This window comes from Bacteroides celer (assembly GCF_002632415.2).
Classification (GTDB): Bacteria; Bacteroidota; Bacteroidia; order Bacteroidales; family Bacteroidaceae; genus Bacteroides.
Genome location: NZ_CP178209.1, coordinates 2,306,858 through 2,422,200, shown reverse-complemented (window position 1 = coordinate 2,422,200; position 115,343 = coordinate 2,306,858). Strand labels below are relative to the sequence as shown.

Sequence of the window (115,343 nt, the reverse complement as noted above, 5' to 3'; positions counted from 1 at the left end):
GGTAGCGAAAAAGTTCTTAGACAAAGAAAGCTTAACCATGAGAAGGAATTGGAAGCTATCAAGCGTGAGGCTGAAGATAAGAAACTACAGGAAATAGAAAAAGCCCGGTCTGCTTTTGAAGCTAAACCTGATAACAAAGGGAAATCCTTTGATGTCGATAAGTTCGTCAAATCAGAACCAGTAAAGAAACAATTTACTTCTTTCGATAAGATAGCCGATGCAAAAACAAAGACTGAAAATACTAAGTACAATCGTGGAGATGATTTAAAGGAATTATTGGACAAATACCAGAACTTTAATCGTCAGCGTTTGAAGCTAGAAAATGAATACCAAGAAGATGAAAAGATTCTTCAAGATAGAATGCTTAAAGCCAAAACGGAGGATGAAAAGAAGGAAATTCAAGAAGTAATGGATGAATTGGCAAAGCGTAGGAAGAAAGGTATGCAGGAAATTTCAAAGAACGAGATTGAAGATTCTGGTATTTGGAAGCAGTTAATGGGGGATATTGATGCACTTTCTACTGAAACATTAGAAAAATTGTTGTCTGATGCTGAACAACTAGTTAAAGTAACAAATCTTTCTGCCACTGATATGAAAGCAATGATGGATACAATAAACAATGCCCGTCAGAATCTTATTATGCGTAATCCTTTCAAAACCTTAAAAGAAGAATACGAAAAGTACCAGAAGGCGGTAAAAAAGGGAGATAAACAAGGTGCTTCTATTTCTTGGAGTAATGTAGAACAAGCTAGCGAATCTATAAAGAATAATATATCAGCATTAGGGGCTTCATTGGCTTCTCTTGGAAACACTTTTTCCAATGAACTTGGAGATGGTATTCAAAAGGCAGTAGATGTTATAAATGATGGGATTACAGCTTTCGAGGTATTTGGCAAAAAAGGGGAAAAGTCTGCTGGCGATACTGTCAAAGGAATAAGTGGAATTATTGGTATTATAACCACTCTGATTGGTACAGTAATGGACGCCTTTGATACCACCGCTGAAGAGCAAGCAAGAAATATTGAATACCAACGTAGACAAGAAGGGTATTGGGACTCCATTAATTATCAGGTAGAACGATATTTGGAACTACTAAAAGAGGCTACAGCAAGTGATTATTTTGAATTAGCTGGCAAATCACTAACCACACTTGAAGAATCTAGAAGAAAAGCTTATCAAGATATAGTTAAGTCTATGCCTGTCGGTGATGTAGATGGTACAACCTTTGGACTTTCTCAATTGCTAATTAATGGAAGATTCGCGAGTAAAATGACTGAACAAAATTTTGGTGCTAAAACCGCCAAAGAAATTTTTGATTTCATAAATGCTAATGGAGGTTATGATTTAGAAAACAAGCTGATATCTGAAGATGCTATCTGGGCGATGAAAAATAATGCTGACATCTGGTCTAAGTTACCAGAATGGATGCAAGAAGCCATCAATAAATTTGTAGAGCTAAACGATCAGGCAAAAGAACTAGAAGAAACATTAAACGAAGATTTATTTCAAACAACCTCAGAAAATATAGAGGAAGCAATCCTTGAAGGTTTGAAAAGTGGTAAAAGAGGAATTGCCGATTTTGGGGAAGATTTTGAGGAAATAATGCGCAATGCTTTACTACAGTCGTTTGTCATAGATCAACTGAGAGGTAAAGCACAAGATTTTTATAAGAAATATACTCTTTTGGCCGATAGTGATAAAAACGGAAAACTTGATTTAACAGCAGATGAGATAAGTGATCTTAGAAAAGATTGGAATGATATTATAAAGTCTGCAACAGAGGAAGCTAAAAATATTGATTCTATAATTGGCAGTTCTTCCTCTTCTTCTCAAGAATCCACTAAAAAAGATTTTGCGACAGCTTCACAAGATTCAATAGATGAGCTGAATGGTAGATTTACCGCTGGACAAATCGCATGGGAAGAAACAAAAAATCAGAATATCCTTCAATCTCAATCGCTCAATATATTAACAGTTAAAGCTGATTCTATTCTTTCGATAAATACCGATACTCGAAATATTGCAGATGAAATACGTACCATTCAGGCAAATTCTTTTTTAGAATTACAAGGAATCAGAGAGAATACAGGTGCAATTATTAAACCTATTAAGGATATGGCAGCGGATATAGCAGAAGTAAAAAAGAATACATCAAAATTATAATTTATGAAAGGAGACTTGATTGTCAACAGAAAGGATGCCTTTACTACATGGGGCATTAGAATGGGAGAAGGGTTTCTTGATGCGCTTGGATCATCTGTCCCTATGAAAGAGTTTATTGTGAATAAATCACGTTTGGAACATGGAAAACGAGTAATAACCACTACCCCAAAGGTAGATGAACGGGAACTTACTTTGTCATTTACTATCGAAGGAGTCACTGCCTCTGACTATCAAGAAAAGAAGAAAGCTTTCTTTGAGGAATTGTATAAAGGTGTAATTGATATACAAGTACCATTAGTAAGTTCTGAGATTTACCATCTGATTTATTTAGGTAAGAATATCACCTATGCGCAGAGCTTAGATAGAACATTTGGGAAATGCTCAATGAAGTTTTGCGAACCAAATCCGGATAACAGAACCTAATTCACAACAATCCTTTTATTGTTGCATATGGGAGTGCCAAATTTTAGGCACTCTTTTTTTTATCCCCGTACTTTGGGGTATGGTAGATATCAAAGACATATCCGGCAATCCCCGTTTTTCTACTCCAATCAACGAAGGTAGTAAACGTAAATTCCTATTAATGAAAGAGGACTATATTCTTTTGACGTTTTCTCTTTCTGAACCTGTATATTTTAAGCTGGGTGATGGAATAGATAACGAGTTGGGTATATTTGAACTTATAGACTTATATAAGCCTACCTACAATACAACGACAGGTGCATACGACTACGAACTCCGCCTTGATGCTTATTACTGGAAATGGAAGAACAAGAAGTTTTTCTATACACCGGAAACCACCGGACGCGAAGCCGCATGGAATCTTACCGCTACCCTTGACACGAATTTAAATGTTTTTCTGGATAACCTGAAAGCACTCGGATACAAGTTCAGAGAAGAAGAGTTTACATACGAGATTGACAGCACAGTAGAAAACACTTCCAAGCTCGTTTCCTACGATAACGTAAATCTGATCGACGCTCTCACACAGATGGCGGAGGCTTGGGAGTGTGAATGGTGGATAGAGAATCATAAAATCTGTTTCGGACATTGTGAATACAGTTCCCCTGTTGATTTCAAAGCCGGTGATTTGACTGACACAGAAAATGTGAATGTCAACAGCATGACACGCAGCGACAGCCAGACCACTTATGCGACCCGTATCTACGCTTTCGGTTCCACCCGCAACATTCCTTCCAGTTACCGGAAAGAACTGATTTTTGACGTAAAAGAGGTTAATGGACGTAATATATCCGACACGTCAAGGCCGCTCAAAATAAACTACTTTCCGTCACGAGTTACGTATAAGGAGGACTATACTGCTAGTAGCAACGAAGGCAGCGGACCTTTTACTCCCTCTTATACAGAATGGACACTTGATAAAGTTTTAGCTTCATCAGCCAAGGGTGGTTCTTATAAAGTTGTTTCGGAAGGAATTTCAATCAATATATCAACAGTCGTTCCGCAAATAGGGAGCCGTGCCTTCCTTCCTGTAGGAGATTATATATTGAAGGCGTCATATATCTATAATGTTTCCGGGGAATCAAAAGAGGTAGTTATTGGTAATCAGGCCGTTTCATTAACCCAAAATCAACAATATGAGATTGCGGCTAAAATACAGGTTTCCGACACGTTGGTTATCGACAAAAACAGTTCTGATTTAAAAGTAAGGGTATACGTTTACGTACCAGCTCCGGCTTCTTCCGAACTGTTATCGACTTTTCAAGCGTATGTAACATACAATATTAACCTATATGGCGGTTCTTCTGCAACGACTTCCATAACATTTCTTTCCGGTGCAAATGTCGGACGGACTTTTGACGCTGTTTACAATCCCGGCCTTTTAACCGGTGACGCAGCAAACGTTATCCAGTTACCGGAAGGTGTAACAGCCTCTTTAGGTAACCGGTACACCATTAATAACATCATAAGCGGCAAAGTTCCTGACAACTACTTCAGTAAGGATGACAAGGAAATGACTCTTAACGGAGTAGTCCAAAAACGCCTTATGTTACCTGCAAATATACCTTATGTGGATGCTTATAGATACAGCCCTACCGGTGAACGTATCAACATCGGAGATGAAAACTACGACGATCCGGATAACGTGGAAATGCCGGAAGAGGAAGCAATCGAAGAGATTGTCACATTTGAGGATGAATACCCCAAATACACAGGCTCTATATTCAGTGTCAGCCATGAAGAAAAGGAAGAGGAAGATGATGACGGGAATAAGACAGGAAACAAATATCCGATTTACACATTTAGGGATAACAGCCTAAAGAACTTTACGAAAGATTTCCTTCTGGAAGAGTTACACCTGATTTTCCAGACTGGGAAACTTGCCGGACTGGATTTCGCCCTTACTCTCAAGGAGAGCGACAATACCGGTACAGCCTTTGAAATCGTCCGAAATGAGGATTACGGGCGCGCACTTCCTGACGATGTGCTACTCCCACAAGCTGCTCATACAGAAAATGGAAAGGATATCCCTGCTGATACATATATTCTTCATGGATTTGATACGGCATATCTTTCCGAACAGATATTGCCTGATTCCGAACAAACACTACTGAAAAAGGCAAAAGATTATGTAAAGAAGTCCATGATAGACCCGTCCACCTATGATTGTGAGATGGATGCTGATTTCATTTACAATAAAGGTAATATTCGGACATACGAATTCGGAGCTAAAGTAAACCTGATTAATAAAGCGTTTTTCCCCGAAGGACGGCAATCCCGCATAATTGGTTTTGAATGGCCGCTTGATATTCCTTACGATCATCCTGTTTATACAGTTGGTGAAACTGCAGCTTATTCGCGCATCGGTGAGATAGAAAGCAAGATTGATTCTCTTACCTACAAAGGGCAAACCTATTCCGGTTCTGCTCTAGGTGGAGGAGGAACTAGTGTGTATGTGATTGGTGTCAATGATAAAACGCTGCCATCAGACAGAAATGTATTCTCTTCGAAGAAGTCTCTAGCAACATTTCTCAATAAGACAACCCCTGACACAGCCTCCGAAATCATTACTTTTTTGAAAGGTCTCATTTCAGAAGGCGGTATTGAAGTCGGTGACTTCATCGACAGCCTGATCTCCGGCACTGGCATTGGATTATTCCCAGATGGGAAAATCCAAGCTTCTAGTATGGAGCTTCGCAGCTCTCTCACCGTCTTAGAGTTAATTTTCAACCGCCTATCTGCTCAAGAAAGTGATACAGCCTTCTCCGAATCTGGAGTAATAGAAAGCATTGAATTATTAGGAGACGGAACCTACCGTCTACCTTTGCGTAAACGACATACAACGGACTTCACAGCCTTCGACTGGAACGATGTCATATACGGTTCTGTCAATGACCTAGCCACCGGAGGCGGTAACTACCGCACCTCATGGATGCGAGTAGTAGGAGTCAACACCGTAGACAACTACATTGAAGCAGTCCTCTATCCTGATTCAGAAGTACCGGGAGGTAAGAACTATCCACCTGAACCATTAATGATCATTACCCGTAGAGGTAACACTTCGGATGAAGACCGGCAGAGTTATTGGTATATCTCCAGCTATGAGAAATGTATCTGCATGCTCGATGGAGTAACAAAACCTATCTTAGAAGAGAACAACTACTCTATCCTGATTGGAAAGATGAAACGTCTGTCTTTGTTCGACAATCTGCCGATCAACTACCGACAAAGTTATGTCTATTGCCGTGGCCTTATCCGTCAGGATGATATTCGCATAGATGTAACCGGCAAGCCTGTCTACGAGTTTGTCAACCGTGGAATCTGGAGTTTATCGGTTGCCACCTCTGAAGAACCATACCTTTTCGAATCAAAGAATCCTATAACGGGTGTCAATGAGACCAGCACCGTCTACCAGCGTGGAGCAAAATGGCAATGCCTAAAGTCCCGCACACTGCTAGAACCTAAATGGAACTCCACCGATTGGGCGTTCTTGGAAGGTAACGGAGAATTCTCAATAGACTTTCAAAGCTCGAAAGGGTTCAGCTTCTTCTATGGTTTGATTGATACGGTAATCGAAGCCAGATTCTATCACGGTACAACCGACATCACCGAAGATGTAATGAGTACTTCCGGAACGGTAATCACATGGAACAGAGATACAGGAATAGCAGCAGAGGATAATGCTTGGTCACCCACCTTTGTAGATGGCAAAAAAAACAAGATACACCTCATATCTTCCGATATGGGATCGCAGTGGTTAAATGCCCGGTCCGTCACATTTAAGATAACAGCAGTTATTCCACTAGGCGAAGAGAACTATTTACGGGAATCCGAAGAATTACAATTTAATCTTTAATTAATATGCAACAAAAAAGAATAGTCAACATTCAAGTCAAGCCGTTGAACGTCAGTTCCGGCATGAAGATTATCGGCGACGGCTCTTTCCAACAGAAGTACAGCCGTGACGACAACGCCTTTTATCCGTCTTATTCCTCTATCCTTCCTTTGATGGTAACGATTGCCGTCAACTTGCAAGATCCGGACGGAGTGATAGCCAACGGAGCGGCAACGCTGGATAGAATCGACTGGTATCTGAACGAATACAAACCCGCTAACAAAATAGCCGATAACGACCCTAACTATGAAATAGCCACGGTTAATGGCCTCCTTGTTTTAAAGGTAAAACGGAATACTCCTGTAAGTGAACCGTTCCTTCTGATTGGTGAAGCGTTCTACACTAACCCCAAAACAGGCCGTCAGGAATCACGCATCGAACAACAGCTTCTAAGTACTATCTACTACGAGGCATCTTTGCTGTCTTTAATGGCGGATTCTCCTACAGAGGTAATTGTAGACCCCACCAAAATAGATGATACCAATCCTGCCAATTGGTACGTCCAATTAAAAGCAATGCTAAAATCAGGTGAAATTGATCTGACAGAAGATAATGCGGTATATTGGTGGTACGTTAAAGATGGCAAATACACCCGTCTGGTTACTACTTCAGATACATGGCTGGTCACTACGCCGAATGCTGACGGTACTTTCCCCCGCACGCTTATCGTGGATGCTTCCCGTTTTAAGAACTTGAAGCTGGAATGCCGTGCCGCTTACAAGGGAGCCGCCGATCCCGCACCCGCGTCACCGACCAACGCCGCATTATTGACGCAATACAATGTCCGTGTAGATTTGCCTGTGTTCCAGAACGCCAGGCAAATACCCATTGCCGGAGCGTATATCACCGTGAAGGACATCAATACTGCCAAGGCAATCAAGTCCCGCTGCGAGATCACTGCCGGCGGACGTGTGATCGAGAATCCGGAGAAGTACTACAATATCACATGGAAAGCGACCAATGCCGATGGTACATCTTTCATCATCGGATATGGCGAATATATCGAAACGACCGTCAAGGCGTTGGGCATCACCTATACGAATCCGGTAGTACTGGAACCGTCCGTCATGCCCAAGATCGGTTCATGGAATGTTGAAGGAAGCGTATACAATGGTATTGGTGCTACGCCCGCATTCCAGTTTGGAGTGAATCAGATTGCGGACAAGCTGGGCGCTTATCTGGTTAAATGCGAAGATGGAGTAAACGTGGAAATCATCGGGAAGCTCAAAAACAACAACTGGATGCGGTTTGAGGACGGCTCACTGGCTCCCACTACCGTAAACTCGCCCGAAGAGGATAAAGGTTATAATATCATGTACGGATGGATACAAACTATCCATACGATTGAAAATGTAACGATAGGCAGCGAGGTAGTCGCTCTATTTGGTGAAGAACCATTCGAATACAATGGAATACAATCAAGGACTATTCCCCCGACACTGATTTGTCCGGGATTGCCAGCGGTGGTTAATGGTAAATTCCGGTCCATGTATTTCAAATACAGAGCTGGAGATGGTGGTTCAAACGGATTACTAGGAATTACAGAGTTTAATAAGCAGGACAGGACATATCCGAGAACCGCTTTAAGTCAATTGACTACAAATGACTTCGCTATAGCCCATAACGCTGACCCGGTAAAGACTATTCCGTTCGCTCCACTGATGGACTGGAATCTTTTACACATCACCAATGCCCTGATGAACAAATTCGGGACAGTATATCTACACGATCCAAATAAGTTTGGAGGAGGAATCTCAAGTAATGTGAGCGTAACTAGCGAAAATGCCACAAAAACAACCAATGTGGGGTATATAACGAACGAGTCAGACCCATGGACATACCAAAGATTATCTGAACAACCGCCTTTCTGCACTGACGATAAAGGCACAAAACGCAATTGGAGTGCTATTCTATCTAATGAATACCCCCGTATGGAATGTCTTGAAATTCAGATGGCTCTCTCTTATGCGGCAGAGAATAACATACACCCTGATACATCGTTTACTTTTAATGGAGGTTCTTATCAGTATTCCAATGTTCCCGGCACAAAAACACTTCTTGAAGGGGAAATGAACGCCAGGTTGAGGAAGGTGGTATCCTTGGAAAATATCAATGTATTCGACGCGTCTGGAAATCCTGTTGTAGTAAAGGATATAACTATAAGCTTGCAAACTTCAGCAGTCTATGGTATGGACTTAGTATCTGCCGACGTCTTCCAATACGCCGGAGCAGGGATTGAAAAGGTAGCTACGATACAAGAAGACGGGAGACATCTAACTAAAGTATTTATTTGTCTTGATCAGCCCAATTTGACGCTTAATAAGACAGTAGAAAAAACAAGTGGCGATTTTGATTTTGAATCTGCTTATGATCAAGCTGGCGCATATACGATGAGTAATAGCGGATATTTCACCGATCTGATACGAGGAACCAGAGTCGGCACAACCAAAAAAGGAGGATTATCCGATAATACTTGCTATATGGATACAGGAAATGGTATAGGCGTTTCTCCTATTGGTAAGAAGGTTCGCATAGGTCATCGCGTGCGTGGTCTCGGCACTTGGGGCGTCTGCTCCGCTCGCTATTTGTTTGCGTCTTCTCCGCTTTCGTCTCCGGCTGCGTCCTTCGCTGGCGGCTTTCAAGTTCGTTTACCAGAAGGGACGTCAAGTGCAACGGCGCAAAACGCTAGTGGCGAAAGCGCAGCCGTGAGTGAGTGAAACGAACATGCGAGGGAGGCTCGTCCTCCCTATCTCTAAGGTTTTACGCGTAGCGTGGTCTCGGCTCTTGGGGCGTCTGCTCCGCTCGCTATTTGCTTGCGGCTCATCCGCTTTCGTATACGTATGCGTCCTCCGCTGGCGGCTTACAAAAGAACTAATTTGCACGTAAAACCTCGTCAGTAGTACGAAACATAAAAGACAATCCCTATATACGAGGAGATAGGGAAATGGGCTAGTAAAAACATGAAAGTCCGTTAATAAGGCTTCCGCTTGGATAAAATAAAGATGAAAAGAAAAGGGAACATAATGAGCCGTTTAACGCTTGAATTAATAAATCAGGCAACAGTTAATGCTTCTAAGAAGCATGCAAGTAAACAAGAAACAATAAAATTTATACAAGATAAAGAAAATGAATATAATATATACCGACAGCTCTTAAATGGGCAGCTTGCAAATGTAAGATACCGATATAAAAACATTGTATCTCCTAACGGGAAGAATAGAACCGTGGCTATCAGTAAATTTAAAGATAGAGTATCTATGCATGCTTTAATGCTTATGATGAAACCGGAATATGACAACAGATTATCTGACGATTGCTACAACTGCATCAAAGGAAGAGGGATAAATTCTAAAAAACGAAGGTATGACCCCGTACGTCAGATAAAACGAATTATAAACGTTTATCATCCTTGGGGATATCTACAGCTTGACATTAAAAAGTGTTATGAGCGTACCAATCCGGACATTTTGTTTTCCCGTCATGAAACGATCTGGAAAGATAAGCGATTTCTGAATATGCTGAAACAAATATCCTTTTGTGATACCGGAATGCCGATAGGAACGCCTCCGTCTCCGATCAATCAACACATCATGATGATGGGATTTGACCGATTTGTTCGCCAAGATTTAAAGATTCCTCATTATGTGAGATATGCTGACGATATCCTTCTCTTTGGAGATAAAGACAGGCTCCATGAAGCTAAATGGAGAATAATAAATTACCTCTGGTATAATTTAGGATACGAGCTAAAGAAAGACGCTCGCCCTACACCAATGAAAGTTGCTCCGGATATTTTAGGGTATGTATTTCACACCGATCATACGGAAATAAGGAAGAGCACAAAGAAAAGAATTAAAAATGCATGGCATAAGCCTCGTTCAAGAGCTTCTTACCGAGGAATCCTCAAAGGAGCTGACGCCATAAACTTAACAGGAAAACTAAATATGAAATTATCATTCTTGACAACCAAGGAAACGATGGTCAGAAGGCGGATGGATTCTCCTTTGATAGATATATCCGAACTAGAAGGAAAGACTTTTGATGTTCTCGACTTTGAGGTACGCGAACCTGACCGCAAGAAAGGGAAATACTGGATGCGCATGCAAGTACGTTACGCAGACATTGAAAACGAAACAGAGGTGACAAAGACCCGCCTCGTAAAAGGTTATCACCCTGCTATCTGCGAGTTCCTTAACAACATGATTCAATATATCAATAAAACGGCAGCTATTGGTCGTATGTCATTTGAGGAAGCCTGGAAGACTACATTACCTTTTGAAGACTGCGAAGTAGAGAATGACAAGGGGTGGTGCTTCAAAGGTACTCTCAAAAAAGAAGAATAGTATTAACTTAAAAACGATAACATTATGAATTACCTATTAGTCAAAAAAGCGCAGTTGGTAGAAAAAGGAATCTATATTGATGCGCAGGAATTGAGTGACGGTCGGGCCGTACTTAGTATTAACGCCATGAAAGTGATCGGAAGTGACCTGCAAGACGTTGAGATTATCACGCAACAAACCTTAGACGCTCTGTTGCTAGAAGAGAAAAACAAAAGTAAAACATCAAAAAAGTAAGGAGGACATAAAATGAAGAAGATAAATGGAAGTTTTCAGCTTTTTGCATTGATGAACGGTGTGAATATCCGAGCACGTATGGGTGTCATCAACGGGCCACTTCGTCAGGAGTATAAGAAAGGGACAAATATCTGCAATCCCGATTGGGAGACATCAGCAACGAAGCCTCTTATTTACGCACACTTAAACCGTGATGATAACGGAGCGGTATTGAATCCTGTGACACTGGATCTATTCTACAATGGTGTTCAGGTTGCCTTTGGCGGTGACGGGTTGAGCACTACCGGAGCACTTGCCGGAGTATTCAAGAAGTCAACAAAGACGGTGAATATTGGCGGGCGTGACTATCCGAATATGATTGTCTTTGAGATCGTGAAGAATATCGTACCGGTATCCAATTACGATAATGATACAATCTTATTGTCCGGCACAACGGAAGTAAGCGGGCAATCCCTCGCCTTTGACGCTATTTCCGAAACTGTTGAGATCGTGGAGACTGTCGGTAGCTCCACTACCTTGTATCTGGACGGAGATACGGACGTCACAACATCTAGCCCCGTAGCAACGCTGAATGCTCATCCTTTGATAGATGGAGTAACCCCATCTGATTTGTCGGCATATACCCCTAAATGGAATAAGGTAGTAGGAGAAGTCTCTACGCAGGTCGCTACCGGTGTGTGGTCACTTGAAGTTCCGGCTTCCGAAATTGACGGTACGGCTACTTACCGCTGTGACCTATATCGTAAAGACGATTCTACGTTACTGGCCAGTGCTTATATCAATGTTACGGATTACACCGATCCTTATCGGGTTAATTTGTATGTAGACGGAATTACAGGAGAGCAAATCAAAGAAGGTGAAACGGCTGTATATACGGCAAAAGTAGAAAAAGACGATGGCACGGAAGACACTACGGCTCAAACTACATTCACGGTAACGGATAATTCCGGTGCTAAGATTGATTCCTTGTCCGGAGTAAAGAAGAGCATCAATGTGGCTTTTCAGAATGTGATCAATGCCGGTGGAGGAATCTCCGGTTATGTAAGCGCAACAATAATATCTTAAACTATGGCTAAGAAACTGTCTTCAAATCTATTCAAAGTGAGCATAGCCCCTGAAAATGGGGCGGATGCTACTACTTATTGGTTGGTCCCATCCGTTACTCAGGTAAAGAGAAAAGCTGACGGGTCACATTTACCGGAATATGTATCGTGCGAATGCTTTAGCAAAACGGGCGATGGGAATCCTGTCTCCGGAGGAGGTACAATCAAGTTTGTGCTGACATACAAAACAGGAAGTAATTCGGCTGAATTTGTATATGGGTCACGGATCATCGTCACTTCCGATATGGCGGCAATCTCATTCCGGTTATATGTAGGAGGTACACAGGTGGATGAGAAGACGGTTTCTGTTGTAGAGGATGGGCAGGAAGGGTTGCCGGGTCCTGCTGGTGTTCGAGGTAGATTACCATTTCCTTCAGGTGCTTTTGATCTATCAACAGTTTACACCTGTACAGATGACATAACTCCTATTGTCTACTACGAAGCAGGAAAGACATATTATACAATGCGTAAAAATGGAAACTCTGTAGGAATCGATCCCGCTGAAGATTATGCTTCAAACGGAAGCGATTCTACCTGGATTCCTTTTGAAAACTACAAAGCAATATTCACGGAGATTCTGATGGCTAACTTTGCCAAGCTGGCTAGTGCTGTGTTTTATGGGGATTATATGTTTTCGCAACATGGAGTTGATAGTAACGGGAACGATACTATGGCTTATGAAGGCTTTGGTACAAATGCGTTTACTCCTAATACATTAGTAGACTGGTTAACAGGAACTATTACAACAAAGAAACTAGTAGCAGATGGAGCAGAGCTTACAAATGTGAAAGGATTAACAGGAGCTTTTAAAAAGCTAGTAGCGAATGATACACAAGGGAGGGAGGCTGGATCAATTACATTTGGGCAAGAAGCATCTGGACCGGAGAATGCTTCTTTGAATATAAAATTTAATAAAACTTGGTTTGACGGAGATTTATACCATCAGGGACATAATTATGAAGAATCTCGCTCTCACCGATTTTATACTTCTGACTTATGGTGTAGAGGACAATTCGGACATTATCAAATGACAAATCTTTCTTTTAATTCCGCTTCGACTAGTGATTTCTTTGCGCATATTTATAATTATGGAACTGACACAACTTATCACAAATATGCAGAATCTGGTCAGCCCATTGATTGTATAATCCTAAATGGGACAGGGAATTATGTATTATACGTTTGTGACTCTTCACAATTCAAAATGTTAACCATTATAAATGCTTCTGGATATCCCAAAAGGATAATGGTTACATTCCAAGAATCAGCAGTGTTCACCCTTGAACCATATAGATTTAAGATTTTCATAACAGCAGAAATCAATACTTCTAAAATAAATCCAAATCGAGCAAATAATTTACGTATGATGCAATAATGAAAATAGACTTTAGAAAAATTTCAATAAACCTACATAACCTAGAATAAAAAGAATGAAACAAATAATAAAGAAATATCTCGGATGGCTGAAGGATAGTAACCGTCCGAAACACATGAAAGCCGGAATGTTGGTTTTCATAGCGATGCTGGCGGTGTGTTTGACACTTGGAGTGGGATTAATTCCCTCGACTGTGATTGCTTTCGTAGCGACTGTTATTGTTGCGGTAGCAGTCGATTATAAAGATAAACTCTACGGGAATACATTCGATTGGTTGGATGTATTGGCTACTGTGTTGTTGCCTGTAGTGATCACATTAGTAGTACTAATATTAAATTGTATTTTATGAAAGGATTAGATGAATTGTTTGTAGTGGCTTGGATGCTATTTGGTATCTATATAGAAGTCTTTATTATGATACTCGCTGATTTGTGGAGTGGTACTCGCAAGGCAAAACAACGTGGCGAAGTCCGTTCTAGCTACATGTATAAGAAGACAATTGATAAGATAGCCAGATACTATAATGCTTTAATCGCCTTAACTGTAATTGATGCAATGCAGATGGGCGGCGTGTGGTACCTGGATGGATACTATAGCTGGTCTATTCCTATTTTCCCGGTCGTTACATTGCTTGGTGCTTTGGGAATATCATTGGTAGAACTGAAATCCATCTATGAAAAGGCAGATGAAAAAGTAAAGGGTGACTATAAAGAAGTCGCTTTACTTGCTTCAGAGATTGCAAAACACAAGGCAGACCCTACGGAGATAGCGGCTGCTGTAGTAGAGTATATGAATAAAGGAGAAGGAAAGGAGGAGGAAAAGAAATGAAAGTATTGATTGACAACGGTCACGGTGAGAATACACCGGGCAAACGCTCACCGGATGGAAGATTGAGAGAGTGGTCTTATACAAGAGAGATTGCTGATATGGTAGTATCTGGATTGAGAAAGCTAGGAATTGACGTGGAACGCATTGTAAAAGAGGATACAGATGTTCCCTTATCTGAAAGATGTAAGCGAGCTAATGTGATTTATAATGAAACAGGAAAGAAAGCCATCCTTGTTTCGATTCACTGCAATGCGGCCGGATCAGGTGCTGAATGGATGAATGCAAAAGGGTGGAGTGTGTTTGTGAGTAATAATGCGTCGGTGAATAGCAAACGTCTGGCTGATTGTCTTGCAAAAGCTGCTGTAGAGAAAGGCGTTAATATTCGTAAGCCTATGCCCGGAAAATTATTCTGGGAACAAAACCTTGCCATGTGCCGTGATACTAATTGTCCGGCCGTATTAACGGAGAACTTCTTTCAGGATAATAAGGAAGATGTTGAATACCTATTGTCTCCTGCCGGAAAACAGGCGGTTGTGCAGATTCATGTGGATGGGATCATTAAATACTTGGGATTATGAAACAATTAATCTACTTTACCATATTGCTGACGTCAGCAATATGCTTTGTGTCTTGCCGAACTCAGTATATCCCGGTTGAGACTGTGAGAACAGAATACAAGACCCGTGACAGTATCCGGGTTGACAGCGTATATCAGCAAGACAGTGTGTATGTACTAGTCAAAGGCGATACCATTTATCAGTATAGATATAAGTACCTATATAAATATCAATATCTAAATAGAACGGATACAGTGATTAAGGTTGATTCGGTGCAGGTTCCTTATCCGGTAGAAAGGAAGTTAAGTCGATGGCAATCTATTAAAATGGAATTGGGCGGTTGGGCATTCGGGATTATTATCGTGATGGCATTAATTATTGGGGGGTGGTTGGTATATCGTTTGAGAAAGAAGTAGTAGGCAAACATTGTTTCCTTGTATATTGTTATAATATAAATATATTATAAAACATACCCTCTTATTATGGCTAGATCATTTTTTTTACATTTCTTTGCAAAAATAAAAATACCGATGAAAAAGGAAACAATGCAAATTAAGTTTGAAGGTCAAGAACATCAGATTGATTCTAATACACTGATTAACGCACTAATTCATTATAACACAATTATTGCGGAAGCTAATAAGGAACTGGGTGGAGGAGCAAGAAGTGTATCAGTCAAAGTTAATGCGATCGAGAAGGGATCTTTTGTTATTGACATAGCTTTATTGGAGAACGTTATGGCATCCATCTTTTCTTCTGGAAGCGTTGGCTATTTATCGGATTTGGTATCTGTTGCTGGAGGCGTTTTCTCGGCATATAGCTATTTTAAAGGTAAACCAATTAAAAGCGAAGAAGAGAAAGCTACAGCTAAATTAGAAATCAAAATAGAGGGGAATAATAATACAATTGGAGATACAATAATTAATGTGTATAATCAACCTGTTGTAAGAGAGGCTATCAGTAAATCCATTGAAACGGCAGATGAAGATGTTAATGTAGAGGGGATGACTATTTCTGTCGACAAGATGAAACCTATTCATTTTGAAAGGAAAGATTTCAAAGAACTTATTTATTCAGATTTCGACACAGAGAAGGAAATTCCAAATGAGGATGAAGAAGTTGTCGATGCTATATTGGTAATAACTAAATTGTCTTTCGAAAAGGGAGCTACATGGCAGTTTCTATATAATGGATTTAAAATATCTATAATAGTAAAAGATGATGCCCTCATGAAGCATATAGATAGTGGCGCAAGATTCGCAAAAGGGGACTCAATAAAAGTAAAAATGAAAATTATAAAAAAATACAATCCTGAATATAAAGCTTATGAAAATAAGGGATATAAAATCTTGGAATTTATAGAGCATATAACAGCTCCTGTACAAAATAGATTGTTTTGAACAAATTATTATTGTAAGTCGTTTATCGTCATAATTAATCGCCCCGTCTCTCTGATTCGGGGCTTTTCTTTTGCTTATCTCATTTATATTTCGTATATTTGTGTACAGACATGGATGTCTGTTGTATCATCTCTCTATAGAAAAGTTGCTAGATTTCAGAGGAGAGAGACAATACGTTATGTACTCCAAAAGGAATGAGCCTCGACTAAGTGTAGTCGGGGCTTTTATTATGCAAATCAACGCACAACAACTGTATATAAAATATGTACTCATAGTTTAATTTAACTTATTTATTTAATTCAAAAAATACTATTCTTGAAGATATGAGTAAGTTTGTGCAACTTTAAAACCAGATGTTATGGCAAAGAAAATTGGGTATATTGAAAAAGATGGAGTAATATTTGTATCTGTCAAAGACGTATTTGAATACTTGCGCGAAATGGAGGTTATTACCACAGAAAAGTTAGAATGGGAATATCGGTGGAATTTTGAACAGGATATCATTAAACGCATGTACACTTGTTATAGGAGTGGTAATCGAACTAATTCAGATGTTCCTTGGATAATTGATGAAGAATTTTATTGTCATTGGTTGCGATTTACGTATTCAGACTTTACGAGAGCAATAAAGGTGTTGAGAAATGAACAGGAAATAAAGAGACTGGCGATGTTAATTGACCTTCATGACTTTTCTCGCAGTAAAATGTTTGTGAAGAGAAAATTTGCACTAAAATAATGTTTGTGGGAAAGAGGTAGCCGAATAAGCTACCTCTTTCAATTATAAATAGTTTTCTCCCAATCGTCTAACACGGTTACATCCCACCGCGGAAGATCCGGATTAATATAAGTTACTGACCTGCCATACACGGAGAAACTTTTTCCGATAAACTCGCTGATAGCTTCATCCTCTCCTTTTTGCAAACTGATATTCATAAAGATATGCATTTCATCCCAGTTGGAGGGTCCAATGAATAGAGATTCAATGAACCAACCTTTAACGGGAGCACCGACAACCTGGCCTTTTATTCGCTCAATAAGAGCAATTGCTTCTTCAAATGTCATATAGATGATTTTCCGGCAAATATAAGAAAAAGGTTTGGTTATCCTTTCATCAACATAATATCTGCCCTCATCTCTATATAGTCCTTATATTTTTCCGGGTCATTCACGTAGTCAATTACTCTATTTATGGCTATCTCCGCTTGTCTCTGCTTGACTTTTGTATAGAACCTGATTACGCCCTTGCTTTTGTCAGAGTGTCCGAGACAATAATCTATCACTCCGTCAGGTATGCCAAGTTCAGAGGCAAATTGCGCAAAGGTTTTACGAGCAGAATAGAAGCACAATGTCTGCTTTATTCCTAAATGCTCTTTTAGTTCCCTCATGCAAAGATTGATGTATTTTTGCAAATTAGAATAGGTATAAGAATACCCCAAATCCAAAAATCCGCTTTTATTTATGTACTTACTGATAATTGCTTTCGCTTCGCGATGTATAGGTATCGTTATGACTGATTTTCCAGTCTTAGCATGAACAGTCTTGATTCTTTCAAAAGAAAGTATATCCACCGACAAATCGACAGATAATAAATCTTTCAAGTTGATACCGCACAAATAGAAAGAGAGTAAAAACATGTCCCTACCTAAATTCAATCGTTTTCCTTCGACTTCTGCCTTTTGTATTTTCTGAAATTCGTCTATTGGAAGATCGCACTCTTTAGGTTCGGCTGTTGGTATTTTCGTGTACGCAAATGGGTGCACATCCGTTTTCAGAACACCTGATTTTATCAGCTCGTTTATCCGGGCTTTCAGATGGGTTAATCTCAATCCGATGTTTCCATTAGCATAGCCTTTCTTTATCATCCACTTTTTAAAATGCTCTACCAATAAAGTATTAATTGCAGGAATAGGTACATCTCCTTCCGCATTAGTAAACACCCGTACAGTCTCCTCATTCATTTTGGCATAGCTTTCCCTACCCTCTTCCCTAATTTCATTTATGCGTTGTTTCCAAAACTCCAAAAACGAGATATGTGAAGGGCGTTCCTTGGAGATTATAATCCGTTTTATCTGAATCGCAGAAAAATAGTCTATGCATTCAATGGAATCGAATTTCTCTTTGTATTGTGAAAACACAAATTCAAGCCTTTTATTCATGACGTTCGCATCTTTCCGGTAAGCGACTTTACCGTTGTCGAATTCTGCAATATCATCTAACAGAAACTCTGTTTTGATGTAGGCACGTTCTTTCTTCTGGGAGATGCAGACTAAGATTGGAAGCCTGCCATCATGTTCCTTAACGGAACTTAAAACTGTTAATCTGATTGTTGCCATAGTCGAATAATCAAAACACAATTCTACTATACAATTTTGTGCAAATATATACGCAGATTTATGTTTTTTTTATTCGGAATTGAATTTTTAGAAAAGAGAAACGCTGATTAAACAACTAATAATCAGCGTTTTATTTGAGAGCCGCTAGCCAGACTTGAACTGGCGACCTACGCGTTACGAATGCGTTGCTCTACCAACTGAGCTATAGCGGCGTTTGTCTCTCGTTTACGGCGTGCAAAATTACAGCTTTATTTGAGAAAACAAAAAGAATCCGATTATTTTTTGAGCTTAATTTTTAAATCAACTTTTGTTGACGTTATCTAAAACTTTTCTTTGCGTTCAAATTTTCCGTCCTCGGTATAGTACTTCCATGTACCCTTCGGTTTATTATTTGCATACTTTCCACGAAGTTTCAAGGTACCATCTTCATAATATTCACGGTAACGGCCGTGACGTTTCCCTTCTTTTACTTCCGCTTCACTCTTCAATGCGCCTTCCGGATAGAACTCCCGCAACACATTCCCTTCAAACTTTTCGACATAGAAACGTTTCAGTTCGCTCATCTGCTCTTTCTCGGTTTCAGCATCTTCGTTCATTTCCTTATCATCTTCATCAGTAGCAATAGCAACGGCAACCTCTTCCGGTTGATATGGGCTATAATCCATCACATACTGCAAAGAAGCCGAGTGATCCTCTCCTATAATCTGCATAGTCCAGTAAGGGAATGAATACAAAACGTCTTTGTTTGATTGTATTTCATTCCATGTGGCAGGATTCATCATCGGTTTCAACTGGGAATAAAACTTGCGCACATCTGTATATAAGAAAATAGTAGAACTTGATTTTAAATATGACAGTGCATTTTCAAAACCCGGATTATTTTTCAATAAATTCTTCTGCTCGTAATCTTCTACAAAGGAAAGTAAAGAAGCAGCTTTATTACTAAAAACGACATAATCGTCAACATAAGTATAGTATGGCTTCTCAAATTTATCAAATAGCTTCCCAAAGAACAAGCGGAAAAAGCCTTTCATCTCGATATAATTAATCTCGAAATCCTTATAATTAGCAGTCTTAATCTTAACCGGAGTACGTCGCTTAATCTTCTTTTCAATGAATTCCATGTTCTTACGGGCATCTTTAATACTTTTAGCCCTGATAGCCAGAATCAGTTCGGGATCATGTCCTAACAAACCTGGTTCGGATTGGGTAATAGCAAACTCTCCTGACATCCAACTCAAAAAGTTTTCTTCCAAAGATATACCGAATAACCCTTCTATCTTTTTCCGGGAACTTTGATAAGAATCATACAACTGTTTATTGTGAACCGACAGTGCATTCTCCAGTTCCTTTACAAAGGTCACCGGACTATTGAAACCTATATTCGTATAAAGAGCTGTCCGCCCGGACAGAATCTCATGTGCTTTCATTTTATGTTTTCCCGAATTCAACAAAGCAGTGACATAAGGATCGGCAGAATCTTTTTTCAATGTATATCCTTTCACTTCCATCCGCTCCTTATTCGTATTTAAATAAAGTCCGGCAAAATTCATGGAATTGCTAAACAGATCAATGTACTCATTTCTTGTACCTAAATAAATAGACATAAATTGAGGTACACGCGCATAATTGACGAAAACCCTGACAAGCCCCTTACCGGAAACCAACTTCTCTGTTTCAATAAAAGACTGATCAAGCCCGATTTTAGGTTTATTACGCGAATCAATAGCCGACTCGACAAGTCCGGATGTGTATGAACCAACCAAATGATTATCGACAAAAGCAATATAGAAAATATCCCTCGTCTCGGGATCGCGCATTTCAAGGATATTAATGCTATTATGCATCCGATTAGTCACAGTAAAACCACTCATAACCAATACGGTTTCAACCTGGTCTTTCAATAAGTCCATCTTTGATGTCTTCTGCATATCCAGAATAAGTAGAAACTCCCAATTAGTGGGACGAGTCTTATGGAGCGAAATAAGCATATCCCGCTCACCAACAAGCGACAATAATACCTTATTGCTTTTAACAACGGAATCCAGCTTCTCCACACTTTTCGTCACCTCCTCAAAAGATTTCGCTTTCTTCAGGCATTGCCACGTCTCGCTTCCACTAAACTTCTCCCAATCTTCAATCGGAGCCGATGACTGAATAATAAATGCCGCATCTTCCGGAACCAGATAGATCTGCTGAATATTACGATCAGGTGAGACAAATAAATAAACTACGGAATATACAACATATACCGCCAAAGCCAATGCAGTCACAACTAAAGTTCTCTTCACTATTTTCGAGGTACTTTTTTTCTTCTCCGGGCCTGCATTTTGCTCTCCTTGCCCGCAATTTAATTCATCCATTATTGAATTGTTATAAACTTGAATGGACAAAAATAGTAAAAAAGATGAGATTAATTAGTTAATTCATACTCATTTAGTGAATTAGTTCAATAAACAAGATTTTATAAAAAACAGTATAAAGGAGATATCCTCCCTCCTATTTTTATAAAAAACTATTCTGAATAAAGCATAAACCATTGACTCGTATCGTAAATATGTACTAACTTTACAGCATGAAAAAGAAATTCCAACTCGAAGTTCCGGGAGGAGCCGATAAAGTCTTACTTCATACCTGTTGTGCTCCTTGTTCATCAGCCATTATTGAATGTATGATGCAACATCACATCACCCCTGTTATCTATTATTGCAATCCTAATATCTATCCGCTGGAAGAGTATATGATAAGAAAAGACGAATGTACACGCTATGCCCAATCATTGGGATTGGAGATAATAGATGCTGATTACGATCATGAAAACTGGCGATGCCATATAGCAGGAATGGAGCAGGAACCCGAAAGAGGAGGACGCTGCCTACGTTGCTTTAAACTACGCTTATTGGAGACCGCCCGTTATGCACATGAACATGGCCTTTCCGTAATAACCACAACGCTTGCTTCCAGTCGTTGGAAAAGTCTGGAGCAGATTAATGAAGCCGGACAATATGCCACCGCTTCATACCCGGATGTCACATACTGGGAACAGAATTGGCGGAAAGGCGGACTTAGCGAACGACGCATCGCCATCATTAAAGAGTATAACTTCTACAACCAACAATATTGCGGTTGTGAATTCAGCATGAGAAAAGAAGAATAAAACAAACCCGCCATTACTAGCTAACCAATGAATCGAAGTAAAAAAGGTAAAAACAGAAAGCTATTCAAAAAGAAATCACATTCCAATAACAGATTAGGATGTATCATCGCCATCATTGTGCTCATTCCTATTCTTTTTGGCGTCTATTTATATTGCCAACAGATTAATACCCAGAATAATAATGAACCTCAAACCGATGTCTCCCTTCAAATTCCACTTGGCAAAGATCTGGAGACACCTGTATCACTAGTTCCCCGGCAAGAACAAATCATCCGCCATAGCGGATATACGGTATCATATAACAAAGATTTAAAAATTCCCAACTGGGTTTCTTACGAATTAACCAGGGAAGAAACCAAAGGAAAAGAAAAAAGAGGTAATCGCTTTATTGCCGATCCACTAGTGACAGGTCCGATTGCCACAAATGCCGACTATACCCGTTCAGGATACGACAAAGGACACATGGCTCCCGCAGCAGATATGAAATGGAGTCCTGAAGCCATGAAAGAATCATTTTATTTCAGCAATATGTGTCCGCAACATCCACAACTAAACAGAAGAGGATGGAAAAACCTGGAAGAAAAGATCCGGGATTGGGCTATAGCAGACAGCGCCATCATTATTATATGTGGCCCTATTATTGAAAAACAGCCTAAAACGATTGGGAAAAATAAGGTCGTAGTACCTCAACGGTTTTTCAAAGTAGTCCTATCTCCTTTTGCCAAACCGATACGGGCTATCGGCTTCTTATTCAACAATGAGCAGGCAATAGAACCTCTATCTTCATATGTAGTCACAGTGGATAGCATCGAGAGCCTGACTAATATGGATTTCTTCGCACCTTTACCCGATGAGATAGAAAACAAAATAGAAGCAAATGCAAATTATTCCCTCTGGCCGAACTAATTAACAACTCGCTTCACTAAGACTAACTTATCTACATACAAATGCTTATTCGTTCCACAGCTGTCATCCTTTAGTTCCACAGTTGTTATCTTTCAGTTCTACAGCTGTGGAACGAAAGAAAAACAATTGTAGAACGAATTAATAATCGCAATACAACCTAATACAATCAGCACATTCAATCTTTAAATATTAGAAAAGTCCGGAGTAATTCATCCTCTTTTCAACGATTCATTATAGAAAGGGATTACACCTATCCAAATTCTTTTTATCTTTGACGAACTTTTTAAATATACCTCAAAAGATGAAGAGAAAAAAGAGAAATATTCTACTATCAATTCTAATCGGAGCATTCCTCCTTTGTGCAATTGCCGGAGGCACCTTTTATTACTATCTGTTTGCTCCTCAATTTCATCCATCTAAAACCGTATATATTTATGTAGACCGCGATGATACAGCCGACTCTATCTATCATAAAATACAAAAAAACGGGCATGTCAATAAGTTCACCGGTTTCCAGTGGATGGCAAAATACAAAGATTTCGATCAGAATATCCATACCGGACGTTATGCCATTCGCCCCAATGACAATGTCTATCACGTATATAGTCGCTTTTCCAGAGGCTATCAGGAAGCGATCAACCTTACTATAGGAAGTGTCCGGACATTAGACCGGTTAGCACGAAGTATTGGAAAACAACTCATGATAGACTCTGCCGAAATCGCCAGCCAGTTATTCGACTCTACTTTCCAGGCTCAAATGGGATACACAACCATAACACTCCCCAGCCTTTTCATACCTGAAACCTATCAGGTATATTGGGACATGAGCGTAGACGACTTCTTTAAACGAATGAAGAATGAGCACGAACGCTTCTGGAACAAAGAACGTCTGGCACAAGCCACCGCCATCGGCATGACACCGGAAGAAGTCAGCACTCTTGCTTCCATCGTTGAAGAAGAAACCAACAACAATGAAGAAAAGCCAATGGTAGCCGGATTGTATATCAACCGTTTACATCAAGATATGCCTTTGCAGGCAGATCCTACCATCAAATTTGCACTACAGGATTTCGGTCTGCGCCGAATCACCAACGAAAATTTAAAAGTCAATTCCCCCTATAACACCTATATAAATACCGGTCTGCCTCCAGGCCCCATCCGTATCCCTTCTAAAAAGGGAATAGACAGCGTATTGAACTATACCAAACATAACTATATCTACATGTGTGCTAAAGAAGATTTTTCCGGAACTCACAACTTTGCATCCAATTATGCCGACCACATGGCAAATGCAAGAAAATACTGGAAAGCCCTGAATGAAAGAAAGATTTTCAAGTAAATTTGTGATAAAACGAACGGAAAAGCCTATCTTTGCCCGATAGATTAACAAACTGTGATCAACACTAAATAAAAGAAATATATATGAGCAAGCAACTCTTACTTGGCGATGAAGCCATTGCACAAGCTGCACTGGATGCCGGACTTTCAGGTGTTTATGCCTATCCTGGTACTCCTTCAACTGAAATTACGGAATATATTCAAATGGCCCCAATAACGACCGAACAGAATATACACAACCGTTGGTGTGCCAATGAAAAAACAGCGATGGAAGCTGCGTTGGGTATGTCATTCGTTGGTAAACGGGCATTAGTTTGTATGAAGCACGTAGGTATGAATGTAGCTGCCGACTGTTTTGTCAACTCTGCCATCACAGGCGTGAAAGGCGGATTGATCGTGATAGCAGCAGACGACCCCAGTATGCACTCTTCGCAGAACGAACAAGACAGCCGTTTCTACGGAGATTTCTCACTGATTCCCATGTACGAACCCAGCAATCAGCAGGAAGCGTATGATATGGTATACAGTGGTTTCGAATTCTCTGAAAAATTGGGCGAACCTATCTTGATGCGTATGGTAACCCGCCTTGCACACTCCCGCTCTGGAGTAGAACGCAAAGCACAAAAACCACAGAATGGCATCTCTTTCAGCGAAGATCCTCGTCAGTTCATCTTGTTACCAGGAAATGCCCGTAAACGCTACAAAGTATTACTTGCGCGCCAAGACGAGTTTATCAAAGCTTCGGAAGAATCACCTTATAATAAATATACAGATGGTCCTAACAAAAAGTTAGGAATTATCGCTTGTGGTATCGGCTACAACTATCTGATGGAAAACTATCCTGAAGGTTGCGAATATCCGGTACTTAAAATCGGCCAGTATCCATTGCCTAAAAAGCAATTACATCAATTGATTGAATCCTGTGACGAAATCCTCGTTCTGGAAGACGGACAACCCTTTGTAGAAAAACAATTGAAAGGTTATCTGGGCATCGGCGTTAAAGTAAAAGGACGCTTGGACGGCACTCTGTCACAGGATGGAGAATTAAATCCGGACTCTGTAGCCCGCGCCGTAGGCAAAGAGAATAAATCGGAATTCGGCATTCCTTCTGTCGTAGAAATGCGTCCGCCTGCACTTTGCGAAGGTTGCGGACATCGCGATATGTATATCACATTGACCGAAGTTCTGAAAGAAGAATACCCATCTCATAAAGTATTCAGTGACATCGGCTGTTACACGCTAGGTGCGAATGCTCCTTTCAATGCAATCAACTCATGTGTAGACATGGGTGCCTCCATCACGATGGCGAAAGGTGCGGCTGACGGAGGTCTTTTCCCGGCTGTAGCTGTCATCGGAGACTCCACATTCACTCATTCCGGAATGACCGGACTACTAGATTGTGTGAACGAGAATGCCAGTGTAACCATCGTCATCTCCGACAATGAAACTACTGCCATGACAGGTGGACAGGACTCTGCCGGAACCGGACGTATCGAAGCGATCTGTGCAGGTATCGGAGTAGATCCGGCTCATATCCGTGTCGTTACTCCGCTGAAGAAAAACTATGAGGAGATGAAGCAAATCATTCGCGAAGAGATCGAATACCGTGGTGTATCTGTCATTATTCCACGTAGAGAGTGTATCCAGACATTAGCACGCAAAAAAAGAAGTAAGTAAGCCATGAAGAAAGACATTATATTATCAGGAGTCGGTGGACAGGGAATTCTGTCTATTGCTACAGTGATCGGCAAAGCTGCCTTGAAAGAAGGATTATATATGAAACAAGCAGAAGTGCACGGAATGAGCCAACGCGGAGGAGATGTTCAATCCAACCTCCGTATCAGCGACCAGCCGATTGCTTCAGACTTGATCCCATCAGGTAAATGCGACCTTATCATTTCATTGGAACCCATGGAAGGATTGCGCTACCTCCCTTATCTTAGCCCTAACGGTTGGTTAGTGACTAACGAAACTCCGTTTGTCAATATCCCCAATTATCCGGAAGCAGACAAAGTAATGGCAGAAATCAATAAGCTGCCTCACAAAATTGTGTTGAACGTAGACAAAGTAGCCAAAGAAGTAGGCTCCGCCCGCGTTGCCAACATAGTCTTACTGGGAGCAACCATTCCATTCCTTGACATCGACTACGAAAAAGTACAAGACAGCATCCGTGAAATCTTCCTGCGCAAGGGAGAAGCAATTGTAGAAATGAATCTTAAAGCATTGGCCGCCGGCAAGGAAATTGCAGAAAAGCTAATGTAATAACAGACATTATCATGAATACACAATATTGGGAAGAAGAACTAGAAACCATGAGCCGGGAGAAGTTGCAGGAATTACAACTTCGACGGCTTAAGAAAACAATCAATATAGCTGCAAACTCCCCATATTACAAAGAAGTTTTCAGCAAACATGGCATCACAGCAGATAGCATACAATCATTAGACGATATCCGCAAATTGCCCTTTACTACCAAAGCCGATATGCGTGCCCACTATCCTTTCGGGCTGGTAGCAGGTGATATGAGCAATGATGGTGTACGTATTCACTCTTCCAGTGGTACTACCGGAAACCCGACAGTTATTGTTCACTCACAGCACGATCTCGACTCCTGGGCCAACCTGGTAGCCCGTTGCCTATACGCAGTAGGAATACGCAAGACCGACGTCTTCCAAAACAGCTCCGGATACGGTATGTTTACAGGAGGGCTGGGTTTCCAATACGGTGCAGAACGCCTGGGCTGCCTGACAGTTCCCGCTGCAGCCGGAAACAGTAAACGACAGATTAAATTCATCAACGACTTTAAGACTACCGCTTTACATGCTATCCCCAGCTATGCCATCCGCCTTGCCGAAGTCTTTCAGGAAGAAGGACTTGATCCCAAAGGAACCACACTGAAAACGCTGGTTATCGGTGCTGAACCTCACACCGACGAACAACGCCGGAAAATAGAAAAGATGCTGGGCGTAAAAGCATACAACAGCTTCGGTATGACAGAAATGAACGGCCCCGGCGTTGCTTTCGAATGTCAGGAACAAAACGGAATGCACTTCTGGGAAGACTGTTATCTGGTAGAAATTATCGATCCTGAAACAGGAGAACCCGTTCAGGAAGGAGAAATCGGAGAATTAGTGCTTACAACTCTCGACCGTGAGATGATGCCGTTAATCCGCTATCGCACCCGCGACTTAACCCGTATTCTTCCGGGGAAATGCCCCTGCGGCCGCACGCATATCCGTATCGACCGTATCAAGGGACGCAGTGATGATATGTTCATTATCAAGGGAGTAAATATCTTCCCGATGCAAGTAGAAAAGATACTCGTACAATTTCCCGAATTAGGCAGCAATTACCTGATTACACTGGAAACAGTCAACAACCAAGACGAGATGATCGTCGAAGTAGAATTAAGCGACCTTTCCACTGACAATTATATTGAACTGGAGAAGATCCGCAAGGATATAACCCGCCAATTAAAGGATGAAATATTGGTGACTCCCAAAGTTAAACTGGTAAAAAAAGGCTCTCTCCCGCAAAGCGAAGGAAAAGCCGTCCGAGTAAAAGACTTAAGAGACAACAAGTAACAATTCAAATTTCCATGTGCTAATATACCAACCGCTGTTCACCATGCGGAATGGAATATTAGCACATTATTTAATTAATATCATACAGCATGCAATTACTTAAAAAAAGAATTCTGCAAGACGGAAAGTGCTACGAAGGAGGTATCCTGAAAGTAGACGGTTTTATTAATCATCAAATGGACCCTGTCCTGATGAAATCAATCGGAGTTGAGTTTGTACGCCGTTTTGCAGCCACAAACGTAAATAAGATTATGACGATCGAAGCCAGCGGCATCGCCCCTGCTATCATGACAGGCTACCTGATGGATTTACCAGTTGTATTTGCAAAGAAAAAGTCTCCTAAAACCATCCAGAATGCACTAAGCACCACCGTGCACTCATTCACCAAAGACCGTGATTATGAAGTCGTTATCAGTGCAGATTTCCTCACCCCGAACGACAATGTTCTTTTCGTGGATGACTTTCTCGCATACGGAAATGCCGCATTGGGCATTATCGACCTCGTCAAGCAATCCGGAGCAAATCTGGTAGGAATGGGCTTCATTATTGAAAAAGCCTTTCAGAATGGCCGTAAAATGCTCGAGGAACAAGGTGTCAGAGTAGAAAGTCTGGCCATCATTGAAGACTTATCCAACTGCTGTATTAAAATCAAAGACGAGTAGATTGATTGGGGTTGAAATACTGCCCCTTATCTTTCGTCCTTTTTCCATATTGCACCGCATGCTGCGGACAAACATGATAACATGCCAGGCATGAGGTGCAATCCATTCCCCAAACAGGCCTTCCGTCCACAACTTTAACATTCTCCACCGGACAAATCTTCTCACAACGCTTGCACCCAATACAAGCATCGGTAGCATAAAAATGCTTGGGAGACATCTGAAAACGATTAAACAACGGATTTATAATCCTCGTCTTGATAAAAGGCATACTCCCTTCATGACAGAGAAACATCTCTTCCCTCTTACTTATCAAAGCATTTATTTTACTGACAGTCGAAACAGCCTCCGCTAGTTTTTTCTCTTCCAACTCTTTATTATCCACGTCAAAACCGGGAAGCAAGACATAATTATTAGGCATAGTCACCGAAAAACCAGCGTGACATTCCCAACCTTTATTCTTCAATGCCTTCGCCAGCACTTGCTGGGTAAGCCCGGTATCATCACCACAGGAACAAACAAAAAATAAATATTGTCTTTTATACCCCCTTAAAGAGAGCTGTCGAACAAAGTTCAATACTATTTCAGGAGGTCCCCACGAATAGATAGGAAATACAAAGCCGATCTTTTCATCTGCCTGCAAACTAAACTCCAATGCTCCATTCTTTAGCGCATCAGGAATAAAAACCAACTCTTCTTTTTGCTCTTTGGAAAGCTGATTTGCAATCCACTTAGAATTACCTGTACCGGAGAAATAAAATATCATAGAAAAGTATATAAAAAAGCCGCATCGACGATGTGATGAAACTCTGATAGAACAAGATTTGAGCGCTCGCCCTCTTTGTAATCCACCGGCTTAAAGCTGTCCCGAAGGATGTGGCCCGCCATTGAAGAACGAAGCTTTCTCGGTGCATCAGATTAATTTGAAGAGTTTCCCGATCCAGTCGATACGGCTAATATTTTTGTATCACAAATGTAATAAGAATCTATGAGACTAACAAGAAAAAAAAGGAATTTGTTTACCTACTAACATTTTTTTCACTCCCTTTTATCCGCCTAACAAAAGAAAAGTGTCAGTTACTGGCTTAGTAACTGACACTTTGTAACTCGTAAACTATTGATGCTTAAGCAGCTTTAGCCTTAGCAACTACAGCTTTGAAAGCTTCCGGGTGATTCATAGCTAAATCAGCCAAAACCTTACGGTTTATTTCAATACCGGCTTTGTGCAGACCGCCCATCAATTTAGAATAAGACATTCCTTCAAGACGTGCAGCAGCGTTGATACGTTGTATCCAAAGAGCGCGGAAGTTTCTTTTCTTATTTCTACGGTCACGGAACGCGTAAGTCAAACCCTTTTCCCAAGTGTTTTTAGCTACGGTCCATACATTCTTTCTTGCACCAAAGTAACCTCTGGTCAATTTCAAAATTTTCTTTCTTCTTGCTTTTGAAGCAACATGATTTACTGATCTTGGCATAGTTTTACTTTTTTTGAATGTTAGCGCCGCTACTTCACGCAGCGAACTTCAGGCTAATGCATTCGGTTAATACTTTAATAATACTTTTACGCTTTTGATTACTTCATTGCTAAGAGTTCCTTAACCTGGCTTACATTTGTTGTATCAACAGTTGTAGAGTAGCACAGATTTCTTTTTCTCTTCTTGGATTTCTTAGTCAAAATGTGACTGTGAAAAGCGTGCTTTCTTTTGATTTTACCTGTTCCGGTAAGGGTAAACCTTTTTTTAGAACCGGAGTTAGTCTTCATCTTTGGCATCTTACTTGTTTTTAAATTATTAAATATATAATGGCAACGCACTATACCTGCGCGTTACGCATCCTTTTCTTATTCTTCGCTCGTTTCCGGCTTCTCTGCTTTTTGTGCAGGAGCAGCAGGTTTCGGTGCTCCGGCTGTTGCAGGCTTTTTAGGAGCTTCTTTCTTCTTCGGAGAAAGCTGTATAGTCATACGCTTACCTTCCAGTATCGGCATCTGATCTACTTTAGCATAGTCTTCCAAATCATTCGCAAAACGAAGCAACAATACTTCACCTTGTTCCTTAAAAAGGATAGAACGACCTTTAAAAAATACATAAGCCTTCACCTTATCACCGTCTTCCAAGAATCCTTTAGCATGCTTCAACTTAAAGTTGTAATCATGGTCATCTGTCTGGGGACCAAAACGAATCTCCTTCATATTAACCTTCACCTGCTTCGCTTTCTGTTCCTTCTGACGTTTCTTTAATTGATAAAGAAATTTAGAATAATCAATAATACGACAAACAGGGGGTTGAGCATTAGGAGAAATTTCCACTAAATCCAATTCTTTTTCTTCAGCCATTTTCAGAGCCTGAAAGATTGGATATACTTTCGGTTCAATATCATCGCTTACTATGCGAACTTCCTTGGCACGAATCTGTTCATTGATTCTGTATTGCCCTTTTAGAGTGTCATTCTTCATTAAAAACGTTTACTTCCTGGTTTGATCTTTTTATTGTTATACTAAATATTTTATTCTGAAACGGCTGCAAAGTTACCATTTATTTATCATATTCTGAACTTCTTCGTTCAAAATTTTAGCAAATTCTTCAAATTTCATGGTTCCTTTGTCACCTTCGCCTTGTCTACGAACAGAAACTTCACCATTTTCCGCCTCTTTTTCACCGACAATCAGCATATAAGGAATGCGCTTCATTTCATTATCACGAATCTTGCGGCCGATCTTCTCGTTACGATCATCTACAATCGCACGGATTTCGTGTATTTTCAGATACATCTTCACCTGTTCTGCATATTCATTGAACTTCTCACTGATCGGCAGAATAACTACCTGTTCCGGTGTCAGCCACAATGGGAACTTACCGGCAGTATGCTCAATCAATACAGCAACAAAACGTTCCATTGATCCGAACGGAGCACGGTGAATCATCACCGGACGATGCTTCTGATTATCAGAACCCATATATTCAAGTTCAAAGCGTTCCGGCAAGTTATAGTCAACCTGGATAGTACCCAGCTGCCAACGACGACCAATAGCGTCTTTCACCATAAAGTCGAGCTTAGGACCATAAAAAGCAGCTTCTCCATACTCAATCTTAGCAGGCAAGCCCTTCTCCGCACAAGCCTCGATAATAGCCTGTTCCGCTTTTTCCCAGTTATCATCGCTACCAATATACTTTTCACGGTTCACCTTATCACGCAAAGATATCTGTGCTTCAAAATTCTGGAAATCCATAGAACGGAACACAATAGATATAATATCCATCACACGAAGGAACTCATCTTTCACCTGCTCCGGACGACAGAAGATATGCGCATCATCCTGCGTAAAGCTACGAACACGAGTTAAACCATGTAACTCTCCACTTTGTTCATAACGACAAACCGTACCAAATTCAGCGATACGCAACGGAAGGTCTTTATAAGAACGTGGGAAGTTCTTGTAAATCTCACAGTGGTGAGGACAGTTCATTGGTTTCAAGAAATACTCTTCCCCCTCTTCCGGAGTATGGATAGGTTGGAAGGCATCCTTGCCATATTTTGCATAGTGGCCCGAAGTCACATACAGCAACTTATTACCGATTGGCGGAGTAATCACCTCCTGATAATCGTAACGTGTCTGGATACGACGTAAGAACTCCTGCAGACGCAGACGCAATGCAGTACCTTTCGGCAACCACATAGGAAGTCCCTTACCTACAGTTTCGGAGAACATAAACAACTGCATCTCCTTACCAATCTTACGATGGTCACGCTTCTTCGCTTCTTCCAATAACACCAGATATTCATCCAGCATTTTCTTCTTCGGGAACGTGATACCATAAATACGAGTCAGCATCTTACGATCTTCATGACCACGCCAATAAGCACCAGCCACTGAAGTCAACTTAATAGCCTTGATCGGAGCAGTCGTCATCAAGTGAGGACCACGACAAAGGTCAGTAAATGCACCCTGGGTATAAGTCGTAATGTGTCCGTCTTCCAGTTCAGAAATCAATTCACATTTATATGTTTCGCCACGGTCACCAAACATTTTCAGAGCATCCGTTTTTGCGATGCTTTTTCTGACTACGTCTTCTTTCTTTGCAGCCAGTTCCAACATTTTAGCTTCAATGGCAGGAAGGTCGCTTTCTTTAATTACCGCTTCACCCGGATCCACATCATAGTAGAATCCGTTTTCAATAGCCGGTCCGATACCAAACTGGATACCCGGATAAAGTTCCTGCAAAGCTTCCGCCAACAAGTGTGCACTTGTATGCCAGAATGCATGCTTACCTTCTTCATCATCCCATTTATAAAGAACAAAATTAGCATCTTCATTAATAGGACGTCCTAAATCATAAGTCTCGCCGTTCACGCCACATGCCAGCACTTCCTGTGCCAGACGCGAGCTGATACTTTCAGCAATCTGTAAACCGTTCACTCCTTCGTTATACTCACGAACGGAGCCATCGGGAAATGTTATCTTTATCATAATATGATGATGTTATATTTTCACAATTTGAACGCAAAAGTAACTAAATCTTTTGAGTTTTCTATTTTTTATCAAAAAAATGTTATTCCGATTGATCTGTAAAACGTTTGATAACATTATAAGCAGAAACAATCCCCAACTCACCGGCTTTACTCAAATCTGAAATACCCAGCTTATTATTTCCTAAGAAAATATGAGTCAGTCCACGGTTGAAATAAGCATCCGCAAAATCAGGATTTAGCTCGATCGCCTTATCGTAGTCGATAATTGCGGCACGGTAATCTTTCAACATGGCAGAAACATTAGCACGATTATAATATGCGTACACAAAGTCCGGAGCCAGATTAATCACCTTATCCAAGTCTTTTCTGACCACTTCATAATCTACCGCAGTAATCTCTTTACGCTTATTATCACCCGGAACAACATCTGTTTCGACAGCTTGTTCAGCCTTCTGATATTCCAACTGTTTACAACGGATCAGTGCACGCATAAAATATGCCGGGAAGAAATCACCATCCAGCAAGATCGTCTGGGTCAAATCGGAAACCGCACTCGAGAAATCCTGCACCAGATAAAAATCAATCGCACGGGCAAAACGTTTCGAAGCATTCTTGTCATCTTCCACAATCGCCGATGTGTGTGTATCAATCAAGGCAAAATGCACCTTCACCTGTTCTTCCGTCAACGGAGCTTCCATATTTGTGATACGAAGACGTTTCGGAAGTATACCCGTACGGTTCAAGTCTTCAATATATTTGTGGAAGTTCACCGAACGCTTCACGTCACTCATCTTCTCATAATAAGTCAAAGCGAACATCGGTTCCAGCGTTATATTTACGTTCTTATCCTGCACACGACCCCGATAATCACTTGTATAGCGTTGTTCGGCTTCAGAATCATCCGCAATCACTATCTTACGATAGTTATTCATATTCTTATCCGATTTTTTACGGGTCTTCTCTCCGCTTTCATCTTCGTTTTCCTTATCCTTGTTCTGTGCTACATCTTTATTCGTCACACCGTTCTGCTTGTCAATCTGCGCCTTCATGACTTTAAATTCATCCTGCTCCGCACCCTTCTTATCTCCAATCTTTCTGCGAGCTTCCGAACGTTGATAATATCCAGCCAGGAAGTTCGGATACTGATTGATAACAGTTGTGTAATCTTGTATAGCTCCGCGATAATCACCCGTTTGCGCACGAAGCAAACCACGATTAAAGACAGCCATCATATTATCCGGCTCCATCTTGATAACAAAGTCGAAGTCTTCGATAGCCCGGTTATCATCTCCTACCTGTGCACGTAACAATCCGCGATTATAATGACCGATAAAGTTATTCGGGTCAATATCCAATGCCAGATCATAATCGCTCATGGCACCTCTTAAATTATTCTGATGAAAACGTGCCAATGCACGGTTTATATAATTTCCTGCATTCTTAGCACTCAACGGAATAGCACGGTTGAAATCCGCTTCCGCTTCCGCATACTTAGCCTGTTGTAATTTAACAATCGCTCTTGCAGCCCAAGCATCCGGATCATATTTATCCAGTTCAAGCGCCTTATTGAAGTCATTCAAGGCAGCAATTGTATCTTTCTGTTGCAAAGACACCTCCCCCCTCATCAAATAAGCACGGGTATAACGTGGAGACACCTTCAACAAACTTTCCAAGTCCTCTTTTGCAGCATCATAATCCTTCTTCTGGATATGAGATAATGTCAGGTTATGCCATAAGGTAATATTCTCCGGATCATAATGCAACGCTTTCTTATAATCCTCAATCGCTCCATCAAATTTATTCTGACGAATCCTTGCCAAACCACGAATCTGATAAGCACCCACCACAAATGGATTACGCTGGATAGCTGCATCACAGTCTGCTTCAGCACCCTGAAAATCCTCCAGATTCAGTTTGGCCAATGCCCTGAAGAAATAAGGTTCATACAGATAAGGCTTAGCGTTAATGACCTGGTTAAAGTACTGAATAGAAAGCACATAGTCCTCAAAATAAAGAGCATTTCGGGCAATAGTCATCACCCGATCCGTATTTATTTGAGCACACACCAGCGTTGGGAACAGTAATAAAACTGTTAAGATTCTTTTTACCATTGATATTTTATGCTTGTAAACGAAGCAAAAATAATGCTTTTCGCTTACTTAACAGGGATATAAACGTTTTTTATCTTTATTTCACCTGTTTCATCTTATATGAACTGCGTGCTTTTCCCTTCAACATCGTATTCAGCTTTCCTTTAATCATCTGCTTACGAAGCGGTGAGATATGGTCGATGAACATCTTACCATCCAAATGATCGAACTCATGTTGCATCACCCGAGCCAGATAACCTTCCACCTCTTCCTCATGCTCCACAAAATTCTCGTCCATATATTTCACGCGAATTTTATTACCTCTTTTCACTGTTTCGTGAATACCGGGAAGGCTTAAGCATCCCTCTTCCATATTCACTTCTTCCCCCCCAACTTCCAATATGTGGGGATTGATATAAGCCTTATTGAAGTCTTTAAATTCAGGATATTCCTCCGAAAGCGGATCCAATGTAATCGTGACCACGCGAATAGGCAAACCAATCTGCGGAGCAGCCAGTCCTACGCCATCAGCATGCACCATTGTTTCGAACATGTTCTCAATCAACTCTTTCAGATTCGGATAATCCGGTGTTATGTCCTCTGCAACCTTTCTCAATACAGGTTGACCATATACATAAATAGGTAAAATCATATTTTTATACTCTACTAAAAAATTAAGTTATTCTTATGTTCTATACTAAAAACGTTTACTCTCCAAATATGTTTGCAAAATAATAGTAGCACTTATCTCGTCAACCAATGCTTTATTTTGCCGGTCCTTTTTCTTCAAGCCGGCCTCCAGCATGGTACGGTGTGCAAGAACAGAAGTGAAGCGTTCGTCCACATATTCGACCGGAAGGTCCGGATAGCGCTTTTTCAGCGAACGAACAAAAGGCTCTATATTCTTCATATTCTCCGAAACCTCATTATTCATTTGCTTGGGCAATCCAATAATAATCCGCTCCACCGGTTCTTTAGCTATATATTCACCGATAAAGTTCAGAAGTTCATGCGTGGGCACCGTTGTCAATCCGTTTGCGATCAACTGCATTGTATCGCTCACAGCTATTCCGGTACGCTTTCTTCCATAATCTATTGCTACTATTCTGCTCATGGGGTACAAAAATACAAAAAAGACGCTTCCCATGAAAGGAAACGTCTCTTTTATTCTATTATTTCAAATGTATATTATTCTTCAACAATAGCTACACGGCTTAACTTAGCATCATCATAGAACATGTTGCCTACGCCACCCTTGTAATCAACCTTCAATTGAGAAGCAGGAACACCAAATTCATTAACCATCAGGTCACGAACAGCTTCAGCTCTCTTCTTACTCAACTTCATGTTGTATTCAGCAGAACCAGTACCCTTATCAGCATATCCTGTTATAGTAAATACTTTATCAGTTGCTTTGATACCCTTAGCCATAGCTTCGATATTCATGTATTCTCTCTTGCTGATGTTGCTCTTTCCAATATTGAATACAACAACCAGACGTGGAACGAATCCAGCTTCTTTCTTAACGATCACTTCCGGTTTCTTGTTACGAGCTTCAACCAAGTCACGTTTCAAAGATTCGTTTTCACCCTTCAGGGCGTTCACTCTGTCTCTCATGTCGTTCAACTGGCTTTCCGGAACCATTGGTACAGTAGGAACAGCATCCCAACCACGTTTCTTAAACTTGTAAGTAACACCTACAGTCAAACCAGCCAATCCTTCAGGACCTGAATTACCGAATGAGCCTTTCATAAAAAGTCCACGCAATTCAACGTTAAGATCCAAAGCAGAAGACAGACGGAAACGGTTGATTAAACCGGCATTGATACCCAGTTCGTCATAACCTGCGCCTTTTCCTGAATGTACGAATCCAGCTCCTACATAAGGAATGAATGAATACAGACGATCTTCTCTATAACCACAAATCATATTGGAAAGATTCAGCATTACATCTCCATGGAAGTTCATCACATTCCACTTTTCTTTGTAGTAGCCATTAGAATACTGTCCTCCGTCTACAAGCGGACCATTAGCATTAGGAGTAGCACCTTTAGCCTGAAGACCGTTGTAAGCTACACGTAATCCGATACCTGGAGTAAACCATTTACCTACAGCAATGTCAAGTGCCGGAGCAAGACGTTTTCCGAAGTCAGCTTTACCATCATTGTCGCCAAAATACATTTGTGCGCCAACGCCACCACTAATAAACCAATTAGCACCAAAGCGGTTAGTTTCCACTCTATAACTCTTTGCTGCATTTTCTTTTTCTTGTGCAGGCAGACATACAGAGACTGCTGCCAATAAAATAAACAATAAACCCTTTTTCATCTCAATTTATTTTAGTAAATAATATATTTCAATTGTCTTACAGGCTAAATACACAACCCAAATGTTCCACACCTGATTAAGAGACAATAAACGTCATCCTTTCTTCTAGAATTAGTGCAAATATAGATATTTAATATAACACAAACAAAAAAACACGTAAATTTTCATTCATTCATAGAATTTTATAGAGCGATAAAAGTGTAATATAACTTCAGAAGGCATCTGAAGGGGGTTGTTGTGGAAGAATTAAAACAAAAAAAATAGCCAGTGATGAAATTAGATCACTAACTATTTCTATTCTTTGTCTATATGCTTTGTTAATATACCAGTTTTACATTGTCAATCCACAGAGTATTTCCCGGAGAACCGATATAGGCTCCTCCATGACTGGACGTGAACTGAAGACACATATGAGTCGGAACATCATTTTCATTTCCCCAGGCCACTTCATGAATAGGCACGCTTTCACCCTTACTGTTCACCGTATAACTTTCGGTCGCCTGCAAACGCATCATGTGCGACTTATATTCCGGACGATTCGTGATGTCACCGTACATAATCTCATAGGTCGCATTATTTTTCCAGTCCGTAGAATGATAGTAATAAGTCACCATAGTCCCTATCCGTTTTGCATACACATTTCCATTGGCATCTTCCCAACGTTTTTGCAGAAGCAGAATAGCTGCCGGATAATCTTTTCCGGGAACATCCGTAATCTTACTGAAACCGGTAGCGCGAATACGATTCTCCCGGTCGGACATCTTCACTTTATAGTCAAACTGAAGAGCCACCGGCTTTTTGGTAAACGGAATACCGGTCTGCAACATTTTCTGTGGATTTTTAGTACCCTTAATCGGTTCATGCACCGAACCGGTAAAGACAGAGCCAGCCGCCAACACCGTAATATTAACCAGTCCCAACACTTTCACACTCTCCATGCGCGTATCCAAACGGGCGCAATATCCATCTCCCCGCTTCTCCGGGAATACCGAAGTATTAGTTTTCGTAATACCGGCAACCTTCGCCATTACATTTGAAGTGCCCCAAGGCGATCCGCCCATATTCTTATAAACCTGATCTCCCTTAATCACCGTCGTCGGCCCTATCGCATATACATTCTTTGTATTTCCACCAATAATGCTCGACTCCTTTATCTGACGGTCCACCCATTGATCCATGTCCCCAAAAGGAAGCATTTCAACTTTATGTTGCGCCATCAAAGACAAGGAAGAAATAAATGCAACGAAACCTGTCATCAACAGGCGATGAACGTTTTTCTGAATCATCAATACTTTTCCTTTCTTTTTCTTCTTATAAATTATAATCCCATTGTTTCAAAGCAAAATCCCAGTTCTCTTCTACCAAACGAATCGTACGGTCGTCATATTTATACTTATTCTTCTTATATCCCTTCTTTCCGCCCACATATTTTTCGATATCACTACGTGCTTCGGCAAATCCGGGGATAGAAAGAGACTGATAAATATTCTCCGTCATTCCCATCGCATCCGCTTCGAAATCTTCAAACTTCACTTCCATCAAGTTACCTTCCGGAATAAATTTCTTATCCGATTCATACTTATGATAAAGCTTGGCATAAATAGAAAGGATATTTTCCTCTAATTGTTCATTGCTGACATCCTGCAATTTCAGCGGCTGAATCGTATTTGTAAAGAAACTGCGTGTAGATTCGAATACAGTATACGGATTACGCATCAGGTAGATAAACTTAGCATTAGGGAACATCTTCACCAGTTCCTTCACCCTTCCGGTATGCGGAGGATTCTTGCTAAGGAATTGAGTACCATGGGTATTCCACAAAGAGATCTTAATCAACTTCGTAAACACCTCTTCAAACACTCTCAATTCAGCATCCGTTATATCATCAAATAAAAGATATTTATCAGCATATTCCTGTTGATATTTCGGCAAAAACCAGAAATTATAATATGTATAAGGCATCATGTTCGACAAAGCAAACTCCTCCTCCTGGGGAAGATCCACTGCCAGCTCCATATTATCCGTCGGACGCTTATCCGGCATCAGCCAACTCATATTCTTTTTGAAGAAAGGCTGTCCCCACATCATCAGATGAGGAAATACAGTCTGATAAGTAGTGTTATACCCAAAATGCTTGTCACAAGAGAACACATTATGTACAAATGTAGTTCCACTCCGCCAGTGTCCCAAAATGAACACCGGATCATGCTCCAATGGCTGATCAGCCAGCAACTTCTCGTAACGCCTGTCTTGTAATGACGCCAATGGAGAAAGCAATCGGCACACAGCCTTCGTCAATCGGTATTTACCTTTGTAGGCTGCGTCAATTTCACGACCGGCGGTGATAGCCTTGAACGTCTTCCAGTCGGCACCTACCAATGTATTAATCGGAAGTTTATTAAATTCGAGTAATCCCACTTTATTAATTAGAAATTAGAAATCAAAAATTAAAGACGACAGGATACTGTCATTTTCAGTTTTCAATTTATTGTTGAACAATCTATTTTATTAGTCGCACTGCAAGACCCTGGCGTTCCAGTTCCTTCACAGCTTTTTCTACCGCTTCGTAATGTTCCGGAGCAATTCCCAGTTTTACCATATCCAATACCGGAATACCCTCCGTGTCACTCATATCTTTCATTTCCACACGGTCGATAATCATACCTACTGCCGAAGTATTATTAGTGATCGGGTCAATCAGGATAAATGAGCCACAAGATTTATTCTTCTTATAAGGATCAAAGAACAATTCCTTAGCCGTAGTCAGCACCACACGGGCAATCTGATTCAACTGCAAAGGCAACGTCTCTTTAGTCAGCTGACCATTCTCCAGAGACAGATGCTCCATCGTATTCACGTCCACCTTATACTTTATCGTATCAATACGCGTACGACTCAAATTGGTAGTCTGCTTAATAAAGAACGACTTATTTACATCCATCGGTTCTTCATCCATCCAGACCATCATAGCATCAAAGTTACGATCCACCGTTGGCAGATTGTCAGGATGCACCAACATTTCGCCGCGCGACACATCGATCTCATCCTCCAATGTCAAGGTCACAGACTGCGGTGGGAAAGCATAATCCAATTCCCCGTCATAAGTCACGATACTCTTCACCTTAGACGTTTTTCCGGAAGGAAGTGCCATCACCGTATCCCCCTTGCGAACGATACCGGATGCAATTTTACCACAGAATCCTCTGAAATCCAGATTCGGACGAAGCACATACTGAACCGGGAAACGGAAATCCGTAAAATTATGGTCATTATCAATCTGAACCGTTTCAAGGAAATCGAGCAAAGAAATCCCCTTGTACCATGGAGTACGTTCAGACTTATCCACCACATTATCCCCATCCAATGCAGAAAGTGGAATGCAGTTGACGTCAGGAATACCTAATGGAGCAACAAACTTCTTATAGTCAGCCACAATCTCGTTAAAACGCTCTTCCGAGAAATCCACCAGGTCCATCTTATTGACAGCCAATACCACATGCTTGATTCCCAGCAAAGATACCAGGAAAGTGTGGCGACGAGTCTGGGTTATCACTCCGGTACGGGCATCCACCAGAATAATAGCCAAGTTAGCCGTAGATCCTCCGGTAATCATATTGCGGGTATATTGCTCGTGTCCCGGAGTATCCGCGATGATAAACTTACGGCCATTCGTTGAGAAATAGCGATAAGCCACGTCAATCGTAATCCCCTGTTCACGTTCAGCCTTCAATCCATCGAGCAATAACGCATAGTCAATATGCTCACCTGCATTTCCCACCCGTTTGCTATCACGCTCCAACGCATCCAACTGATCCTCGTACAGTTTCTTACTATCAAACAACAAGCGTCCGATCAACGTTGATTTTCCATCATCTACCGAACCCGCAGTCAACAGTCTCAACAAGTCTTTCTGTTCATCCTTGTCCAGAAAAGCTTTTATATCTAATTTATTATCTGCCATAACTAGTTACAATTAAAAGTATCCCTCACGCTTCTTTTGTTCCATGCTACCCTCCTGGTCAAAGTCAATCACACGGGTAGTACGTTCACTCTTCGTTGTAGTCATCATTTCCTCCACAATCTCTTCAATCGTAGCAGCTCCACTTTCCACCGCCCCTGTCAGAGGCCAACAGCCCAACGTACGAAAACGAACCATCTTCATTTCAATCTGGTCACGGTACTTTTCAGGCAAACGGTCATCATCCGCCATAATAATATTGCCATCCAAATTAATTACCGGACGCTCCTTAGCATAATATAACGGAACGATCGGAATATTCTCCAAGCGGATATACTGCCAAATATCCAACTCAGTCCAGTTGCTAATCGGGAATACACGGATACTTTCCCCCTTATGCACGCGGGCATTATAAATATCCCACAATTCAGGACGCTGATTCTTCGGGTCCCATTGGTGAAACTTATCCCGGAAAGAGAAAATACGTTCCTTCGCACGTGACTTCTCCTCGTCACGACGGGCACCACCAAATGCAGCATCAAACTTATACTTATCCAACGCATGAAGCAAAGCCTGCGTCTTCATCAAGTCCGTATGCACCTTGCTTCCATGCGTAAAAGGTCCTACCCCTGCATGAAAAGCCTCCATATTACTTTCAACAATCAGATTCCATCCGTACTTCTTCGCATATTCATCACGAAACTGAATCATCTCCTTGAACTTCCATTTCGAATCGATATGCATCAACGGGAATGGCACTTTACCCGGATAAAACGCTTTTTCAGCCAAGCGTACCATCACCGAGGAATCCTTTCCGATACTGTAAAGCATCACCGGATTCTCAAATTCCGCCGCCACCTCGCGGATGATATGAATAGACTCGGCTTCGAGCTCCTTCAAGTGGCTTAATTTATATTCTTCCATATTTATTTCATTTTATACACTTCACTTTTGGCAAAACAAGCTCCAACAAACGGTTCACCGACTCCTCCAAAGTCAATTTGGAAGTATCCAGTGACAAAGCCGGATGTTCGGGAACCTCGAAAGGTGCGGAAATTCCTGTAAAATTCTGAATTTCCCCTTTCCGTGCCTTCGCATACAATCCTTTCACATCACGTTTCTCACATTCCTCCAGCGGAGTACTAACGAAAACCTCCAGAAAATCATCCTTACCAATAATGTTTGCAGCCATTTCGCGAATATCATTATTAGGGCTGATAAATGCAGCAATCGTAATGATACCACTATCCAGAAACAACTTCGACACTTCCGCTATGCGACGGATATTTTCCACCCGGTCCGTTTCGGAGAATCCCAGGTTATTATTAATTCCACTACGGATATTATCCCCATCCAGGATACGGCAAAGCAATCCACGCTTATGAAGTTCACGTTCCAATGCGATGGCAATCGTGCTCTTTCCGGAACCACTCAATCCGGTAAACCAGATCATCACACTGTGTTGCCCCAAAAGCTCTTCTTTGTCCTGCCGCATCATCATGCGGTCAAATATCGGATATATATGGTTCTTTTCTTCCATTTACAATTTTATTTAAAAGTTCCAGATCAACGGAACCAGAATAATAGAGATTAAGAAAGTGATAATATTAAGCGGCAACCCGATACGTACAAAATCCGTAAACTTATAGTTACCGATACCTTGCACAATCAAATTTGTCTGATAACCAATCGGTGTCGAGAAGCTGGCAGATGCAGCCATACAGATTACCACAAAGAAAGGCGTAGGGCTCACTCCTAATTGGGCAGAGATTGACAGTGCCAAAGGAAACGCCAAAGCCGCTGCCGCATTATTAGTAATCAATTCCGTAAACAAGTTCGTGATAATAAATACCATTGCAAGCAACACATGCGGGCCGTAATCATCACTCAATCCGATAATAAACTTCGCAACGCTATCCGCCACGCCGGAGTTCACCATCGCCTTACTGATAGCAAAGGCACAGGCAATCGTAATCAGAATATCCCACGAAATATATTTAGTATATTTACGGGCAGGGAACAGATTCGTCCATGCCATAATAATAGTAGTAATAGACACAAAGAAAAACATATCCAGCTTGATATCCGGAAACATCTCCTTAGTTACCGGAAGCTCACCCACCGTTGCGCCGACAATCATCAGCACCAGCAACAGCAAAGCAAACCAACGCTTCTTCTTCCCGCTAGTATCCGGTTCATTCCCGTTTGTCAACAAGACAAACACAGAAGATTCCCCCCATGTCGGGATAAAAGTATCATCAGCCATCACAACAAGCGTATCCCCTTCATGAAGTACCACATCGTCCAAGTTAGTGACGAAGCGCTGTCCGTTACGTGTCTTGATCTCTTTTACCTCTGCACCATAATGACGTTGGAAATTAAAATCCTTCAGTTTTTTATTGATACCGGGAAAACGGGCACCCAAAACAGCCTCTACCCGATGAAACTTCTCCCCTTCCTCTATTTCCTCATCCGGCACAGCCGTATCCGGACGTGCATCCGGCAAAAGACGTTTAGAGAAAAGAAATATATAAATGATACCGGCAATAGCTATAAAAATACCCACCTTTCCGAGCTCGAACATAGAAAAGCCTTCAAATCCGGCCTCCAATATCATACCGTGCACCACCAGATTGGTAGAAGTACCGATCAAGGTACAGATACCTCCCAAAATAGTCACATAAGAAAGAGGAATCAAGAACTTCGTAGCCGGGAGATTCACCGATTTAGCCCAATGCTTGATAATCGGGGCAAAAATAACCACGACAGGCGTATTATTCAGAAAGGCAGAAATAAATGCCACCGAAGGTAAGATACGCAACTGTGCCTTAAATACGGTCGTCTTTCCTTGCGGAAGCAACTTCTTAATCACTTGTCCCAATGTGCCCGACTGGCGAATACCCTCACTCACCAGAAACAGCAGAGCAACGGTAATCATCCCTTTATTACTAAACCCTTCCAGCATCTCCTTAGGAGTCAGAATGCCGGCACACAGAAACAAAACCACTACCGAAAAAAGTATCATGCCCGGACGCATCTTATCTGCTATCAAAGCCGCTACCATTCCTAATAGGGATAATAGTACAAATACAATTTCAAATGTCATATAAACATTATTTAGTGTTCTCTTTTTGGCTCAACGATAAACCACGGATTCAATAAATCCTCCTTATTATATCGTAGAGGTTCTTCCTTTCCAGCCTGATATACTTCCATCCCCGCGGCACGGGCTATCGCATGCCCGGCAGCCGTATCCCACTCCATCGTCGGAGCGAAACGCGGATATACATCAGCCTTACCTTCAGCAACCAGACAGATTTTAATAGAACTTCCGCTCGAAATCAACTCCACACTGCCGTGTTTCTTCTTCAAATCTGCAATATATGATTCTGTTTCAGGCGACAGGTGCGAACGGGAAGCAACCACGATCAGATGATCGTGCACCTCCTTCAAAGGTATCCGTTCCGACTTCCCAATCAGCTGTTCCAATGCCACGCCGTCATCTTCCAGACTGACAATACCGGAACATTTATAAGCCCCTGCACCTTCGATCCCGAAATAAAGTTCTTTTTTAACAGGCACATAAATAACACCGAACACAGGTACAGCGTTCTGCACCAAAGCGATATTTACCGTAAATTCTCCATTGCGCTTAATAAACTCCTTCGTTCCATCCAGCGGATCTACAATCCATAAAGTATCCCATCCTCGACGGATCTCATACCCTAAATGCTTCCCTTCTTCACTAAGAACAGGAAAAGGAGTATCGTTCAGAATAGCCACAATCGCTTCATGCGCTTTTCTGTCTGCTATAGTTAACGGAGAGTTGTCAGCCTTCCTCTCTATCTCAAAGTCCGATGCCGGATCATTATAAATAGAAAGAATCTTTTCACCCGCTTTTAGAGCCGCATCAATAGCAGCCATAACATATTTTTGTTCCATTCAATCTCTAAAATTAATGCCCTATTCACATTCAGGCAATACATCCTCCAAATTAAGAGTTGACAAAAGTAAAAACCTTCTTTGCTATAAAAGTTTCCCCACTATCATTTATAACTTCTTTTAGTAGAAAGATAAAAATATCTAAACGAAAAAGCCACTCATTTTCAATAAAAAAGCAGTAACTTCCCAGTTACCGCCTTCTTATTCGGAAAAAAACGTTCGTTCTTTCCAATATATATTACCAAAAAGAAATCAATATACACGATACAGCAACCAAGCACCCTGGAAATCCGAACGGTTCGGATATTTAGCCTTGAATGCATCGCGAGCTTCAGCAGCAGCAGCCTTGTCAGCAAAAGAGTTCACAATCACACGATACATTGCCTTATCAGCATTAAATGCAATCGTAGAGTGATATCCCTGTCCGTCCAACCAATCTTTCAGGCCTTCAGCATTCGCTTTCACCCCAAAGCTACCTGCCACAACGCTATAATCTTTCAATCCTTCGTTACCGGAAACCACTGTAACCTTTTCCTGACGAACGCCGGATGTATCTGCCACTTTAGTAGTTGTCACAGGAGCTGCAACCACCGGAGTAACCTCTACCGGAGCTTCCACCTGCGGTTCTGCCAATTCTTGCTGTTTTGCTTTTTCGTAAGCTTTCTTATAGGCACTTTCGCTGGATTTACAAGATGCAAATGCTAGCACCAAGCATACTCCCATTCCTAATACGACTAATTTTTTCATAATCCTATACTCTGTTTTAATTAATAATTCAATATTCTCGTCTATTATATTTAGTTTCGGGCAACAAAATAATAGAAATTTTATCATCCGGCAAAGAAATCCGTCAAAAAAACGTCTATTCCGGCTTCTTCTTATACGAAATAGTGCCTGTTGCCTGATAAGTAGGCATCAAAAGCACCTCTGCAATCTGAATATGCGCAGGAGCTGACGCGGCAAAATAAACCGTTTCTGCAATGTCATCTCCCGTCAACGGACGAATCCCTTTATAAAAATTATCGGCAGCCTCCTTATCTCCCCGATAACGCACCACTGTAAAGTTTGTCTCCACCATTCCCGGTTTGATATTTGTCACTCTCAACGGAGTGTCCACCAAATCGATCCGGAGGCCGTCCGAAAGAGCCTTCACGGCAGCTTTCGTTGCGCAATACACACTCCCACCCGGATAAGCGGCATCACCGGCAATAGATCCGATATTAATAATATGTCCGCGCCCGCGTTCTACCATACCGGGAACCACCAAACGCGTCATTGCCAGCAATCCTCTTATATTCGTATCGATCATGATATCCCATTCATCCAGGTTACCCTCGAATTCCTTATCCACACCGATCACCAGCCCGGCGTTGTTCACCAACACATCAATCGCCTTCCATTCTTCGGGCAATGATTCCAAAGAGGCGGCAGCCAGCTTCCGGTCGCGCACATCAAAGGGCAATATATAAACCCGGACACCATGCGTCGCTTCCAGTTCAGCTTTCAGTTCTTCCAGTTTCGAAACGGTACGGGCATTCAGAATCAGATTCCATCCCTCCTTCGCAAATTTACGGGCACAACCTTCGCCAATTCCGCTACTGGCACCGGTTATAAAAACAATCTTAGCTTCCATTATGTTTTGATTTACAATATTCGAAAACAAAAGTACGCCTTAACCTTCAAAGGTTAGCTACGAAAGTCAGTTAAATAAGATTAAACCATAAAAGAAAAAAAGAATTATAAAACGTAGCACTTTTTTTCAGTTTTCACGAACAACCTTTCGATAAAAATGTTATATTTGTTGTATCATAATCATTTTAAACATTATACATTATGAAAGGATTGAATGTTTTAGCAGCTTTTTTGGGTGGTGCAGCCGTAGGTGCAGCCCTTGGTATTTTATTTGCTCCTGAAAAGGGAGAAGATACCCGTCATAAAATCGCAGAGATTCTTCGTAAAAAAGGAATCAAGCTGAATCGCAGTGAAATGGAAACTCTCGTTGACGAGATCGCTGCCGAGATGAAGGGAGAAATAGCAGAATAAGTGAGTAACCAAAGACTAAAAACAGAGCGACCATGTTTGCAGACGATAAAAGTATTGAGAATTTTCAGCAGTTGTTTTTCGAGTTCAAGAAATATCTGGAGCTTCAAAAAGAATATACCAAATTAGAATTGACGGAGAAGTTAACCATACTTTTTTCCACGTTAATTATGATATTAGTACTTATTATCCTTGGCATGGTTGCCCTGTTTTATCTGCTTTTTGCTCTTGCTTATATATTGGAGCCTTTAGTGGGCGGTCTGATGTCGAGTTTCGCCATCATAGCAGGCATCAATGTTGTTCTCATCGCCCTGGTTATTATTTTCCGCAAGCAGCTCATCATTTCTCCGATGGTGAACTTCCTCGCTAATTTATTTTTAACTGATTCAAATAAATAAATTATGAATGCGCAGACCCCGCAGAAATTTACATTAGAAGAGATTGCCGAACGTAAAAAGAAGCTTTTAAATGAGATCCATGCTCAAAAAAAAGCCATGACAGCTACTACACGCGAAATATTCGCCCCGCTTGCTCCGGCAACCAACAAGGCAGATGCACTCATGCGTTCGTTCAATACCGGTATGGCTGTATTTGATGGCGTAGTGATGGGAATCAAGATTATGCGGAAGATACGGGCGTATTTTAGGAATTTGAGATAAAAAGAGCTACTCTTCCACTATCCATTTTTCTATATTTCTTGTTTGCGAACTAAAGTTCACACCCACTTTAAAAAGCTTACGATTATCCGCTTCAAAAGGAAGTGAATAATGTTTTTCATTAATCTGCTTCAAGGCTTCTTCTGCCGTGCCATTCAGTTTAAATTCCATGACATATATGAATTTGTCCGTCTGCAAAACAAGGTCGATACGCCCTTCGCTTGTATGATATTCCACTTTAGTATAAAAGCCTACGAGTTTGAAAACGATAAAAAGCACATTTTCGTAATGCAACTCCTGCTCGCGAATCACGTCATAACCAGTGTCTGCAAAGAAACTTTGCAAACGACGGAAGAAAGAGTTATAATCACCAGATTCCACTTCACGGACAAACTTCTGAATCTCAAACGGAGACTCCACTTTATTCACGTTCGCATAATAAGGAAGCAGGAAACGAACAAACCCCTCTTCCACTTCACGATTCGGAAAACCTAAACGATATATACCAAAACGTTCGTCATACCCCTTAATGGTGAGATATCCGCTCTGGTAAATCACCGGAATGGGATTACTAGATTCCGAGTCAATGCTGTTCAACACCTGTTCATCTGTTTCCTCATGAGCCATCCGTTCCAAATCATAGTGATGCTTCTTCAACAAGTTCACCAGATAAGTGGGTGTCCCCGTCTCAAACCAGTAGCTGCCGAACTTCATCTTATCAAACGTGTTCAACAGACTGAAAGGGTTATAGATTCCTATAGTATGTTCCACAAAGTGGTAACCATCATAACATTCTTTCAATTCTGCGCACACCTGCTCATAACTCATCTTCTGCTTTTCTGCCAACTGATGCAATTCCTCCTCCAGATTGTCATGTATTTCTTTCTCCGTGATACCGCAAATATCCACAAAGCGTTCATCCATTGAAATATCCTTCAAATTATTCAAGTCACTGAATACGCTCACCTTGCCAAATTTTGTCACCCCGGTCAGCAACGCGAACTTGATACAACCATCCATCGTCTTCAAAGCGCCATAAAAAGGCTTCAATGTATCCCGGAATTGTTTTTGTAAGTCCTCATTGCCAATTGCCTGCAACATCGGCTTGTCATATTCATCCACCAGAATAACCACCCGTTGTCCGGTCTTTTCATAAGCGCGCTCTATAATACCGGCAAAGCGTAGGGAGAACGAACGTTCCGATGGTTCGGCACCATAAAGTTTTTCCCAAGCGGTCAACGATTTATCCAGAATATTATCCAGACTCTCCGGAACATCATACTTCTCAATATTAAGGTCGAGATGCAAAATTGGATGTTCTATCCAATCTTTTTCGAGCTTCTCCACCATCAGTCCAGCAAATAGTTCCTTCTTCCCTTGAAAATATGCTTCCAGGGTAGAGATCAGCAGACTCTTTCCAAAACGGCGCGGACGACTCAAAAAGTAATAACTCCCGGTCTTTACCATCTGATACATCAAGGCCGTTTTATCAACATAGAAATAACCGTCTTGACGGATTTTCTCGAAGTTCTGGATACCAATAGGATATATTTTATTGCTCATACATGTACAACCTTTTAATTATGGTGCATACAAATATACAGCTTTCATTCTATAACACAAAGCTAGCAGTGATTTTAATTCTATGATAGAAGAAACTTTTAGATGAGCTATATTCAGGAACAGAAGATGTTATCTTGTGTATAAGGAAAAGTGCAAGGATTTATTTCTATAAATTTTAAATAGAAATAAAGTATCAAACATCATACCCTCTAAAAGTAATATATCAACGATCTTCACAGACAGTTGATATATTTAGAATACATATCAGCATTTGCCAATATGAGGGGACAGATCAGGAATATACCGCTGTATTTTTCCCAACCTGCAAAATGTAGGGGATTCATGTGTGTAGCATGAAGTTAGGGACCTACATGTATCGTTATATTATAAGCTAATAATCATCAGAAGTTTATTTTTAGAAAGTAGCTAGTTGATCTGCACAAATCAGCTATCAATTCATTTAATTGCCATTATCCTTTCAATAATGCCAACACAAATTGTGGTACTTTCCATGCCATCTTTTCTAATTTAGTCAGAGTAGGCCATAGACCGTGAGAGGAATACACTCTAATGTCTTCTCCCCACATTTTCTTACGCTTAGCACTATCGGTAGAAAGTCCGCCCATGCGCATACGTACAACATACTCTTTCAAATAAGTAACAGAAAGTCCGCCCGTCATCAGATAACGCACCAACAGTTCACTATCCGCAGCAATCTTATAACTTTCGTTATAAAGACCTAGTCTCATCATTACCTCGCGGCGAATATAACAAGTGGGATGTAATGGAAGCCAACCATGACGTACCTTCCACAAACGATAATCACCGCCAATCCAGTTACGTACTACCTTGTCAGTATTATCAGGATTCACAAAAAGCCCATCACCATACAGAAAATCTGCTCGAGTAGTCTTCATGTGTTCCACAATGCGGCTTATGACCCCATTATCATAGAAGAAATCATCCGAATGCAGCAACCCTATTACATCACCTGTAGCCACACGAATTCCCTTATTGATGGCTTCATACATACCATGATCAGGCTCACTGATAATAGTTGATATACGATCTTCATATTCTCTAATAATTTCTAACGAACCATCCGTACTCGCCCCATCTATAACAATAAACTCTATGTTATTATAGTCCTGTGCCAAGACACTCTCTATGGCACCACGAATCGTCGCCGCACGATTAAAGCACGACGTTATTATAGATACTTTCATAAAATTTTATTATACATCAAAGACCTTACACATATCAAAAGATCATAGGAATTTCTCTTTCAAATATGTCTTTATCATTTCTTCATTCCACCCGCATTGCTTCTTCAGTTCATACACCTTTGCATCCACCAGCATTCTGTACCAAAAACCTTGTAAGATGTGCCAAATGAAACCTTCTTTTCCATCAAGAAACCCGCCTTTCAAAATATAACGGATAGTAAAGTTGACAAAAGGTCGTATGAAAAGAGGTGACTTAATGTATTTTATTTTTAGCCAACGTTTGCGTTGCTCCTCCATCCCAAAAAGTTTAGGAACTACTTCCTGTGCTTTAGCATCCATAGCATACTCCATCATCAGCATATCAGCCATTTCACGAGTTGCATACCCGTTATGCTTTTCCGTCCACCAAGTCAAATTATTAAGATTGGCATCCACCTGATTACCTTCATTCACAGTAATCGCTTTACCATCAAAGAGGCGGATATGCTCATCCATCCATCGATTTTCACAGTCACCATGTCCCTTACGAAACACCTTTAAGTGATATGATGGATACCATCCTCCATGTAATAACGGACGCCCCATGAAGTCTATACGTTTGCGCACATAAACACCATTTACATCCACATCACACTGCGCCAATGTTCTCTTCATGGAATCACCTAAGTTACCTTCTAAGAACTCGTCAGCATCAATGCGCCAAATCCATTCCGACTGAATATCACATTCATACACCCCATAATTAAACTGCGTGGCATAGTTTTTCCATGGATTCTTATAAACCCGTGCACCCATACTTTCAGCTAGTTCACACGTATTATCCGTACTCAAAGAATCCACTACAATCACTTCATCACACACATCTTGTAATGACTCTATGCAACGCACAATATGTTTTGCCTCATTCTTAGTAAGAATGATGGCAGCAATAGAATTATTCATAAAACTGGATGATTACACTTGGCATACTTTCTCCCATGTTATTCGATCTTCCTTAAAAAGCAAGGAAAACAAATTGGAAGAGCATTTTAGAAAATATGCTATTAGAAATATTACAATATAAGTAAGGAGTATATTCCAAGGAAAAATGTCATTAAACCTATCAGTAAATAGTGCGTATTGCACCATATATACTTCAAGCGTCAAAGTTGAAATAAAATAGACAGGTCTACCCATCCATGATTTATCAAATATACGAGCTACTTTCGCCGCATCACAGAACACAAACAACCAGTAGATAGTAGATAATAGTGGCATTAATGATATCAGTTGAAACCTGCATAACGTAGAATCCAATTTGTAACTTCCCATACATACATAATATAGCCCTACCGAAATTATGGTATATACTCCTGCACGCAGAGGAGTACGTTCTTTCCTTTTACTAATAGCTGTCATAGCCCCTAGCAACATAAAAAGGAAATAATAAACCCTCATAAAAGAAACATCCGCATACATAACAGATTTTGTATAGTCCAACAGCCAAATACTACTCAAGGCTATGACAACAAAGAAAATCGTAAAAACCCACTTTAGATGATTCATAAAAAAAGTCCGTATTATATAAAAGATAACATAATAAACCATGATGCAAGGAACAAACCAATAACGAGGAGGAATAATTAATTCCTCAACATACCAGCTCCAATCAAAAAAGAGACTAGAGAGCAAAGCCCACATAATTATAGTAGGATAAATACGATTTATTCTACGTTTGTACCAATTAGGAAAATTATCAGTTCTCCCTAAAAACAATGTAAAACCGGAACAAAAAAAGAACAAGCCATCACCTATGGCCCCCCCCGTCACTAACCCACCATATTGAGGAAACAACAGCCCCATGTGGGAATAGGTAATCAATAAGGCGGCTAAGAATTTCAAGAGAATAACGCCCCTGTTTTTACCCCCCCCTATTTGGTTATAATAATTTACAATTAAAGTCACTTAATTTTTCTCTTTTTAATAAATTTGGCAGGATTTCCTCCCACCATAGTCCATGGTTCTACATCTTTAATCACTACTGCACGGGCCGCGCATACAGCCCCTTCCCCTACCGTTGCTCCTTGACCAACGAAAACTTCGGCACACACCCAAGCTCTATCCCCAATCACTATCGGAGCATCTGTCTGATGATGATGCGGGTCGGTAATATCGTGCCCTGCAGTGCAAAGGAAAGCCCGTTGACTAACTGTAGCATTACGTCCAATACGTACCAATACTGTATTGTAGCAATCTACCCCCTCTGCTAAGCAAGCATAATCATCCATTATTAACAGCCACGGCTGAAACACGTGGGCGGTGGCATACACCATCGCTGTAGGTGCGATCTTTGCGCCAAATGCACGAAGCAACATACGTTTCCATCCCATTGCCATAGAGCGAGGAAACGGACGGGCAAGACAAGTCCAAACCATACTCCATACCAATCTGCGAAGCTTATTCCTCTTCGAATATGGAGTTTTAAATCCCATCAAATCCTTTTTCATAAAATTGATTTATACATTTCCACAAATTCCTCTGCCACCTTACGTGCCGAATACTTCTCCTCTACCAATTTACGACCGTTACGTCCCATCATCTCCAGCTCATTTTCAGTAAGCGATAAAAAGTTACGAAGTGCTTGTACGGTTGCCTCTGTACCTACCTCCGTCCACCAGCCACACCGCCGACTTTCTAACTCACTCCATGGTGTGCCCATTGTAGTTACCACAGGCGTACCACTAGCCAATGCCTCTGCCACCACAATACCAAAATTCTCGCTGTGTGTAGGTAATATAAAAAGATCCGCTTGGCGGAACAATTCCCATTTACGATTGCCATATACACCACCTTCAAAGATGACTAGTTTCGATATACCAAGACGTACTGTTAATTGCTTTAGCTCATCAATATAGATAGCATCTCCTTCACCAGCGATACGTATTACATACCCTCCTATCCGTTCTTTCAATTGAGCCACCGCCTCAATCAAGAAATTGATACCTTTCTTCATATGCACCCGGCTTAAGAAAAGAATCTCTTTATTGCGCTTCCAAGACTGCTTCATTTTAATACTCTCCACATCAATGCCATTGGCTATCACTGCAATCCGGTCATTATAACCTAATTTAAGCAGATTTTCACGTTCACTCTCTGCGGTAGCATGGAGAATATTAGCCCGCTTCACCGCTCTCTTCTGATAGAGCAACAAAGCAGGAACTTTCTTAGTCCAATAGTGACGTTTCAATATCCAAGGCTCCAACATTCCATGAGGTGTAAGTACTACCTTATAGCCAAGAGTCTGTGCCCACTTCTGCGTAAAAGCACAAGCAGGCATCCAGCAACAATTCACATGTACTACATCTGGACATACCTCATTTAAGAGAGCTTCAAACTGACGTTTCATCTTTCTAAACTGTTTGAAGTGAGATACATAGTACACCTTGCAATTATCCATCACCACAGGATTTCCACTCGCATGGCTCACTATGTGGAGTTCCATCATTTTGCCCAACTCCTTAGCTAACAATTGAATATAAGCAGCAGTACCACCCGATGCGCGATCTAAACTAGGAATATAATGTAATACTTTCATCTATTTCAAATTTTGAGTAGCTTTACTTTGACGTAAATTATAATACAGCCATCGCTTTATCAACCATGTTTTTAGGAAGTAGTGTAGCCGCTAGAAGTCGGGCATTCTCACCCATCTTTACCAACTTGTCATCTGGGATATGAGTAATCACCTCTACACACTCTTCCATTGACTCGAATGTTCTCCCATTCTTATCATTTTGAATATAGCTATATTCTACACATTGCAAAGTCCCCTCCGAGCGTTTGAAAGTAAAAATTGGCAGCCCATACCCCATTGCCTCTACAATAGATAATCCTACCCATCCAGGCTGAAAATAAATATCAGATATTGTAAAAAGCTCCCTCTTTATCTCTGCATCATATACAGCTCCAAAATCGTACACATTAGTATAAATTGAAAAATCTGGTTTATTCGCTCCGTCACCAATAATAATAAATCCAAAACGCTTTTTATCCAACCGTTTGACGGTTTCTATAAATAAATCTACTCGTCGATAAGACGAAGTAAATCGAGCACAAAATATGAGTATTCGCTCCTCCTTAATAGCATACTTCTCTTTTAAGTCCATTATCTCGCAAGCAGGCCGATACTTTACAATCTCCTCCATACCTGTAATGGTATTGTTCAGAGCTACAATTTTTTTCTTTGGAAATACGGACTGCCATTGTTTCTCCTCTTTCGGCATATATACCCATACACCATCAGCCAAAGCTATCATCCACTTCAATTTCCAATCTGGATTCTTCTCCTCCATCAGATAGCGCTTCACCGAGATTCCTTGTCCATAGAGGATAATTTTCTTCCGATGAATAAATTTAGTAAACAAAAGTAACCATGTAGTAAGATGTGCAAAATGTAACATCAGCACCAATGTATCATATTTCTTCGACAACAGAGGTTTGGGATTATACCACAAAAACCCCTGTAATGTTTTATTCGCAATAGGCATTAGCTCATCCGTATTTATTTTAAAACCGTTTTTTTTCGCGTCAGCTACAGAGTTATATATATAAATATCAGAGCATTCACACCGTTGGCGTAATAAAGTAAAAAACTCATCCCGATAGTGCGGAACTTCTGGTTGGAGTATCGCAATTCTTTTCTTATTCATTTATATGATTTATTACAATAATTTTTTTAAGACATTCCGATAAATGCCGTTGCCCTTTTTCATTCAAATGAATAACATCTCTATACATATCCACAGTCTCTCCCATCGCTAATCCTGTGTAACAAGATACTCCCGCTTCTTGAGCCCAACTAATAATTTGTTTTCCCATTTCATTGTATTCTCCTCTATACACCTCACCTTGTTCAGCATGCAAATAGATATAAAAAGGTATAGCCACTGAGTCAGCTATGGTCTTGAGTTCATAAAAACCAGGATTAAACATCATAGATTTAGGAGCAACAGAAGCATTTTCTATGTGCTCAACAATCACTTTATCAGGATCTAGCCTCGGAATATCTTGTATAAAATAACCTTTAATACAAGGTAGTAGATACCTATCCATTAACTCCCAGACTGCCATTTTATACTGTCTGACTGGATAGTTAGGATATTTTCCCACTACAGCAATATGCGACATTATATCCCGAGCATCATGACTGCTACACACCAATACCATAGCACTAGCATCAAATGTTCCTTTTTCCTTGAGATAGGCAGCACAATTATCAGGTCCCCAGCTACCTGCTGAAATATTAAGCATTTGCATTCCAGTTTCTTTGCTAAACAAAGTGGTAGCTATGGAATCTTGGTCGATCATAGTACCTCCAAAAATGACTGAATCACCCAGTCCCAATACTCTAACCTTCGTACTGTCAGGATTACTATCATTTCGTTGCGAATAAGCGTTATAACGCAAATGTGCCCCAAAACGATACCGTTCTTGATTGGGTTGTGCTATATATTCGTATGAATCACTGTGTTGATAGAGTAGTGCATCACAAAAACCAAAGACATAGCGTAACAACACCTCCACAGAAAGCAAAAAGCCAACTATAATCAGTAGAGTAAGAAAAAGCCTCCTCATTCATTCCTATATAAATCAATTTTATTCATCAATTCATCCGATACACCTGTCTCCACTTTTCTACAAAACATTTTTCCCGAAGCAAGTAGCTTATCATAATCTTTTTCTTTATAAACGGCAATAGCACCATTATACTCTATATAATGCAGTGGAGTTAAACCTACTAATCCCGGATAGTTCTTTTCCGTATAAAGCAAAGCATTCTTTCCGAAAGGTGAATTAAACACCAGTGTATGCAGCATCATCTCATCGGGAGCAAAAGTATACTTAAAGTATGTTCTTATTTGTTTACCATTTATCCGGTAATAATCCAGTATATATTGCAAACACTCCCTCGAAAGTGCCCACCATGATGAGCCTTCATAAATAGGCATTTCTTTAAAGTAATTACGATGTTTAAAAAAGAAAAGCCGTGTAATTCGTCGCATCCCTCCACAAAGCAGATGCTTTAATTGAGGGTTACCAATCTTACTATCTCTAAAGAAATGGTATGCCTTTATTCGTTCGGGCATCTTGCGAGGTTCTTCCAATTCTGATAAATTAAGAGCCATAATACACTCTTTATTTCTATGCACCTCAAAATAGTTCAAGATCTGGGAATTCAACCATATTGGATAATCTAAACCCGAAATATACACAAAGCGCTCGTACTTCCTTTTCGATTCCATAGCCCTTTGTATTAAAGCTAAAATGGCCTCACATTGTGAATACCCTCCCCAATTAACATTTATTCTTTTAAAGACATCTAACTCCAATACCTCTTGGGGTGCCTGTATATCCTTAGGTTTTATCATTGACTTTTGGTCTAAATGAACAAAGAATCCCGTTTGCTGATGATAGGTTAAAGCCTTTATTAACCTATTGAGTTGCGTACAGTCAGTATGTGCACAAATAAGATAAGCTATTTTCATTCAATACTATATTTACGATATTTCCTATAATCATCGAGTACACTCACTGTGAGCCAATACACAAAACAGAGATACCAACCTCCTTGAAACACATAGGCCTCGAAGAGAGTGTGTAAACTCATAAAGATAAATAAGGCGTAATAAAGTGCTATTTCTTTATTCTCACGAAGGTAACGTAAAGGTAGTATAGCACGCTTCACAAGTAGAATAGCTAATATAAGACCTAACAATCCAGCTTGCGACAGAATAGAAAGCCATCCTGAGCCTGTTTCGGCACGACCTACTTGTTTCTCTGCACCAATTCCTGTAGCTGAAAAGCCTATACCCCATAATGGAGAAATAGTAAACTCTTCTACTCTTGCCATCCACAATGAACCACGGGAGTTGTCTGTTAAACTTTTAACCTCTTTCTTATTCTGCATACGTGTTGCCCCTTCCACGAACTTTGGCATCAAGAATACTGATATCACAGCAATAAAAGCTACTATACCAAAGGCACGGGTGAGATTTTGATTAATCAAATAAACAAGCAACAATGCTGCTCCTACTGAGATTCCCAAAGCTGATCGAGAAGCACCCCATATCGTTACCATCACAGAGATATAAATCAATGGCAACATCAATAGCGACCATATTAAACTCTTCTTCTGCCAAATAATAACCATCTGATAGACAAAAAAAATAGTTGCAATAGCACAGGCTGCACTGAGCCACATAGGATGATTGGTAAATCCAGAGAAGTCAAAAGTAAAAACTTCTCCTACATGTGCCCAACTGTATAACTGATAATTGATGCCCTTCACATGTGCATAATAATTAATTGGTGCCGTAAGCGCAAAGCCCCACATAAAACAGCGCAACATCCTCACTTTAAACCTATAGAATTTAAAGGAAGAAAACATCAATGTACCAATAAACACTAGTGCAAACTGAACTACACGTAAAGTTAGCGTAAGGTTAACAGTAGATGAGAACACTACGACTACCAACATGCCTATTGCTAGTTTTGCACGTTTCCCTTTACCACTACCGTATTGTTGCGCTAAGATGAACATAACCAATAAGATGATATAGTATCCCCACGATGGCAAGTCAGGATATAAATTGGAGAAGAGACAAACTGTCAAGAATATCTCCAATTTGTAACTAACTAACTTTTTTTTTATTTCCGAAATCGATAAAGTCATATTTATATCGTTAGCGTCCAATTTTGACGTGTACCCCAAGGAAAGCCGCCACAAGGCGGTTCCCTCATAAATAACGTCAAAAAAGATACTGATTTTTAATATTTGTTATTACTCCAGTCCGATTGTCAAGGGTAACAAATGTTCATAATCCCTACGTCCTTTAACAATTTCGCTGAAAAATCTCTTGAAATAATCAAGCACAGACACACCCTGCATCTTACAGGTTGAGATGATGGTATGATATACCGCTGAAACGTGTGCCATCCTGTCACTTCCGAAGAATAACGAGTTCTTTCGCTCACCGGCCAAGGGACGGATAAAACGTTCGGCAATGGAATTGTCGATGGAATAAGAGCCGTCATTCAAGTAGGCGAACAGCTGAGTCCAAAAAGTATTCATATAATTTATTGCCTTCTCCATCAACTCTCCGCGGGGCGGATGACCGTCACTGAGCAAGACGTCAAGCTTACTGCGTAACTTTATGATTACTTCTTTGGTCTTTAAGTTATTCCGGCAAAGCTTTATCTGCTCGGGGGACAACTGCCCTTCTTCATACTCGCGTTCCAGCTTGTAAAGCTCACCGATCAATTCCAATATGAATGCCGCATCCTTATCATTACCCTGATCCAACGCATACTTGAACTTCGCACGGGCATGGGCCATGCAACAAAGATGTTCTATATCGACCATATGATCATCCAAATACAGATAGACATTGTAGCCATCTGACTGAAGAGCTTTCACCTGGCTGTCACCCAAGATATGCTTCAAGGCATCACGTCCTCTGGAACCATCCTCGTAGCAATAGATAACCACTTTTGACAGTTTGTTGACCAGACACCAGATGTATTTCTTCTTATAGCAGCCTTTACGCTTTACCCGGCACCAGGTCTCATCACAGTTCACGATGGAATCCTTTTCCAAACAAGTATTCTTAAGATAAGCAATCAAACCGCAGAAATGGGTAGAGCCTTTCTCCAACCAATTGGTCAGACTCATACGGCTCAAACGCATTGATTCACCTGATAATCTGTACATTTCACGATAAAGAGGGGTATCCAGAACATATTTGTTGAAAGCAAGATAAGCCAGAAAAGAACCGGAAGCGTGCGTTCCAGGAACCACGTCAATGATTTCAGGCTGCCCACTGAAAGGGAAATAGCCTTCATGAATTTTCCCGTCCGAAGTCTTATAGCGGATAACCTCGTAATCATGCTCGACAAGCTTGCTTACCTGTTCATAGGCATATTTACGGAAACGTTTGATGATTTTTGAACCTGCCGGCAGTTGGCGGATATCACTATTATGACAAACCGTATTGTCAGCGCTCATAGTGCGATAAGAAAGTCCTTGACGATAAAGACGGGCTTCTTTTGATTTTGATTCAAAATCCTCTTCCTGCGCATGAGCCTCACCAGATTGTGGCAAGCAGGAGCCGAGGGATTGGGGAGTGCCGTCGAAATCATCCTTGTCACGTGTATGGTCCTCTTCGACCTCACGCTTCTTTTTACGGATTCCCTTTGGGCTCTTACCATCATAAAGGTTTTTATTACGGACTTTAAGACGCTCTTCCAAAACTGTTATTTTAGACAACAGATTACCAACCATCTGCTTATAAGCGTCCCGCTCTTTTTCAGCTGCCATCGCGGCTTTCTGCAAAGACAATAGTTCATCAACCTTGGACAACAGTTCATCTATGCGGGCCTCGTCCCGTTGGATGCGTTCAGCGTCACGCTCACGGGAAGCCATCAGCGCGATTATCATTTTTGATTTTTCGTCAGGGGTCATATCTGAATAGGGGTCTTCAAAAGGTTCAGGAGTCTCCTCCCGTTCCTTCAACTTCCGTGCGGAAGAAAGCAGTTTAATTCTTTCCAACTCATTCATATTCAGTACCTTTGCTGCTTCAAAGATACAAAAAAACGATGAAATAAAAGAATAATTTCGATACTTTTTTCTTGTTATTTATTTGATTATCAACTTTTTAATAACAGGAGATTCTAACAAGAGAATGACATCCTGCCAATGGATTGAATAAACACTTTCACCACCATTATAGGTTACCTGCATAAACTTGTAGCCGGGTCTGAAACGTTTCTCAAACATACTGTAAGACCGTCGGTCATAGCTGAACAAACGCACCAAACGTAAATCTTTAGACATCACGATAAATACATCACCATCCTCCGGTTCACGGTTCAACTGTTGATGGATGATGGATAGGACCTTATCATATTTACAGCGCATATCGTGGAAATCACGGACAAAGAAAAAGTGGTTTAGTCCTGTAATATTCAACATAAACCCTCCAGTTTCTCCACTAAGCTTTTCAAACCTGCGTAGCTTAAATTTTTCTGACTGATATGAACACCATTGCTCATACGGATATCCACCAAGATTCGAAGTTCGCTATGCGAAGAAAGCAGAGTATCCGCTTCCGGCTTTCGTTCCGGGATTGGGGAAGGACTTTCCTTCATTTCGGCCTCCGTTGAGGGAGCACCCAGAACCTGAACAGGAATTATCTTCTTGCGGGTATCCGTGTACCATTTGGCAAATAGGTTATAAGGCACTTTGTTAGACATACAAAATTTCTCAATAGAAACACCCGCAGGGATCCCTTCCAATTTATAGCGCAAAAATAGACGCTCAAAATCATTGTAACTATACATAAACTTGGATTTTGATTTAACGAAAGCAAAGATCTGGATTTTATATCGGTTATACTATACGGCATTTTTGGACGCTAACATCTTTATAGCCTTCAAATTCACAATAGCCGTTTCAAAGCTCAACTCTTCTATAGTATGTGCTACTATATCTTCTTTATTGATTCGTGAAAATTTGATATCCTCTATCAATTTAATCAAGATCTTCTCAAAATCCTCCTTATCTTTAAAAGCTTTCAAACATCCGGTTTCATAGAAAGCGGAATATCCTCTCGCCGATACCTTATGAGCTATCACAGGCAACCCATTGCGCAAACCATCCATCACACGCAGTTTCATGCCGCCTCCCAACCGGGTGGGACAAAGAAAAATATCACAATCACGAAGCACTGCATCCATATCCATGGGGTTAGCTATCAACTCTATATTGCTGAACTCCTTTAGACGTCCCACTAATTCAGCAGGGGGATTCTTACCGGCTATCACCACCTCCATCTCCTCAGGTACACAAGGATAGAGTTCATTCAAGAAGTAGTTGATGCCATCCAAGTTTTGCACATTACCTATTGTCCCACTGATTACCACTTTTAATTTTTGTTTATTGAAAGGCTTTAATACAGTCGTTTCTATTCGCTCCCCCTTCTTCAAAAAACATCCACCAATCACAGTTACAGTAGTAGATATCCCATAAAGCTGTCCAAACAACTCCCTATCCTCTTTGGTTAAAAATATATTATAATCACAAAGCAGATAAGCCTTCCTCTCGTTTTGTTTCACTACAGGAAGAAACAACATACGATTGAGTAGCGAAGGATGATTATCCCGATAATATTCAAACTCACAGTTATGGTTGAGCACCACCGTTTTTACGCCCTGTTTCTTACAGAGTTGCACCAAAGAGCCAGCTATACAGTTATGATCAAAAATACACAAATCATAATGGTTGGCCTTAAGCTGTTTCGTTGCAACTGATTGAAACCGGTGCATCTCTCCCGTAACAGGAGATAATAACTTACTAACCAGCTTTCGCTCATTCACTCCAATGAAGCGCACATTAGGTAGTTCTCCTATTTTACCATATACCAAATATTCAGCACACACCAATATCTCCATTTCACTACCTTTGAACACCTCATAAAAAGCTTCAAGATAGTTGCGGCAGGCGTAGCAACCACCACCAATCCCCCAAGGATCATGTTTTAAAATATATAAGATTCTCATAGAACAATAAAATAATAAACCTAAAGGTCTTGAATCATTTTTGCAATCCTTTGCTGTATCTTCATCTTGTAATACCCTAAGGTTTTCTTCTTCAAGTCAGTGACAGAATTAGAAGTGTTACCTTTGGCGTTGGGATTCCAGCTCTGTGCCACACGATGGATGCAAACCACATCCTTCATACTTGTATAACCCGGCTGGTCAAAATACTGGTAGGGATAGACATGGATACCATTCTCCAAGACCTGCTTATTGTTGTTGGCATTGCTGTTGTCAAAGCCATAGTTCTGCGCTAAACTCATTTGGAGGTCAGGGATAATCGTCATATCATAGCGTAGACGCTGCTCCAAACGCTCGTTGTGAGAACGGATGAAGTGACGATTCTTGTAATATTCCAAGCACTCGCCGATGAAAGCATGTTCTTTCTCCGCCCCAAAACAATGCGAAGTAAGCATTGTATACTCAAGCCCTGTCTTGTCATGATGCACATAATACTCTCTTCCGATAAACATACCGTCGTTGAGAAAAGGATCAAAACTCTTGAACATCTCCACATCTGTATCTAACCAAATGCCTCCGTAATGATAAACGGCATACAAACGTACAAAATCAGCAGCAAAAGCCCATTTTTTCACACTTACCGCTTCATTGGCAAACACGTTATTACACTTCGCCAATCGCTTGGCATCCCACAAAACGAACTCATAGTCAGGCAACACCTTTTTCCATGTATCCATGCAAGCCTTCAAATGATCTGGATATGGATCGCCACTAAACCAAGAGTAATGAATAGTCTTTGGTATCATAACTGCTTATTAGGAGTAAACATTTTCATCAACTAAAGGCTTATATTGAGCAGGATTACCAAACACCAAAGTATTGTTTGGCACATCTTTTCTAACAAAACTGTTGGCAGTAATCTTCACGTTATTTCCTATATGGATATTACCAGCAACAACAGCGCCTGCATAGATGCTTACATTATCCCCAATAGTAGGATTTCCATCTCGTCCCCATCCCACAGTAACATTCTGATAGAACTCGAAATTACGTCCTATGCTACGGGCACTCAACACCGATGAGAAACCATGAACAATTCTAAGTCCGCCCTCAATACGACAATGAATATCACAATTTTCCATTTTCCCGAGGAAAAAATTCAAAAAGAAAGCCCAATAAAAAGGTAACCTATAATAGAATACTGTCCGATATTCCTTACGAAACAACTGCCCTGCAAATTGTTTTATTCCGACTCCCCCTGTAAAGCGAAATAAATCCTCATCTATTTCCTTGATTCTGCGATGATAAAAACAATAACAAAGAATGTGGAACACACCAAAGAAGTAATATAATTTTCTTTTCATCGTCTCATGATTACATTTATTTTTGTAGCATCTCCATAAACACAAGGAGAGTCGTAAGGTCTGTCTGGGAAAGCGCCATACTCAAGCTTAATGTCCAAATTATATTCCTTGATGAAAGCTTCGACTCTCTCTGCCAGACTGATAGGATGTCCTGTACAGCAGTTGATGATACCTGTAACCTCCGACTGGACAACCGAAGATGCCAGTAAATCTGCCAATTTATCAACCTCTATAAAATCATATTTATTCTTGCCTGTAGTAAACGGAAATATTGTTTTCCCCTCTTCCGCAGCCTGCAGCAACTTACTGAATATCGAATTGTTACGCATATCGTCACCAAGGATATAATAACATCTCAACCATTGAAAGACAACGCTTTTCTGTTGCGCATACAGCATCATACTACGGCGAAGAGCATCCTTAGCAATACCATACATAGAAATAGGATTGCAAGGCGTATTTTCATCAATTACTCCTTCCCAATAACCTACCTCATGCATTGTTCCCATAACTGCCAGTTGCTTCAAGCCACCATCAACCAAAGCCGTAAGAAAGCGGTAGTGGGCTGAAAGATCGCCCATTTGAGTAGGCGCATTATGAACGAAACCATTACGCCAAGCCATGTGCAAGCAAACATCAGGAGAACCTAATTTCTCAAAAACATTTCCTTCCGGCAAATCAAAAAGATTCAAAATCTTACACGCAGCCCTAGAATCGACTTCATCTGTACAAACATCACAAGCTATCACCTCTACACCTTTATCTAAAAGAGACCTGACCACATGACGTCCTATATAGCCATTTGCACCAGTAACCAATACTTTCATGACGTTTCTATTTATAAAGTCCCTTATTCTTCATTTCCTCAATAGATGCTTCATAATTATCTTCTTGCACCTCTTGAACATTAACCCATTTTACAAACTGCTCAATACCGTCAGCAAAACTCCACTTCGGTTCAAAGCCTAAAATCTGACGAGCCAAGGTAATATCCGCAAAATTATGCCGAATATCGCCCAACCGATAATTACCAGATACAGTAATAGGCACTTGGATTCCATACTTATCACAAAGAGTCTGAGCAACAGTAAGAACATCTGTAGCAACTCCAGTGCCCACATTAAACACGTGTCCATCTGCCCCGGGCACTTCCATCCCCAAGATGGTAGCATCTACAACATCTTCGATATAGACAAAGTCTCTTGTTTCCTTGCCATCTTCGAAGATATTCAATCCATTGCCATTTTTGATACGCGTGGAGAAAATACTCAAGATTCCAGTATAAGGATTGGAAAGAGACTGACCTGGACCATAAACATTTTGGTATCTAAAGGATACGGACTCAACACCAATACTCTTGCAAACGAGATGTACCAACTGACCTTCCACCTGCTTAGTGATACCATATACAGATGATGGTTGGATAAAGCTGTCTTCCGTAGTTCCTGACAATTGAACCTCACCACCACATTTGGGGCATTTACACTCAAAGTCACCTTTACTCATGTCTTCGTCTTTTCTCTCACTGGGATAGACTTCGCCACATTTAGGACACACATACTTGCCTTCACCATAGATAGCTCTTGACTCAGCCACAACCACACGCTTCACATTATGAGGATTGTTGGCTAGAATATCAAGTAACAAAGCTGTACCACCGATATTTGTACCAACATATTTCTCTATCTCATACATAGACTGACCAGTGCCCGTCTCGGCAGCCAAATGGATAACATAATCTATGCCGTCAAGAGCTTTCATCCAGTCTTCCCTCTTATTTACATCACCCTTGATAAACTCAACTTTATCTCTGATACTGATATATAAAGGAGATGTATATTTCGGCTCAGAACCATGGATTTGCTCTGAAAGAGAATCTAATACGACAACCGAATAGCCTTGGGCTACCAACTTCAAGGCGATGTTGGAACCTATGAAACCAGCACCACCCGTAATTAAAACTTTTCCCATATATAATTATGATTTCTTTAGTTGTTTACGAACTATATTATTCATCCACTCCATATTTCCGAAAATAGAAACATAGATTTTTCTAATACAATATTTCACAAAATTCTTTGTAAGGAAATAAGGAGTGTGAGGTATCTTATGCCCCATATACCGCTCCAGATTATTTGTTATGCAAAGAAGATAAGGACCGTGCCAAGGCTGCTTTTTATCTACGAAAAAAGAATGATGTACTGAAACGTATGTCACATCCAAGTTGGCTATTTGATTAGAAACAACCTGATGCTCCACCAGAAAATCGGCCTTGCACAATACGGTGACTTCCGTATGAGGCTTACAGAAACAAGAGGCATGACAAATAGAACCATCCGTTGTCACCAGCTTCTTACAGTTCATCATCATCCAAAACTGTTGTGCCACCGTATGTTTCTCGGGAGCAATTACTGTATATCCATCCTTGGAAAATGCTTTTTCCACCACTTTCTCTCCCAGATCTTTCCATAAACTTCCGAATTTACCCTGTGTACGGGTCAGATAGATATTGTCATAAACAGGATAGTTTCCTGCAGCTTCAGCCTCTTTTGTAACATTTTCCCGAATGTTGTCCAACAATCTAAGATACTCCCTTGTATAATATCTATGCCATTTGTCAGGCGTATGATAATAACAATTTTCCGGAACATAGAGTTGTTCAAACCGAGTAGGCTCTGTTATCACTCTTATTTGGTTCAAGTCTATTCCCGCATATTGAAATATCAATTGAATATACTTGGGAATCTGCGTGCTACAAGAGATAAAAACCAGCTCAGCCCCTTCGCTTTGAAGTTTGCGACACTCATCCGTATTGACAAACCAAGCCTTGTTGAAATGGTCCGTAAAACAATGTCCCCAAATATAAATCCAAAGAGAACCCACAAAGATTGCCTTTTTCCCGTGTCTTAGCCCTGTGGTATCAAACTTATCCAAGGAAATCTTTTCCTTGAAGTCGGAAGCCAAGGTTATCCCATCAGCTGTGACAACCTCACCTCTTTGCCCTTCCTTAAATGGAAAGACATACGCATCTTTATAACATATTGCTTTGAGAGGCGTTTTCACCAAGCAATTCTGCCGGGTTTTCCAAATCACTTCGTCTCTGAACTTATCATTGACAAAGTCATAATTATACGTAGCCATTATCTAAAATGATTATTTTTCACCTAAGAAAATCAGTCTCGAATATTTGTTCTTTCTCAAAATCAAGATGATTGAAATACTTATAGCCATAAACAGCAAGGTAGCAGTCAGACAAATACCGTATTCATAAAACAACTCCCCCATATCAGAATCACCAAAGATATTTAAAGACTCTATCCTTGCCGCGAAACGATTAGATAATAATACTATTTCTCTATGAAAAACATAAATACCTAACGTCATAGTTCCTACCTTGGCAAAAGCTCGTACCAAACCAATATCGCCTAACCTGTCACAAATCAAACGAATCAATATAACACATAGTAAACTTGCAAATATTCCGATAAGTGTTCTTATCACAAAGAGATAAATTGATGGTATATCAAAATGAAAAGGATGCATATACATATTATAATCAACAATATCATAGCGCCAGCACAAAATAGCGCATACAAAGTAACCATACTATTTTCCGCCACGACAATTTTATCGGCTGTCTTTCAGCCGATAAAATAAAAATGCCCGTAAGAAAATATTTTTGTTTTAACATTCCGGTTTATAGAAACATGGCAGAAGCGCCTTCTTGTCGCAGTCCTTACCATAAAGAATACATTCAAACAAGTGTTTCAGGTAGTCCTGAGGGGCTATGTCATTTAACTTACAACTCTCTATCAAAGAGAAGATGAATGCTGAGTTTTCTGCCGCATCCTCACTGCCTATGTTCATACAGTTCTTGAGCAGCAGCTTTACAGGTTTCATCCTTTGCTCACAGAGGTTGTTCGAGATTTCCGCTGAACCGTCCTTGAGGATATTTCTCAAGGATTTCCACTGGTGTATCGTATAGTTCACGGCCTTTCTCATCAGTTCGTTAGCCATAATCTTCGCATCCTGCATCATAATGACCACCTTATGATGGATACGTTCAAGAATCGGTCCTGTAAGCTTAAGCCTTCTTTCCTTAATCTGCTCACCGCTGAGTTTCATCATACGGAACAGGTCTTCATTTCTGAACATCTCACCAATAGGATCTATTATGTCCATCGCTGTTCTGTCTGAAGGCAGGGCATCAACCCACAACCTTCTACAGTGCGTCCAGCATCCTATATGAAGCACCTTTGAGTCTTCACCATCGTACATCCTGTAAACCGTATATCCGTCAGTGGATATGGTTCCCATAAAATATTCCAGGAATGACTTTGCCGCATCGGATGACCTGCTGCCGTTATTATAGTGATAATAGACCATCTTAATATGCTTGGCAAAGAAAGCCCATAAGTACTTTCTCCTGTAAGCCTTCCCTTCCTTTGTCTCCACTCCTACGAGTTCGGTGGTCTCATCAACCATAAGGTATTTAGCTCTCTGTACAAACTCCTTGAATACATCTTCTATGAACTCCTTTAGCTTGGCGATTCCGTTATGTATATAGCTGTTCAGCGTGGTATTGCTTATGTGGATGCCCTCTCTTGCAAGCAGTCTTATCTCTCTGTTTTCTGGCATGCTGAAGTCATATTTTAGGCAGAGCAGGCGGGCAAGCAGTTCAGGAGAGAAGATACCTCCAAGATTTTTCAGCGGATGCTCCATGGTGCTTGTGAAAGTGCCGTCTGTAAGCTTTACCCTTGCCACCTTGTAAACATGCTCCACGTTATGAGCCCTTACATGTTCTATGACCCTGTATTCCCAAACATCAGGCATACCGTTACGGTTCATAAACCTTGCACCATCCGGGAGTTGGTAATAGTCTTCTATTTCATGAACAACTACCTTATCCACCTTCAGCCTGCTCTTTTCTGCACGTGGGGCGGTTTCCTTTCTTCTTGAAGGTTTGCTGTTCTGTTCAGGCACGTTATCGGAAGAGGTATTGCCACTGGTTTCGTTACCATGTCGAGTAGACCAAGGGAATTTCACCCTCAGCCTCTCTCGGAACCGTACGTGAAAGTCTCCCTTCATACGGCTCTTCGCATTCAAATCATTTCTTTTGACGTGCATAGGGTACATATCCTACTTGCCAATGATAAAACAGATTGGGTTCTTTCTGAGCTATATAGGCTAACCAATAATGAGCAGATATGACACCTCGACGACGAAGTCTTTTATATTTCGTCTTTGCCCAATAAGCAATAGAGCGATTCAGATGGCACATAACTTTCCAAAATTCTGTTTTACCAAATTTCTCATAATAGTTTATCCATCCTCTTACGACATCATTAATATATGCTGCCACAAATCGTAGACTTCGATTATGGAGACGTTTGAGATTCCATGATTTTATTGTTTCATGTATTCTGCTTACCGATTTCTTGCTTATAGCAGGCAAATAACTTGTGAATAAGACGTTGTTGCGTTTATCTTTTGCTGCTCTTGATCTAAAAGTAAAGCCTAAATAATCAAAAGAAGTACAATGATAGTGCTTTGATGAACGACTGCTCATTTTACAGAATACTATTTTTGTCTTTTCCTCATTAAATTTCAATTTACATTCAGTAAAGCGTTCTCCAAGCCTTTCCTTTATGTATTCAGCTTGAGCCAATGTACTGCAATGACAAACACAATCATCAGCATATCTCTCAAAAGGTATGTGTGGATATTTATAAGACATCCATTTATCAAAGGTATAGTGTAGGAACAGGTTTGCTAAAATTGGACCTATGACTGAACCCTGCGGTACTCCCATGTCCCTCTTTACAATTTCTCCATCACTTCTCTGATAAGGGACAGTCAACCAACGTTTTATATAGAGAAGTATCCATTTTATATTGATATGCTTCTCCACCGCTTTCATTAATAAGCCATGGTCGATTGTATCAAAGAATTTGGATATATCTATATCTAAAACCCATGCATACTTCCAACACCGTCTTTCTGCCTTGGCTATGGCATCATGAGCAGAGCGATGCGGACGATAACCAAATGAATCTTCATGAAAACAGGGTTCGATGAGAGGCTCAATTACATTAACAACAGCCATTTGTGCAATACGGTCTTCAATAGTGGGAATCCCTAAAGGTCTTTTACCACCATTTGATTTCGGTATTTCTACAAGTTTTACTGCTTTAGGCATATAACTGCCGGAGCTCATGCGATTCCATAGACGATAAAGGTTGGAACCTAGGTTTTGCTCATAAGTGGTCATCTCTATACCATCAATGCCTGAACTACCTCTATTAAACTTTACTTTCTTAAAGGATTCAAAGATTATTCTTTTGTCTATTTGAAATGGTTTTGCTTCTTGCATTGTGTCCTCCTTAGTTTATCAAGTTGCACAATACAGTCCGCTGAATACGTTTCCCCCTTCGCTCCCTTCTCATTACAAGAACTTCAACACTACTACGGAGAAATCCGCCACAAATTGAGACTTTGATACTTTCTGCCTTACGTGTCATGCGTCTTTGGCATTTTCTCTTGACATTCTCAATCTGCTTCTCACGTTCCATCAAAGAGCCTATATAATGGTCTTGCCGCCTACACACCGTACACCAAAGGGACAGTAAACAGGTAACCTCCCTTCTTATCATAGAGCGTAGCAGAAGCCCTATTTCTGATGTAATCTGATAACAATAACGATGCTTCATCAACGGTTCATTTACATTCAACTCCATTATACATACCTTACCATATCTTCTGACTTATTACACACAACGTTCACCACTTTTTGATTGCTCAAAACGCAGCTTGTGATGGTTTGCAACCTGTTCCTGTAAACCGATTGCGAGGGACCTACCCTCATCTCTTTGATAGTTGCAGACAAAATTTCCATGATACCAGCCAATAGCATCATGTTATAATGCCCTCGTGACACACCGGCCTTATTATTATCATCATCCTTCTTGTCATAACCGTCATACTCGGACTTCTCCATTGCAGACTTGTCAAGGTTACGGTTGTTCAGCAGCCTTCTTTGCTCGGAGGTACGGCCGAAACGGTGTTTCCTGCTGTCATCAAGCTGTAGCTTGAGATTGGAAATCTCGTTTGCCAGCATTCTGTTCACCTCGTCTTTTGCCCCAAGCTGCTTTCTCATAAGTTCCATTTCCTTTCGATAGTTCTCGACTGTTGCGGATAACTCATTGATTGTCTCCATCAGAGCCTTGGAGTTCTCCTTGTTGGATTCTTCAATTGCTTTAAGCCTCGCAATCAGTTCGTTTACCTGTTTGCGAAGCCCTGCCTTTTCCTCATTCGCCAGACCCAGCTGACAGCAAAGTAACTCGTATGCTCTTTCATCAATCATGATATAAAGGTACGAAAAATCAGGCAGTTACGCAAACTTTTTATCGTTTATTTTTATACTATTCTATTGATAATCAACATGTTAATATTAACCTTTCGGACTAACGTACATCTTGTCAACTACAATGCTTTCCGTAAGATAAGCCATGTCCGACCATTGTATCCGGTAGCATCTGGAGACTTCATCAAATACAGGTTTCTTGAATTTGCCCATAACAGGACGTTTTTCGTAAAGCACATAAAAACCGCGTTCGTAATGAAGTATCTTCACAACCTTTCGGTTCCGGGACATGAACATATATACATTGGACGCATCGCTCGGGTCAAGGGACATTTCTTCCCTTATACTCTCACACAGACGGAAAATGCCTTTCCGCAAATCAACATTACCGTTAAACAGGTAATAGTTCAGGTTAGCACTCAGACCAAGCATATCATCCTATCATTTTATTAAGCAACAGGCTCAAATCAAGAACGGTGGTGTTTCTCAGGAACAGTGTTGCGCCAGACACCAACTGTAACTTAATCCATTTTATTGGTGGTTCACCTTCAGGCTGTTTCACTTCCAACTTCACAGTTGGACTATTGCATGGTTTCCCGGTTATCTGGACTTTGGCAACCTTGGGCTGCTCAACCTGGACTGTCTTGCCTAACTTCTCACTCCACAGTTGGTGACGCTGCCAGTTCATGAACTTGTCGTAATTTACCCCATAATCAGCACAGAACTCCCGAAGATCCTTGGTCTCGCTGCATAACTGGTAGAGGTCATATACCTCCTGATAGTTTACTTTTTCTTTTGCCATAATCATTTTTGTTAAAGGTTACGGCGCAAAGATATGGCGGCTAACAACTTATGTCAAGGCGGAAAATAGAATGGTTACCATACAAAAGCACTAACGAAAGCTATCTTGAACTTATTTTCCCAAAATCTTTTCTCAAGCTTATACAAGAGCATACCAGTTAAGAAGAAAGGCAACATCGACATACAATGAACAAATTCCACATCATCACGTAAAAAGATGAACAAGGATATGCCCCACACCAAAGCCATATATTTACTTTTCCGATAAATCCATGTAAATACGATACCTACTACATACAAGATATAAAGTGCTTTCAAAAACCAAAAACTTGTAAAACAATTCATTCCCAACTTAACCAATCCATATCCCCATTGCTCATGTCTCATATATATCAGCATGAATCCTACAACAATATAAGTGGAAATAGAAGGCAATAGAATCTGTAAAGTCTTATGTTTTAGATTGTCTGCAAAACTCTTTGTGTAAATACCACGAGCAAAATAACCACTCACCATCATAAAAAGGGGCATGTGAAAAGAGTAGATAAAACCAGAAGTACAGGAACTCCAACATTTTTCCGTATCCACTTGAAGATATTGAAGACAGTGCCCATACACTACAAGAAATATTGCAAACGCTTTAATAACATCCCAGTAAAAGATTCTTTCTTTTTGTACCATAAACTATTTTAATGAACAATCACTGCCGGATTGCCATAGACAAGCGAATGAGGAGGAATATCCGTTCGCACCACTGTGTTTGCCGCGATTCTTACATGGTCTCCTATTGTTATTCCACCAAAAACGACAGCACCAGAGTAAATGCTTACATGATTTCCTATACTCGGCTTGCCATCCTTGCCATATCCAACAGTAACATTTTGATAAACTGAAAAATTCTCTCCTATTCGTTCAGCAAGGACAATTGTCCCCCAGCCATGGTGTATATTCACCCCCCCCCCGATATGAGCACACTGAAGCTTACAATCAGAAACTCGCCGTAATATAAGATTCAAGAAGAGACGAAGAGTAAGAGGAATACGAAAGTAAAACACATTGCGATATTCATTTCTTTTCAAGGTACTGACAAAAGCCATAACACCTGTCTTGCCATCATTATAGGTTGCCAAGTCCATGTCTATTCTTTCATCCTTTCTTCTAAAGAACAAATAAGCGAGAATATGCGGCCAACCGATAATACAAAAAAACCAATTTACCATATTACTATAAACCTTTAATTTTCAGATATAGTCTATTGACAAGAAAATAAACTGATACATTCCATCCTGCCAATCTCATTTTTTTATCATTGACAAAAGTAAAACCTTTATCTTTGCAAGCTTGAAGCATTTTTCCTACAGTATTTTGAAACTGCCTTCTATCCAACTGTGGATACTGTGAAGCATTAACAAGTAGATTCTGTATCATCTTCATAAACCAATAATTCAACCATGGTTCTATGGAAATGCCAACCTTATCCATCCATTTGAGCAAATTGAAAAAGACAACAGGTACATCATCGATGATATTTTTTTTAGCATTAGCCAAATGCATGGCAGACCCTTCCCGCATACGATAATAATATATTGGAAAATCTACTCTCATGGGCTGTCGCATCACCATAAGATATTTAGCCATGAACTCACCATCTTCGGAATTCCTAATGCCTATTGTAAAGCGAATGTTATATTTTTCCACTACTTCACGTCTATACCAAAGAGTACAATGGTAAGCACAAACATATTTTAATAAAAAATCATTCTTAGATTTTTCTTGAAGAATATCCACTTCTTTGTACTGCCTGAAAAAAGAATCCATGACATGCACATCACCATCATCAAATTTCTTCAGATCAAACATTACATAATCAGTATCATTATGTCGATTTAGCCATTGCTGGATTTGTGTAGCACATCGTACATCTACTACATCATCCGAATCCACAAACCATATCCATTCCCCTCTTGCCGCATCAAGACCAACATTCCTCGCTTTGCTGACACCACTGTTTGGCTGATGAATGACCTTAAACCTTGGATCAGTACGCACATATTCATCACAAATCTTCCCTGAAGCATCTGTGGAGCCATCGTCTACGAGAATAGCCTCAAAATCATGCAATGTCAAGACACTATCAAGACACTCTCTCAAGTATCTCTCGACATTGTAAACAGGTATAATTATTGAAATCATTTTTCTATAAAGATTTGATATGTATATATTCTACCAACTACTTATTATCGTCCGCCACAAAGAACTTTTAGAAATTTAGGAGATACTAAATTCATCAAATAATAGATACCCATACATACTGCCGTAGCAATAAACGGCACTATCAAATAATGCAAAACAGCACCTATATAACTATCCGGCAGCAATCTTCCTACTATCTGACCCGTGTATGACAACACAAAAGTCTGATGTATGGCATAAACAAAGAATATAGTGGGTGAAAACTTAGCAAAACATTTCACTACACTTGGCCTCGCCCATCCTATCAGGACAAAACTGCAAAAAGCTCCAACAAGAATAAACAATGAATATAAATATTCCTGATTTCTAAACAGCACAGCCAATATCAAGAGAACAAACGCTGTTGTGACACAAGCCAACTGGTACATTCTACTTCCACCAATAAGATCTATTCCATTGTATCTTAAGTAAAGACCTATATTAAAGAAAAACACAGCTGTTACACTTATACCAGGAAGATGTGCCCAAGAGACAGGTAGGAACACATATAACAAAAGCAAAATAACAACCGCAAGTTTTCCTCCTTTCTTGATGAAATAATAAAATACTGGAGCCAGCACACACATCACTATCAAATCTCTTAAAAACCACAATGGAGAATCAGAAGGCATTCCATTTACTTTATCCCATCATAGATGCCATACCCCATCGTTCCACAAATCTGTAAGAAACGTCATGAGGTCTTCAGTTGATTTGCCGCGAAATACAATTGAGAAAAGATTGCCGCCAATCAGCACTAACGAAGGTACCAAATTCCACAACAAATAAGGAATGAGCAGCGTCACCACTCTCTTTTTCAGCTTCACTTTATACATTTCCAATGTAAGCGGCTTATTCCCAACAAAGAAATATCCAGCTATCACAAAGAAGCAAGGCACTGCCACTTGGGCAATTGTATTAATCGTCAGTCCCCAATATCCCACACTATCAAAAGTTGGATTCATGTGAATGAACACCACCAGAATAATTAGTGGAAGTCGAAGTGCATCGATTGCTAAATTTGTTAGCGTCCAATTTTGACGTGTACCCCAAGGAAAGCCGCCACAAGGCGGTTCCCTCATAAATAACGTCAAAAAAGATACTGATTTTTAATATTTGTTATTACTCCAGTCCGATTGTCAAGGGTAACAAATGTTCATAATCCCTACGTCCTTTAACAATTTCGCTGAAAAATCTCTTGAAATAATCAAGCACAGACACACCCTGCATCTTACAGGTTGAGATGATGGTATGATATACCGCTGAAACGTGTGCCATCCTGTCACTTCCGAAGAATAACGAGTTCTTTCGCTCACCGGCCAAGGGACGGATAAAACGTTCGGCAATGGAATTGTCGATGGAATAAGAGCCGTCATTCAAGTAGGCGAACAGCTGAGTCCAAAAAGTATTCATATAATTTATTGCCTTCTCCATCAACTCTCCGCGGGGCGGATGACCGTCACTGAGCAAGACGTCAAGCTTACTGCGTAACTTTATGATTACTTCTTTGGTCTTTAAGTTATTCCGGCAAAGCTTTATCTGCTCGGGGGACAACTGCCCTTCTTCATACTCGCGTTCCAGCTTGTAAAGCTCACCGATCAATTCCAATATGAATGCCGCATCCTTATCATTACCCTGATCCAACGCATACTTGAACTTCGCACGGGCATGGGCCATGCAACAAAGATGTTCTATATCGACCATATGATCATCCAAATACAGATAGACATTGTAGCCATCTGACTGAAGAGCTTTCACCTGGCTGTCACCCAAGATATGCTTCAAGGCATCACGTCCTCTGGAACCATCCTCGTAGCAATAGATAACCACTTTTGACAGTTTGTTGACCAGACACCAGATGTATTTCTTCTTATAGCAGCCTTTACGCTTTACCCGGCACCAGGTCTCATCACAGTTCACGATGGAATCCTTTTCCAAACAAGTATTCTTAAGATAAGCAATCAAACCGCAGAAATGGGTAGAGCCTTTCTCCAACCAATTGGTCAGACTCATACGGCTCAAACGCATTGATTCACCTGATAATCTGTACATTTCACGATAAAGAGGGGTATCCAGAACATATTTGTTGAAAGCAAGATAAGCCAGAAAAGAACCGGAAGCGTGCGTTCCAGGAACCACGTCAATGATTTCAGGCTGCCCACTGAAAGGGAAATAGCCTTCATGAATTTTCCCGTCCGAAGTCTTATAGCGGATAACCTCGTAATCATGCTCGACAAGCTTGCTTACCTGTTCATAGGCATATTTACGGAAACGTTTGATGATTTTTGAACCTGCCGGCAGTTGGCGGATATCACTATTATGACAAACCGTATTGTCAGCGCTCATAGTGCGATAAGAAAGTCCTTGACGATAAAGACGGGCTTCTTTTGATTTTGATTCAAAATCCTCTTCCTGCGCATGAGCCTCACCAGATTGTGGCAAGCAGGAGCCGAGGGATTGGGGAGTGCCGTCGAAATCATCCTTGTCACGTGTATGGTCCTCTTCGACCTCACGCTTCTTTTTATGGATTCCTTTTTGGCTCTTACCATCATAAAGATTCTTATTACGGACTTTAAGCCGCTCTTCCAAAGCTGATATTTTAGACAACAGATTGATGTTCATCTGTTTATAATCGTCCAGCTGTTTTTCAGCTGCAATGGCCGATCTCTGCAAAGACAACAGTTCATCAACCTTGGACAACAGTTCATCTATGCGAGCCTCGTCCCGTTGGATCCGTTCAGCGTCACGCTCACGGGCAGCCATCAGCGCTATTATCATTTTTGATTTTTCGTCAGGGGTCATATCTGAATATGGGTCTTCAAAAGGTGCAGGAGTCTCCTCCCGTTCCTTCAATTTCCTTGCGGAAGAAAGCTGTTTCATTCGTAAGCACTCAATTAAGGGCATACCCTTTAATTTGGGCACTGTTGAAGTGCCCAAACTGAGTTTCGTTAAAAAATCGTTTTCAATTTAGCATTCACTTGTAGACAAAGAAATCTTACCGGGTACCATATTAACATAGTCCCTGCACCCGTTAAAGATTTTTTTGAAGAAAGTTCCGATAAAATTCCAAACGGAACTACCGTGAAGCTTCACTGTACTAATTACACTATGGTAGGTTGCCGCCATCTCAGCACCGGCATCACTGCCGTAGTGCAGGGAATTGTTTCGCTGAGTAGTCAGCTTTCGGATGGTTCGCTGTCGAGTAGACCAAGGGAATTTCACCCTCAGCCTCTCTCGGAACCGTACGTGAAAGTCTCCCTTCATACGGCTCTTCGCATTCAAATCATTTCTTTTGACGTGCATAGGGTACATATCCTACTTGCCAATGATAAAACAGATTGGGTTCTTTCTGAGCTATATAGGCTAACCAATAATGAGCAGATATGACACCTCGACGACGAAGTCTTTTATATTTCGTCTTTGCCCAATAAGCAATAGAGCGATTCAGATGGCACATAACTTTCCAAAATTCTGTTTTACCAAATTTCTCATAATAGTTTATCCATCCTCTTACGACATCATTAATATATGCTGCCACAAATCGTAGACTTCGATTATGGAGACGTTTGAGATTCCATGATTTTATTGTTTCATGTATTCTGCTTACCGATTTCTTGCTTATAGCAGGCAAATAACTTGTGAATAAGACGTTGTTGCGTTTATCTTTTGCTGCTCTTGATCTAAAAGTAAAGCCTAAATAATCAAAAGAAGTACAATGATAGTGCTTTGATGAACGACTGCTCATTTTACAGAATACTATTTTTGTCTTTTCCTCATTAAATTTCAATTTACATTCAGTAAAGCGTTCTCCAAGCCTTTCCTTTATGTATTCAGCTTGAGCCAATGTACTGCAATGACAAACACAATCATCAGCATATCTCTCAAAAGGTATGTGAGGATATTTATAAGACATCCATTTATCAAAGGTATAGTGTAGGAACAGGTTTGCTAAAATTGGACCTATGACTGAACCCTGCGGTACTCCCATGTCCCTCTTTACAATTTCTCCATCACTTCTCTGATAAGGGACAGTCAACCAACGTTTTATATAGAGAAGTATCCATTTTATATTGATATGCTTCTCCACCGCTTTCATTAATAAGCCATGGTCGATTGTATCAAAGAATTTGGATATATCTATATCTAAAACCCATGCATACTTCCAACACCGTCTTTCTGCCTTGGCTATGGCATCATGAGCAGAGCGATGCGGACGATAACCAAATGAATCTTCATGAAAACAGGGTTCGATGAGAGGCTCAATTACATTAACAACAGCCATTTGTGCAATACGGTCTTCAATAGTGGGAATCCCTAAAGGTCTTTTACCACCATTTGATTTCGGTATTTCTACAAGTTTTACTGCTTTAGGCATATAACTGCCGGAGCTCATGCGATTCCATAGACGATAAAGGTTGGAACCTAGGTTTTGCTCATAAGTGGTCATCTCTATACCATCAATGCCTGAACTACCTCTATTAAACTTTACTTTCTTAAAGGATTCAAAGATTATTCTTTTGTCTATTTGAAATGGTTTTGCTTCTTGCATTGTGTCCTCCTTAGTTTATCAAGTTGCACAATACAGTCCGCTGAATACGTTTCCCCCTTCGCTCCCTTCTCATTACAAGAACTTCAACACTACTACGGAGAAATCCGCCACAAATTGAGACTTTGATACTTTCTGCCTTACGTGTCATGCGTCTTTGGCATTTTCTCTTGACATTCTCAATCTGCTTCTCACGTTCCATCAAAGAGCCTATATAATGGTCTTGCCGCCTACACACCGTACACCAAAGGGACAGTAAACAGGTAACCTCCCTTCTTATCATAGAGCGTAGCCGAAGCCCTATTTCTGATGTAATCTGATAACAATAACGATGCTTCATCAACGGTTCATTTACATTCAACTCCATTATACATACCTTACCATATCTTCTGACTTATTACACACAACGTTCACCACTTTTTGATTGCTCAAAACGCAGCTTGTGATGGTTTGCAACCTGTTCCTGTAAACTGATTGCGAGGGACCTACCCTCATCTCTTTGATAGTTGCAGACAAAATTTCCATGATACCAGCCAATAGCATCATGTTATAATGCCCTCGTGACACACCAGCCAGATTATTATCTATGGGGAATTCCCCGGCTTTTAAATAGGCAAAGATCTCATCCCAAAAGTGATTCAGATAGTTTAAGGCTTCCGTGTAATATTGACTCCGGTATTCTGAATCGGTGGCCAACTCACCGTCTAAACGACTACGGATCCTTATCAATATTTCTTTCGTTGCTAAACTTTGCCGCTCCTTCAATCGTTCTTCAGGAGTAAGACGGGCTTCATCATACTTACGCTCGTTTCTAAAAAGCTCTTTCAAATCCGCGGCAAATAAGGCCGCATGATCTTCTTTTCCTTGATTGGAAGCTTTGACGAATTTATTGCAGGCGTGAGACATACAAACCTGATGTACCGTAGCCTTGAATTGTGCTGATTTCAACTCATTGCCTATAAATACGTATGCATTGTAGCCGTCTGACATGATACTTTTCAACTCTGAATCTCCTAGAAAATCGGTAAGGACATCACGACTGCGAGAACCTTTTTCATAGAAGAAAATAGCAACCTTCTCGGACTTGTTTACGAGTACCCAGATATAACACTTCTTGTAGTGGTCATACTTGCGAACTTTGCACCACGTCTCATCACAGTTCACGATGGAATCCTTCTCTAATGCGACAGACTTCAAAACACAGACCAACTCATCCAAGTACGTCTTCCCCTTCTTCAACCAATTGCGTAAAGTATTGGGAGAGATGCTCATACCCATATCGGTAACCCATTGGTGAAGAAGACCGAAAGTCACATTCTTCACATAAACCTCATAAGCGATTGCCTGTAGGAATTCAGGAGTGCCCTTCGTTCCTTCAAACTTTGTAACAACCTCAGGATGACCTTCACATGGGAAATAGCCCCATTGGGGGTTCAGACCGGGAGCCGCATAATGAACCATTTCAAAACGTTCCTCGATCAGGCTGGTCTTCAAGCTAAACACCTGAACTGATTTCCTTTCGATTATACGTCCGGGGACTTTTGACAAATCTGAGGGATGGATAATCGGATCACCGGCCAACCCCATTCTGCTATACTCATCCGGGCGATGGGACAAGTCACGTTCCTGCTTGGGGGATTGAGGCACATCATGGGACAGGTTATTATCAACAGAGCCGGTACGGAGTGTACCGCGGGTTCCATCAAAACCTTCTTTTTCATCCTCACGGTCAGGAGCCGGGTTTTCCGGTTCACCGGATTGCATCTTTTTCCTGACCTTCTGCCGTCTATCGCCAAAACGTTCTTGTTTGGCATAGTCGAGTTGCTCTTGAAGTGTCTTTGCTTTACGCTCTGCGGTTTTTCGTTTTTTACGCTCCTCGGACAACTGATCCTTCAGTGCCTGCTGCTGCTCCAGCTGTGAACGTTGCAAAGCTTCAAATGAAGACATACGTTCTTCCAGAACCTTTTGTTTAGCAACGAAATCTTCAAGGACAAGCTCCATTGCTTTCTCCGTCAAAATATGTTCCTGGTTCTGCTCAGCCAAGTATTGAATATACCGGTCTTTTTGATCATCTGACATACCTTCACTATAATTTATAGGAGTACGTGAGTAGGTTTCCCTTTTCAACAACTCCTTTTTGGATTCTATGATATGTTGCAGTTCGATCATTCCAAAGCCTTTGATTTACAGACATAAAGGTACTAAAATAATCATAAAACCGCAAATATATAAACATGATAATTATCTGACTTTCAATATTTTAACTATCGGATTCTCTAATATCAAAACTACGTCTTTCCAGTCTATCCTATACACTTTATCAGCCCCTTTTCGTTCCACTTTCAGAAACTGATAGCCGGAGACAAACTTCTTTTCAAACAAACGGTATGAACGACTGTCAAAAGCAAACATTCGGACGATTCTACGGTTACGAGACATGACTATGAATACATCGCCATCACTTGGCTCTCTATGAAGCTGCTCACGAATGATAGACAACACACGACTGTGCTTGCAGCGCATATCTGTAAAGTCACGGACATAATAGAAATGATTCAGACCGGTAACACTCAACATAATCCCTCCAACTTCTCTACCATACGAACTAAGTCCTGATAGCTTAAATTCTTCTGAGTCAAATGAAGACCGTTACTTATGCGAATATCAATCCATATACGTATCGGATTAGGACTGAATTTGTTTGTTGATTGAGGTTCAACCGTTGGATTACCGTTATCCGAATCCGCCGGAAAACCTGAAACTTTCACTTCGACTACTTTCTTACGAGTGTCCTTATACCATTTTTCAAAAAGGTTATAAGGTACTTTATTCTTAACACAAAAAGATTGGAGAGATTCTCCATGAGGCAAAGCCTCCGTTTGGTACTGAAAGTAAAACCTTTCAAGATCTTCACTGCTATACATACTATTCATTTTTTGATTTGCAGCGAAGGTAGAGATTTTATTATTGAGCCTTTTTTTGAGTGCTTACGTTTCATTCTTTCCAAATCATTCATATTCAGCATCTTTGTTGCTTCAAAGATACAAAAAAACAATGAAATAAAAGAATTTTTTACTACTTTTTAATTGATAATTATTTGATTATTAAACGTTTAACAACAGGGGATTCCAACAAGAGGATGACATCCTGCCAATTGATTGAATAAATACTTTCAGCACCATTACAGGTTACATGCATAAACTGGTAGCCGGGTCTGAAACGTTTCTCAAACATACTGTAAGACCGTCGGTCATAGCTGAACAAACGAACCAGACGTAAATCTTTAGACATCACGATAAAGACATCACCATCCTCAGGCTCACGGTTCAACTGTTGATGGATGATGGATAAGACCTTATCATATTTACAGCGCATATCATGAAAATCACGAACTAAGAAAAAACGATTTAGTCCTGTAATATTCAACATAAGCCCTCCAGTTTCTCCACTAAGCTTTTCAAACCTTCGTAGCTTAAATTTTTCTGACTGAGATGAACACCATTGCTCATGCGGATATCCACCAGGATTCGAAGTTCGGTATGACAAGAAAGCCGAGGATCCGATTCTGGCTTTACTTCCCGGATTGAGGAAGGACTTTCCGGCACTTCTGCTTCCGTTGAGGGAGAACCCAAAACCTGAACAGGAATTATCTTCTTTCGGGTATCCTTGTACCATTTGGAAAATAGGTTATAAGGAACTTGGTTGGACATACAAAATTTCTCAATAGAAACACCAGCAGGGATACCTTCCAATTTATAGCGCAAAAATAGACGCTCAAAATCATTGTAACTATACATAAACTTGGATTTTGATTTAACGAAAGCAAAGGTCTAGCTTTTTTATCGGTTATCCTATACGTCATTTTTGGACGCTAACGCTAAATTTTTAGTTTCCATTGAGGTATTTTATTTTCTTATTTTCCACCCAAAGCCCATTTCGCCACTAATTGGCTTGAACGTAAAAATTCACTTATCAACAGACATACCGCCACAATCATTATAGTAACTACGAAAGAAACGATAAATTCTATCGCAGGAGCAGGATGCGCCATGAAATACGAACCTATCACATGTAGATCTTTAGGCAAAAAGAAGTAATGAAGCAGATAAATATCGAGTGTCCGACGACCAACTAACACAAGTACCTTTATTAATCTATCGGAAGAAACAAAATAGTTGCGATGACGATAGAACATCGCAAAAAATAGAAGTAACGCAGACAGTTCAAATAGAATCAAATGTAGATGAAAAAATATTCCATCCCAAGCTTTGTTTATTCCCCATGTTGCTATAGCCAAACCTGCGAATATCACGACAATCATAGCTACTGCCACATCCCGATATTTCCAAATACATAATTTATATAGATGTACACGGATAAGTCTGCCCACCACAAAATAAAGAAAATAACGTAGCAGCGGTAATCCCAATATCCCCGACAAAGCACTCATCTGATTGTAGACCATCGGCAATGACAAAACATATATTCCCAAAGCGCCACCCATACACACTATCGCATATTTAGCTCCATCCTCTTTCCATGCAAATTTTCTAACAATCCACTCCAACATCACCTGAATTATCAAAAATTCAAAAAGCGACCATGTAAACCAATATCCGGACTTAAATTTATCCATAATACATTCTAGCACGCTACCTCCATTCACCAATAGATACAGACCGCCAAATACAATTGCCGGCAAAAGCAATTGCCTGCCCCTTCTGGATATGTATTCAATTTTTACCCCCCCCGATTTGTTAAAAACTGTTTTCACACTAAATAAAAAACCGGAAATAAAGAAAAACAAAGGAAGTTGCACCATAGAAGTAAATGCCCTGAACGAAGAAAGTTGTGCTGCTTCTGGTAGTCCATAACAAAACATAGGGATGTGACCAAACACAATAAAGAGAATGGCTATGCCACGTAGGGCATCAATGTATTCATAACGGTTTGTAATCATTGTTTCAGCCGGGTATATAATTTGAGAATTACAGACAATCCCTTTGATAATAACCGAACCAAAGTTCTATATTTACAGACTTCATTCAAGTTATTCAGCAAGGTATCATTTGAATATAAAGGTTTAAGTCCTGCATATTTTTTATAGTCATCATAAATCATCGGAGGCAATACCTCTTTCAATGCCTTTTCTCGTTCCGCATTTCTTCTTTTCTCATTACTACTCATGCCTGTCGTATCAAAGCAACAGATGGTAAAAGGAATGGATTGATAAATATATCTCCTGCTAAGATATTCCGAAATCATATACTTCCAGTCTGCAACAATCTTAAAAGATTCATCATAAAATTTTTCTTTTAGATATGCAGTTCGCATAAAAGCCGCTTGATGGATAACTGAATGATACAGCCAAAAACCAACAGATACACTTTTAGGAGGTAGGACAAAAGAGAGTCGCTTTTCTTCCCGTGTCATGCAAGCACCTCCCACAGCCAAATCACAATCAATATTTAGAGATTCGACCTTTTCCAAAACATCATTAGAGAAAAAAGAATCACCAGAATTCATAAAAATACAATAATCACCTTTTGCTACTTTAATTGCCTTATTCATAGCTGCATAAACCCCGTTATCTTTTTCTGATATCCAATAATGGATATTATGCTTGTATTTTTCAATCACATCGACGCTACCATCTGTCGATCCTCCATCAATGACAATATATTCATAGTCAGAGCAAGTCTGTTCAACAACTGAACGAACCGTTTTTTCTATTCCCTCGCAGTCATTGAAACACACTGTAATAACGCTAAACTTTATTTGCATAAAAATATTAATCTATCCATGAATCATCTATCTCATCCGCATCCGCTTTCCCAAGAAAAGAAGCGCTGAATATGGATGCCTTTCCAAAAAACATGTACAGAAATAACTGATAAAAGTGATTACAATCGACAAAAGGAACACTAAAACATACTTTATCATCTCATTATCACATGACAACATCGAAAACATATTCATCGACTCCAACACATTGAAACATAATCCTTGAATCACATAAATCCCAAGAGTTCTTTTTCCGATATTACTCATCTGCTTTTGTACTTTTTCTGAAAACCTAGAAGAGATCCATGGGGATAAACAAAACAAAACGATAGCGGCACTTAAACCTAAAGACCACCTTAATATGGAAACAAGAATATTATCCAAATCTAAAGTCGCATTTTTTATATAACTTATCGTTGTTACGTAAATCGTTTTATCGCCACTCCAAAAACTATATAAACTTCCAAAGATAATTAACGACAAAAATAGAATGTAAAGATTTTTACCCCCCCCCGAATGGATTTATCATTCTATTATATGCTTTGCTATACGCCAATCCAACTCCATATATGGGCAACAAAAAATTAATCCAACAAAAATCACCAATTTCAGGCAGCATACAAATAGCCATACAAAAAAGAAGAAAAAGAATATAAGAACAAGTCTGATTCCTCACATATTTAAAGAAGAAAAAAGTAACAATGCTACAAACCCACATACATTTCAGAAACCAAAGCTGATACATCAGGTGTGGTTTAATAACTCCCATATAATGTTCGGGACGGTCTATCAAAATGCTAACAGAAAGTGTTATAACGCTCCATGATAAGACAGGCAACAAAAGTTGTGTACTACGCTTCTTCACAAACTCTATTGCAGAATCGTTCAAGCTATGGAATGCAAAATAACCTGATAGAAATGCAAAAAGGGGCATGTGAAATGAATAGATAAACTCAAATAAGACATTATGCATGAAATCCTTCTCAACCACTTGAATGCTATGTCCCAATACGACTAAATAAATAGCGAAGAATTTAAGAACATCTAAATGTTTTATCCTATCCATAAGCATTACCAATAACATCCGCCTTCTACAGAATTGGCATTCTGCGGTTTCTCACTCTCCAAAGGACGTACCCAATATTCATTATAGTAGCTCATATAATTATAAGTAGTCTTATATGTGCTCTCTACTTCCCAACGTTTCCCTTTTATACCAAATAAAAGTTGTAATACCCCACCTAAATGAATGGCTTGCTTGCCCATGCGTTTACAATGGGCCGCTAAAGGAAAGCCATAGGCTCCACACCCTAAAAGACAGATGTCATAATCAATCTTATCTATTTCATTTTTCATATATTGCAATGCTTCAAACCAATCTTTAAAAGGAGAAGGTGTGCCTGCTTGAGTTTGAACAGCCTTTAATGTATAAAGTGTGAATTCTGGTAATATATCGGTATTAGGAAATAACATTTCTCTATGCTTGTACTGCATCTCTATGGTTTCAGCAAATGGATGTACTACCAATACACGCTTACCTTTTAGTGTAGCAGTCCAAGGGCGATCTGTCAATAATGGAGTCATTAGTTCACGATCCACCTTAATTGACCTGCTCAATTCCTTTTCAAAACAACATTCATTATACCGCCAGCTACCTAGTACATCCACTTGTAACATATCCTCCCTCATCAGTTCAAGGAATCGTAACATTGTTTCTTCTGTAGGCATAGGAAAAAATCCTGCATTATTGCATAAAGAATTCGCTTGAGCTTTATGCAGATAATTAGGTTCTCCACGCCAACATATATAATTCCAGATACTTTGTTTTTCCTTGATATACAAGGCATTTTCCAACGATGTTAACTCAATACTACCAAAGCGGGCAACCATCAATGGTCTTCCTGATTCAATCATTTCTTTTATGATTGATTGAATTTTATCTTTATTTTTTTCACAAGGAGGAGCCGGCTTTTCTTTTAGAGGAAATAACCTCTTACAGACTCCTCTTAAAAACAATACAGTTGATTCTTTCATTTAAATATCCTAAGGAATTTATGAAACCGCTTTTTCAAACCATCTTTTTTGAGATAAATCCAGGAACATTTTCTATTTCGAGTCGCCCAAAAAGGAAATAAAGCAAGCTCTTCATGAAAACTTCCTGTAGTATATGTTTCCCTATCATCAACAATATAAGGTTTGTAAGGTTTTACTAACACAGATAAAGCACTCTGATCATGCCTATTTTCAATAAAATCTGGAAAATTTTTGATTTTCGAAGGTTCATCTGTAATCAACGAAAAGTGGTTATGAGACAAATCATACCATTTTTCTACGAACTCAACAGATTGCTGACATTTCCGAATAATGAAAATCCCTCCCCAAAATTGGGGAGTAGAAGTTATAGAAGAATCATTCAAGCATCCCGCATAAGCAAATATATCAGCCTTTGTATATGCACTTTCTAGTAACTCTATTTGAGCAAACACAAGAATACCTGATTGGACTTGTTTTACGTATGAAATGTAATCTTCAAAACGTTTTTTAGCATTAGCATTTATCATACATCCGCTATCTGAATAAACTAGTATATCATTATCTTTCATCTCCTTGAGCATCCTTCTTACCATATAGGATTTCCACATCCAATAACCAAATCCTCGCAGTTTGAAACGCTCCTTATATTTCTTCTTGTAATCCTTCTCAAAATCTTTTTCACTAAAGGTTCGTACCACAGAAAAAAATGAGAGTTCAGAGCTTCTGTCTTTATTCTTTTAAGCATAGGAGCATATTTACTATCTGCAAAACTCATAAAGACAATTCGGTCTACAGAAAAAAACTTATCATTCAACATATTATTAAATACAATATTTACTTAACTATCAACTATTTGCAATAAGATTTACTTAAACCAACGAGTTTGTATAACCCTATTCAACCTACCAACAAAATCTCTCACACCATTTGAAAAGATATAAAATGTGACACAAGTGAAAATTGAAACAAAAGCAAAGACGACGCTTCCATAAAGCATCCAATCCCAATAATTGTCTATGCATGCTAAAGGTAAAAAAGAGAATACATATCTACATACAAAGATTATTAGTAGAAGAATTATTAAACGTACGCCTAAAGACTTAAAATATATAATTGGCTTCATTAAGAAACCTTCTTTGAATAAAAAATAAGGCTTCCATAACACCAAAAGAAATAGTTGGCTCAAAAGAATTCCAGCAATGATTCCTTCAATATTAAAATAATACCCCAAAAGTATAGATAAACTAATATTTAAAACTGCTTCAATAGCCGGAGCCCAAATATCTTGAAATAGCCCATATGCTATTTTGTAGGATTCTATGGTAGATGTTAAAAAAGAAATTCCAGTTAAACAAAGAAGAAGAATTAAAAACTTTGTACTCAGCAGGTATTCGCTACCCAACCATATAGTAATGAAAGGTTCTGTTAGATAGAATAAGCATAGCAATACTATGGTAGCTATACATAAACGCGAATCATACAACTCCCAAAAGACATTCATAATACGGACTTTATCCTTACTTGCTACCAAATCTCCAATTCCAGCCGCAGTACTGTTGAACATACTATTAATGAGAGTTGAAAGTTTAGTCGTAATCAAGAGATAATTGCCATATAATGCAACAGCAGACAAAGAAGTAAAACCGTATAGGATCAAAGGACTGCTTTGCGAAAGAATCACATAAGAAAGTTTATGAAAAAACACCTGTTTTGTCTTTGTCAAAACATCAGGATACTCTTTTAAATAGTTCTTACCTTCCTTTACTTGTGTGTGAAGCCATGGATATTCCTTCTTCAAAACTAAATTGAGAATCAAAGCCGATATGACAGAAAAAATCACTTCAATCACTAACCAAAAAACAAAGGGACAAGGTAAATAGGTAATTCCAACTATTTGAATGATTGTTTTTAAAATTGCGAATCCCTGTATTGTTTTTTGTACTTTATAATTCTTTTGATCCGCATTCAATAAGATCTGTCGATAATTTACAAAATAACCGATTAACGCACTAAACAACAATACGCTAAATGTACTATAAGCATACCAAAGAGGAAGAGGTGATTTTGCAAAAATCAGAGGAAAAAAGCCCATTAAAACCAAAGACGCAACAATAATGAAATAGGCTATCTTCCGATAAATCCATCCTTGTAAAGATATTATTTTATTAATTTTATCATGATCCTGATCAAATAACGGTTGATAGAGGAAATATCCGACAGCCATGCCCACACCCAATTCTGCTAAATTTAGAAAATTAAGTAAATTAGAAGCTGTAGTATTTAACCCCAAAACCTCACTTCCTAAATAATCAAAGAATGCTTTTCGAGAAAAAAAACCTAAAATTAATTGTAGGAAATAATATATCAGGGCCACTTTAGCATTCTTGATACTTTTAGTAGTTCTTGATTCTATCATGAATAGTATTATTATTTTTTGTATTCAATCGAGGAGTATGCACTTTACTTTAAACACAAAAAATATCGTCAATAATTTATACCTTATTTCTCACCAATCCGAGTGTATTTAAATCCTATCTCCTCCAGCTCTCTCCGATTCCAAATGTTACGTCCATCTACAATGTATTTATCCTTCATAACTTTCTGAATCACGTTCCAAGTAGGTAAGCGGAATTGTCTCCATTCAGTCATTAATAGCAACGCATCAGCACCATCGGCACAGTCATAGAGACTTTCAGTATAATTCACAACATTGTCGATACGACGTTTACATTCAGGCATAGCGATGGGATCAAACACTTTCACGGTAGCGCCATCCTTTAGTAACTTATCAATCACGACCAAAGCCGGAGCCTCGCGCATATCGTCTGTATCAGGTTTAAAAGCTAAACCTAACATAGCAATGGTCTTTCCTTTTACATCACCCATCAAACGGATAAGTTTATCATAAACAATACTCTTCTGACGGTCGTTGACACGTTCCACCGCTTCAATCACCTCCATGTGATAACCGTTGTCGATACCTGTATGCAGCAAAGCTTTCACATCTTTCGGGAAACAGCTACCACCATATCCGCAACCGGCATAAAGGAATTTTTGCCCGATACGCACATCAGCCCCAATACCTTTGCGTACATGGTCTACGTTAGCCCCTACTCGCTCGCACAAATTAGCTATATCGTTCATAAAGCTGATACGGGTGGCCAGCATGGCGTTAGCAGCATACTTGGTCATTTCAGCACTAGGTATATCCATAAAAATTACACGGAAATTCTGGAGCAAGAAAGGTTGATAGAGCTTGGTCATCACCTCTTCAGCTTTCTTGCTCTCAACGCCAACTACCACCCGGTCAGGACTCATAAAGTCTTTGATAGCGGCACCCTCTTTCAAGAATTCGGGGTTACTGGCTACATCGAAAGGAACATCTGCCCCACGCTTGTTCAACTCCTCTTGAATGACAGCTTTCACCTTTTTAGCAGTACCCACAGGTACAGTAGATTTGGTGACCAGAATGGTATATTTATTGATATTTTGTCCAAACTGACGGGCTACGGCAAGCACATACTTCAGGTCGGCGCTACCATCTTCGTCAGGAGGAGTTCCTACTGCGGAAAAGACGACTTCCACATCATCCAAAACTTCGATCAAATCTGTTGTGAAGTGAAGACGCCCATAGCCAACGTTGCGTTTTACCAATTCTTCCAACCCCGGTTCATAAATAGGCATTTCACCGGCTTTCAACTTGCTGATCTTATCGGTATCTACGTCAACACAAGTCACTGTGGCACCCATTTCTGCAAAACAAGTACCGGACACCAAGCCAACATAGCCTGTGCCTACAATTGCTATATTCATATATTATTATTGTTGAGTACTTACTATTTTAGATATTTATTCTTCCTTTACCGTATGTTCTCCATAGCCGTATCCATAGCCATAACGCTTGCCATAACCATAGTACTTGCCATATTTACCATAACCGTAATAATAGCCATATTTCTTCTTCTGAAGATCCAGACCGTTAATTACCGTACAGAGATTGGGTAGCTTATTGTTTTCAGCCAGTTCGTTAATCAGCGTAAACTCCGTTTTTCGGGTATAATCCGCACGGCAGACATAGACAGACAAATCCGCCACGCGTCCTATGAGCAAGGTATCCGTCACCATACCGATTGGGGCGGTATCCAAAATCACATGGTCAAAGTTTTTCTTCAACGTGTCAATCGCCTTGTCCAAGCCGTCACGAGCCAACAGTTCCGTAGGATTGGGAGGAACCGTTCCACCGGGAAGAATATACAAGCTATTACTTACATCAGAAACCTGAACGAAATCCATCAGATTCTTTTCTGGATTCGACAGATATTGAGTGATACCCTGTTCTTTTCGAGAAATATTAAAAATTTTATTCAAACCGGGTTTACGAATATCAAGACCGACAATTACCACTTTCTTTCCTAATAAAGAAAGACTGATAGCGAGATTCGAGGAAACAAATGACTTACCTTCACCACTGATTGTTGAAGTCACCAAAATTACTTTCTGATCATTCTCAAGCATAAACTGAAGGTTAGTACGGATATGACGAAAAGTCTCACTCATCAGATTATTCTGATTCTCAAATACAACTATGGAACCTGTTTTTTCAGCAGTCAAAGGCACATCTCCTACAATAGGCAGACGAGTCAATTTCTCCACATCACCACGACCTTCAATCTTGAATTTTGTTAGACCTATCAGAAAAATGACGCCGACAGGCAAACCTACTCCTAATACCAGAGCAATCATATAAATCATGTTAGGTTTTGGAGAAAGCGGTCCTCCTGTCGCCACTGGTTCGTCAATAATCTTGGCATTATTCGCAGTAGCAGCTAATGTAATAGCATTCTCTTCACGTTTCTGCAAAAGCATCAAATAAAGCCCTGCCTTGATTTCCTGTTGACGTGCAATACTCACATATTGCCGTTCCTGTCCCGGAGCGTCACTGATACGACGGGAGAAGCGGCCCGCCTCACGCTCCAAATCAGCCTTGACAATAAGCAAACCCTGCAAAGTTCCATTAATTGCAGCCTGCACGTTTGACTTCATTGCACGAATACTTGTATCCAGATTCACAATCATCGGGTTACTCTCCGTAGAAGTACGAAGCAAACGCTTACGTTCGATGATCAATTCATTATAACGTCCGATCTGGGTGGTCAGTCCGGCGTCAGACAAACCAATATTACCAGGCAACAGTTCATACTCATTCAACGGATTATTGATGTATTTAATGAGGTCACGAACTAAATTTATCTGTGTTCCGTTATCCACACGTTTCTTCTCATATTCCGCATTTCCGGATACGGCCAATTGAGCGTCACTGCTAATGTCCGTCAAGCCTGCGTTTCTTTTAAAAGCTTCCAGCTTATCCTCCGTACTACCCAGTTCCTCGTCTATAATTTTAATACGCTCATTGATAAATTCCCTCGTCTTTTCAGCCACCTCATTCTTGTCATTATTCGTATTCCGGTTATACATCTCCATCAACTTATTGATAAAGTCACGGGCACGTTGTATATTCGTATTCATCAATGAGACCACGGCAACAGAAGTAGTCCTAGAAGTCGGGGCTATACTTAACGCGCCCTGGTATCCCTTTGCCACTTCAAATGGCCGGCTGACCACTGCGCGGATATGCCGTTCACCTTTATACCCCTCCATCTGACCACCTGACAATGAATCTTTCAACGCAAATCCAAACGTACCCGCGTCAGTAGGTAAGACGGCAGGCAGTTTCTCAAAACGCTGATTATATTCATTCAAACCGACTTTCAGATTTACATCCAGAACGCCTTCGGGAGACAATTTCATGGCAAGCAAAGCAGAACCCGGCAATCTATCCGCTTCTTGGGCAGTCAGGTTTACTATGACTGGAGAAGTCTGATATAACTCTTTTTCCGGAAATTCATCCTCATCATAATAAGTGATATAAAGTTCCAGATTATTGACCACTTCTTTCAATATCGTTTTTGAACGTAAGACTTCTATTTCATTATCAATACTTTGCGTGGAAGTAATTACTCCACCTATTCCCAAGTTCTCCAAATCTGTAGAACCGCCGCCTTTCTTGTCATCCTTAATCATGATGGAAGCGGAAACCTGATACACGGGAGTCTGAAAATGTAAATACACCCAGGCACCAATCAGACAGACCAAAACAGAAGCGACAAACCAAGGCCAATGGATTATATATCTGAAAAGAAGTTCCTGATAATTGATTTTCTCCTCATCCTGTTCATTCATATTATTTTCGTACGGGTTTTCTTTCATTGTTGATCAATTATTTTATTAATTTTATCGTAATATAGTTATTAATAAATTGGCTATTGACATCAAAATTGAAATGCCAGAGAACCACAGGCTGGTACTGGCCCCAATATCCGAATTCTTCGCCTTAGTCTTATTAGGTGTCACATAAATTATATCATTCTGCTGCAACTGATAATAAGGAGACAATACCGTTTCAGCTTTATTCAAGTCCATAGTAATAATTTCCTGCTTATTATCTTGTCCAGTCCGGATTAATTTCACATTATCACGCATACCATAAATAGTCAAATCACCTGCCATGGCGAGCGCTTCCAACAAATTAATCTTTTCGTTAGAGACAACAAAGCTTCCTGGCTTAGTAACCTCTCCCAATACCGAAATCCGATAATTAACAATACGCACAGTTACAAGCGGCGCTTCTTTCAAATAAACCTTCAACTTATCTATTATCAGATTTTCTATCTCCAGTTTAGTCAATCCACCTACATGAATCTCACCCAATACTGGAAAGTTGATATTCCCCTGATTATCTACCAAATACTGCTGTAGAGCAGGTGATGCGTTTCCTTGTCCTACCATCTTTCCCTCCGTTCCACTAGCAGTACCCGAATTTACCAGATTGAAAGGTGCAGCCAGTTCCGGAGTAGAACAAGATACGGCAATCGTCAACAAATCCTTGGGCATAACCTTCACACCTGTCTGACGAACAGTCTGTTCTGTATCATTCACAAAAGCCGTATCCTGCAAATAAGGCACTTTCTTATATGATTGGCAGGATACCAGCAAAAAAGCAAGTAACGCACCCAATGTCAATCTTTTCAGTCTTCTCATAACCACCTACTCATGTAATTTTACAACTATTGATTTAATTTTTACTCAATTTCCAATTCCTCACCTAATAAGCCTCTTTATCCCCGCGGATGACATTACACACAGTCTTATACATGATATATAAGTCCAGAATGAACGTCCAATGCTCGATATACCAGATGTCACGTTGCACACGTCCTTCCATCTGCCAAAGCTCCTTCGTTTCTCCACGAAAACCTGTCACCTGTGCCCAGCCTGTAATACCCGGTTTCACAAAATGACGAACCATATATTTATTTATTAAATGGGAATATTCTTCTGTGTGCTTCAACATGTGCGGACGGGGGCCCACTAAAGACATATCCCCTTTCAGTACATTAATAAATTGAGGAAGCTCATCCACATTCGTCTTGCGAATCAGATTACCGATACGGGTTTTACGAGGATCACATTCCGTAGCCTGAAGCGTATCACTTTGTGCATTCACCCGCATTGAACGAAATTTATAGCACCAAAATTCACGACCATCCTCACCACTTCGTTTCTGTTTGAAAAAGACAGGTCCAGGAGAACTTATCTTTATAGCCAGTCCCACAATGATATATATAATCGGGAAAAAGGTACAAAGGAACAGTAGCGAGCAAATAATATCAAAGCTACGTTTCACAATACGATTTTCCAATAACTCAAGTGGCTCACGACGGATAGAAAGTACCGGAACATTACCTAACATTTCAAAATACATTCTCCGTTTCAGATAGTTCCGGACATTGGGAACGCTGAAAAAACGAATCAGATGGTTCTCACAATAGTTGATAATCGGCACAATTTCAGCACTACGGGCAGAAGGAAGACTGCAATAAAGCTGGTCTACCTTTCCCACATTACGGGTCAAATAATCAACAGCTTCGCACGGCTGCCCCAAATATGCAATATTCATAGGATAGCGTTCTGATGGGAAATCTTCAAAATACCCCAGTACACGATATCCTGATGTCGGATCATCCGTCATGGAATGATAAAGTTCCTGCATATTTTCATGGCTACCCACCAGTACTACCTTTCGGACATTTTCCCCACTTTTGCGATAAAACTCCAGAATAGATCGGAACGTCAGGCGATAAGAAATAATAACGATAATGAGAACTACATAAAATGCCCCCAGCTGACGCAGGTTAACACATTCAAAATGGAATATGTACGAAAGCCCCAGCACCATCAATACAAAAGGAATCATGTTCCGTGCCACCCGAAGCATGATTTGCTCCGGACGAACCACCGGACGATGAAGAATCACTCCAGAACGAATGTTGCAAACCAGATAACATAAAGTCATCAAAGCCATGTTCTGGAAAAGAGGCATGGAAAACTCAAAAGGAGAACGGTTTCCCCAAAGAGAACCAAACACCCACAACAGTAAGTTCAGTAAGATGATGTCCCCTGAAAGGACAAAAGATTTTAGGACTTTATTAAAACCTTGGACTTCCTGCATTACTTTATTCTTGATTTAGATTTTCATCCATATCCTCATTTTTCTCCCTATACTCAATATAAAGTTCTCCCCATTCTACCATTTTGGCTCGAAACTCTTCTTTTGTGAGATTGTCATAGTAATAGGAAAAAAGACGGGTAAAATCACTTAGACGTAAATCTCCCCAGATGTCATCTTGTAATAAGTGGGTTTTCCCATGTGGATTTCTTTACGCATAGCCTCTATTGACAAGTGAGCACGTTCAAACTGCTCTGCGATGAAATGGCCCAGTACGGGATGATTAAATTTTTTCATGTTTATAATTTTATTAGTTGTTAAATACATTGTGTTATATGTTAATTTTATGCATATCCGTTCAGACATGTCTGAACGATATATTTAAAAGCTATTTCTACCTTCGCACCGCGTTTTGAAAATTCAAGGCGATAACTTCAAATAATAAACATTATGACAAACGATTTTAGAATGTCTTATTTCATGCCTCCCATTGCTCCCATCAAAAATGAACAGGGACGGATTGTTACTCCTGCAACACTGATTCCCTCTTGCGAAGTCTCCGTAGAACAAGTTTTTCAAATGATAACCTGCAACGAGAATCTCAAAATTCTGACCGAGCAAGTACGCAATTCCGGAGATATACGGACAGCAAAGGCATCACTATTGCCTTATGTGACTCCCTGTGGTACGTTCTCGCGTCGAAACAGCAAATGTTTCGTAGCTTCTTCACATCTGGTGGTGGTAGATATCGACCATCTCGATTCCTATCAGGAGGCAGTGGAAATGCGCAGTACATTGTTTAATGACCACCTTCTGCATCCTGTACTCACGTTTATCAGTCCCAGCGGACGGGGTGTGAAAGCATTCGTACCCTACGATCATTTACCCATGGCTAACGACACAAACAGTATCATCGAAAATATGAAACTGGCAATGATGTTCACCGTGCTGCTTTATGGTACAGGGGCACCCGTTCCCTTCGGAGAAAAACGCAAAGGGGTAGACTTTTCCGGCAAGGACATTGTAAGGTCTTGCTTTCTTAGTCATGATCCGGGAGCATTGTTTAGAAACAGCAAATAATTAGATATTAAAAACTATAAATTTAAATTATGAACGAAATTGAATCGTTATGCCGCCTCTGTGAAGCGGTTGAAACTGCAGGAGCGGATATTGCCCCTACGTATGCTGAATATGTACAACTGGCGTTCGCCATCGCAACGGATTGCGGAGAAGCGGGACGCGAGTTTTTCCATCGGTTGTGCCGGGTGTCTGCCAAGTACGAACGGGAACATGCCGAACGGATATTCTCTAACGCACTTACTACCCGGCATGGAGACGTCCATCTGGGCACTGCATTCCATCTTGCTGAAAGGGCGGGTGTAACTCTCTGCAAAGAGGGAGTGATGAACCACCGGAAAAATGCAAAAAATGCAGGAAATGCACCGTCCAAAAACCTCACACACACGCACGTATATAATAAGGTGGACAATGAAGAACCGGACGAATCCGAAGAGCTGCAGGACGGGAGTGACCCGAACCAGCCATTGCCTTCTTTCACCGAAGCGGACTGGCCGAAAATCCTGTTGCTCATCATGAGTTATGCCACCAGCCCTACACAACGCGATGTCATGCTGCTCGGAGCATTGACCGCCATAGGTGCCAGCATGGAGCGATATGTGAGATGTCCATACGCCGGCAAACTCCAGTCTCCTTGCCTGCAAAGTTTTATTGTAGCTCCTTCCGCCTCGGGTAAGGGAATTCTTTCGTTCATCCGTCTGCTTGTGGAGCCTATTCATGACGAGATCCGCCAACAAGTAGCGGAAGAGGTCAAGGCCTACAAAAAAGAGAAAGCCGCATACGATACCATGGGAAAGGAGCGCTGCAAAATGGAAGCTCCTCAAATGCCCAAGAATAAAATGTTCCTCATCTCGGGCAATAACACCGGAACGGGTATTCTGCAAAATATCATGGATGCCAATGGCACAGGACTTATCTGCGAAACCGAAGCGGATACCATCTCCGCTGCTATCGGTTCTGAATACGGACACTGGAGCGATACGCTCCGCAAAGCATTCGACCACGACCGTCTGTCGTACAACCGGCGCACCGACCAGGAATACCGGGAAGTAAAGAAAAGCTATCTTTCCGTCCTGCTTTCCGGTACACCCGCGCAAGTAAAACCACTCATTCCCTCGACAGAGAACGGTCTTTTCTCGCGCCAGCTGTTTTATTATATGCACGGTATATGGACATGGATCAACCAGTTTGAAAGTGGCGAAACCGATCTGGAAGCCATCTTCACAGGCATAGGCCTGGAATGGAAAAAGCAACTGGACCTGATGAAAACACACGGACTTCATACACTCCGGCTCACTGATGAACAAAAGCAAGAGTTCAATGCCCTCTTTGCCGATCTTTTTTTCCGTTCGGGACTTGCCAACGATAACGAAATGAGTAGTTCCATAGCCCGTCTGGCTGTCAATACGTGCCGTATCATGGCAGAAATAGCTATGATACGTGCACTGGAATGCGACCAGCCTTATCAGTTCAAAGGTTCTTCCGCCCCTCTGCTGACTCCTGACAAGGAGATTGCCACCGATAATATCAAAGACGGCATTATCACCCGTTGGGATGTGACAATCACCGCTGAAGATTTCCATGCGGTGCTGGAGCTTGTAACTCCGCTCTATCGTCATGCCACACATATCTTATCTTTTCTTCCTTCCACAGAGGTCAAACATAGAGCCAATGCCGACCGGGATGCACTTTTTGAAATAATGGGCAACCAGTTCACCCGCGCACAGTTGTTGGAGCAGGCTGAAAAGATGAAAATCAAACCTAACACTGCTCTTAGCTGGCTGAACCGTCTGATAAAAAAAGGATTGCTTATCAATACAGACGATAAAGGCGTTTATACGCGCACGCATGTGTGCGTGTGTTAGGGAGCCCTCGGAAAAAGTGCATTTTTTGCATTTATATAACAACAGGACGTTTCATGAATCCTAAAGCGGCGCTTTAGAGGTGGTAAAGCATAGCTTTACGACTGCTAAAGCGGTGCTTTACTTTTCCGCTCTTCTAAGGTTCTCCCAAGGCGTCTACAATCACTCTCACCTCCAACGGGGTGAATGAGCGGCGCTTTGATTCGTAACCTAAGTCGTACAGGCGTTGCAGAAGTCCGGGACATAAAGAGATCCATTTCTTCATCTTTCGATATGCAGCAATGTCAGTTAGTTCCGGAGAATAAAGTTGAGCCAGTTCCATGCGGCCGTAGGCGCGTATTTTGAATTCGTTCATGATGAATAAGTTTCTGATTTACAGTTACAAAAATAACAAAACATATTCACATATCCTACGTTTTTCCATTGAATAACCGACCGTTACTGCGTATAATTGACAACAATCGCATGCAACTGTAGACTATTGATTTCTGCGGGTTTCAGGGTTGTATCTTTGTATCGTCGAAAGGGAAAAGAATCCCCGGACACAATGTTTAACCCTTTAATTTATTGTTTTATGATTCGTTACAAAATTTATCAAAACCAACAGCAAAAAGGCCTGAATGCAGGCAAGTGGTTCGCCCGTGCGGTAAGCGACGAGACGTTTGATTTGGCCAAGCTTGCCGAACACATGTCGAAACACAATTCACCGTATTCCGGTGGTGTCATCAAAGGTGTGCTTTCCGACATGGTAGACTGTATCAAGGAACTGCTGCTCGACGGCAAATGTGTGAAAATCGACGACCTTGCCATCTTTGGTGTGGGCATCCGAAGTAAGGCGGCTGAAACACTGGAAGATTTTTCGTTAGAGAAAAACATCACAGGTATGCGCCTGAAAGCTCGTGCCACCGGTAATTTGTCGACTACCAACCTGAAACTCGACAGTCAACTGAAGCAGCAAGCGGAATATCAGAAACCAACTACCCCTGGTGGAGATTCCGATTCAGGCAATACTCCTGATCCGAATCCGGGCGGAAGCGGTGAAGCACCTGACCCGGCTGCCTAATCCTAGTTTCTTATCTTCTGTAAGTCCTTCATTTAGTGAAGGACTTATCTTATTTAAATCCAATTTTTAATCTTAAAAAAACAATGTCATGAGTAATTCATCTTCTCCCCGTTCCGTATGGAGCTTCATTATCAAAGTGATTATCACCGTTGCCACCGCTATCGGAGGCCTGATCGGAGTACAAAGTTGTATGTAGCCCCATGCGCACCATTACGCTGATTATCATTCATTGCAGTGCCACGCCGGAAGGAAAATTCCTTTCGGCGGAGGCTTGCCGACAAGATCATATCCAACACCGTGGATTCCGTGACATCGGTTACCATTTCTACATCACCCGCGATGGAGAAATTTGCCAGGGCCGTCCTCTGGAAAAGGTCGGGGCACACTGCCGTGACCATAACACCCATTCGATAGGTATTTGTTACGAAGGAGGGCTGGATATTGCCGGACGTCCCCAAGACACACGTACATTGGCGCAACGAGGTTCCTTGCTCGCTTTGCTCCGCGAATTGAGGAAAAGATTCCCCAAAGCATTGATTGTAGGCCATCATGATTTAAATCCGATGAAGGAGTGTCCATGTTTTAACTGTATCAAAGAATATGGAGAGTTGTAAGGATCATCTAAGTATATTGACCAGCAGACTGGCAATAGACACTAAGATAGAAAATCCCGAAATCCACATCGTAGTACTTGTGCCGATGTCCGCGCTCTGTGCTTTGGTTTTATTGGGAGTGACATACAGGATGTCATTCTGTTGCAACTGATAGTAAGGAGATAATAACAAATCCGCGTCGTTCAGATTGAGTGTAACAAACTGTTTATGCCCGTTCTTGTCTTCGCGGATTAGTTTTACATTATCACGAACACCATAAATGGTCAGATCTCCTGCCATGGCAAGGCCCTCGAGCACATTGATCTGCTCATTCACTACCGGATAAACACCGGGAGAGGCCACTTCGCCCAAAACTGAAACTTTAAAGCCGGACATACGGACTACTACCGTAGGTCTTTCTTTCACGTAAGATTTCAGTCTATCCGTTATCAGGTTTTCAGCTTCACGACTTGTTAAACCGTTCAAAGGAAGTTTACCTAAAACCGGATAATTGATATTTCCCTGATCGTCCAATAGAAACGTACTGCCTTGCGCATTGAAAGGCTGCGAAACAACCGGATCGGAAGTGGAAACAAGAATGGAAACTTCATCACCCGGTATCAGCCTTGCGTCCTGAACAGGCGCAACTTGCGTATTCGCCTGTTTCAAAATCTCCGCATCCTGTAAGTAAGGTACTTTCTTATAGGACTGGCAAGCCGAGAGAAAGAAGAAAAAGAATATCAGTGCAAAAGCACCGGATAATTTCGTATTCATGTAAATGGTGGATAAATGATGACTGGATTAGTTTTTCTCGCAGATAGCCTCGACATAACCAATAGGCATATTGACGCAAGCGCATCCCAGCATATTCAGCCGGACGGCAATCTTGCTTTTGCCATCGACATTGACCAGTTCACCAACCAGCCCGGTCAGAGGTCCTTTCACAACACGAACCTTCTCACCACGTGCCAAAGGAGAGCTGTTCATACAAATAGCTTCCTCTGAATAGTCGAGCATGAAACGAAAACGAGCCATCTGCTCATCTGGAATCACCGCTGGAGAGCTCTCACCACGCATCACCATATAACGGCTCACTGTAGAAAAACTTAGAACTTCTTTGCGCTCTTTCGGATTAACGTGTACAAACACCATCATTGGAAGAAGGACAGACTCCACCATCTTACGACGGTCACTCCACTGATGAATTTCTTGTTGGACAGGAACGAAATTCTCGATCCCCATTTTGTCTAAACGTTCGGATACCTTCTTCTCGTGGTGCATTCGAACCAGAGCAACATACCAGCGTTTAGAGTGTGCTACGCCTTCCCCTGTCCCATCGCTAGGCCCAGCACTAAGTGATTTTGGTTTTGTTAAAATCATGTTTTTTTACCCCATGTTATTCCGTTACTTCTTAGGTAACGGACAATACATACACAAGGCACACATCTCAATAAAAAATGGAAATCACATATAGAAATAGGGCGTAAGAAGGAAACTGCCTAATACTCAACAGGAAAAATCCGGAGATTAGGCAATAAAAAGTATAGAGCATGAAAATAAAGTTATTTCATGTTCAGATAGTTTTTTCCCTATATTTTAGATAAAATGAAAAAAAATGGAAGAATATTTGCTTACTATCTCTGTTTTTGTCTATCTTTGCGTCAAATTTAAGTTCCGTTACCTAAGAAGTAACACACATACACCAGCTCTGATTATCAAAACTTTATACTCTTATCCCTGCCTACACAGCAGTTTCTAACGTAAGATAAATTCCCTTTATTTACCTCCGTACGTTCTTTAAGCCCAAAGCCTTTTAAATAGATTTGTGTGGTTTTAATAGATTTATGGCCCAATGATTCACTAATCATTTCAATTGGTACTCCCCGATACTTCGCTGTCGTTGCCCAGGAATGGCGAAGCGTGTAGGAAGTGACAGGAGATTGCAGACGTAAGGCTCTTGCCAGATCTTTCAAACGATTGTTGAATCGGCGGAGAGCTGACTGATACTCCCGGTAACCTCTTTCATCCTGACGTTTCCGATCGCCGCTAAGAATGTCAAACAGATAATCCGGACAATCGGGATGAGAATCTCCCCTGTTACGGAGCTGATTAATCATTTCCTTTGCAGTATCAAGTACTTCCACGCTCATCGGAGTTTTGGTTTTAATACGATTGTATCGCAACACATTCTGATTCAAGGCCGACTTCTCCAGATGGGCTAAATCGGCAAATGACATTCCACAAAACTGAAACATCAGGGCAGCAATAGCCTGCGTACGGCGTAAACGCTCCGACTTGGGATCTTCATACAAAAGCTTATGCAATTCGACAGCAGGCAAAGCCTTTTTCTGACGAACATCCACCCCGGTATAAACATCATGAAATAATCGTGGCACATAAGGCGCGCCACCCGCCTCCACTCCCCGATTGTAGATACTACGAAGCATACGCATATACGTAGAAATCGTGTTGGGTTTCAAGCCACACTCGTAAAGATACTGACTATAACGCCGTAAACTCTCACGGGTGATTTGTCTGAACGACACATTGAACGTGCCACAAAACTTACCGAAAGAAAAGAGAGCATTCTTGTAGACATGCGCCGTAGAATAGCGTCCCTCCTTTCGTAAACGGCCGATGTAGAATTCCGCACACCGGCTAAATCCTTTTTTGTTTCTCATTACATCATTAGTTATTTTATATATTATGCCATTTGGCAAACGGCAAAAGAACGAATCATTCTATAAAAAACATCCGGCTTTGCCCATCCTTACAATGGATCAAAGCCGGATGACTTAAACGATATGCGGGATACCACTATACGTATGTTTCCAGCAATTTCACACTTCCTCCTTCGGGAGTGATAGTGACATCTTGCGTGGTAGCAGGCAACAGGATAGATTCTCCTGCACTAACAGTCAGTTCATTACCTTCATTGTCTCTCATTGTACATGATCCTTCCATACAGATAAAGATCACGAATGAATCGAGTTCGGAATAGTCACAACTGATTTCTTCAGTCATATCATACAGAGAAGTCGTGAAGTAGGTGCAGGCAACCAGTTCTACCGGTTCGTCCTTCAGTGGTTCGTATTTAGTACGATAGTCATCCAACACTTCGTAGTTGATGGCTTCACGGGCTAAATCGGTGTGAAGTTCGCGGGTTTTACCATTCGCATCTTTACGGTTGAAATCGTAGATACGATAAGTTATATCAGAAGTTTGCTGAATCTCGGCGATGAAAGAACCTGCCCCGATGCTGTGCACACGTCCGGCAGGAAGGAAGAATACATCACCCGGATGAATTTCATATTCCTGCAATACGTCGGTAATCGTATTGTTCAACACGCGTTCTTTATATTCTTTCGGGGTAATCTGTTCAGAGAATCCTGAACGCAATTTAGCTCCTTTGTCGGCATCTACCACATACCACATCTCGGTTTTTCCCATCGAATTGTGGCGTTTCTTCGCCAACTCATCTGTTGGGTGTACCTGGATTGACAAATCCTGTTTGGCGTCGATGAACTTAATGAGTAGCGGAAATTTGTTGCCGAAACGAGCATAATTCGCTTCACCAACCAGTTCCTCACGATACTTTCTTACCATATCGGCTAAGGTTAAACCTTTATCCGGGCCATTAGCCACTACGGATTCATTGTTCTCAACACCGGAAATCTCCCAGCTTTCTCCTACTCCTTTCAAGTCTGAATTCAAATGTTTGAACGGAATAATTTTGTCGCCCCCCCAAAGCGTCTGCTTCAGAATAGGTTCGAATTTTAATGGATACATTTTTGTTTTTCTTGTTATAAACTTAGATTAAATTCGCTCGGATTGTTACAATCCGGGAACAAACATACAAAAAATAGTTCAGTTTTTAAGAAAAGGAGGATGAAAATTCATTTAAGAAATCATCTTTTGTCCTTGCATCCAAAGAAGATGAAGTAATAAAGCTAAACTTTCCTAAAGCACCTGTCATATTTAGTCGGAATAATTTGTGAGTAAGAAAGAATTTCCCTTTATTTGCAGGAAATTTTTAATAATACCAGACATGAATAACACATTCCCAACAGAAGGGAATCTATCAGGGCTCAGCCGGAAAGATTTCCAAAAGGATATAAATGATAAGAAAACTGATTTATTTATCCTCAAAAACACAAAGGGAATGGAAGTAGCTGTAACCAATTACGGATGCGCCATTCTTTCTATCATGGTACCGGACAAAAACGGTAAGTATGCTAATGTAATCCTCGGACACGACAGCATCGACCACGTCATCAACAGCCCGGAACCTTTCCTAAGCACTACTATCGGACGCTACGGCAACCGTATCGCGAAAGGAAAATTCACCTTGTTCGGCGAAGAACATGAACTCACGATTAACAACGGACCTAACTCTCTGCATGGTGGACCTACCGGTTTCCACGCCCGTGTTTGGGATGCTGTCCAGATTGATGAGAGCACAGTGCAATTCAACTATGTTTCTGCTGACGGCGAAGAGGGATTCCCCGGCAATCTGGAAGTGGAAATGACTTACCGCCTGGAAAATGAAGTAAATGCACTGACTATCGAATACCGCGCTACCACCGACAAAGCTACAGTCGTTAACTTGACTAACCACGGTTTCTTCAACCTCGCCGGTATTTCCAACCCTACTCCTACCGTTAACAACCACATCGTTACGATCAACGCTGATTTCTATACGCCTATCGACGAAGTTTCTATCCCTACCGGTGAAATTGCCAAAGTAGAGGGTACTCCGATGGATTTCCGTGCTCCGCACACTGTAGGCGAACGTATCGACGACAAATTCCAGCAACTGATTTTCGGTGCAGGATATGACCACTGTTATGTACTGAACAAGATGGAAAGCGGTTCGCTCGACCTGGCTGCCACTTGCAAGGACCCGGAAAGCGGACGTATCATGGAAGTATATACCACCGAAGCGGGTGTACAACTCTATACGGGCAACTGGCTCAACGGATTTGAAGGTGCACACGGAGCTACATTCCCTGCCAGAAGCGCTATCTGCTTTGAAGCACAGTGTTTCCCGGATACTCCGAACAAACCTCATTTCCCATCGGCTACCTTGCTGCCGGGTGATGAATACCAACAGATCACTGTCTACAAATTTACGGTAGAAGAATAAGACTTGAAAAATAACTAACCTAATTTTATAAACTAACATTTTTATTGAACCATGACACAAGAAAAAAAGAACGGTAAAATCATTGCAATCATTACGATGATTTTCCTTTTCGGTATGATTTCATTTGTTACCAACCTCGCTGCTCCTATGGGTATCGTGTTGAAAAACCAGTTCGACGTATCAAACGCGTTAGGTATGCTGGGAAATTTCGGAAACTTTATTGCTTATGCAGTAATGGGTATTCCGAGCGGTATCCTGTTGCAACGCGTGGGCTATAAGAAAACAGCACTTATCGCAGTAGCTATCGGTTTCATAGGCGTAGGTATCCAGTTCTTATCCGGCCATTCAAGCCCGGAAATGGCTTTCGCTGTTTATTTGATCGGTGCATTCGTAGCAGGTTTCTCTATGTGTTTGCTTAACACTGTTGTGAACCCGATGCTGAACAAACTTGGTGGCGAAGGTAACAAAGGTAATCAGCTTATCCAGGTAGGTGGCTCTTTCAACTCTGTAATGGCTACCATTACTCCGATGTTTGTAGGTATCCTTATCGCCGGATCTATCGAAAAAGCTACTATTTCTCAAATATTCCCTGTGATGTACACCGCTATGGCTGTGTTCGCTTTCGCATTCTTCGTGCTTTTGTTTGTACGCATACCAGAGCCTAACGCCGCTGCCGCAACAGAACCTATCGGTAAATTGATGAAAGGTGCTTTGAAGTTCCGTCATTTCGTCCTGGGAGCTATTGCAATCTTTGTATATGTAGGTATTGAAGTGGGTGTACCGGGAACTTTGAATTTATTCTTGACAGACCCTGTAGAAAAAGGTGGAGCAGGTATCGCTTCTACAATCTCGGGATTCGTAGTAGGAACATACTGGTTCCTGATGTTGATCGGACGCTTGACAGGTGCTTCTCTTGGTGCTAAAATCTCCAGTAAGGCTATGCTTACATTTACTTCTGCTTTAGGTTTGATTCTGGTATTCCTTGCCATCTTCTCATCTACAGAAACAATGGTTGATCTACCTGTACTTCAACAAAGCGCTACCGGTAGTTTGTCATTCGGATTTGCAGAAGTTCCTATCAATGCCATGTATCTGGTATTAGTGGGCTTATGTACTTCTATCATGTGGGGTGGTATTTTCAACCTTGCTGTAGAAGGTTTAGGTAAATATCTGGCTGCTGCTTCCGGTCTGTTTATGGTACTGGTATGTGGTGGAGGTATCTTACCTGTAATTCAGGGATTAGTAGCCGATATCGCTGGTTTCATGCCTAGCTATTGGGTTATTATCGCCGCTTTGGCTTACCTGTTGTTCTACGGTCTGGTAGGTTGCAAGAATGTAAATAAGGATATTCCTGTGGAATAAACAATCACATAGAATAGAATTCAATTTATTCACCTTTAAAATATAAATATCATGGATACAGAATACGTAAGAAGTCGATTCATTAAACACTTTGACGGAACTACCGGCTTTCTATATGCTTCTCCGGGCCGTATCAACCTGATCGGCGAACACACTGACTACAACGGTGGATTCGTTTTTCCGGGAGCGGTAGATAAAGGGATGATTGCTGAAATCAAACCGAACGGTACTGACAAGGTTAGAGCTTACTCTATCGACTTGAAAGACTATGTAGAATTTGGTCTGAACGAAGAGGATGCTCCACGTGCCAGCTGGGCAAGATATATTTTCGGTGTATGCCGTGAAATGATCAAACGTGGCGTTGACGTGAAGGGATTCAATACTGCTTTCGCAGGTGATGTGCCTCTGGGTGCAGGTATGTCTTCTTCTGCCGCTTTGGAAAGTACATATGCCTTCGCATTGAACGAGCTGTTCGGTGAAAACAAGATAGATAAGTTTGAATTGGCTAAAGTGGGTCAGGCTACAGAACATAACTATTGTGGTGTGAACTGCGGTATTATGGACCAGTTTGCTTCCGTATTCGGTAAAGCAGGCAGCTTGATCCGTCTGGATTGCCGTTCACTGGAGTATCAGTATTTCCCATTCCATCCGGAAGGTTATCGCCTGGTTCTGATGGATTCAGTGGTGAAACACGAATTGGCTTCTTCTGCTTACAACAAGCGTCGCCAAAGCTGTGAAGCTGCTGTTGCCGCTATCCAGAAAAAACATCCGCACGTAGAATTCCTGCGCGACTGTACAATGGCTATGCTGGAAGAAGCAAAAGCTGATATCAGCGCTGAAGACTATATGCGTGCAGAATATGTAATCGAAGAAATCCAACGTGTACTCGACGTTTGCGAGGCATTGGAAAAGGATGATTACGAAACTGTAGGTAAGAAGATGTACGAAACTCATCATGGTATGAGCAAGCTGTACGAAGTAAGCTGCGAAGAACTCGACTTCCTGAATGACTGCGCTAAAGAATACGGTGTGACCGGTTCACGCGTGATGGGTGGCGGATTCGGCGGTTGTACAATCAACCTTGTTAAAGATGAGTTGTATGACAACTTCGTTGAAAAAACAAAAGCTGCTTTCAAAGCTAAATTCGGCAGAAGCCCGAAAGTGTATGACGTAGTAATCGGTGACGGTTCTCGTAGACTGGAATAAGAATTTATTCGTTATTAAATAATTAAGAAGGGCGGCTTCCGTGATGGAAGCCGCCCTTACTTTTTACACGGCATAATAACACACAACCTCAACCCCATTCTCTTAAAATGAGAAAATTTCTCATTTTAAGAGAATTATCTAAAACTATTCGTATCTTTGCCATGTTCTATAGAATAGACAACTTAATATAAAAACAATATGATAATCAATTTTACAGTAGGCAACTATCGTTCGTTCAAAGACAAAAAGGTTTTGAGCATGGAAGCTACCGCTATTAAGGAATTGAATGAATCTGTTATAGAAAAAGAAGGATATAGACTACTTCCATCAGCTGTTATTTATGGAGCTAACTCAAGTGGAAAAAGTAATTTATTGAAGGCAATTGGTAAGTTTAGAGACATCGTAAATTCTTCTTCTAAATTGAATTCGACAGATAAATTAGGTATTACTCCTTTCTTATTAAACCAAGAAACAGCCAAAGAACCATCATTTTTTGAAATGGAATTACTGATAGATAACCAAACATATACGTATGGTTTTACTGCAGACAATCTGAAGGTTTATGAAGAATGGTTATATACAAAAGAGGGAAAAGCGAAAAAGGAAAAATGCCTATTTATTCGTACGGAAGAAGGAATCGGAATAGCTGACGATTATAATGAAGGTAAAGGTTTAGAAGAAAAGGTACGTGACAATGGACTATTTTTATCGACAATTGATTCTTTTAATGGTGAAGTTGCAAGAAAAATTATTCACAAAATTGATAGTTTTTTAGTAATATCAGGCATTAACCATGAATCTTGGTCTGGATTTACAAATGATATGTGTAACAATAAAAATCCAAATCTTAGCTTCAAACAAGAAATTCAAGACTTCTTAAACTCTATGAATGCAGGATTTAACAGATTTGAACTTCCCGAAGATGAAAAATTGGCAAAAGAAATCAAAGCATACACCATACATAATTTATATAATGAACAGGGAGAAATCATTGGAGAAACCCGTTTTTCTATGAAAGAGCATGAATCATCAGGAACCAACAAACTATTTGATTTAGCAGCCTTAGTTATTAGTCAATTAGCGTTCGGAGATTCACTAGTTGTAGACGAACTCGATTCGAAGCTTCACCCACTGCTAACTCAACATATTATTAAACTTTTTAACAACCCCGAAACGAATCCCAAGGGTGCCCAATTAATATTCGCCACCCACGACACTAATTTACTGAATGTTAAAACATTCCGTAGGGATCAGATTTGGTTTACGGAAAAAGATCATTCGGAAGCTACCGACCTCTACTCATTAGCTGAATTCAGAGAACCGGAAGGAAACAAGATTCGAAAAGACCGTAACTTTGAAAAGGATTATATCAACGGACGTTATGGCGCAATTCCATATATTAAAGACTAACATACTATGAGTAGACTGCTGCCGAAACATCGGTTTGAGGAAATAAAAAAAGAACAAAGACAGGCTAAACTGGATAAAAAAAGAAAAGTAGCAGTACGCAATGTATCTGTTAGTTTCCTTATCGTATGTGAAGGTGAAAGAACTGAACCTAACTATTTCAGGGCTTTAATCAAAGACCGTTATTCGGACATTCGTGAAGTCACAATCGAAGGCAAGGGTCAGGGGACAGTCAGTCTTATCAAAGAGACCGTGGCTATTCGTGATAAATCCAATAAAGAGTTTGACAGGGTATGGGCTGTTTTTGACAAGGATGACTTTAATGATTTCAATGATGCAATACAGCTTGCAAAAAAGAATCATATTCTTTGTGCATGGTCTAATGAGTCATTTGAACTTTGGTATTATCTACATTTTCAATATTTGGATAGCGGCATATCCCGTTCTCAATACATTGAGAAAATAGAAAGGGAAATCCAAAATAGAACAAATGATTCAAACTACCGATATAAAAAGAAATCACCGGAAACTTTCGACATATTACAACGTACAGGAGATGAATCATTAGCCATCAAACACGCTCAACGCTTAAGAGAATCATTTTCGGGAACAGATTATGCGGCTCACAAGCCTTGTACTACTGTATATGAGCTAGTAGAAGAGCTAACTCATCCTGAAAAGTTATTATAATCATAACTTAACTATATATCAAGAAGGGCGGCTTCCGTGATGGGAGCCGCCCTTACTTTTTACAATTAACAAAAATCTAAAACCTATTGATCCAATAACATCTAATTAGTTCTACTTATTTCTTCGTGAATTTATATACCGCGAACGTAGTGGGTTCCAGTTCGGTAGTAAACACGTTGCCTTCAATAGATACCGGAGTTTCCTGCGGAACGATGGCAAAAGGTTGTTCAAGTGTATTATCCTTATCCAAATCAAGCGAACGAAGTTTGATACAACGACCATTAGACAGTACATCTTGTTTCTTCAATCCTTCAAAATTCAAGGAAATCGGTTGAGCTGTGGCGGAGGTATTGGCAACCTTTACAATCAGTTCATTCTTATCCTTATCGTAAACAGCACTGGCAAAGAGTCCGTTCTGCCCTTCGGCTCCCGTTACATTTTTCTTATTCATGGTAAGGGGAAGCACATTTGTTCCTTTATTCTGCGCATACAGTTGTTGTACATAATAGCTAGTGGTACGCACAGAGTTCAGGTTATCGAACCAAATCATATCAGGACGCCATTGCCATCCTTCCACATGAGCGAAAAGCGGAGCATAGGTAGCCATGTGAACGATGTCAGCATTACGTTCCAATCCGGTCATAAAAGCAGCCTCTAGCAAAGCAGCATGGTAATGATTCCATTTCTTTCCTTTTCCATGGCAGGCATATTCACCGGCAAATACTTTCGGACCTTTACGGTCGTAGTTGTCATAGCGGGCGCCTTGAGCCAGAAACCAGCTTTCAGGACGATAGAAATGTTCGTCCACCAAATCAACTTTCAGGCGTTTCATTTCAGGCCACAGATAATCAAAATCTTTTCCTTCGGAATTCGGACCGGAGCTACCTACTATTTTGATTTCCGGGTGAGCTTTACGAATGGCTTTGATAAACGGTTCGAGACGTTCGGGATATTCTTTCCCCCATTGTTCGTTACCGATACCGATAAACTTCAGATTAAACGGAGCAGGATGTCCCATATCGGCACGTACTTTTCCCCACGTAGTATTCACGTCTCCATTAGCAAACTCAATCAGGTCGAGTGCATCCTGAATATAGTTATCCAAATCACAAACTGCTACGTGAGCTTTCGGATCATTATTCTGATATTGGCAGGAAAGTCCGCAATTCAGAATCGGCAGAGGTGCCGCACCCATTTCTTCAGACAGCAGGAAATATTCGTAGAATCCCAATCCATAGCTTTGATAATAATCAGGGAAGAATCGATGAGTAAAAGTATACTGCCAACGATTTTCATTTAAGGGACGGTTTTCTACCGGGCCAACTGATTTTTTCCAGTCGTAACGAGTTTCCAAGTCGGTACCTTCTACGATGCAACCACCGGGAAAGCGGAAGACTCCGGGATGAATATCCGCCAATGCTTGTGCTAAATCTTTACGAAGCCCATTTTCATGTCCTTTCCAGGTATCAACCGGAAAAAGGGAGACGTGCTCCAAATCTACTGTTCCTTTGGAGGTAAGGAAAATACGGAGTACGGATTTCGGATGAGTACTGCCGGGCTTCAAGATCATCTGGTATTTTTTCCAGTCCTTAGAATCAATCGTAAGATTCCCTGCAACAAGTGCCTGACGTTCGCCCATTGATTGGGTATCTACAAGTTCGATTCTCAATGTTTCTTTCGTACTTCCTTGCGGCAAACGCGCCCAAACAGAGAAACGATACTCCTCTCCCTTCTTGACACCGATGCCGAAGAAACCTTCGTTATCCAATCCGGTATGCTTATGTGCGTGTCCGGGGTCGGAAAGGCGCACATAATGCGGATTACGCTCAAAAGGACCATCGTTCATTAATGACACTTTTCCATACGTTTTCCATCCCATCAGGTGTTGTGGAAACTCAAAGGAACGATTCTTCACCAGTTCGGCATAAAGTCCGCCGTCGGCAGCGTAGTTGATGTCCTCAAAAAAGAGTCCATACATAGTAGGTTGGATTTCTGCACCCAGCTTCTTCGTCTGTATCACCAACTCATTGGTTTGCGCATGAAGGGCAAGGTTAGTAGACAAGGCTAATACTGCCAATAAATTTGCGTATCTTCTCATGGTTCTCAATAAAAAATTATATATAGTTAAAATGCAAAGATAATCAGATTCTCTATTTTCTCCGTACCCAAATTTATCATTAATAGGTGTTTATCGGTCAAAAAGGATCAAATTCCATTCATTTGCACAATTTTCCATCCGCATCTGATATTTATAATACGAAACCAGATTAAAAAGCACCTATTTGCACGCTCTATTATATGAAAAACAAACGGATGGAAAGCGTACATTTATATATAATAAGGTGTATGGAAAATCATAAAATACACCATTTATGCTGCACAACATATAAGAGTGTATTTGATACACCAAACGAAAGTGTTACTTTTACACCCAAAATAAGATAAGCATCTCATTTACATTAAAAATAAAACCATGAAAAAACATTTTCTACTTGCAGGATTTGCCGCGCTGATGCTGGCTGCGTGCAATAACAAGCCGGCTTCCGAGCTGACCTTGTCCGGTCTCGACCCGGTAAAATTTCAAACAGAAGTGAACAATGCCCAAACAGCTCTTTATACCTTAAAGAACAAGGCAGGTATGGAAGTATGCATCACTAACTTCGGAGGACGTATCGTGTCTGTCATGGTACCCGACAAGAACGGTAAGATGCAGGATGTAGTTTTAGGTTTTGACAGCATTGCTGACTATATTAATGTACCCAGCGACTTTGGTGCTTCTATCGGACGCTATGCAAACCGTATCAACCAGGGACGTTTCGCATTGGACGGTGATACCATCCAACTGCCGCAAAACAATTTCGGGCACTGCCTGCACGGAGGTCCGAAAGGTTGGCAATACAAAGTTTATGAAGCTAATCTGATTGATCCGACAACGTTGGAACTGACACTTGTCTCACCGGACGGAGACGAAAACTTCCCGGGGAATGTAACAGCTAAAGTGACCTATAAACTAACTGAAGACAACGCTATCGACATCAAATATAGCGCAACTACCGATAAAAAGACGATCATCAATATGACCAACCATTCTTACTTCAACCTGGCTGGTGATCCGTCAAAAGCTTCAACTGACAACATACTGTATGTGAACGCAGACTATTATACTCCGGTAGACAGTACTTTTATGACTACAGGCGAAATCGCTCCGGTAAAAGACACTCCGATGGACTTCATCACTCCGAAAGCGGTAGGTAAAGAGATCAACAATTATGATTTCGTTCAACTGAAGAACGGAAAAGGGTATGACCACAACTGGGTGCTCAACACTAAGGGAGATCTTTCTCAAGTAGCAGCCAAACTAACTTCACCTGAAAGCGGCATCACTCTGGAAGTATATACCAACGAACCGGGTGTACAGGTTTACACAGGAAACTTCCTTGATGGAACCGTAACCGGAAAGAAAGGTATCGTTTACAACCAACGTGCTTCTGTCTGCCTGGAAACACAACACTATCCAGATAGCCCCAACAAGGCAGACTGGCCTTCTGTTGTACTGGAACCGGGACAAACTTATAATAGCGAATGTATTTTCAAATTCTCTGTAGAGAAATAATATTAACTTATAAATCATATTTATTGTGGAAGCATTAGATTGGCTAGTAATCGGAGTCTTTTTTCTGGCTCTGATCGGTATTATTGTTTGGGTAGTCAGACAAAAACAAAATGACTCGGCGGATTATTTTTTGGGTGGACGCGACGCAACATGGCTTGCAATCGGTGCCTCTATCTTTGCATCAAACATTGGTTCGGAACATTTGATCGGACTGGCAGGAGCCGGAGCATCCAGTGGTATGGCTATGGCACACTGGGAAATCCAGGGATGGATGATCTTGATTTTGGGATGGGTATTCGTTCCTTTCTATACACGAAGCATGGTATATACAATGCCGGAATTCCTGGAGCGTCGTTATAATCCTCAATCACGTACTATTTTATCTGTTATTTCTCTTGTAAGTTATGTATTGACCAAAGTAGCCGTAACTGTTTATGCCGGTGGCCTCGTATTCCAACAAGTATTCGGTATCAAAGAGCTTTGGGGAATTGATTTCTTCTGGATTGCAGCTATCGGTCTGGTAGTGTTAACTGCGCTTTATACTATCTTCGGTGGTATGAAATCAGTTCTTTACACTTCTGTTCTTCAAACCCCTATCCTACTGCTAGGATCATTAATAATTCTAGTGCTCGGTTTCAAAGAATTAGGTGGATGGGACGAAATGATGAGAGTCTGCGGCGCTGTTACTGTAAATGATTACGGTGATACAATGACTAACCTGATTCGTAGCAACGATGATGCAAACTTCCCTTGGTTGGGTGCTTTGATCGGTTCGGCTATTATCGGTTTCTGGTACTGGTGTACCGACCAGTTCATCGTACAACGTGTACTTTCAGGTAAAAATGAAATGGAAGCTCGTCGTGGTACTATTTTCGGTGCTTATCTGAAACTGCTACCCGTATTCCTTTTCTTGATTCCTGGTATGATTGCATTTGCATTACATCAAAAATATATCGGTGCCGGTGGTGAAGGTTTCTTACCGATGCTGGCTAACGGAACAGCAAATGCTGATGCCGCCTTCCCGACATTAGTAGCCAAATTACTTCCTGCGGGCGTGAAAGGTTTGGTAGTATGTGGTATTCTTGCCGCTTTGATGAGTTCCCTTGCATCTCTGTTTAACTCATCAGCCATGTTGTTTACTATCGACTTTTACAAACGTTTCAAACCGGAAACTCCGGAAAAGAAGCTGGTGGGTATCGGTCAGATTGCAACAATTGTAATCGTTGTTTTAGGTATTCTTTGGATTCCTATCATGCGTAGTGTAGGTGATGTACTTTATACTTACTTGCAGGATGTTCAGTCTGTATTGGCACCAGGTATCGCTGCCGCTTTCTTACTGGGGATCTGCTGGAAACGTACTTCCGCCCAGGGTGGTATGTGGGGATTGATCTCCGGCATGGTAATCGGGTTGACCCGCCTCGGCGCAAAAGTATATTATAGCAACGCAGGTGAAGTAGCTGATTCTACATTCAAATATTTGTTCTATGACATGAACTGGTTATTCTTCTGTGGATGGATGTTCCTGTTCTGTATTATTGTAGTAATCGTAGTCAGTCTGGCAACAGAAGCTCCGACTGCAGAAAAGATTCAGGGACTAGTATTCGGTACGGCTACTAAGGAACAAAAAGCCGCTACACGTGCAAGCTGGAATCACTGGGATATTATTCATACTGTAATAATCCTGTCTATTACAGCCGCTTTCTACTGGTATTTCTGGTAATTAAATAATTCACTACGACAACAATGAACAGTTATTATAGCTCAAATCCGACTTTCTATGTCGGCATCGACTGTATCATCTTCGGTTTCTCCGAAGGGGAAATCAGCCTGCTCCTGTTGAAGAGAAACTTTGAGCCGGCAATGGGTGAATGGTCTCTGATGGGAGGATTCGTGCAGAAAGATGAAAGTGTGGACGATGCCGCCAAACGTGTATTGCATGAGCTCACCGGACTGGAAAACGTTTATATGGAACAGGTGGGAACCTTCGGAGCGATTGACCGCGATCCGGGTGAACGGGTAATCTCTGTGGCTTATTACGCGTTAATCAACATCAATAAATATGATCTGAATCTGGTTCGGAAACACAATGCTCACTGGGTGAAAATAAACGAGCTTCCCCCACTTATTTTCGACCATCCTGAAATGGTGGAGAAGGCACAGGAACTGATGAAACAGAAAGCGTCCGTGGAACCTATCGGATTCAATCTGCTTCCGAAACTCTTTACGTTGACTCAACTGCAAAGTCTATATGAGGCCATTTATGGTGAGACGATGGATAAACGGAACTTCCGTAAAAGAGTGGCTGAAATGGATTATATAGAGAAAACTGATAAAATTGATAAACTAAGTTCTAAACGCGGCGCTGCCTTGTATAAGTTCAACGGCAAGGCTTACCGCAAAGACCCGAAATTTAAAATCTAATCATTATGCTGGAA

General features: G+C 40.7%; 113 protein-coding genes, 1 tRNA gene and 2 pseudogenes (2 of these 116 running past the window's edge). 38 read left to right on the top strand and 78 right to left on the bottom strand.

Annotated elements, in window-relative coordinates; all coding sequences use genetic code 11:
* From CJF29_RS09470 to CJF29_RS09405, 14 genes are all read left to right on the top strand, one after another.
* On the top strand, positions 1 to 2,163 hold the end of the coding sequence (locus tag CJF29_RS09470; protein ID WP_099147185.1) for a tape measure protein. 2,544 nt of this gene lie to the left of the window's left edge; 2,163 of the gene's 4,707 nt are visible here — the last part of the coding sequence; its start codon lies off the left edge, out of view; its stop codon occupies positions 2,161 to 2,163.
* Between the two features lie 3 nt (positions 2,164 to 2,166).
* The gene (locus tag CJF29_RS09465; protein ID WP_099147186.1) at positions 2,167 to 2,586 is read left to right on the top strand and encodes a hypothetical protein; all 420 of its coding nucleotides are present in this window, start codon (positions 2,167 to 2,169) and stop codon (positions 2,584 to 2,586) included.
* Between the two features lie 79 nt (positions 2,587 to 2,665).
* A complete protein-coding gene (locus CJF29_RS09460) occupies positions 2,666 to 6,481 on the top strand; it encodes a hypothetical protein (protein ID WP_413544541.1) in 3,816 nt (1,271 codons plus the stop codon).
* Positions 6,482 to 6,486: 5 nt separating this feature from the next.
* Positions 6,487 to 9,237 (top strand): hypothetical protein, encoded by a 2,751-nt coding sequence (locus CJF29_RS09455; RefSeq protein ID WP_413544540.1) that lies wholly within the window; start codon positions 6,487 to 6,489, stop codon positions 9,235 to 9,237.
* A 285-nt stretch (positions 9,238 to 9,522) separates the two neighbouring features.
* A complete protein-coding gene (locus tag CJF29_RS09450) occupies positions 9,523 to 10,863 on the top strand; it encodes a reverse transcriptase domain-containing protein (RefSeq protein WP_141561037.1) in 1,341 nt (446 codons plus the stop codon).
* 24 nt (positions 10,864 to 10,887) lie between these two features.
* Positions 10,888 to 11,097, top strand: coding sequence for a hypothetical protein (locus CJF29_RS09445; RefSeq protein WP_099147623.1), 210 nt, complete (start codon positions 10,888 to 10,890; stop codon positions 11,095 to 11,097).
* A 12-nt stretch (positions 11,098 to 11,109) separates the two neighbouring features.
* Positions 11,110 to 12,162, top strand: a complete 1,053-nt coding sequence (locus tag CJF29_RS09440; RefSeq protein WP_099147622.1) for a hypothetical protein — start codon at positions 11,110 to 11,112, stop codon at positions 12,160 to 12,162.
* Positions 12,163 to 12,165: 3 nt separating this feature from the next.
* On the top strand, positions 12,166 to 13,575 hold the full coding sequence (locus CJF29_RS09435; RefSeq protein WP_176553191.1) for a hypothetical protein: 1,410 nt from the start codon (positions 12,166 to 12,168) through the stop codon (positions 13,573 to 13,575).
* Positions 13,576 to 13,630: 55 nt separating this feature from the next.
* Positions 13,631 to 13,924: a hypothetical protein gene (locus CJF29_RS09430; protein ID WP_099147621.1), complete on the top strand. Its 294-nt coding sequence runs from the start codon at positions 13,631 to 13,633 to the stop codon at positions 13,922 to 13,924.
* Positions 13,921 to 14,403 (top strand): hypothetical protein, encoded by a 483-nt coding sequence (locus tag CJF29_RS09425; RefSeq protein ID WP_074558146.1) that lies wholly within the window; start codon positions 13,921 to 13,923, stop codon positions 14,401 to 14,403. Before CJF29_RS09430 ends, CJF29_RS09425 begins: the two co-directional genes overlap by 4 nt.
* On the top strand, positions 14,400 to 14,981 hold the full coding sequence (locus CJF29_RS09420) for an N-acetylmuramoyl-L-alanine amidase (protein WP_099147265.1): 582 nt from the start codon (positions 14,400 to 14,402) through the stop codon (positions 14,979 to 14,981). The genes CJF29_RS09425 and CJF29_RS09420 overlap by 4 nt, the downstream gene beginning before the upstream one ends.
* The gene (locus CJF29_RS09415) at positions 14,978 to 15,376 is read left to right on the top strand and encodes a hypothetical protein (RefSeq protein ID WP_099147264.1); all 399 of its coding nucleotides are present in this window, start codon (positions 14,978 to 14,980) and stop codon (positions 15,374 to 15,376) included. The genes CJF29_RS09420 and CJF29_RS09415 overlap by 4 nt, the downstream gene beginning before the upstream one ends.
* Before the next feature lie 114 nt (positions 15,377 to 15,490).
* Entirely contained in the window at positions 15,491 to 16,360 is an 870-nt protein-coding gene (locus CJF29_RS09410) for a hypothetical protein (protein ID WP_141561030.1), read from the top strand.
* A 358-nt stretch (positions 16,361 to 16,718) separates the two neighbouring features.
* The gene (locus tag CJF29_RS09405) at positions 16,719 to 17,096 is read left to right on the top strand and encodes a hypothetical protein (RefSeq protein WP_074558151.1); all 378 of its coding nucleotides are present in this window, start codon (positions 16,719 to 16,721) and stop codon (positions 17,094 to 17,096) included.
* A 38-nt stretch (positions 17,097 to 17,134) separates the two neighbouring features.
* On the opposite strand, the gene CJF29_RS09400 is transcribed toward CJF29_RS09405, so the two are convergent.
* The 4 genes from CJF29_RS09400 to CJF29_RS09385 form a co-directional block, all read right to left on the bottom strand.
* Positions 17,135 to 17,422: a hypothetical protein gene (locus tag CJF29_RS09400; protein WP_099147262.1), complete on the bottom strand. Its 288-nt coding sequence runs from the start codon at positions 17,420 to 17,422 to the stop codon at positions 17,135 to 17,137.
* Between the two features lie 38 nt (positions 17,423 to 17,460).
* Positions 17,461 to 18,693 (bottom strand): tyrosine-type recombinase/integrase, encoded by a 1,233-nt coding sequence (locus tag CJF29_RS09395; protein WP_099147261.1) that lies wholly within the window; start codon positions 18,691 to 18,693, stop codon positions 17,461 to 17,463.
* A 139-nt stretch (positions 18,694 to 18,832) separates the two neighbouring features.
* A tRNA-Thr gene (locus tag CJF29_RS09390) sits at positions 18,833 to 18,905 on the bottom strand.
* A 108-nt stretch (positions 18,906 to 19,013) separates the two neighbouring features.
* On the bottom strand, positions 19,014 to 21,056 hold the full coding sequence (locus tag CJF29_RS09385; protein ID WP_099147260.1) for a toxin-antitoxin system YwqK family antitoxin: 2,043 nt from the start codon (positions 21,054 to 21,056) through the stop codon (positions 19,014 to 19,016).
* Positions 21,057 to 21,268: 212 nt separating this feature from the next.
* On the opposite strand from CJF29_RS09385, the gene CJF29_RS09380 reads away from it, so the two are divergent.
* The 7 genes from CJF29_RS09380 to xpt all read left to right on the top strand — a co-directional run bounded on the left by CJF29_RS09380 (position 21,269) and on the right by xpt (position 28,340).
* Complete coding sequence (locus CJF29_RS09380; protein ID WP_004297549.1) at positions 21,269 to 21,850, top strand: epoxyqueuosine reductase QueH; 582 nt, start codon at positions 21,269 to 21,271, stop codon at positions 21,848 to 21,850.
* A gap of 27 nt (positions 21,851 to 21,877) precedes the next feature.
* A complete protein-coding gene (locus tag CJF29_RS09375) occupies positions 21,878 to 22,756 on the top strand; it encodes a DNA/RNA non-specific endonuclease (RefSeq protein ID WP_074559552.1) in 879 nt (292 codons plus the stop codon).
* 301 nt (positions 22,757 to 23,057) lie between these two features.
* Positions 23,058 to 24,095 carry an endolytic transglycosylase MltG gene (mltG, locus tag CJF29_RS09370; protein ID WP_074559550.1) on the top strand — a complete coding sequence of 346 codons (1,038 nt, stop codon included), beginning with the start codon at positions 23,058 to 23,060 and terminating at the stop codon, positions 24,093 to 24,095.
* Between the two features lie 83 nt (positions 24,096 to 24,178).
* Positions 24,179 to 25,771, top strand: coding sequence for a thiamine pyrophosphate-dependent enzyme (locus CJF29_RS09365; RefSeq protein ID WP_004297545.1), 1,593 nt, complete (start codon positions 24,179 to 24,181; stop codon positions 25,769 to 25,771).
* Between the two features lie 3 nt (positions 25,772 to 25,774).
* Positions 25,775 to 26,356 (top strand): indolepyruvate oxidoreductase subunit beta, encoded by a 582-nt coding sequence (locus CJF29_RS09360; protein ID WP_004297544.1) that lies wholly within the window; start codon positions 25,775 to 25,777, stop codon positions 26,354 to 26,356.
* A gap of 14 nt (positions 26,357 to 26,370) precedes the next feature.
* Positions 26,371 to 27,678: a phenylacetate--CoA ligase gene (locus CJF29_RS09355; protein ID WP_004297543.1), complete on the top strand. Its 1,308-nt coding sequence runs from the start codon at positions 26,371 to 26,373 to the stop codon at positions 27,676 to 27,678.
* 89 nt (positions 27,679 to 27,767) lie between these two features.
* On the top strand, positions 27,768 to 28,340 hold the full coding sequence (xpt, locus tag CJF29_RS09350) for a xanthine phosphoribosyltransferase (RefSeq protein ID WP_004307242.1): 573 nt from the start codon (positions 27,768 to 27,770) through the stop codon (positions 28,338 to 28,340).
* Here xpt and CJF29_RS09345 read toward each other — a convergent pair.
* From CJF29_RS09345 to CJF29_RS09260, 18 genes are all read right to left on the bottom strand, one after another.
* A complete protein-coding gene (locus CJF29_RS09345; protein ID WP_099147259.1) occupies positions 28,327 to 29,103 on the bottom strand; it encodes an EFR1 family ferrodoxin in 777 nt (258 codons plus the stop codon). The two genes, xpt and CJF29_RS09345, sit on opposite strands and share 14 nt — an antisense overlap.
* A gap of 358 nt (positions 29,104 to 29,461) precedes the next feature.
* A complete protein-coding gene (rplT, locus tag CJF29_RS09340; RefSeq protein WP_004297540.1) occupies positions 29,462 to 29,812 on the bottom strand; it encodes a 50S ribosomal protein L20 in 351 nt (116 codons plus the stop codon).
* 98 nt (positions 29,813 to 29,910) lie between these two features.
* A complete protein-coding gene (rpmI, locus tag CJF29_RS09335; protein WP_004297539.1) occupies positions 29,911 to 30,108 on the bottom strand; it encodes a 50S ribosomal protein L35 in 198 nt (65 codons plus the stop codon).
* Positions 30,109 to 30,177: 69 nt separating this feature from the next.
* A complete protein-coding gene (gene infC, locus CJF29_RS09330) occupies positions 30,178 to 30,789 on the bottom strand; it encodes a translation initiation factor IF-3 (protein WP_074559543.1) in 612 nt (203 codons plus the stop codon).
* 72 nt (positions 30,790 to 30,861) lie between these two features.
* Entirely contained in the window at positions 30,862 to 32,802 is a 1,941-nt protein-coding gene (thrS, locus tag CJF29_RS09325; protein WP_004297531.1) for a threonine--tRNA ligase, read from the bottom strand.
* Positions 32,803 to 32,884: 82 nt separating this feature from the next.
* Complete coding sequence (locus CJF29_RS09320; protein ID WP_099147258.1) at positions 32,885 to 34,915, bottom strand: tetratricopeptide repeat protein; 2,031 nt, start codon at positions 34,913 to 34,915, stop codon at positions 32,885 to 32,887.
* Between the two features lie 76 nt (positions 34,916 to 34,991).
* Positions 34,992 to 35,546 (bottom strand): peptide deformylase, encoded by a 555-nt coding sequence (gene def / locus CJF29_RS09315; protein ID WP_074559540.1) that lies wholly within the window; start codon positions 35,544 to 35,546, stop codon positions 34,992 to 34,994.
* A 45-nt stretch (positions 35,547 to 35,591) separates the two neighbouring features.
* Entirely contained in the window at positions 35,592 to 36,008 is a 417-nt protein-coding gene (gene ruvX / locus CJF29_RS09310; RefSeq protein WP_004307247.1) for a Holliday junction resolvase RuvX, read from the bottom strand.
* Between the two features lie 74 nt (positions 36,009 to 36,082).
* Positions 36,083 to 37,222, bottom strand: a complete 1,140-nt coding sequence (locus CJF29_RS09305; RefSeq protein WP_176553168.1) for an OmpA family protein — start codon at positions 37,220 to 37,222, stop codon at positions 36,083 to 36,085.
* 317 nt (positions 37,223 to 37,539) lie between these two features.
* Positions 37,540 to 38,508, bottom strand: a complete 969-nt coding sequence (locus tag CJF29_RS09300) for a PCMD domain-containing protein (RefSeq protein WP_074559538.1) — start codon at positions 38,506 to 38,508, stop codon at positions 37,540 to 37,542.
* A gap of 25 nt (positions 38,509 to 38,533) precedes the next feature.
* Entirely contained in the window at positions 38,534 to 39,640 is a 1,107-nt protein-coding gene (locus CJF29_RS09295) for a sulfotransferase family protein (RefSeq protein WP_087318915.1), read from the bottom strand.
* Between the two features lie 82 nt (positions 39,641 to 39,722).
* Positions 39,723 to 41,183 carry a sulfate adenylyltransferase subunit CysN gene (gene cysN / locus CJF29_RS09290; RefSeq protein ID WP_099147257.1) on the bottom strand — a complete coding sequence of 487 codons (1,461 nt, stop codon included), beginning with the start codon at positions 41,181 to 41,183 and terminating at the stop codon, positions 39,723 to 39,725.
* Between the two features lie 12 nt (positions 41,184 to 41,195).
* Positions 41,196 to 42,104, bottom strand: coding sequence for a sulfate adenylyltransferase subunit CysD (cysD, locus tag CJF29_RS09285; protein WP_004297523.1), 909 nt, complete (start codon positions 42,102 to 42,104; stop codon positions 41,196 to 41,198).
* Between the two features lie 7 nt (positions 42,105 to 42,111).
* On the bottom strand, positions 42,112 to 42,720 hold the full coding sequence (gene cysC / locus CJF29_RS09280; protein WP_099147256.1) for an adenylyl-sulfate kinase: 609 nt from the start codon (positions 42,718 to 42,720) through the stop codon (positions 42,112 to 42,114).
* A gap of 12 nt (positions 42,721 to 42,732) precedes the next feature.
* Positions 42,733 to 44,286, bottom strand: coding sequence for an SLC13 family permease (locus CJF29_RS09275; protein WP_074559533.1), 1,554 nt, complete (start codon positions 44,284 to 44,286; stop codon positions 42,733 to 42,735).
* An 11-nt stretch (positions 44,287 to 44,297) separates the two neighbouring features.
* Positions 44,298 to 45,122: a 3'(2'),5'-bisphosphate nucleotidase CysQ gene (gene cysQ / locus CJF29_RS09270; RefSeq protein ID WP_176553167.1), complete on the bottom strand. Its 825-nt coding sequence runs from the start codon at positions 45,120 to 45,122 to the stop codon at positions 44,298 to 44,300.
* A gap of 252 nt (positions 45,123 to 45,374) precedes the next feature.
* A complete protein-coding gene (locus CJF29_RS09265; protein WP_004307254.1) occupies positions 45,375 to 45,869 on the bottom strand; it encodes an SPOR domain-containing protein in 495 nt (164 codons plus the stop codon).
* Between the two features lie 115 nt (positions 45,870 to 45,984).
* On the bottom strand, positions 45,985 to 46,755 hold the full coding sequence (locus CJF29_RS09260; RefSeq protein ID WP_004313234.1) for an SDR family oxidoreductase: 771 nt from the start codon (positions 46,753 to 46,755) through the stop codon (positions 45,985 to 45,987).
* Positions 46,756 to 46,955: 200 nt separating this feature from the next.
* On the opposite strand from CJF29_RS09260, the gene CJF29_RS09255 reads away from it, so the two are divergent.
* From CJF29_RS09255 to CJF29_RS09245, 3 genes are read left to right on the top strand one after another with little or no spacing between them, the layout of a single operon-like run.
* Entirely contained in the window at positions 46,956 to 47,165 is a 210-nt protein-coding gene (locus CJF29_RS09255; RefSeq protein WP_004297513.1) for a YtxH domain-containing protein, read from the top strand.
* 32 nt (positions 47,166 to 47,197) lie between these two features.
* Positions 47,198 to 47,560, top strand: coding sequence for a phage holin family protein (locus tag CJF29_RS09250; protein ID WP_004297511.1), 363 nt, complete (start codon positions 47,198 to 47,200; stop codon positions 47,558 to 47,560).
* 3 nt (positions 47,561 to 47,563) lie between these two features.
* Positions 47,564 to 47,821 carry a hypothetical protein gene (locus CJF29_RS09245; RefSeq protein ID WP_004297510.1) on the top strand — a complete coding sequence of 86 codons (258 nt, stop codon included), beginning with the start codon at positions 47,564 to 47,566 and terminating at the stop codon, positions 47,819 to 47,821.
* Between the two features lie 6 nt (positions 47,822 to 47,827).
* Here the strand turns inward: CJF29_RS09245 and CJF29_RS09240 are convergent, their stop codons facing one another.
* From CJF29_RS09240 to CJF29_RS08995, 50 genes and pseudogenes are all read right to left on the bottom strand, one after another.
* On the bottom strand, positions 47,828 to 49,381 hold the full coding sequence (locus CJF29_RS09240; RefSeq protein ID WP_074559530.1) for an ATP-binding protein: 1,554 nt from the start codon (positions 49,379 to 49,381) through the stop codon (positions 47,828 to 47,830).
* A gap of 470 nt (positions 49,382 to 49,851) precedes the next feature.
* On the bottom strand, positions 49,852 to 50,607 hold the full coding sequence (locus CJF29_RS09235) for a glycosyltransferase family 2 protein (RefSeq protein WP_099147255.1): 756 nt from the start codon (positions 50,605 to 50,607) through the stop codon (positions 49,852 to 49,854).
* A gap of 42 nt (positions 50,608 to 50,649) precedes the next feature.
* Positions 50,650 to 51,549 carry a glycosyltransferase family 2 protein gene (locus CJF29_RS09230; protein ID WP_004311441.1) on the bottom strand — a complete coding sequence of 300 codons (900 nt, stop codon included), beginning with the start codon at positions 51,547 to 51,549 and terminating at the stop codon, positions 50,650 to 50,652.
* 12 nt (positions 51,550 to 51,561) lie between these two features.
* Positions 51,562 to 52,551 (bottom strand): acyltransferase family protein, encoded by a 990-nt coding sequence (locus tag CJF29_RS09225; RefSeq protein WP_255299413.1) that lies wholly within the window; start codon positions 52,549 to 52,551, stop codon positions 51,562 to 51,564.
* The gene (locus CJF29_RS09220) at positions 52,548 to 53,078 is read right to left on the bottom strand and encodes a putative colanic acid biosynthesis acetyltransferase (protein ID WP_099147266.1); all 531 of its coding nucleotides are present in this window, start codon (positions 53,076 to 53,078) and stop codon (positions 52,548 to 52,550) included. The genes CJF29_RS09225 and CJF29_RS09220 overlap by 4 nt, the downstream gene beginning before the upstream one ends.
* Positions 53,079 to 53,089: 11 nt before the next feature.
* Positions 53,090 to 54,181: a glycosyltransferase gene (locus tag CJF29_RS09215; protein ID WP_099147254.1), complete on the bottom strand. Its 1,092-nt coding sequence runs from the start codon at positions 54,179 to 54,181 to the stop codon at positions 53,090 to 53,092.
* A gap of 37 nt (positions 54,182 to 54,218) precedes the next feature.
* Positions 54,219 to 55,295 (bottom strand): glycosyltransferase, encoded by a 1,077-nt coding sequence (locus CJF29_RS09210; protein WP_099147253.1) that lies wholly within the window; start codon positions 55,293 to 55,295, stop codon positions 54,219 to 54,221.
* Positions 55,288 to 56,220 (bottom strand): hypothetical protein, encoded by a 933-nt coding sequence (locus CJF29_RS09205; protein ID WP_099147252.1) that lies wholly within the window; start codon positions 56,218 to 56,220, stop codon positions 55,288 to 55,290. Before CJF29_RS09205 ends, CJF29_RS09210 begins: the two co-directional genes overlap by 8 nt.
* Positions 56,217 to 57,131, bottom strand: coding sequence for a beta-1,6-N-acetylglucosaminyltransferase (locus CJF29_RS09200; protein ID WP_099147251.1), 915 nt, complete (start codon positions 57,129 to 57,131; stop codon positions 56,217 to 56,219). The genes CJF29_RS09205 and CJF29_RS09200 overlap by 4 nt, the downstream gene beginning before the upstream one ends.
* Entirely contained in the window at positions 57,128 to 58,186 is a 1,059-nt protein-coding gene (locus tag CJF29_RS09195) for an O-antigen ligase family protein (protein WP_141561029.1), read from the bottom strand. The genes CJF29_RS09200 and CJF29_RS09195 overlap by 4 nt, the downstream gene beginning before the upstream one ends.
* A gap of 240 nt (positions 58,187 to 58,426) precedes the next feature.
* On the bottom strand, positions 58,427 to 60,202 hold the full coding sequence (tnpC, locus tag CJF29_RS09190; RefSeq protein ID WP_413544539.1) for an IS66 family transposase: 1,776 nt from the start codon (positions 60,200 to 60,202) through the stop codon (positions 58,427 to 58,429).
* A 78-nt stretch (positions 60,203 to 60,280) separates the two neighbouring features.
* Positions 60,281 to 60,616 carry an IS66 family insertion sequence element accessory protein TnpB gene (tnpB, locus tag CJF29_RS09185; RefSeq protein ID WP_008998566.1) on the bottom strand — a complete coding sequence of 112 codons (336 nt, stop codon included), beginning with the start codon at positions 60,614 to 60,616 and terminating at the stop codon, positions 60,281 to 60,283.
* Positions 60,610 to 60,984 carry a hypothetical protein gene (locus tag CJF29_RS09180; RefSeq protein WP_009041306.1) on the bottom strand — a complete coding sequence of 125 codons (375 nt, stop codon included), beginning with the start codon at positions 60,982 to 60,984 and terminating at the stop codon, positions 60,610 to 60,612. Before CJF29_RS09180 ends, tnpB (CJF29_RS09185) begins: the two co-directional genes overlap by 7 nt.
* Positions 60,985 to 61,038: 54 nt before the next feature.
* Positions 61,039 to 62,202 carry a glycosyltransferase gene (locus tag CJF29_RS09175; protein WP_099147630.1) on the bottom strand — a complete coding sequence of 388 codons (1,164 nt, stop codon included), beginning with the start codon at positions 62,200 to 62,202 and terminating at the stop codon, positions 61,039 to 61,041.
* A gap of 20 nt (positions 62,203 to 62,222) precedes the next feature.
* Positions 62,223 to 63,005, bottom strand: coding sequence for a glycosyltransferase family 32 protein (locus CJF29_RS09170; RefSeq protein ID WP_099147631.1), 783 nt, complete (start codon positions 63,003 to 63,005; stop codon positions 62,223 to 62,225).
* Positions 63,006 to 63,014: 9 nt separating this feature from the next.
* On the bottom strand, positions 63,015 to 63,563 hold the full coding sequence (locus CJF29_RS09165) for a serine acetyltransferase (RefSeq protein ID WP_218014243.1): 549 nt from the start codon (positions 63,561 to 63,563) through the stop codon (positions 63,015 to 63,017).
* Positions 63,560 to 64,390 (bottom strand): NAD-dependent epimerase/dehydratase family protein, encoded by an 831-nt coding sequence (locus CJF29_RS09160; protein WP_099147632.1) that lies wholly within the window; start codon positions 64,388 to 64,390, stop codon positions 63,560 to 63,562. Before CJF29_RS09160 ends, CJF29_RS09165 begins: the two co-directional genes overlap by 4 nt.
* A gap of 7 nt (positions 64,391 to 64,397) precedes the next feature.
* Entirely contained in the window at positions 64,398 to 65,534 is a 1,137-nt protein-coding gene (locus CJF29_RS09155) for an SDR family NAD(P)-dependent oxidoreductase (protein ID WP_099147633.1), read from the bottom strand.
* 6 nt (positions 65,535 to 65,540) lie between these two features.
* A complete protein-coding gene (locus CJF29_RS09150; RefSeq protein ID WP_099147634.1) occupies positions 65,541 to 66,704 on the bottom strand; it encodes a glycosyltransferase family 61 protein in 1,164 nt (387 codons plus the stop codon).
* Between the two features lie 12 nt (positions 66,705 to 66,716).
* Positions 66,717 to 67,064: a hypothetical protein gene (locus CJF29_RS09145; protein WP_413544538.1), complete on the bottom strand. Its 348-nt coding sequence runs from the start codon at positions 67,062 to 67,064 to the stop codon at positions 66,717 to 66,719.
* Positions 67,065 to 67,247: 183 nt separating this feature from the next.
* Positions 67,248 to 68,690 (bottom strand): IS66 family transposase, encoded by a 1,443-nt coding sequence (tnpC, locus tag CJF29_RS09140; protein WP_413544492.1) that lies wholly within the window; start codon positions 68,688 to 68,690, stop codon positions 67,248 to 67,250.
* On the bottom strand, positions 68,671 to 69,936 hold the full coding sequence (ltrA, locus tag CJF29_RS09135) for a group II intron reverse transcriptase/maturase (protein ID WP_099147667.1): 1,266 nt from the start codon (positions 69,934 to 69,936) through the stop codon (positions 68,671 to 68,673). Before ltrA (CJF29_RS09135) ends, tnpC (CJF29_RS09140) begins: the two co-directional genes overlap by 20 nt.
* Positions 69,937 to 69,946: 10 nt before the next feature.
* Positions 69,947 to 70,300, bottom strand: a complete 354-nt coding sequence (locus tag CJF29_RS09130) for a hypothetical protein (protein WP_141561043.1) — start codon at positions 70,298 to 70,300, stop codon at positions 69,947 to 69,949.
* Positions 70,300 to 70,926, bottom strand: a complete 627-nt coding sequence (locus tag CJF29_RS09125; protein WP_413544493.1) for a hypothetical protein — start codon at positions 70,924 to 70,926, stop codon at positions 70,300 to 70,302. Before CJF29_RS09125 ends, CJF29_RS09130 begins: the two co-directional genes overlap by 1 nt.
* Before the next feature lie 87 nt (positions 70,927 to 71,013).
* The gene (gene tnpB, locus CJF29_RS09120) at positions 71,014 to 71,358 is read right to left on the bottom strand and encodes an IS66 family insertion sequence element accessory protein TnpB (RefSeq protein WP_004297053.1); all 345 of its coding nucleotides are present in this window, start codon (positions 71,356 to 71,358) and stop codon (positions 71,014 to 71,016) included.
* 1 nt (position 71,359) lies between these two features.
* On the bottom strand, positions 71,360 to 71,728 hold the full coding sequence (locus tag CJF29_RS09115) for a hypothetical protein (protein WP_176817105.1): 369 nt from the start codon (positions 71,726 to 71,728) through the stop codon (positions 71,360 to 71,362).
* 74 nt (positions 71,729 to 71,802) lie between these two features.
* Positions 71,803 to 72,408, bottom strand: a complete 606-nt coding sequence (locus CJF29_RS09110; protein WP_099147654.1) for an acyltransferase family protein — start codon at positions 72,406 to 72,408, stop codon at positions 71,803 to 71,805.
* 8 nt (positions 72,409 to 72,416) lie between these two features.
* Positions 72,417 to 72,947, bottom strand: a complete 531-nt coding sequence (locus CJF29_RS09105) for a serine O-acetyltransferase (RefSeq protein ID WP_099147655.1) — start codon at positions 72,945 to 72,947, stop codon at positions 72,417 to 72,419.
* 4 nt (positions 72,948 to 72,951) lie between these two features.
* Complete coding sequence (locus CJF29_RS09100) at positions 72,952 to 73,920, bottom strand: glycosyltransferase family 2 protein (RefSeq protein ID WP_099147656.1); 969 nt, start codon at positions 73,918 to 73,920, stop codon at positions 72,952 to 72,954.
* Between the two features lie 44 nt (positions 73,921 to 73,964).
* Positions 73,965 to 74,924 (bottom strand): annotated as a pseudogene (locus tag CJF29_RS09095) (acyltransferase family protein).
* 157 nt (positions 74,925 to 75,081) lie between these two features.
* Positions 75,082 to 76,863 carry an IS66 family transposase gene (gene tnpC / locus CJF29_RS09090; protein WP_413544537.1) on the bottom strand — a complete coding sequence of 594 codons (1,782 nt, stop codon included), beginning with the start codon at positions 76,861 to 76,863 and terminating at the stop codon, positions 75,082 to 75,084.
* 63 nt (positions 76,864 to 76,926) lie between these two features.
* Positions 76,927 to 77,157: pseudogene (locus CJF29_RS09085) on the bottom strand (IS66 family transposase); the annotation flags it as partial.
* An 85-nt stretch (positions 77,158 to 77,242) separates the two neighbouring features.
* Positions 77,243 to 78,508: a group II intron reverse transcriptase/maturase gene (gene ltrA / locus CJF29_RS09080; RefSeq protein WP_099147667.1), complete on the bottom strand. Its 1,266-nt coding sequence runs from the start codon at positions 78,506 to 78,508 to the stop codon at positions 77,243 to 77,245.
* A 10-nt stretch (positions 78,509 to 78,518) separates the two neighbouring features.
* Entirely contained in the window at positions 78,519 to 78,872 is a 354-nt protein-coding gene (locus CJF29_RS09075; RefSeq protein ID WP_195402226.1) for a hypothetical protein, read from the bottom strand.
* On the bottom strand, positions 78,872 to 80,674 hold the full coding sequence (locus CJF29_RS09070) for an IS66 family transposase (protein ID WP_413544518.1): 1,803 nt from the start codon (positions 80,672 to 80,674) through the stop codon (positions 78,872 to 78,874). The genes CJF29_RS09075 and CJF29_RS09070 overlap by 1 nt, the downstream gene beginning before the upstream one ends.
* Before the next feature lie 72 nt (positions 80,675 to 80,746).
* Positions 80,747 to 81,082 (bottom strand): IS66 family insertion sequence element accessory protein TnpB, encoded by a 336-nt coding sequence (tnpB, locus tag CJF29_RS09065; RefSeq protein ID WP_099147663.1) that lies wholly within the window; start codon positions 81,080 to 81,082, stop codon positions 80,747 to 80,749.
* Positions 81,076 to 81,429: a hypothetical protein gene (locus CJF29_RS09060; RefSeq protein WP_099147662.1), complete on the bottom strand. Its 354-nt coding sequence runs from the start codon at positions 81,427 to 81,429 to the stop codon at positions 81,076 to 81,078. Before CJF29_RS09060 ends, tnpB (CJF29_RS09065) begins: the two co-directional genes overlap by 7 nt.
* Before the next feature lie 169 nt (positions 81,430 to 81,598).
* Positions 81,599 to 81,934, bottom strand: a complete 336-nt coding sequence (gene tnpB, locus CJF29_RS09055) for an IS66 family insertion sequence element accessory protein TnpB (protein ID WP_099147683.1) — start codon at positions 81,932 to 81,934, stop codon at positions 81,599 to 81,601.
* Entirely contained in the window at positions 81,928 to 82,302 is a 375-nt protein-coding gene (locus tag CJF29_RS09050; protein ID WP_099147684.1) for a hypothetical protein, read from the bottom strand. The genes tnpB (CJF29_RS09055) and CJF29_RS09050 overlap by 7 nt, the downstream gene beginning before the upstream one ends.
* Positions 82,303 to 82,418: 116 nt before the next feature.
* Positions 82,419 to 83,465: an acyltransferase family protein gene (locus tag CJF29_RS09045; RefSeq protein WP_099146708.1), complete on the bottom strand. Its 1,047-nt coding sequence runs from the start codon at positions 83,463 to 83,465 to the stop codon at positions 82,419 to 82,421.
* Positions 83,462 to 84,289: a glycosyltransferase family 2 protein gene (locus CJF29_RS09040; RefSeq protein ID WP_099146709.1), complete on the bottom strand. Its 828-nt coding sequence runs from the start codon at positions 84,287 to 84,289 to the stop codon at positions 83,462 to 83,464. Before CJF29_RS09040 ends, CJF29_RS09045 begins: the two co-directional genes overlap by 4 nt.
* A gap of 502 nt (positions 84,290 to 84,791) precedes the next feature.
* Positions 84,792 to 85,355: an acyltransferase family protein gene (locus CJF29_RS09035; RefSeq protein WP_176553139.1), complete on the bottom strand. Its 564-nt coding sequence runs from the start codon at positions 85,353 to 85,355 to the stop codon at positions 84,792 to 84,794.
* 5 nt (positions 85,356 to 85,360) lie between these two features.
* Entirely contained in the window at positions 85,361 to 86,323 is a 963-nt protein-coding gene (locus CJF29_RS09030) for a hypothetical protein (protein WP_099146711.1), read from the bottom strand.
* Positions 86,320 to 86,892: a hypothetical protein gene (locus tag CJF29_RS09025; protein ID WP_176553140.1), complete on the bottom strand. Its 573-nt coding sequence runs from the start codon at positions 86,890 to 86,892 to the stop codon at positions 86,320 to 86,322. Before CJF29_RS09025 ends, CJF29_RS09030 begins: the two co-directional genes overlap by 4 nt.
* Before the next feature lie 296 nt (positions 86,893 to 87,188).
* Positions 87,189 to 88,739: a lipopolysaccharide biosynthesis protein gene (locus CJF29_RS09020; RefSeq protein ID WP_099146713.1), complete on the bottom strand. Its 1,551-nt coding sequence runs from the start codon at positions 88,737 to 88,739 to the stop codon at positions 87,189 to 87,191.
* A gap of 83 nt (positions 88,740 to 88,822) precedes the next feature.
* Positions 88,823 to 90,136, bottom strand: a complete 1,314-nt coding sequence (locus CJF29_RS09015; protein WP_099146714.1) for a UDP-glucose dehydrogenase family protein — start codon at positions 90,134 to 90,136, stop codon at positions 88,823 to 88,825.
* A gap of 36 nt (positions 90,137 to 90,172) precedes the next feature.
* Complete coding sequence (locus tag CJF29_RS09010; protein WP_099146715.1) at positions 90,173 to 92,590, bottom strand: GumC family protein; 2,418 nt, start codon at positions 92,588 to 92,590, stop codon at positions 90,173 to 90,175.
* Between the two features lie 24 nt (positions 92,591 to 92,614).
* Positions 92,615 to 93,421: a polysaccharide biosynthesis/export family protein gene (locus CJF29_RS09005; RefSeq protein WP_176553141.1), complete on the bottom strand. Its 807-nt coding sequence runs from the start codon at positions 93,419 to 93,421 to the stop codon at positions 92,615 to 92,617.
* A gap of 64 nt (positions 93,422 to 93,485) precedes the next feature.
* Entirely contained in the window at positions 93,486 to 94,892 is a 1,407-nt protein-coding gene (locus CJF29_RS09000; RefSeq protein WP_099146717.1) for an undecaprenyl-phosphate glucose phosphotransferase, read from the bottom strand.
* A 147-nt stretch (positions 94,893 to 95,039) separates the two neighbouring features.
* Positions 95,040 to 95,186, bottom strand: a complete 147-nt coding sequence (locus CJF29_RS08995; protein ID WP_162487412.1) for a hypothetical protein — start codon at positions 95,184 to 95,186, stop codon at positions 95,040 to 95,042.
* A gap of 153 nt (positions 95,187 to 95,339) precedes the next feature.
* Here CJF29_RS08995 and CJF29_RS08990 point away from each other — a divergent pair, with 153 nt between their 5' ends.
* Together CJF29_RS08990 and CJF29_RS08985 are read left to right on the top strand one after the other, a co-directional pair.
* Positions 95,340 to 95,969, top strand: a complete 630-nt coding sequence (locus CJF29_RS08990; protein WP_099146718.1) for a BT4734/BF3469 family protein — start codon at positions 95,340 to 95,342, stop codon at positions 95,967 to 95,969.
* Between the two features lie 29 nt (positions 95,970 to 95,998).
* Positions 95,999 to 97,831 (top strand): DUF3987 domain-containing protein, encoded by a 1,833-nt coding sequence (locus tag CJF29_RS08985; RefSeq protein ID WP_099146719.1) that lies wholly within the window; start codon positions 95,999 to 96,001, stop codon positions 97,829 to 97,831.
* Between the two features lie 133 nt (positions 97,832 to 97,964).
* On the opposite strand, the gene CJF29_RS08980 is transcribed toward CJF29_RS08985, so the two are convergent.
* Positions 97,965 to 98,183 carry a DUF4248 domain-containing protein gene (locus CJF29_RS08980; RefSeq protein ID WP_004297475.1) on the bottom strand — a complete coding sequence of 73 codons (219 nt, stop codon included), beginning with the start codon at positions 98,181 to 98,183 and terminating at the stop codon, positions 97,965 to 97,967.
* A gap of 219 nt (positions 98,184 to 98,402) precedes the next feature.
* On the opposite strand from CJF29_RS08980, the gene CJF29_RS08975 reads away from it, so the two are divergent.
* The 3 genes from CJF29_RS08975 to CJF29_RS08965 all read left to right on the top strand — a co-directional run bounded on the left by CJF29_RS08975 (position 98,403) and on the right by CJF29_RS08965 (position 99,505).
* Positions 98,403 to 98,891, top strand: coding sequence for a DNA-binding protein (locus CJF29_RS08975; RefSeq protein ID WP_074637223.1), 489 nt, complete (start codon positions 98,403 to 98,405; stop codon positions 98,889 to 98,891).
* Between the two features lie 88 nt (positions 98,892 to 98,979).
* Entirely contained in the window at positions 98,980 to 99,087 is a 108-nt protein-coding gene (locus CJF29_RS08970) for a smalltalk protein (protein WP_004297473.1), read from the top strand.
* A 4-nt stretch (positions 99,088 to 99,091) separates the two neighbouring features.
* Complete coding sequence (locus CJF29_RS08965) at positions 99,092 to 99,505, top strand: N-acetylmuramoyl-L-alanine amidase (protein ID WP_004313206.1); 414 nt, start codon at positions 99,092 to 99,094, stop codon at positions 99,503 to 99,505.
* Between the two features lie 3 nt (positions 99,506 to 99,508).
* On the opposite strand, the gene CJF29_RS08960 is transcribed toward CJF29_RS08965, so the two are convergent.
* The 4 genes from CJF29_RS08960 to CJF29_RS08945 all read right to left on the bottom strand — a co-directional run bounded on the left by CJF29_RS08960 (position 99,509) and on the right by CJF29_RS08945 (position 103,273).
* The gene (locus CJF29_RS08960; RefSeq protein WP_099146720.1) at positions 99,509 to 100,258 is read right to left on the bottom strand and encodes a polysaccharide biosynthesis/export family protein; all 750 of its coding nucleotides are present in this window, start codon (positions 100,256 to 100,258) and stop codon (positions 99,509 to 99,511) included.
* A gap of 27 nt (positions 100,259 to 100,285) precedes the next feature.
* On the bottom strand, positions 100,286 to 100,864 hold the full coding sequence (locus tag CJF29_RS08955) for a UpxY family transcription antiterminator (RefSeq protein ID WP_099146721.1): 579 nt from the start codon (positions 100,862 to 100,864) through the stop codon (positions 100,286 to 100,288).
* A gap of 335 nt (positions 100,865 to 101,199) precedes the next feature.
* Positions 101,200 to 102,165 (bottom strand): tyrosine-type DNA invertase cluster 3b, encoded by a 966-nt coding sequence (locus CJF29_RS08950; RefSeq protein WP_099146722.1) that lies wholly within the window; start codon positions 102,163 to 102,165, stop codon positions 101,200 to 101,202.
* Positions 102,166 to 102,301: 136 nt separating this feature from the next.
* On the bottom strand, positions 102,302 to 103,273 hold the full coding sequence (locus tag CJF29_RS08945; protein WP_004309166.1) for a type I phosphomannose isomerase catalytic subunit: 972 nt from the start codon (positions 103,271 to 103,273) through the stop codon (positions 102,302 to 102,304).
* Positions 103,274 to 103,532: 259 nt separating this feature from the next.
* Here CJF29_RS08945 and CJF29_RS08940 point away from each other — a divergent pair, with 259 nt between their 5' ends.
* The 5 genes from CJF29_RS08940 (at position 103,533) to CJF29_RS08920 (ending at position 109,295) form a co-directional block, all read left to right on the top strand.
* Positions 103,533 to 104,630 (top strand): aldose epimerase family protein, encoded by a 1,098-nt coding sequence (locus tag CJF29_RS08940; RefSeq protein WP_004307294.1) that lies wholly within the window; start codon positions 103,533 to 103,535, stop codon positions 104,628 to 104,630.
* A gap of 51 nt (positions 104,631 to 104,681) precedes the next feature.
* On the top strand, positions 104,682 to 105,992 hold the full coding sequence (locus tag CJF29_RS08935; protein ID WP_099146723.1) for an MFS transporter: 1,311 nt from the start codon (positions 104,682 to 104,684) through the stop codon (positions 105,990 to 105,992).
* Positions 105,993 to 106,043: 51 nt separating this feature from the next.
* Positions 106,044 to 107,198, top strand: a complete 1,155-nt coding sequence (gene galK, locus CJF29_RS08930; protein ID WP_008648242.1) for a galactokinase — start codon at positions 106,044 to 106,046, stop codon at positions 107,196 to 107,198.
* 258 nt (positions 107,199 to 107,456) lie between these two features.
* Positions 107,457 to 108,608, top strand: coding sequence for an AAA family ATPase (locus tag CJF29_RS08925; protein ID WP_229092151.1), 1,152 nt, complete (start codon positions 107,457 to 107,459; stop codon positions 108,606 to 108,608).
* Positions 108,609 to 108,614: 6 nt separating this feature from the next.
* Entirely contained in the window at positions 108,615 to 109,295 is a 681-nt protein-coding gene (locus tag CJF29_RS08920) for an RloB family protein (protein WP_099146725.1), read from the top strand.
* A gap of 115 nt (positions 109,296 to 109,410) precedes the next feature.
* On the opposite strand, the gene CJF29_RS08915 is transcribed toward CJF29_RS08920, so the two are convergent.
* Entirely contained in the window at positions 109,411 to 111,393 is a 1,983-nt protein-coding gene (locus CJF29_RS08915) for an alpha-L-arabinofuranosidase C-terminal domain-containing protein (protein ID WP_008648244.1), read from the bottom strand.
* 375 nt (positions 111,394 to 111,768) lie between these two features.
* Between CJF29_RS08915 and CJF29_RS08910 the strand changes: the two genes are divergently transcribed.
* The 4 genes in view from CJF29_RS08910 to CJF29_RS08895 are tightly spaced (at most 25 nt apart) and all read left to right on the top strand, a layout consistent with a single transcriptional unit that may run on beyond the window.
* Positions 111,769 to 112,908 carry an aldose epimerase family protein gene (locus CJF29_RS08910; RefSeq protein WP_099146726.1) on the top strand — a complete coding sequence of 380 codons (1,140 nt, stop codon included), beginning with the start codon at positions 111,769 to 111,771 and terminating at the stop codon, positions 112,906 to 112,908.
* 25 nt (positions 112,909 to 112,933) lie between these two features.
* Entirely contained in the window at positions 112,934 to 114,628 is a 1,695-nt protein-coding gene (locus CJF29_RS08905; protein ID WP_074556462.1) for a sodium:solute symporter, read from the top strand.
* A gap of 23 nt (positions 114,629 to 114,651) precedes the next feature.
* Positions 114,652 to 115,329 (top strand): NUDIX hydrolase, encoded by a 678-nt coding sequence (locus CJF29_RS08900; protein ID WP_099146727.1) that lies wholly within the window; start codon positions 114,652 to 114,654, stop codon positions 115,327 to 115,329.
* A 5-nt stretch (positions 115,330 to 115,334) separates the two neighbouring features.
* On the top strand, positions 115,335 to 115,343 hold the 5' end (the start) of the coding sequence (locus CJF29_RS08895) for an L-ribulose-5-phosphate 4-epimerase (RefSeq protein ID WP_074556460.1). Its footprint extends 675 nt past the window's final position; only the first 9 of its 684 coding nucleotides appear in the window; its start codon is at positions 115,335 to 115,337; its stop codon lies off the right edge, out of view.

Excerpts from the sequence above, each read along its gene's own strand:
- CJF29_RS09460 (WP_413544541.1), top strand. The coding sequence starts at position 2,666 with ATGGTAGATATCAAAGACATATCCGGCAATCCCCGTTTTTCTACTCCA.
- CJF29_RS09215 (WP_099147254.1), bottom strand. The coding sequence starts at position 54,181 with ATGAAAGTATTACATTATATTCCTAGTTTAGATCGCGCATCGGGTGGT.
- CJF29_RS09450 (WP_141561037.1), top strand. The coding sequence starts at position 9,523 with ATGAAAAGAAAAGGGAACATAATGAGCCGTTTAACGCTTGAATTAATA.
- CJF29_RS09245 (WP_004297510.1), top strand. The coding sequence starts at position 47,564 with ATGAATGCGCAGACCCCGCAGAAATTTACATTAGAAGAGATTGCCGAA.
- CJF29_RS09040 (WP_099146709.1), bottom strand. The coding sequence starts at position 84,289 with ATGCAAATAAAGTTTAGCGTTATTACAGTGTGTTTCAATGACTGCGAG.
- CJF29_RS09255 (WP_004297513.1), top strand. The coding sequence starts at position 46,956 with ATGAAAGGATTGAATGTTTTAGCAGCTTTTTTGGGTGGTGCAGCCGTA.
- CJF29_RS09000 (WP_099146717.1), bottom strand. The coding sequence starts at position 94,892 with ATGCAGGAAGTCCAAGGTTTTAATAAAGTCCTAAAATCTTTTGTCCTT.
- CJF29_RS09435 (WP_176553191.1), top strand. The coding sequence starts at position 12,166 with ATGGCTAAGAAACTGTCTTCAAATCTATTCAAAGTGAGCATAGCCCCT.
- CJF29_RS09100 (WP_099147656.1), bottom strand. The coding sequence starts at position 73,920 with ATGATTTCAATAATTATACCTGTTTACAATGTCGAGAGATACTTGAGA.
- CJF29_RS09235 (WP_099147255.1), bottom strand. The coding sequence starts at position 50,607 with ATGAAAGTATCTATAATAACGTCGTGCTTTAATCGTGCGGCGACGATT.
- CJF29_RS09045 (WP_099146708.1), bottom strand. The coding sequence starts at position 83,465 with ATGATTACAAACCGTTATGAATACATTGATGCCCTACGTGGCATAGCC.
- CJF29_RS09305 (WP_176553168.1), bottom strand. The coding sequence starts at position 37,222 with ATGAAAAAGGGTTTATTGTTTATTTTATTGGCAGCAGTCTCTGTATGT.
- CJF29_RS09035 (WP_176553139.1), bottom strand. The coding sequence starts at position 85,355 with ATGGATAGGATAAAACATTTAGATGTTCTTAAATTCTTCGCTATTTAT.
- CJF29_RS08965 (WP_004313206.1), top strand. The coding sequence starts at position 99,092 with ATGCGCACCATTACGCTGATTATCATTCATTGCAGTGCCACGCCGGAA.
- CJF29_RS09005 (WP_176553141.1), bottom strand. The coding sequence starts at position 93,421 with ATGAGAAGACTGAAAAGATTGACATTGGGTGCGTTACTTGCTTTTTTG.
- CJF29_RS09060 (WP_099147662.1), bottom strand. The coding sequence starts at position 81,429 with ATGTATAGCAGTGAAGATCTTGAAAGGTTTTACTTTCAGTACCAAACG.
- CJF29_RS09455 (WP_413544540.1), top strand. The coding sequence starts at position 6,487 with ATGCAACAAAAAAGAATAGTCAACATTCAAGTCAAGCCGTTGAACGTC.
- CJF29_RS09170 (WP_099147631.1), bottom strand. The coding sequence starts at position 63,005 with ATGATACCAAAGACTATTCATTACTCTTGGTTTAGTGGCGATCCATAT.
- CJF29_RS09365 (WP_004297545.1), top strand. The coding sequence starts at position 24,179 with ATGAGCAAGCAACTCTTACTTGGCGATGAAGCCATTGCACAAGCTGCA.
- CJF29_RS09010 (WP_099146715.1), bottom strand. The coding sequence starts at position 92,590 with ATGAAAGAAAACCCGTACGAAAATAATATGAATGAACAGGATGAGGAG.
- CJF29_RS09250 (WP_004297511.1), top strand. The coding sequence starts at position 47,198 with ATGTTTGCAGACGATAAAAGTATTGAGAATTTTCAGCAGTTGTTTTTC.
- def (WP_074559540.1), bottom strand. The coding sequence starts at position 35,546 with ATGATTTTACCTATTTATGTATATGGTCAACCTGTATTGAGAAAGGTT.
- rpmI (WP_004297539.1), bottom strand. The coding sequence starts at position 30,108 with ATGCCAAAGATGAAGACTAACTCCGGTTCTAAAAAAAGGTTTACCCTT.
- CJF29_RS08910 (WP_099146726.1), top strand. The coding sequence starts at position 111,769 with ATGAAAAAACATTTTCTACTTGCAGGATTTGCCGCGCTGATGCTGGCT.
- CJF29_RS09465 (WP_099147186.1), top strand. The coding sequence starts at position 2,167 with ATGAAAGGAGACTTGATTGTCAACAGAAAGGATGCCTTTACTACATGG.
- CJF29_RS09210 (WP_099147253.1), bottom strand. The coding sequence starts at position 55,295 with ATGAATAAGAAAAGAATTGCGATACTCCAACCAGAAGTTCCGCACTAT.
- CJF29_RS09150 (WP_099147634.1), bottom strand. The coding sequence starts at position 66,704 with ATGGCTACGTATAATTATGACTTTGTCAATGATAAGTTCAGAGACGAA.
- CJF29_RS08985 (WP_099146719.1), top strand. The coding sequence starts at position 95,999 with ATGAACGAAATTGAATCGTTATGCCGCCTCTGTGAAGCGGTTGAAACT.
- mltG (WP_074559550.1), top strand. The coding sequence starts at position 23,058 with ATGAAGAGAAAAAAGAGAAATATTCTACTATCAATTCTAATCGGAGCA.
- CJF29_RS09125 (WP_413544493.1), bottom strand. The coding sequence starts at position 70,926 with ATGATTGATGAAAGAGCATACGAGTTACTTTGCTGTCAGCTGGGTCTG.
- CJF29_RS09385 (WP_099147260.1), bottom strand. The coding sequence starts at position 21,056 with ATGGATGAATTAAATTGCGGGCAAGGAGAGCAAAATGCAGGCCCGGAG.
- tnpC (WP_413544537.1), bottom strand. The coding sequence starts at position 76,863 with ATGCCCTTAATTGAGTGCTTACGAATGAAACAGCTTTCTTCCGCAAGG.
- cysQ (WP_176553167.1), bottom strand. The coding sequence starts at position 45,122 with ATGGAACAAAAATATGTTATGGCTGCTATTGATGCGGCTCTAAAAGCG.
- CJF29_RS09230 (WP_004311441.1), bottom strand. The coding sequence starts at position 51,549 with ATGAATAATTCTATTGCTGCCATCATTCTTACTAAGAATGAGGCAAAA.
- CJF29_RS09360 (WP_004297544.1), top strand. The coding sequence starts at position 25,775 with ATGAAGAAAGACATTATATTATCAGGAGTCGGTGGACAGGGAATTCTG.
- CJF29_RS09240 (WP_074559530.1), bottom strand. The coding sequence starts at position 49,381 with ATGAGCAATAAAATATATCCTATTGGTATCCAGAACTTCGAGAAAATC.
- CJF29_RS09070 (WP_413544518.1), bottom strand. The coding sequence starts at position 80,674 with ATGATCGAACTGCAACATATCATAGAATCCAAAAAGGAGTTGTTGAAA.
- CJF29_RS08990 (WP_099146718.1), top strand. The coding sequence starts at position 95,340 with ATGACAAACGATTTTAGAATGTCTTATTTCATGCCTCCCATTGCTCCC.
- CJF29_RS09180 (WP_009041306.1), bottom strand. The coding sequence starts at position 60,984 with ATGTATAGTTACAATGATTTTGAGCGTCTATTTTTGCGCTATAAATTG.
- CJF29_RS09260 (WP_004313234.1), bottom strand. The coding sequence starts at position 46,755 with ATGGAAGCTAAGATTGTTTTTATAACCGGTGCCAGTAGCGGAATTGGC.
- CJF29_RS09050 (WP_099147684.1), bottom strand. The coding sequence starts at position 82,302 with ATGTATAGTTACAATGATTTTGAGCGTCTATTTTTGCGCTATAAATTG.
- cysC (WP_099147256.1), bottom strand. The coding sequence starts at position 42,720 with ATGGAAGAAAAGAACCATATATATCCGATATTTGACCGCATGATGATG.
- CJF29_RS09375 (WP_074559552.1), top strand. The coding sequence starts at position 21,878 with ATGAATCGAAGTAAAAAAGGTAAAAACAGAAAGCTATTCAAAAAGAAA.
- rplT (WP_004297540.1), bottom strand. The coding sequence starts at position 29,812 with ATGCCAAGATCAGTAAATCATGTTGCTTCAAAAGCAAGAAGAAAGAAA.
- CJF29_RS09025 (WP_176553140.1), bottom strand. The coding sequence starts at position 86,892 with ATGAAAGATAATGATATACTAGTTTATTCAGATAGCGGATGTATGATA.
- CJF29_RS08920 (WP_099146725.1), top strand. The coding sequence starts at position 108,615 with ATGAGTAGACTGCTGCCGAAACATCGGTTTGAGGAAATAAAAAAAGAA.
- CJF29_RS08975 (WP_074637223.1), top strand. The coding sequence starts at position 98,403 with ATGATTCGTTACAAAATTTATCAAAACCAACAGCAAAAAGGCCTGAAT.
- CJF29_RS09165 (WP_218014243.1), bottom strand. The coding sequence starts at position 63,563 with ATGAAAAGAAAATTATATTACTTCTTTGGTGTGTTCCACATTCTTTGT.
- CJF29_RS09420 (WP_099147265.1), top strand. The coding sequence starts at position 14,400 with ATGAAAGTATTGATTGACAACGGTCACGGTGAGAATACACCGGGCAAA.
- CJF29_RS09110 (WP_099147654.1), bottom strand. The coding sequence starts at position 72,408 with ATGGTACAAAAAGAAAGAATCTTTTACTGGGATGTTATTAAAGCGTTT.
- CJF29_RS09415 (WP_099147264.1), top strand. The coding sequence starts at position 14,978 with ATGAAACAATTAATCTACTTTACCATATTGCTGACGTCAGCAATATGC.
- CJF29_RS09220 (WP_099147266.1), bottom strand. The coding sequence starts at position 53,078 with ATGGGATTTAAAACTCCATATTCGAAGAGGAATAAGCTTCGCAGATTG.
- CJF29_RS08940 (WP_004307294.1), top strand. The coding sequence starts at position 103,533 with ATGAATAACACATTCCCAACAGAAGGGAATCTATCAGGGCTCAGCCGG.
- CJF29_RS09105 (WP_099147655.1), bottom strand. The coding sequence starts at position 72,947 with ATGGTAAATTGGTTTTTTTGTATTATCGGTTGGCCGCATATTCTCGCT.
- CJF29_RS09380 (WP_004297549.1), top strand. The coding sequence starts at position 21,269 with ATGAAAAAGAAATTCCAACTCGAAGTTCCGGGAGGAGCCGATAAAGTC.
- tnpB (WP_099147663.1), bottom strand. The coding sequence starts at position 81,082 with ATGTTGAGTGTTACCGGTCTGAATCATTTCTATTATGTCCGTGACTTT.
- CJF29_RS09195 (WP_141561029.1), bottom strand. The coding sequence starts at position 58,186 with ATGTTCATCTTAGCGCAACAATACGGTAGTGGTAAAGGGAAACGTGCA.
- thrS (WP_004297531.1), bottom strand. The coding sequence starts at position 32,802 with ATGATAAAGATAACATTTCCCGATGGCTCCGTTCGTGAGTATAACGAA.
- CJF29_RS08995 (WP_162487412.1), bottom strand. The coding sequence starts at position 95,186 with ATGAAAAAATTTAATCATCCCGTACTGGGCCATTTCATCGCAGAGCAG.
- CJF29_RS08900 (WP_099146727.1), top strand. The coding sequence starts at position 114,652 with ATGAACAGTTATTATAGCTCAAATCCGACTTTCTATGTCGGCATCGAC.
- CJF29_RS08955 (WP_099146721.1), bottom strand. The coding sequence starts at position 100,864 with ATGATTTTAACAAAACCAAAATCACTTAGTGCTGGGCCTAGCGATGGG.
- cysD (WP_004297523.1), bottom strand. The coding sequence starts at position 42,104 with ATGGAAGAATATAAATTAAGCCACTTGAAGGAGCTCGAAGCCGAGTCT.
- cysN (WP_099147257.1), bottom strand. The coding sequence starts at position 41,183 with ATGGCAGATAATAAATTAGATATAAAAGCTTTTCTGGACAAGGATGAA.
- CJF29_RS09075 (WP_195402226.1), bottom strand. The coding sequence starts at position 78,872 with ATGGAGTTGAATGTAAATGAACCGTTGATGAAGCATCGTTATTGTTAT.
- xpt (WP_004307242.1), top strand. The coding sequence starts at position 27,768 with ATGCAATTACTTAAAAAAAGAATTCTGCAAGACGGAAAGTGCTACGAA.
- CJF29_RS08980 (WP_004297475.1), bottom strand. The coding sequence starts at position 98,183 with ATGAACGAATTCAAAATACGCGCCTACGGCCGCATGGAACTGGCTCAA.
- tnpC (WP_413544492.1), bottom strand. The coding sequence starts at position 68,690 with ATGCACGTCAAAAGAAATGATTTGAATGCGAAGAGCCGTATGAAGGGA.
- CJF29_RS08960 (WP_099146720.1), bottom strand. The coding sequence starts at position 100,258 with ATGAATACGAAATTATCCGGTGCTTTTGCACTGATATTCTTTTTCTTC.
- CJF29_RS09355 (WP_004297543.1), top strand. The coding sequence starts at position 26,371 with ATGAATACACAATATTGGGAAGAAGAACTAGAAACCATGAGCCGGGAG.
- CJF29_RS09425 (WP_074558146.1), top strand. The coding sequence starts at position 13,921 with ATGAAAGGATTAGATGAATTGTTTGTAGTGGCTTGGATGCTATTTGGT.
- CJF29_RS09440 (WP_099147622.1), top strand. The coding sequence starts at position 11,110 with ATGAAGAAGATAAATGGAAGTTTTCAGCTTTTTGCATTGATGAACGGT.
- CJF29_RS09200 (WP_099147251.1), bottom strand. The coding sequence starts at position 57,131 with ATGAAAATAGCTTATCTTATTTGTGCACATACTGACTGTACGCAACTC.
- CJF29_RS09155 (WP_099147633.1), bottom strand. The coding sequence starts at position 65,534 with ATGGGAAAAGTTTTAATTACGGGTGGTGCTGGTTTCATAGGTTCCAAC.
- CJF29_RS08970 (WP_004297473.1), top strand. The coding sequence starts at position 98,980 with ATGAGTAATTCATCTTCTCCCCGTTCCGTATGGAGCTTCATTATCAAA.
- CJF29_RS09410 (WP_141561030.1), top strand. The coding sequence starts at position 15,491 with ATGAAAAAGGAAACAATGCAAATTAAGTTTGAAGGTCAAGAACATCAG.
- CJF29_RS09345 (WP_099147259.1), bottom strand. The coding sequence starts at position 29,103 with ATGATATTTTATTTCTCCGGTACAGGTAATTCTAAGTGGATTGCAAAT.
- CJF29_RS09130 (WP_141561043.1), bottom strand. The coding sequence starts at position 70,300 with ATGGAGTTGAATGTAAATGAACCGTTGATGAAGCATCGTTATTGTTAT.
- ruvX (WP_004307247.1), bottom strand. The coding sequence starts at position 36,008 with ATGAGCAGAATAGTAGCAATAGATTATGGAAGAAAGCGTACCGGAATA.
- CJF29_RS09430 (WP_099147621.1), top strand. The coding sequence starts at position 13,631 with ATGAAACAAATAATAAAGAAATATCTCGGATGGCTGAAGGATAGTAAC.
- CJF29_RS09395 (WP_099147261.1), bottom strand. The coding sequence starts at position 18,693 with ATGGCAACAATCAGATTAACAGTTTTAAGTTCCGTTAAGGAACATGAT.
- CJF29_RS09115 (WP_176817105.1), bottom strand. The coding sequence starts at position 71,728 with ATGGCAAAAGAAAAAGTAAACTATCAGGAGGTATATGACCTCTACCAG.
- infC (WP_074559543.1), bottom strand. The coding sequence starts at position 30,789 with ATGAAGAATGACACTCTAAAAGGGCAATACAGAATCAATGAACAGATT.
- CJF29_RS08915 (WP_008648244.1), bottom strand. The coding sequence starts at position 111,393 with ATGAGAAGATACGCAAATTTATTGGCAGTATTAGCCTTGTCTACTAAC.
- CJF29_RS09405 (WP_074558151.1), top strand. The coding sequence starts at position 16,719 with ATGGCAAAGAAAATTGGGTATATTGAAAAAGATGGAGTAATATTTGTA.
- CJF29_RS09265 (WP_004307254.1), bottom strand. The coding sequence starts at position 45,869 with ATGAAAAAATTAGTCGTATTAGGAATGGGAGTATGCTTGGTGCTAGCA.
- CJF29_RS09400 (WP_099147262.1), bottom strand. The coding sequence starts at position 17,422 with ATGACATTTGAAGAAGCAATTGCTCTTATTGAGCGAATAAAAGGCCAG.
- CJF29_RS09015 (WP_099146714.1), bottom strand. The coding sequence starts at position 90,136 with ATGAATATAGCAATTGTAGGCACAGGCTATGTTGGCTTGGTGTCCGGT.
- tnpB (WP_008998566.1), bottom strand. The coding sequence starts at position 60,616 with ATGTTGAATATTACAGGACTAAACCACTTTTTCTTTGTCCGTGATTTC.
- CJF29_RS09205 (WP_099147252.1), bottom strand. The coding sequence starts at position 56,220 with ATGAGGAGGCTTTTTCTTACTCTACTGATTATAGTTGGCTTTTTGCTT.
- CJF29_RS08925 (WP_229092151.1), top strand. The coding sequence starts at position 107,457 with ATGGAAGCTACCGCTATTAAGGAATTGAATGAATCTGTTATAGAAAAA.
- CJF29_RS08945 (WP_004309166.1), bottom strand. The coding sequence starts at position 103,273 with ATGTATCCATTAAAATTCGAACCTATTCTGAAGCAGACGCTTTGGGGG.
- ltrA (WP_099147667.1), bottom strand. The coding sequence starts at position 69,936 with ATGCAAGAAGCAAAACCATTTCAAATAGACAAAAGAATAATCTTTGAA.
- tnpB (WP_004297053.1), bottom strand. The coding sequence starts at position 71,358 with ATGCTTGGTCTGAGTGCTAACCTGAACTATTACCTGTTTAACGGTAAT.
- CJF29_RS08935 (WP_099146723.1), top strand. The coding sequence starts at position 104,682 with ATGACACAAGAAAAAAAGAACGGTAAAATCATTGCAATCATTACGATG.
- CJF29_RS09160 (WP_099147632.1), bottom strand. The coding sequence starts at position 64,390 with ATGAAAGTATTGGTTACTGGTGCAAATGGCTATATAGGACGTCATGTG.
- CJF29_RS09445 (WP_099147623.1), top strand. The coding sequence starts at position 10,888 with ATGAATTACCTATTAGTCAAAAAAGCGCAGTTGGTAGAAAAAGGAATC.
- CJF29_RS08950 (WP_099146722.1), bottom strand. The coding sequence starts at position 102,165 with ATGAGAAACAAAAAAGGATTTAGCCGGTGTGCGGAATTCTACATCGGC.
- ltrA (WP_099147667.1), bottom strand. The coding sequence starts at position 78,508 with ATGCAAGAAGCAAAACCATTTCAAATAGACAAAAGAATAATCTTTGAA.
- CJF29_RS09320 (WP_099147258.1), bottom strand. The coding sequence starts at position 34,915 with ATGGTAAAAAGAATCTTAACAGTTTTATTACTGTTCCCAACGCTGGTG.
- tnpB (WP_099147683.1), bottom strand. The coding sequence starts at position 81,934 with ATGTTGAATATTACAGGACTAAATCGTTTTTTCTTAGTTCGTGATTTT.
- CJF29_RS09020 (WP_099146713.1), bottom strand. The coding sequence starts at position 88,739 with ATGATAGAATCAAGAACTACTAAAAGTATCAAGAATGCTAAAGTGGCC.
- CJF29_RS09300 (WP_074559538.1), bottom strand. The coding sequence starts at position 38,508 with ATGATTCAGAAAAACGTTCATCGCCTGTTGATGACAGGTTTCGTTGCA.
- CJF29_RS09175 (WP_099147630.1), bottom strand. The coding sequence starts at position 62,202 with ATGAGAATCTTATATATTTTAAAACATGATCCTTGGGGGATTGGTGGT.
- galK (WP_008648242.1), top strand. The coding sequence starts at position 106,044 with ATGGATACAGAATACGTAAGAAGTCGATTCATTAAACACTTTGACGGA.
- CJF29_RS09275 (WP_074559533.1), bottom strand. The coding sequence starts at position 44,286 with ATGACATTTGAAATTGTATTTGTACTATTATCCCTATTAGGAATGGTA.
- tnpC (WP_413544539.1), bottom strand. The coding sequence starts at position 60,202 with ATGAATGAGTTGGAAAGAATTAAACTGCTTTCTTCCGCACGGAAGTTG.
- CJF29_RS09030 (WP_099146711.1), bottom strand. The coding sequence starts at position 86,323 with ATGAAAGAATCAACTGTATTGTTTTTAAGAGGAGTCTGTAAGAGGTTA.